The 112,643-nt window shown below is 72.3% G+C and carries 107 protein-coding genes and 1 riboswitch (2 of these 108 only partly in view); of the genes, 62 read left to right on the top strand and 45 right to left on the bottom strand.

What is annotated here, in order from left to right; translation table 11 throughout:
- The 4 genes from ACIG36_RS16020 to ACIG36_RS16005 all read left to right on the top strand — a co-directional run.
- Positions 1-993: the 3' end of an SDR family NAD(P)-dependent oxidoreductase gene (locus ACIG36_RS16020; protein WP_399927284.1), read on the top strand. 6,609 nt of this gene lie to the left of the window's left edge; only the last 993 of its 7,602 coding nucleotides appear in the window; the start codon falls outside the window, past its left edge; it ends in the stop codon at positions 991-993.
- Between the two features lie 269 nt (positions 994-1,262).
- Complete coding sequence (locus ACIG36_RS16015) at positions 1,263-1,973, top strand: transglycosylase SLT domain-containing protein (RefSeq protein WP_399927281.1); 711 nt, start codon at positions 1,263-1,265, stop codon at positions 1,971-1,973.
- Between the two features lie 122 nt (positions 1,974-2,095).
- Positions 2,096-3,229, top strand: a complete 1,134-nt coding sequence (locus ACIG36_RS16010) for a PP2C family protein-serine/threonine phosphatase (protein ID WP_399927278.1) — start codon at positions 2,096-2,098, stop codon at positions 3,227-3,229.
- Between the two features lie 82 nt (positions 3,230-3,311).
- Positions 3,312-3,908: a dihydrofolate reductase family protein gene (locus ACIG36_RS16005; RefSeq protein ID WP_399927275.1), complete on the top strand. Its 597-nt coding sequence runs from the start codon at positions 3,312-3,314 to the stop codon at positions 3,906-3,908.
- Between the two features lie 29 nt (positions 3,909-3,937).
- Here ACIG36_RS16005 and ACIG36_RS16000 read toward each other — a convergent pair whose 3' ends face one another.
- Positions 3,938-4,741: an aminotransferase class IV family protein gene (locus ACIG36_RS16000; protein ID WP_399927272.1), complete on the bottom strand. Its 804-nt coding sequence runs from the start codon at positions 4,739-4,741 to the stop codon at positions 3,938-3,940.
- A gap of 112 nt (positions 4,742-4,853) precedes the next feature.
- Between ACIG36_RS16000 and ACIG36_RS15995 the strand changes: the two genes are divergently transcribed.
- Positions 4,854-5,198 carry a MerR family transcriptional regulator gene (locus ACIG36_RS15995; RefSeq protein WP_399927270.1) on the top strand — a complete coding sequence of 115 codons (345 nt, stop codon included), beginning with the start codon at positions 4,854-4,856 and terminating at the stop codon, positions 5,196-5,198.
- Here the strand turns inward: ACIG36_RS15995 and ACIG36_RS15990 are convergent.
- Both ACIG36_RS15990 and ACIG36_RS15985 read right to left on the bottom strand, forming a co-directional pair.
- Positions 5,180-6,625 (bottom strand): MFS transporter, encoded by a 1,446-nt coding sequence (locus tag ACIG36_RS15990; RefSeq protein WP_399927267.1) that lies wholly within the window; start codon positions 6,623-6,625, stop codon positions 5,180-5,182. The genes ACIG36_RS15995 and ACIG36_RS15990 overlap by 19 nt on opposite strands.
- Positions 6,622-7,239 carry a TetR/AcrR family transcriptional regulator gene (locus ACIG36_RS15985; RefSeq protein ID WP_399927265.1) on the bottom strand — a complete coding sequence of 206 codons (618 nt, stop codon included), beginning with the start codon at positions 7,237-7,239 and terminating at the stop codon, positions 6,622-6,624. The genes ACIG36_RS15990 and ACIG36_RS15985 overlap by 4 nt, the downstream gene beginning before the upstream one ends.
- Positions 7,240-7,350: 111 nt before the next feature.
- Here ACIG36_RS15985 and ACIG36_RS15980 point away from each other — a divergent pair, with 111 nt between their 5' ends.
- The gene (locus ACIG36_RS15980; protein ID WP_399927263.1) at positions 7,351-7,521 is read left to right on the top strand and encodes a hypothetical protein; all 171 of its coding nucleotides are present in this window, start codon (positions 7,351-7,353) and stop codon (positions 7,519-7,521) included.
- 11 nt (positions 7,522-7,532) lie between these two features.
- Here the strand turns inward: ACIG36_RS15980 and ACIG36_RS15975 are convergent, their stop codons facing one another.
- The 4 genes from ACIG36_RS15975 to ACIG36_RS15960 all read right to left on the bottom strand — a co-directional run bounded on the left by ACIG36_RS15975 (position 7,533) and on the right by ACIG36_RS15960 (position 12,275).
- On the bottom strand, positions 7,533-9,098 hold the full coding sequence (locus tag ACIG36_RS15975) for an AMP-binding protein (RefSeq protein ID WP_399927260.1): 1,566 nt from the start codon (positions 9,096-9,098) through the stop codon (positions 7,533-7,535).
- Between the two features lie 2 nt (positions 9,099-9,100).
- Entirely contained in the window at positions 9,101-10,036 is a 936-nt protein-coding gene (locus ACIG36_RS15970; protein WP_399927258.1) for a carbohydrate kinase family protein, read from the bottom strand.
- Positions 10,033-10,950 (bottom strand): pseudouridine-5'-phosphate glycosidase, encoded by a 918-nt coding sequence (locus ACIG36_RS15965; RefSeq protein ID WP_399927255.1) that lies wholly within the window; start codon positions 10,948-10,950, stop codon positions 10,033-10,035. The genes ACIG36_RS15970 and ACIG36_RS15965 overlap by 4 nt, the downstream gene beginning before the upstream one ends.
- Before the next feature lie 131 nt (positions 10,951-11,081).
- Positions 11,082-12,275: a cytochrome P450 gene (locus tag ACIG36_RS15960; protein WP_399927253.1), complete on the bottom strand. Its 1,194-nt coding sequence runs from the start codon at positions 12,273-12,275 to the stop codon at positions 11,082-11,084.
- A gap of 143 nt (positions 12,276-12,418) precedes the next feature.
- Here ACIG36_RS15960 and ACIG36_RS15955 point away from each other — a divergent pair, with 143 nt between their 5' ends.
- The 3 genes from ACIG36_RS15955 (at position 12,419) to ACIG36_RS15945 (ending at position 14,655) form a co-directional block, all read left to right on the top strand.
- Complete coding sequence (locus ACIG36_RS15955) at positions 12,419-12,994, top strand: TetR family transcriptional regulator (RefSeq protein ID WP_399927251.1); 576 nt, start codon at positions 12,419-12,421, stop codon at positions 12,992-12,994.
- A 91-nt stretch (positions 12,995-13,085) separates the two neighbouring features.
- Positions 13,086-13,910 (top strand): MerR family transcriptional regulator, encoded by an 825-nt coding sequence (locus ACIG36_RS15950; protein WP_399927248.1) that lies wholly within the window; start codon positions 13,086-13,088, stop codon positions 13,908-13,910.
- A 280-nt stretch (positions 13,911-14,190) separates the two neighbouring features.
- Positions 14,191-14,655, top strand: coding sequence for a hypothetical protein (locus ACIG36_RS15945; RefSeq protein WP_399927245.1), 465 nt, complete (start codon positions 14,191-14,193; stop codon positions 14,653-14,655).
- Positions 14,656-14,727: 72 nt separating this feature from the next.
- Here ACIG36_RS15945 and ACIG36_RS15940 read toward each other — a convergent pair whose 3' ends face one another.
- Positions 14,728-16,395, bottom strand: coding sequence for an MFS transporter (locus tag ACIG36_RS15940; protein ID WP_399927242.1), 1,668 nt, complete (start codon positions 16,393-16,395; stop codon positions 14,728-14,730).
- Between the two features lie 304 nt (positions 16,396-16,699).
- Between ACIG36_RS15940 and ACIG36_RS15935 the strand changes: the two genes are divergently transcribed.
- The 16 genes from ACIG36_RS15935 (at position 16,700) to ACIG36_RS15860 (ending at position 38,203) form a co-directional block, all read left to right on the top strand.
- Positions 16,700-17,200: a DUF4442 domain-containing protein gene (locus ACIG36_RS15935; protein ID WP_399927240.1), complete on the top strand. Its 501-nt coding sequence runs from the start codon at positions 16,700-16,702 to the stop codon at positions 17,198-17,200.
- A 47-nt stretch (positions 17,201-17,247) separates the two neighbouring features.
- Positions 17,248-18,612 (top strand): TrpB-like pyridoxal phosphate-dependent enzyme, encoded by a 1,365-nt coding sequence (locus tag ACIG36_RS15930; RefSeq protein WP_399927237.1) that lies wholly within the window; start codon positions 17,248-17,250, stop codon positions 18,610-18,612.
- A gap of 5 nt (positions 18,613-18,617) precedes the next feature.
- Positions 18,618-20,198, top strand: coding sequence for an aldehyde dehydrogenase family protein (locus tag ACIG36_RS15925; protein ID WP_399927235.1), 1,581 nt, complete (start codon positions 18,618-18,620; stop codon positions 20,196-20,198).
- Positions 20,195-21,124, top strand: coding sequence for an SDR family NAD(P)-dependent oxidoreductase (locus ACIG36_RS15920; RefSeq protein WP_399927232.1), 930 nt, complete (start codon positions 20,195-20,197; stop codon positions 21,122-21,124). The genes ACIG36_RS15925 and ACIG36_RS15920 overlap by 4 nt, the downstream gene beginning before the upstream one ends.
- The gene (locus ACIG36_RS15915) at positions 21,124-22,926 is read left to right on the top strand and encodes an AMP-dependent synthetase/ligase (protein WP_399927229.1); all 1,803 of its coding nucleotides are present in this window, start codon (positions 21,124-21,126) and stop codon (positions 22,924-22,926) included. Before ACIG36_RS15920 ends, ACIG36_RS15915 begins: the two co-directional genes overlap by 1 nt.
- A 64-nt stretch (positions 22,927-22,990) precedes the next feature.
- Entirely contained in the window at positions 22,991-26,440 is a 3,450-nt protein-coding gene (locus ACIG36_RS15910; protein WP_399927226.1) for an amino acid adenylation domain-containing protein, read from the top strand.
- A gap of 102 nt (positions 26,441-26,542) precedes the next feature.
- Positions 26,543-27,694 (top strand): OzmP, encoded by a 1,152-nt coding sequence (locus ACIG36_RS15905; RefSeq protein WP_399927224.1) that lies wholly within the window; start codon positions 26,543-26,545, stop codon positions 27,692-27,694.
- Positions 27,691-30,243, top strand: coding sequence for a type I polyketide synthase (locus tag ACIG36_RS15900; protein WP_399927221.1), 2,553 nt, complete (start codon positions 27,691-27,693; stop codon positions 30,241-30,243). Before ACIG36_RS15905 ends, ACIG36_RS15900 begins: the two co-directional genes overlap by 4 nt.
- On the top strand, positions 30,240-31,373 hold the full coding sequence (locus ACIG36_RS15895; protein WP_399927219.1) for a beta-ketoacyl synthase N-terminal-like domain-containing protein: 1,134 nt from the start codon (positions 30,240-30,242) through the stop codon (positions 31,371-31,373). Before ACIG36_RS15900 ends, ACIG36_RS15895 begins: the two co-directional genes overlap by 4 nt.
- Positions 31,370-32,368, top strand: a complete 999-nt coding sequence (locus ACIG36_RS15890; protein ID WP_399927217.1) for a beta-ketoacyl synthase N-terminal-like domain-containing protein — start codon at positions 31,370-31,372, stop codon at positions 32,366-32,368. Before ACIG36_RS15895 ends, ACIG36_RS15890 begins: the two co-directional genes overlap by 4 nt.
- Positions 32,365-33,516, top strand: coding sequence for a beta-ketoacyl-[acyl-carrier-protein] synthase family protein (locus tag ACIG36_RS15885; RefSeq protein WP_399927215.1), 1,152 nt, complete (start codon positions 32,365-32,367; stop codon positions 33,514-33,516). Before ACIG36_RS15890 ends, ACIG36_RS15885 begins: the two co-directional genes overlap by 4 nt.
- On the top strand, positions 33,513-34,511 hold the full coding sequence (locus ACIG36_RS15880; protein WP_399927213.1) for a beta-ketoacyl synthase N-terminal-like domain-containing protein: 999 nt from the start codon (positions 33,513-33,515) through the stop codon (positions 34,509-34,511). The genes ACIG36_RS15885 and ACIG36_RS15880 overlap by 4 nt, the downstream gene beginning before the upstream one ends.
- Positions 34,508-34,771: an acyl carrier protein gene (locus ACIG36_RS15875; RefSeq protein WP_399927210.1), complete on the top strand. Its 264-nt coding sequence runs from the start codon at positions 34,508-34,510 to the stop codon at positions 34,769-34,771. The genes ACIG36_RS15880 and ACIG36_RS15875 overlap by 4 nt, the downstream gene beginning before the upstream one ends.
- A gap of 105 nt (positions 34,772-34,876) precedes the next feature.
- On the top strand, positions 34,877-35,236 hold the full coding sequence (locus ACIG36_RS15870; protein ID WP_399927209.1) for a peptidase inhibitor family I36 protein: 360 nt from the start codon (positions 34,877-34,879) through the stop codon (positions 35,234-35,236).
- 79 nt (positions 35,237-35,315) lie between these two features.
- Positions 35,316-36,923 (top strand): amidase family protein, encoded by a 1,608-nt coding sequence (locus ACIG36_RS15865; protein ID WP_399927207.1) that lies wholly within the window; start codon positions 35,316-35,318, stop codon positions 36,921-36,923.
- 188 nt (positions 36,924-37,111) lie between these two features.
- Positions 37,112-38,203 carry an alpha/beta hydrolase gene (locus ACIG36_RS15860; protein ID WP_399927204.1) on the top strand — a complete coding sequence of 364 codons (1,092 nt, stop codon included), beginning with the start codon at positions 37,112-37,114 and terminating at the stop codon, positions 38,201-38,203.
- Between the two features lie 52 nt (positions 38,204-38,255).
- Here ACIG36_RS15860 and ACIG36_RS15855 read toward each other — a convergent pair whose 3' ends face one another.
- Both ACIG36_RS15855 and ACIG36_RS15850 read right to left on the bottom strand, forming a co-directional pair.
- Positions 38,256-38,792, bottom strand: coding sequence for a hypothetical protein (locus ACIG36_RS15855; RefSeq protein ID WP_399927201.1), 537 nt, complete (start codon positions 38,790-38,792; stop codon positions 38,256-38,258).
- A 153-nt stretch (positions 38,793-38,945) separates the two neighbouring features.
- Positions 38,946-39,386 (bottom strand): ester cyclase, encoded by a 441-nt coding sequence (locus tag ACIG36_RS15850; protein ID WP_399927198.1) that lies wholly within the window; start codon positions 39,384-39,386, stop codon positions 38,946-38,948.
- A gap of 249 nt (positions 39,387-39,635) precedes the next feature.
- Here ACIG36_RS15850 and ACIG36_RS15845 point away from each other — a divergent pair, with 249 nt between their 5' ends.
- On the top strand, positions 39,636-40,391 hold the full coding sequence (locus ACIG36_RS15845; RefSeq protein ID WP_399927196.1) for a dienelactone hydrolase family protein: 756 nt from the start codon (positions 39,636-39,638) through the stop codon (positions 40,389-40,391).
- A gap of 6 nt (positions 40,392-40,397) precedes the next feature.
- On the opposite strand, the gene ACIG36_RS15840 is transcribed toward ACIG36_RS15845, so the two are convergent.
- Entirely contained in the window at positions 40,398-41,465 is a 1,068-nt protein-coding gene (locus ACIG36_RS15840; RefSeq protein ID WP_399927193.1) for a hypothetical protein, read from the bottom strand.
- 147 nt (positions 41,466-41,612) lie between these two features.
- Positions 41,613-42,716, bottom strand: coding sequence for a thioredoxin family protein (locus tag ACIG36_RS15835; RefSeq protein WP_399927191.1), 1,104 nt, complete (start codon positions 42,714-42,716; stop codon positions 41,613-41,615).
- A 239-nt stretch (positions 42,717-42,955) separates the two neighbouring features.
- Between ACIG36_RS15835 and ACIG36_RS15830 the strand changes: the two genes are divergently transcribed.
- Complete coding sequence (locus ACIG36_RS15830; protein ID WP_399927188.1) at positions 42,956-44,173, top strand: beta-ketoacyl-[acyl-carrier-protein] synthase family protein; 1,218 nt, start codon at positions 42,956-42,958, stop codon at positions 44,171-44,173.
- Between the two features lie 70 nt (positions 44,174-44,243).
- Positions 44,244-44,394, top strand: a riboswitch (cobalamin riboswitch).
- Positions 44,395-44,612: 218 nt separating this feature from the next.
- Positions 44,613-44,996 (top strand): acyl-CoA thioesterase, encoded by a 384-nt coding sequence (locus tag ACIG36_RS15825; RefSeq protein ID WP_399927627.1) that lies wholly within the window; start codon positions 44,613-44,615, stop codon positions 44,994-44,996.
- Here the strand turns inward: ACIG36_RS15825 and ACIG36_RS15820 are convergent.
- Positions 44,993-45,418 carry a VOC family protein gene (locus tag ACIG36_RS15820; protein ID WP_399927185.1) on the bottom strand — a complete coding sequence of 142 codons (426 nt, stop codon included), beginning with the start codon at positions 45,416-45,418 and terminating at the stop codon, positions 44,993-44,995. The genes ACIG36_RS15825 and ACIG36_RS15820 overlap by 4 nt on opposite strands.
- 192 nt (positions 45,419-45,610) lie before the next feature.
- Here ACIG36_RS15820 and ACIG36_RS15815 point away from each other — a divergent pair, with 192 nt between their 5' ends.
- Positions 45,611-46,510 (top strand): RNA polymerase sigma-70 factor, encoded by a 900-nt coding sequence (locus ACIG36_RS15815; protein WP_399927182.1) that lies wholly within the window; start codon positions 45,611-45,613, stop codon positions 46,508-46,510.
- A gap of 155 nt (positions 46,511-46,665) precedes the next feature.
- Entirely contained in the window at positions 46,666-46,980 is a 315-nt protein-coding gene (locus ACIG36_RS15810; protein WP_399927179.1) for a hypothetical protein, read from the top strand.
- A gap of 72 nt (positions 46,981-47,052) precedes the next feature.
- On the opposite strand, the gene ACIG36_RS15805 is transcribed toward ACIG36_RS15810, so the two are convergent.
- Genes ACIG36_RS15805 through ACIG36_RS15795 form a run of 3 tightly spaced genes read right to left on the bottom strand, consistent with a single transcriptional unit; the run spans position 47,053 to position 50,766 of the window.
- Positions 47,053-47,388, bottom strand: coding sequence for a hypothetical protein (locus tag ACIG36_RS15805; protein ID WP_399927177.1), 336 nt, complete (start codon positions 47,386-47,388; stop codon positions 47,053-47,055).
- A gap of 26 nt (positions 47,389-47,414) precedes the next feature.
- Complete coding sequence (locus ACIG36_RS15800) at positions 47,415-48,392, bottom strand: M28 family metallopeptidase (protein ID WP_399927174.1); 978 nt, start codon at positions 48,390-48,392, stop codon at positions 47,415-47,417.
- Positions 48,379-50,766, bottom strand: coding sequence for a hypothetical protein (locus ACIG36_RS15795; RefSeq protein WP_399927171.1), 2,388 nt, complete (start codon positions 50,764-50,766; stop codon positions 48,379-48,381). The genes ACIG36_RS15800 and ACIG36_RS15795 overlap by 14 nt, the downstream gene beginning before the upstream one ends.
- A gap of 91 nt (positions 50,767-50,857) precedes the next feature.
- Between ACIG36_RS15795 and ACIG36_RS15790 the strand changes: the two genes are divergently transcribed.
- Positions 50,858-51,166 (top strand): cupin domain-containing protein, encoded by a 309-nt coding sequence (locus ACIG36_RS15790; protein WP_399927169.1) that lies wholly within the window; start codon positions 50,858-50,860, stop codon positions 51,164-51,166.
- A gap of 5 nt (positions 51,167-51,171) precedes the next feature.
- On the opposite strand, the gene ACIG36_RS15785 is transcribed toward ACIG36_RS15790, so the two are convergent.
- The 7 genes from ACIG36_RS15785 to ACIG36_RS15755 form a co-directional block, all read right to left on the bottom strand.
- A complete protein-coding gene (locus tag ACIG36_RS15785) occupies positions 51,172-52,260 on the bottom strand; it encodes a pyridoxal-phosphate dependent enzyme (RefSeq protein ID WP_399927166.1) in 1,089 nt (362 codons plus the stop codon).
- Between the two features lie 134 nt (positions 52,261-52,394).
- Positions 52,395-54,782: a phosphoketolase gene (locus ACIG36_RS15780; protein ID WP_399927163.1), complete on the bottom strand. Its 2,388-nt coding sequence runs from the start codon at positions 54,780-54,782 to the stop codon at positions 52,395-52,397.
- 193 nt (positions 54,783-54,975) lie between these two features.
- Positions 54,976-56,181, bottom strand: a complete 1,206-nt coding sequence (locus tag ACIG36_RS15775) for a cytochrome P450 (RefSeq protein ID WP_399927160.1) — start codon at positions 56,179-56,181, stop codon at positions 54,976-54,978.
- Positions 56,182-56,222: 41 nt separating this feature from the next.
- A complete protein-coding gene (locus ACIG36_RS15770; RefSeq protein WP_399927157.1) occupies positions 56,223-57,446 on the bottom strand; it encodes a cytochrome P450 in 1,224 nt (407 codons plus the stop codon).
- Complete coding sequence (locus ACIG36_RS15765) at positions 57,443-60,532, bottom strand: amino acid adenylation domain-containing protein (protein WP_399927155.1); 3,090 nt, start codon at positions 60,530-60,532, stop codon at positions 57,443-57,445. The genes ACIG36_RS15770 and ACIG36_RS15765 overlap by 4 nt, the downstream gene beginning before the upstream one ends.
- A gap of 172 nt (positions 60,533-60,704) precedes the next feature.
- Positions 60,705-61,181: a pyridoxamine 5'-phosphate oxidase family protein gene (locus tag ACIG36_RS15760; RefSeq protein WP_399927152.1), complete on the bottom strand. Its 477-nt coding sequence runs from the start codon at positions 61,179-61,181 to the stop codon at positions 60,705-60,707.
- 189 nt (positions 61,182-61,370) lie between these two features.
- Positions 61,371-61,997, bottom strand: a complete 627-nt coding sequence (locus tag ACIG36_RS15755; RefSeq protein WP_399927150.1) for a TetR-like C-terminal domain-containing protein — start codon at positions 61,995-61,997, stop codon at positions 61,371-61,373.
- Positions 61,998-62,135: 138 nt separating this feature from the next.
- Between ACIG36_RS15755 and ACIG36_RS15750 the strand changes: the two genes are divergently transcribed.
- Entirely contained in the window at positions 62,136-63,191 is a 1,056-nt protein-coding gene (locus ACIG36_RS15750; protein WP_399927148.1) for an aldo/keto reductase, read from the top strand.
- A gap of 22 nt (positions 63,192-63,213) precedes the next feature.
- On the opposite strand, the gene ACIG36_RS15745 is transcribed toward ACIG36_RS15750, so the two are convergent.
- Complete coding sequence (locus ACIG36_RS15745; protein WP_399927146.1) at positions 63,214-63,888, bottom strand: hypothetical protein; 675 nt, start codon at positions 63,886-63,888, stop codon at positions 63,214-63,216.
- Positions 63,889-64,034: 146 nt separating this feature from the next.
- On the opposite strand from ACIG36_RS15745, the gene ACIG36_RS15740 reads away from it, so the two are divergent.
- Positions 64,035-64,961 carry an AraC family transcriptional regulator gene (locus ACIG36_RS15740; protein ID WP_399927145.1) on the top strand — a complete coding sequence of 309 codons (927 nt, stop codon included), beginning with the start codon at positions 64,035-64,037 and terminating at the stop codon, positions 64,959-64,961.
- A 146-nt stretch (positions 64,962-65,107) separates the two neighbouring features.
- Positions 65,108-65,773 (top strand): dioxygenase, encoded by a 666-nt coding sequence (locus ACIG36_RS15735; RefSeq protein ID WP_399927142.1) that lies wholly within the window; start codon positions 65,108-65,110, stop codon positions 65,771-65,773.
- Here ACIG36_RS15735 and ACIG36_RS15730 read toward each other — a convergent pair.
- On the bottom strand, positions 65,757-66,959 hold the full coding sequence (locus tag ACIG36_RS15730) for an MFS transporter (RefSeq protein WP_399927139.1): 1,203 nt from the start codon (positions 66,957-66,959) through the stop codon (positions 65,757-65,759). The two genes, ACIG36_RS15735 and ACIG36_RS15730, sit on opposite strands and share 17 nt — an antisense overlap.
- A gap of 54 nt (positions 66,960-67,013) precedes the next feature.
- Between ACIG36_RS15730 and ACIG36_RS15725 the strand changes: the two genes are divergently transcribed.
- From ACIG36_RS15725 to ACIG36_RS15715, 3 genes are all read left to right on the top strand, one after another.
- Positions 67,014-67,760: an AraC family transcriptional regulator gene (locus ACIG36_RS15725; protein ID WP_399927137.1), complete on the top strand. Its 747-nt coding sequence runs from the start codon at positions 67,014-67,016 to the stop codon at positions 67,758-67,760.
- Positions 67,761-67,835: 75 nt separating this feature from the next.
- On the top strand, positions 67,836-68,636 hold the full coding sequence (locus ACIG36_RS15720) for an alpha/beta fold hydrolase (protein ID WP_399927134.1): 801 nt from the start codon (positions 67,836-67,838) through the stop codon (positions 68,634-68,636).
- 231 nt (positions 68,637-68,867) lie between these two features.
- On the top strand, positions 68,868-69,410 hold the full coding sequence (locus tag ACIG36_RS15715) for an RICIN domain-containing protein (protein ID WP_399927131.1): 543 nt from the start codon (positions 68,868-68,870) through the stop codon (positions 69,408-69,410).
- A gap of 101 nt (positions 69,411-69,511) precedes the next feature.
- Here ACIG36_RS15715 and ACIG36_RS15710 read toward each other — a convergent pair whose 3' ends face one another.
- Positions 69,512-70,354 carry an NAD(P)H-binding protein gene (locus tag ACIG36_RS15710; protein ID WP_399927129.1) on the bottom strand — a complete coding sequence of 281 codons (843 nt, stop codon included), beginning with the start codon at positions 70,352-70,354 and terminating at the stop codon, positions 69,512-69,514.
- A 104-nt stretch (positions 70,355-70,458) separates the two neighbouring features.
- Here ACIG36_RS15710 and ACIG36_RS15705 point away from each other — a divergent pair, with 104 nt between their 5' ends.
- Entirely contained in the window at positions 70,459-70,956 is a 498-nt protein-coding gene (locus ACIG36_RS15705; RefSeq protein WP_399927127.1) for a MarR family winged helix-turn-helix transcriptional regulator, read from the top strand.
- Positions 70,957-71,002: 46 nt separating this feature from the next.
- Here the strand turns inward: ACIG36_RS15705 and ACIG36_RS15700 are convergent, their stop codons facing one another.
- Positions 71,003-71,491 carry a glutathione peroxidase gene (locus tag ACIG36_RS15700; RefSeq protein WP_399927125.1) on the bottom strand — a complete coding sequence of 163 codons (489 nt, stop codon included), beginning with the start codon at positions 71,489-71,491 and terminating at the stop codon, positions 71,003-71,005.
- Between the two features lie 183 nt (positions 71,492-71,674).
- Here ACIG36_RS15700 and ACIG36_RS15695 point away from each other — a divergent pair, with 183 nt between their 5' ends.
- A complete protein-coding gene (locus ACIG36_RS15695; protein WP_399927123.1) occupies positions 71,675-73,312 on the top strand; it encodes an alpha/beta fold hydrolase in 1,638 nt (545 codons plus the stop codon).
- Here the strand turns inward: ACIG36_RS15695 and ACIG36_RS15690 are convergent.
- Together ACIG36_RS15690 and ACIG36_RS15685 are read right to left on the bottom strand one after the other, a co-directional pair.
- Positions 73,296-73,766 (bottom strand): hypothetical protein, encoded by a 471-nt coding sequence (locus ACIG36_RS15690; protein WP_399927122.1) that lies wholly within the window; start codon positions 73,764-73,766, stop codon positions 73,296-73,298. The genes ACIG36_RS15695 and ACIG36_RS15690 overlap by 17 nt on opposite strands.
- A gap of 100 nt (positions 73,767-73,866) precedes the next feature.
- Entirely contained in the window at positions 73,867-75,243 is a 1,377-nt protein-coding gene (locus tag ACIG36_RS15685; RefSeq protein WP_399927120.1) for a YhgE/Pip family protein, read from the bottom strand.
- A 130-nt stretch (positions 75,244-75,373) separates the two neighbouring features.
- Here ACIG36_RS15685 and ACIG36_RS15680 point away from each other — a divergent pair, with 130 nt between their 5' ends.
- The 5 genes from ACIG36_RS15680 (at position 75,374) to ACIG36_RS15660 (ending at position 79,390) form a co-directional block, all read left to right on the top strand.
- The gene (locus ACIG36_RS15680; RefSeq protein WP_399927119.1) at positions 75,374-76,027 is read left to right on the top strand and encodes a MerR family transcriptional regulator; all 654 of its coding nucleotides are present in this window, start codon (positions 75,374-75,376) and stop codon (positions 76,025-76,027) included.
- Between the two features lie 129 nt (positions 76,028-76,156).
- Positions 76,157-77,167, top strand: coding sequence for a magnesium and cobalt transport protein CorA (locus ACIG36_RS15675; protein WP_399927117.1), 1,011 nt, complete (start codon positions 76,157-76,159; stop codon positions 77,165-77,167).
- Positions 77,168-77,269: 102 nt separating this feature from the next.
- Positions 77,270-77,623 carry a MiAMP1 family antimicrobial peptide gene (locus tag ACIG36_RS15670; protein WP_399927115.1) on the top strand — a complete coding sequence of 118 codons (354 nt, stop codon included), beginning with the start codon at positions 77,270-77,272 and terminating at the stop codon, positions 77,621-77,623.
- Positions 77,624-78,054: 431 nt separating this feature from the next.
- Positions 78,055-78,312: a hypothetical protein gene (locus ACIG36_RS15665; protein WP_399927113.1), complete on the top strand. Its 258-nt coding sequence runs from the start codon at positions 78,055-78,057 to the stop codon at positions 78,310-78,312.
- Entirely contained in the window at positions 78,305-79,390 is a 1,086-nt protein-coding gene (locus ACIG36_RS15660; protein ID WP_399927111.1) for a response regulator, read from the top strand. Before ACIG36_RS15665 ends, ACIG36_RS15660 begins: the two co-directional genes overlap by 8 nt.
- A 34-nt stretch (positions 79,391-79,424) precedes the next feature.
- Here the strand turns inward: ACIG36_RS15660 and ACIG36_RS15655 are convergent, their stop codons facing one another.
- Complete coding sequence (locus tag ACIG36_RS15655) at positions 79,425-80,288, bottom strand: LysR family transcriptional regulator (protein WP_399927109.1); 864 nt, start codon at positions 80,286-80,288, stop codon at positions 79,425-79,427.
- A 69-nt stretch (positions 80,289-80,357) separates the two neighbouring features.
- On the opposite strand from ACIG36_RS15655, the gene ACIG36_RS15650 reads away from it, so the two are divergent.
- Positions 80,358-81,260: an EamA family transporter gene (locus tag ACIG36_RS15650; protein ID WP_399927107.1), complete on the top strand. Its 903-nt coding sequence runs from the start codon at positions 80,358-80,360 to the stop codon at positions 81,258-81,260.
- Positions 81,261-81,389: 129 nt separating this feature from the next.
- Positions 81,390-82,058 (top strand): hypothetical protein, encoded by a 669-nt coding sequence (locus tag ACIG36_RS15645; RefSeq protein ID WP_399927105.1) that lies wholly within the window; start codon positions 81,390-81,392, stop codon positions 82,056-82,058.
- Positions 82,059-82,073: 15 nt separating this feature from the next.
- On the opposite strand, the gene ACIG36_RS15640 is transcribed toward ACIG36_RS15645, so the two are convergent.
- Together ACIG36_RS15640 and ACIG36_RS15635 are read right to left on the bottom strand one after the other, a co-directional pair.
- The gene (locus ACIG36_RS15640; RefSeq protein WP_399927103.1) at positions 82,074-82,727 is read right to left on the bottom strand and encodes a maleylpyruvate isomerase N-terminal domain-containing protein; all 654 of its coding nucleotides are present in this window, start codon (positions 82,725-82,727) and stop codon (positions 82,074-82,076) included.
- A gap of 72 nt (positions 82,728-82,799) precedes the next feature.
- On the bottom strand, positions 82,800-83,459 hold the full coding sequence (locus ACIG36_RS15635; RefSeq protein WP_399927101.1) for a class I SAM-dependent methyltransferase: 660 nt from the start codon (positions 83,457-83,459) through the stop codon (positions 82,800-82,802).
- Positions 83,460-83,523: 64 nt separating this feature from the next.
- Here ACIG36_RS15635 and ACIG36_RS15630 point away from each other — a divergent pair, with 64 nt between their 5' ends.
- Complete coding sequence (locus ACIG36_RS15630) at positions 83,524-83,685, top strand: hypothetical protein (protein ID WP_399927099.1); 162 nt, start codon at positions 83,524-83,526, stop codon at positions 83,683-83,685.
- Positions 83,686-83,708: 23 nt separating this feature from the next.
- On the opposite strand, the gene ACIG36_RS15625 is transcribed toward ACIG36_RS15630, so the two are convergent.
- The 6 genes from ACIG36_RS15625 to ACIG36_RS15600 form a co-directional block, all read right to left on the bottom strand.
- Positions 83,709-84,551, bottom strand: coding sequence for an alpha/beta fold hydrolase (locus ACIG36_RS15625; protein ID WP_399927097.1), 843 nt, complete (start codon positions 84,549-84,551; stop codon positions 83,709-83,711).
- Between the two features lie 3 nt (positions 84,552-84,554).
- Positions 84,555-85,136 (bottom strand): TetR/AcrR family transcriptional regulator, encoded by a 582-nt coding sequence (locus tag ACIG36_RS15620; RefSeq protein WP_399927095.1) that lies wholly within the window; start codon positions 85,134-85,136, stop codon positions 84,555-84,557.
- 67 nt (positions 85,137-85,203) lie between these two features.
- The gene (locus ACIG36_RS15615; RefSeq protein WP_399927093.1) at positions 85,204-86,460 is read right to left on the bottom strand and encodes a VWA-like domain-containing protein; all 1,257 of its coding nucleotides are present in this window, start codon (positions 86,458-86,460) and stop codon (positions 85,204-85,206) included.
- A complete protein-coding gene (locus ACIG36_RS15610) occupies positions 86,457-87,734 on the bottom strand; it encodes an AAA family ATPase (RefSeq protein ID WP_399927091.1) in 1,278 nt (425 codons plus the stop codon). Before ACIG36_RS15610 ends, ACIG36_RS15615 begins: the two co-directional genes overlap by 4 nt.
- Before the next feature lie 78 nt (positions 87,735-87,812).
- Positions 87,813-89,246, bottom strand: a complete 1,434-nt coding sequence (locus ACIG36_RS15605) for a hypothetical protein (RefSeq protein ID WP_399927089.1) — start codon at positions 89,244-89,246, stop codon at positions 87,813-87,815.
- A 134-nt stretch (positions 89,247-89,380) separates the two neighbouring features.
- Positions 89,381-90,463 carry an alpha/beta hydrolase gene (locus ACIG36_RS15600; protein WP_399927087.1) on the bottom strand — a complete coding sequence of 361 codons (1,083 nt, stop codon included), beginning with the start codon at positions 90,461-90,463 and terminating at the stop codon, positions 89,381-89,383.
- A gap of 274 nt (positions 90,464-90,737) precedes the next feature.
- Between ACIG36_RS15600 and ACIG36_RS15595 the strand changes: the two genes are divergently transcribed.
- The 4 genes from ACIG36_RS15595 to ACIG36_RS15580 all read left to right on the top strand — a co-directional run bounded on the left by ACIG36_RS15595 (position 90,738) and on the right by ACIG36_RS15580 (position 93,353).
- Complete coding sequence (locus tag ACIG36_RS15595; RefSeq protein WP_399927085.1) at positions 90,738-91,385, top strand: hypothetical protein; 648 nt, start codon at positions 90,738-90,740, stop codon at positions 91,383-91,385.
- The gene (locus tag ACIG36_RS15590; RefSeq protein WP_399927083.1) at positions 91,372-92,052 is read left to right on the top strand and encodes a Fic family protein; all 681 of its coding nucleotides are present in this window, start codon (positions 91,372-91,374) and stop codon (positions 92,050-92,052) included. Before ACIG36_RS15595 ends, ACIG36_RS15590 begins: the two co-directional genes overlap by 14 nt.
- 87 nt (positions 92,053-92,139) lie before the next feature.
- Positions 92,140-92,673 (top strand): chloramphenicol phosphotransferase CPT, encoded by a 534-nt coding sequence (gene cpt, locus ACIG36_RS15585; protein WP_399927081.1) that lies wholly within the window; start codon positions 92,140-92,142, stop codon positions 92,671-92,673.
- A 131-nt stretch (positions 92,674-92,804) separates the two neighbouring features.
- A complete protein-coding gene (locus ACIG36_RS15580; protein WP_399927079.1) occupies positions 92,805-93,353 on the top strand; it encodes a hypothetical protein in 549 nt (182 codons plus the stop codon).
- A gap of 42 nt (positions 93,354-93,395) precedes the next feature.
- Here the strand turns inward: ACIG36_RS15580 and ACIG36_RS15575 are convergent, their stop codons facing one another.
- From ACIG36_RS15575 to ACIG36_RS15555, 5 genes are all read right to left on the bottom strand, one after another.
- Complete coding sequence (locus tag ACIG36_RS15575; protein WP_399927077.1) at positions 93,396-93,896, bottom strand: hypothetical protein; 501 nt, start codon at positions 93,894-93,896, stop codon at positions 93,396-93,398.
- Positions 93,893-94,048, bottom strand: a complete 156-nt coding sequence (locus tag ACIG36_RS15570) for a hypothetical protein (RefSeq protein WP_399927075.1) — start codon at positions 94,046-94,048, stop codon at positions 93,893-93,895. The genes ACIG36_RS15575 and ACIG36_RS15570 overlap by 4 nt, the downstream gene beginning before the upstream one ends.
- 149 nt (positions 94,049-94,197) lie before the next feature.
- On the bottom strand, positions 94,198-94,593 hold the full coding sequence (locus tag ACIG36_RS15565; protein WP_399927624.1) for a DUF3592 domain-containing protein: 396 nt from the start codon (positions 94,591-94,593) through the stop codon (positions 94,198-94,200).
- Positions 94,594-94,701: 108 nt separating this feature from the next.
- The gene (locus tag ACIG36_RS15560; protein ID WP_399927073.1) at positions 94,702-94,920 is read right to left on the bottom strand and encodes a hypothetical protein; all 219 of its coding nucleotides are present in this window, start codon (positions 94,918-94,920) and stop codon (positions 94,702-94,704) included.
- 240 nt (positions 94,921-95,160) lie between these two features.
- Complete coding sequence (locus tag ACIG36_RS15555) at positions 95,161-96,297, bottom strand: ABC transporter substrate-binding protein (RefSeq protein WP_399927071.1); 1,137 nt, start codon at positions 96,295-96,297, stop codon at positions 95,161-95,163.
- 173 nt (positions 96,298-96,470) lie between these two features.
- Between ACIG36_RS15555 and ACIG36_RS15550 the strand changes: the two genes are divergently transcribed.
- Positions 96,471-97,184, top strand: coding sequence for a VIT family protein (locus ACIG36_RS15550; RefSeq protein ID WP_399927069.1), 714 nt, complete (start codon positions 96,471-96,473; stop codon positions 97,182-97,184).
- 315 nt (positions 97,185-97,499) lie between these two features.
- Here the strand turns inward: ACIG36_RS15550 and ACIG36_RS15545 are convergent, their stop codons facing one another.
- A complete protein-coding gene (locus tag ACIG36_RS15545) occupies positions 97,500-98,459 on the bottom strand; it encodes a D-2-hydroxyacid dehydrogenase family protein (RefSeq protein WP_399927067.1) in 960 nt (319 codons plus the stop codon).
- Between the two features lie 177 nt (positions 98,460-98,636).
- On the opposite strand from ACIG36_RS15545, the gene ACIG36_RS15540 reads away from it, so the two are divergent.
- The 6 genes from ACIG36_RS15540 to ACIG36_RS15515 all read left to right on the top strand — a co-directional run bounded on the left by ACIG36_RS15540 (position 98,637) and on the right by ACIG36_RS15515 (position 103,937).
- Entirely contained in the window at positions 98,637-99,023 is a 387-nt protein-coding gene (locus ACIG36_RS15540) for a DUF488 domain-containing protein (RefSeq protein WP_399927065.1), read from the top strand.
- A gap of 878 nt (positions 99,024-99,901) precedes the next feature.
- Positions 99,902-100,099, top strand: coding sequence for a hypothetical protein (locus ACIG36_RS15535; protein WP_362256771.1), 198 nt, complete (start codon positions 99,902-99,904; stop codon positions 100,097-100,099).
- Positions 100,100-100,242: 143 nt separating this feature from the next.
- A complete protein-coding gene (locus tag ACIG36_RS15530; protein ID WP_399927062.1) occupies positions 100,243-100,785 on the top strand; it encodes a MauE/DoxX family redox-associated membrane protein in 543 nt (180 codons plus the stop codon).
- Positions 100,786-100,804: 19 nt separating this feature from the next.
- Positions 100,805-101,365 (top strand): hypothetical protein, encoded by a 561-nt coding sequence (locus ACIG36_RS15525; RefSeq protein ID WP_399927060.1) that lies wholly within the window; start codon positions 100,805-100,807, stop codon positions 101,363-101,365.
- 191 nt (positions 101,366-101,556) lie between these two features.
- On the top strand, positions 101,557-103,404 hold the full coding sequence (locus tag ACIG36_RS15520) for an ABC transporter ATP-binding protein (RefSeq protein ID WP_399927058.1): 1,848 nt from the start codon (positions 101,557-101,559) through the stop codon (positions 103,402-103,404).
- Complete coding sequence (locus ACIG36_RS15515; protein WP_399927056.1) at positions 103,401-103,937, top strand: S26 family signal peptidase; 537 nt, start codon at positions 103,401-103,403, stop codon at positions 103,935-103,937. Before ACIG36_RS15520 ends, ACIG36_RS15515 begins: the two co-directional genes overlap by 4 nt.
- Here ACIG36_RS15515 and ACIG36_RS15510 read toward each other — a convergent pair.
- Entirely contained in the window at positions 103,930-104,256 is a 327-nt protein-coding gene (locus tag ACIG36_RS15510; RefSeq protein WP_399927054.1) for a hypothetical protein, read from the bottom strand. The genes ACIG36_RS15515 and ACIG36_RS15510 overlap by 8 nt on opposite strands.
- Before the next feature lie 237 nt (positions 104,257-104,493).
- Between ACIG36_RS15510 and ACIG36_RS15505 the strand changes: the two genes are divergently transcribed.
- From ACIG36_RS15505 to ACIG36_RS15490, 4 genes are all read left to right on the top strand, one after another.
- Positions 104,494-105,576: a hypothetical protein gene (locus ACIG36_RS15505; protein WP_399927052.1), complete on the top strand. Its 1,083-nt coding sequence runs from the start codon at positions 104,494-104,496 to the stop codon at positions 105,574-105,576.
- 200 nt (positions 105,577-105,776) lie between these two features.
- Complete coding sequence (locus ACIG36_RS15500) at positions 105,777-106,694, top strand: LysR family transcriptional regulator (protein ID WP_399927621.1); 918 nt, start codon at positions 105,777-105,779, stop codon at positions 106,692-106,694.
- Between the two features lie 49 nt (positions 106,695-106,743).
- Complete coding sequence (locus tag ACIG36_RS15495; protein WP_399927050.1) at positions 106,744-107,409, top strand: class I SAM-dependent methyltransferase; 666 nt, start codon at positions 106,744-106,746, stop codon at positions 107,407-107,409.
- Between the two features lie 258 nt (positions 107,410-107,667).
- Positions 107,668-112,643, top strand: the 5' portion of a protein-coding gene (locus ACIG36_RS15490; protein WP_399927048.1) for an SDR family NAD(P)-dependent oxidoreductase. Its footprint extends 2,470 nt past the window's final position; 4,976 of the gene's 7,446 nt are visible here — the first part of the coding sequence; the start codon lies at positions 107,668-107,670; its stop codon lies off the right edge, out of view.

Genomic DNA, 112,643 nt, shown 5'->3' with positions numbered 1-112,643 from the left:
CCGGAGGCCGCCGCACTCCTGGCCTCGCTCGCCGACCGTGGAGTGACCGCCACCGCCTACGCCGCCGACGTCACCGACCTCGACGCCATGCGAGCCCTCGCCGGGCGGATTGACGCCACCCGCCATCCGCTCAGGGGCGTGGTGCACTGCGCCATGCACCTCGACGACGAAGCCCTCACCGACCTCACCGCCGCCCGCTTCGCGGCCGTCCTGGCACCCAAGATGAGCGGAGCGGCGGTCCTGGACACCCTCACCCGGGACCGGGAGACGGACCTGTTCCTGCTGTACTCCTCCAGCGCGGCCGCGATCGGCCAGATCAAGCAGGCCCCCTACGCCGCCGGAAACCTCTTCCTCGAAGCCCTGGTGCGCCGCCGCCGGCAGGCGGGCCTTCCCGGGCACGTCATCCTCTGGGGCGCCATCGGCGACGCCGGCTATGTCGCCCGCAACGGTCTCGTCCCCTCCTTCGCGGCCTTCGGCATGGAGCCGATCACCACCCGTGAGGCCTTCGCCGCCGCCGAGCGACTGCTGGGCACCGCCCACAGCGAGGTGACGGGCGTCGCCCGCGTCAACTGGGCCCGGGGCGCCGCCATGCTGTACACGATCACGCGCCCCCGCTTCCGCACCCTCGCGCCGCAGCGGGCACGGCAGCACGACGGCCTCACGCGCGAGGAGCTGCTCCGCCGGGTCGGCGGGATGAACGAGGGAGAGGCCCTGGCCTACATCGCCGACGGCCTCGCCGGGCTCATCGCCGAAGCCCTCCACATGGACCCCGCCGACCTGGACCACCACCGCCGCCTGGACGAATACGGCCTGGACTCCCTGATGGCCGCCGAATTCCTCGTCTCGCTCCAGCAGCAGTACGGCGTCGACATCCCACCCCTGGAACTCCTCCGCAGCCGCGGCACCATCGCCGACATGGCCCGCATCACCCACCTGCGGCTGGGGCTGCGGGGACCGTCGGCGAATCCGTGTCCGGATGCTCGCTTGGAGTGACGCAACGGGTGCCGGATTGTGAGGCCGCTCATGGGGCGTGGATCACATACGAAAGTGATTAGTGAAGGGCTGGGTGCCGAATTCGGAGATTTTCGGGTGCGGGGTGTTCTTGGTTACGGCGTTCTGCCGTAGGTCGGACCTTTGCCAGCGGGTTTTTCCGTTGCTAACAATTGCGGGGTCGCACGGCGCCGTCGATCGAGACGCGGCGCTCTTCTTTTGCGCCGAGGACGGCCACTGCGACTCTCCCGATTGGAAGGTTCAGCTCGGTTATGCGCTCCACCATCTCCGGTTATACCCGTCTGCCCAAGGCTCACAAGTTCTCGGCCGCTGCTCTGGTGACCGCGGCCGGTGCTGCCGCTCTCACGTTCGCCGTCGTGCCGCAGGCTTCTGCCGCTGATGCGCACTCGGTGGCTGTGAAGCCGGTGGCGCAGAGTGTGAACGAGTTCGGTGAGACGCAGGCCGGTGAGCTGGCGAAGGCCGTGGATGCGGCTGCTGAGCAGGCCCAGGCTGCCGCTGCCGCGAAGGTGGATGCCGTGGTGAAGGCCGAGGCGAAGGCGAAGGCCGATGCCGAGCGTGCGAGCCGTTCCACCGAGCGTCAGGCCCTCAAGCCCGCCGCCAAGCCTGCTGCGAAGCCGGCTGCTCCGGCGAAGAAGGCCTACGCGGACAACCTGGACGGCTGGATCAAGGAGTCGCTGGACGTCCTGAAGTCGAAGGGCATTCCGGCTTCGTACGAGGGCATCAAGCGCAACATCATGCGCGAGTCCACCGGTAACCCGCGTGCCATCAACGACTGGGACGTCAACGCCGTCAACGGCGTGCCGTCGAAGGGTCTGCTGCAGATCATCGACCCGACGTTCAAGGCGTATCACGTCGAGGGCACGTCCTGGGACATCTACGACCCGGTCGCCAACATCACCGCGTCCTGCAACTACGCGGCCGACAAGTACGGCTCCATGGACAACGTCAACTCCGCGTACTGATTGCCGCACGGACAGCATTCGACGCCCGAGGGGCGCAGCACCCGCAAGGGGCTGCGCCCCTCGGGCGTTGGGGCGGTGGGCAACGAGTGGAACATTGAGGTTCCACGGCGCAGCCTTTAAGCATGCGGTCCCTGTTCCGCTCAGCCCCACGACGATCAGGAACGGGCACTCACGGCCGGTTCCTCTTCGCGCTCGGGCAGTGCGTGCCGTTCGTGCTCGCCCTGCTCGTGATCGTCATCGAGCTCACGCCCGCGCACTTCCTGTACACCGGGCCCCTTCTCACCGCGACGCCCGCGCTGGCCGCGGTGACGATGGGCCCGCGAGGCACGCTCGCGGCGGCGGCCGTCGCGGTGGCCGTCAGCGTGACCACCGCGACGTACAACCAGGCGTGGGGCACCCAGCAGGTCTACACCAATTTCCTGGCGCTGTTCCTGGTGTCGGTGGCCAGCGTCACGACCAGTAGCGCCGTGCGGACCCGCAGGAAGAACGAGCTCGACCAGGTCCGGCGGATCGCCGCGGCGGCGCAGGAGGTCATTCTGCGGCCCGTACCCGCCCGGCTGGGCCCGGTCCGGGTCGCCCACATGTATCTCGCGGCCGAGTCCGAGGCGCAGATCGGCGGGGATCTGTACGAGGCCGTGCAGACCCGCTACGGGGTGCGGATGATCGTGGGGGACGTCCGGGGCAAGGGGCTGCCCGCCGTGCGCGCGGCCGCGGCCGTGCTGGGTGCGTTCCGGGAGGCCGCGCACTACGAGGACGACCTGGTGGAGGTCATCAACCACTGCGCGGCCGCGCTGGCGCGGGAACGCGCCGTGCCGGGTGCGTTCGACCAGCACGCCCTGGTGGAGGGCTTCGTCACCGCTCTCGTGGCCCAGGTGCCGGACGGGCCCGTGGTCGAGGTGGTCAACCGGGGCCATCCGCCGCCACTGGTGCTGCACCGGGGCAGGGTCCAGACCCTGACGCCCACGTGCCCGCTGCCGCCGCTGGGGCTGGAGGACGTCATCGCCGACCTACCCGAGAAGGCGGACAGCTTCTCGTTCGTACCCGGCGACCGTCTGCTGCTGTACACCGACGGCGTGATCGAGGCCCGCGACCCCGACAGCGCCTTCTTCCCCCTGCCGGAGGCCATGGAAGCGGTGCACGTCCGCAGCCCGCAGGCGTTCCTGGAGGAACTGCACCAGAAATTGATCCGGCACACCCACGGATACCTGGCGGACGACGCGGCGGTGCTGCTCGTCGACCGGCTCGAGGAGGCGTGAGTGTCAGTGGGGGGTGCCATGATCCTCAACGCGGCGTGAGTGTGCGTCGCATGCCCTGGTGTGAGGAAGAGGAGCAGGTCCCATGCGCATTGTGATCAGTGAGTTCATCAGCCTGGACGGCGTCGTGCAGGCTCCGGGCGGGCCCGGCGAGGACACCGACGGCGGCTTCGCCCACGGCGGCTGGTCGCAGCCGTTCTTCGATCCGGAGGTGGTGGGTGGCGCCTTCGACGACGCGATGGGCAAGGCCGAGGCGCTGCTGTTCGGGCGCCGTACGTGGCAGACGATGGCCGCGGCCTGGCCCGAGCGCGCGGGCGATCCGTTCGCCGACCGGATGAATGCCATCCGGAAGTACGTCGTGTCCGGAACGCTGGCCGACGACGAGCTGACGTGGGACAACACCACGCGTATCCCCGGCGCGGACGCGGTCGCCCGCATACGGGAGCTGCGCGGAGCCGAAGGCGGCGACCTGCTGGTCATGGGGAGCCCCACGCTCGTGCGCACCCTCCTGAGCGAGGGGCTTGTCGACGAACTCCGGCTCATGGTCATGCCGGTGCTCCTCGGCGGCGGGAAGACGATCTTCCCTGAGGACGGCGGGATGCGCACGCTCGAGCTGGTCTCCACGGTCACCAGCGGCACGGGCGTCAACGTGTGCACCTACCGGCCCGTCACCAAGCGGTAGCCACCGAGGAAGCGGACGGGACCGGCTTGTTACGGCGACGTCAGCGGTTCGGCCTCGTAGGCGCGGTGGAGCAGTTCCAGGAAGGACGGTGCCTCGGGCAGGGGTACGGAGCCGATGCTCCGTACCGCCACACCCGGCGTCCAGGAGTTCATCACCACGGCACCGGACAGGTCCGGGAGGTCGGCAGGGGTGATCTCCCGCACGCGCTGAGGGACACCGAGGCGGTCCAGCTGCCGGCGGACGATGCCCATCGTGGTGCCGCCGAGCATCTCGGCCCGGGGCCACACCACCGCCGTGCCGTCCCAGAAGGCCAGATTCCAGATCGTCGCCTCGCTGAGCCGGCCCCGGCGGTCGACGAAGGCGGCGTCGTCGAAGCCGCGTTCGGCGGACTGACGGAGGAAGTACGTCTTGGCCACCTCGCCGACGTGCTTCACGGCCGGGAGGAACCGTTCGTACTCGACCGTCGCCAGCGCCAGCGGCCCCTCGGGGCCGGACGCGGCCGGTCCGGTACGTACGAGGACGTCCGGCTGCACGTCGGCTCCGGTCACGGTGAACTCACCCGGACGCGAATACACCGTGGCCGTCAGCGAGACGTCCGCCGGACCGTCCTCCAGCGCGGCCCGCAGATATGTCCGCACCCGGTCGTCGGGCACCGCCACGCCGAACAATTCCACCGACGCGGACCGCAGCCGTTCCAGATGGAGGTCGAGGCCCCGGACCCGCCCGCCACGCACCTGCATGGCCGTGAAGTGGGCGTAGCCCGCGAAGGCGAGCGGCGCCAACTCCCCGGCGGACGCCGCCCGGCCGTTACGTTGGACAGCGAAATTGGTCATCCATCACTCCGGTAGCGGTACGGAAATCGAAGCGAGCACGACGGAATGCCTGCTCGCGGGGTGATGTTAAGGCTTCACATCAATGGCAAGGTCAAACGGGGAGTGGCGTCACATGCTGATCGGGGAGTTGTCCCGGCGTACCGGAGTCAGCCCGCGGTTGCTGCGGTACTACGAGGCACAGGGGCTGCTCGACGCCGGGCGGGGTCCGAACGGCTATCGCGCGTACGACGAGGACTCGGTGGTCACCGTGCGGCAGGTGCGTGCCCTGCTGAACGCCGGCCTGTCCACCGAGGTGATCCGGTCGGTGCTGCCGTGCGTGCGGGGCGAGCAACCGGAGTTCACCATGTGCGTGGACGTCCGCGCCATCCTGGAAGAGGAACTGGCGGCCACGGACGAGCGCATCGACGGCCTCCAACGCAGCCGCAGCGTGCTCGCCGGCTACCTGGCACAGTCCTGAGCGTCGTCCGGCACAACCGCTGCACCCAACGCAACCGTCCGACTTGACGCAACTGCCGTACCCGACGCGACTGCCGTCCCCGGCGTACCGCGCCGCGACGGCAGCACGGACGCGGGAAGCAGGCCGAGGGCGGCGAGTGCGGACAGGGTCAGGAGGGTGGAGCTCGTCGCCGCGGGGGACGATCCGCCGGTGCCGGCCGCGACGGCGATGCCGAGGGTCGGGCCGATGTTCATGGCCGTCTGCTTGAGCCCGCCGACGACCCCGGCGTATCCGGCGGGCGCGTCGCCGACGACGCTCCCCGTGGCGGTGACCATCACCGTGGCGAACCCCGCACCGAGCACCGCGAACGCCACCGTCGACGCCGTCCAGGAGCCGGCCGGGCCGAGCCGGGACAGCCCCGCGACACCGGCCACGACGAGGACCGTACCGGCGATCGCGGTGCGGCGCGGCCCGTGGCGACGCAGCGCGGCGCCGGCGGCCGGCGCACCGAGGACCATGAGCGCGGTCATCGGCAGGGCGGCCAGGCCACTGGCGAGCGCGTCGTGGCCCAGCGTCTCCTGGAAGTGGAACGTGACCCGGAACAACGCGCCGAACAGGCAGGCCGTGGTCACCAGCAGGAGCGTCAACGACGCCGTCACGGGCACCGATCGCGCGACGGCACGTGGCACGATCGGGTGCGCGGCACGGCGTTCCCGCGCGACGAGCAACGTGGCGACGGCCAGGGCGGCGCCCAGTTCGAGCAGCGTCGGCGCGGTGGCCCAGCCGTGCTCCGGTACGCCGGTCAGAGCGTGGACCACGATCGCCAGCGCGGTCGCGAGCAGGGTCGCGCCGACGAGGTCGATCCGTGGGCCCGCGCCTCGCTCGGGCGTCGCCGGCCGGACGGCGAGGGCGAGCGCGGCGATCAGGAGCGCGACGGGGGCGTTGATCCAGAAGACGGAGCGCCAGCCCAGGTGCGTCACCAGGATTCCCCCGAGGACCGGCCCGGCTCCCGCCGCCACCGCGATCGCGCTGGTGCGGATGGCGATCGGCGTGCCGAGCCGGTCGGCCGGGTACGCGAGCCTCAGCAGCGCGAGCGTCGCCGGCTGGAGGAGGGCACCGAACACGCCTTGCGCGGCGCGCAGTCCGATGACCCAGCCGACGGTCGGCGCGAGCGCGATCCCGGCCGAGGCCGCCCCGAAGCCGAGGACGCCGGTGAACAGCAGCCGCCGGTGGCCGTACCGGTCGCCGAGCCGCCCGGCGACGACCAGAAGCGCCGCCACCGCGACCAGATAGCCGGTGCTCGTCCACTGGATCTGTGCCACGCTCGCCCCGAGGTCGCGCTGCAGGCTGGGCTGGGCCACGAGCAGGACGGTCCCGTCGAGCGCGACGATCATCGCTCCGGCCACACTGGCCAGGAGCGCGAGATGCGGCCGGGCGGGGGCGGTCACCGGGCCACCGGGCCCAGGTGGGCGTCCAGAACGGCCGCGACGAGCCGGTCGCGTTCGGCGTCCCCCGGGGCCGGCACGTCGAGGACGAGTTGGAGGCTGCCCCAGGCCCACAGCTGGGCGACGCCGTGCAGGTTGGACCACAGGGCGGCGGCGGTGACGGCGGCCGGCACGTCCGCCTCGGCCGGCACCGTGCGGCACTGGCCGACGAGTTCGACGATGCGCTCGAAGAGGGGGAGGGTCGACTCCCGCAGGCGCGCCTGGCCGGACGCCTGCCCCGTGCTGTCGAGCAGGTCGTGGCGGAACATCAGCTCGAACATGCCGCGACACTCCAGTGCGTACCCGACGTACACGCGCGCGATGGCCGCGAGCCGGTCCCGTGGTGTCGCCGCACCGGCGATCCCGGCCTCGAGGCGGGAGCCGAGGTCGCCGAAGCCACGGCGGGCGATCGCCGCCAGCAGGGCGTGGTGCGTGGGGAAGTACCGGCGCGGCGCCCCGTGCGACACCCCCGCGCGGCGGGCGATCTCCCGCAGGCCCAGCGACGCGGGGCCCTCGGTGAGGACGAGTTCCACGCCGACGTCGATCAGTCGCTCGCGAAGAGAGCTCTCATCAGTCATAGACACTGTCTACCAGTAATGAGTAGACAGTGTCTATGCGATGCGCGTCCCGCCTGCTCGTGTGAACCTGAAAGGAGATCCCGCAGTCGATGAGAGAACGGATCAGCAGCCATGGCCTGGCAGCGGAAGAAGAAGCGTGAAGAAGCCCGCGCTGCCGAGGAGAAGCGCAAGCAGCGGGACAAGGCGGAGGAAACCAGGGAGCAGCCACGGGAGGAGCCCTACCGGCCCGCCCGCGACCAGGACGTCCTCGGCTGGGGCCACCGCAGGGAATCCCCTCCCTGATCCCGTAGCCGTCAGGAATCCCGTAGCCGTCGGACGGCACCCAGCGTCGTCCGCAGCAGCTCCTTGTCCGGCTTGCCCGCCGAGGTGAGAGGGATGTCCGGCACGATGTGGAGGGCCTCGGGGGCGTACATGGGGCCCTTGCGGGTGGTGACGAAGGCGCGGATCTCGTCGAGGCCCAGGGAGTGGCCGGGGCGGGGGACGACGGCGGCGTGGACGTGTTCGGCGGCGTCGGCGTCCCGGGTGCCGAAGACCGCGCAGCGGGCGACGGCGGGGTGGGAGAGGAGGAGCTCTTCGAGCTCGGTGGGGTGGACGTGGCCGCCCACGACGATGATCACGTCCTTGAGGCGGTCGACGACGAAGAGATAACCGTCGTCGTCCAGGTAGCCGATGTCCCCCGTGCGCAGCCACCCGTCGCGCAGCACCTCGGCGGTGAGGTCGGGGCGCTTCCAGTAGCCGGGCATGACGCCGGGGGACCGCACCTGGATCTCGCCTTCCGCGCCCGGCGGCAGGGTCCGGCCCGCGCTGTCGCGGACGGCGACCTCGACCCAGGGCAGCGGGCGGCCGGTGGTGATCCGGCCTCCGCGCCCGGTCACCGTGTGCTCGTGCGGACGCGCTTCGGCGATGGCGGGGACCTCCGTCTGTCCGTACCAGCCGTAGAGCACCGGGCCGAAGACCTCGGCGGCCCGGCGCAGACGGGTGGCGGAGGCGGGGGAGCCGCCGTAGGTGATCCGGGTGAGGCTCGACAGGTCGGTGCGGGTCAGGGCGGGATGGTCGAGGAGCCGGTGGAGGAGGGGCGGCAGGAGCCACATGTGGGTGATGCGTTCCCGTTCGATCGTCGCGAGGACGTCGCCGGGGTCGAACGCGAGCCTCAGGACGATGGATCCGCCCTGGAGCAGGGTCTTGTCGGTGAGGGGCCCGGAGAGCCGGGCGAGCGGGGTGCAGGCGAGGTAGCGTGGCGGGTCGCCGGCGTCGGGCAGCGGGTACTCCAGGCCCTGGCGGTACGGGCCGTGGGTCGTGCGGATGCCCTTGGGGATGCCGGTGGTGCCGCCCGTGAACGCGATGGAGAGGTCGTCCTCGGGCCCGGCCACGCACGCGAAGGGCAGCGGTTCGTGCCGGGCGGAGACCGCCAGGACGTCCTCGCCGAACGGGCCGGGCCCCAGCCCGAGTACGGCGGGGTTCCCGGCGAGGGGCAGCAGTTCCTTCGCGGCCGGGTGCCGGGTGGAGTCGACGATCAGCATCGTGGTGTCGACGGTGTGCACGATGCGGGCGAGCACCGCGGGGGCCATGCCCTCGTAGAGGTGCACCACCCGGGCGCCGGCGAGGTGGGCAGCGTACCGGGCGACGAGGGCTTCGGGAGTGTTGCCGGTGAGCAGGCATACGGTCGCGCCGCGCCCGGCTCCCCGCCCGGCCAGCTCCCTGGCCAGGCGGTACGTGCTGTCGCACAGCTCGCCGGCGGTGATCCGCCGCCCGTCGGCGGCGGTCAGCACGGGCCGGCCGGGGGTGCGCGACAGCGCGTCGAGGAGGGCGGTGGGATAGCCGACGAAGGCGGCGGAGTGGTCCTTGTGGGCTTCGCTCATGTTCAGCTCTCCCCGGGGGAGTCGACAGAACGGAACGGGGACGGGCGGGCGCCGGTGAGCGCGACCGCCCGGGCGCCGGCGCGGCAGCCGTGGTGCGCGGCCGTGACCGGGTCGTGGCCCGCCAGGCGGGCCGCGAGGAAGGCACCGGTGAAGGCGTCGCCCGCACCGGTCGTGTCGACGACGGCGGTGGCGGCCTCGGCCGGAACCCGGGCGACGACCGTGCCCGAGGCGGCCACCAGCGCGCCCCGCGCGCCCTGCGTGGACAGCACGAGCGGGAAGTGACGGCTCAGCTTGGCGGCCGCGTCCGCCGCCTCCGGCAGGCCGGTCAGCAGCGCGGCCTCGTCCTGGTTGGGCAGGAGGACGTCCGCCCCCGCCACGGCCGCGAGGAAACGGTCCACCCCGAACCGCGTGATGAAGCCGGACGAAGCCGGGTCGACGCTCACCGGCACGCGACGGTCGCCGGCCGCCTCCATCGCCAGCCGGGCGGCCGCGCGGCTCGTGCGGGAGAAGAAGAGGTAGCCGGAGACGTGCAGATGGCCGACTCCGTCGAGGAGGTTCTCACTCCAGTCCGCGGCCGACAGGCGCAGCACCGCCCCGCTGTCGGTGACGAACGTCCGTTCACCGTCCCCGCCGACCAGACAGATCACCGTGCCGGTGGGGACGTGCGGGTCGATCACCAGGTGAGGGCGGACGCCGGCGGCACGGAGCACGCGCGCGTGCCGGTCCGCGCCCTCCGCGCCCACCCTGGCCAGGATGCGTACGTCCCCGACGCCCGAATGGGCGGCCCAGCAGGCCACGTTGGCGCCCGAGCCGCCCGGCAGGGTGGTGATGCGGGCCTCCGTGTCCGTCGCGTGGGCGAGCGGCGTGCGGTGGCGGGCGAGGACATCGGTGACCACGTCACCGATGACGAGCAGCGCCGTGCCGTCGGCGCCCGTCATGAGGCGTACGCAACGGCGATCTCGGCCGCCAGCCGCACATTGCCCCGCACCGCGGCCACGTTGGCCTCCAGGGAAGCGCCGCCGGTGTGCTGGACGAGGTGGTCCAGGAGGAAGGGTGTGACCGCCTGGCCCGTGACGCCCTCCCGCTCGCACGCCGCCAGTGCCCGGTCCAGCACCCGGTCGTGCAGCTCCGGGTCCAACTGCTGCTCCGTGGGCACCGGGTTGGCGACGACGAGAGCGGATGGCGGGCCGCCGAGCGCGTCCTGGGCGCGCAGCACGTCGGCCACCTCCGCCGCGGACCCGGCCGTCCAGTCGACCGGCTCGCCGGAACCGCTGAGGTAGAAGCCGGGGAACTCCGCCGTCCGGAAGCCCAGGACACCGACGCCCAGCGTCTCCAGACGCTGCAGGGTCGCCGGTACGTCCAGCACCGACTTCACCCCCGCGCAGACGACCGCGATCCGTACCCTCGCCAGCAGGCGCAGGTCCGCCGACTCGTCCTGGGTCCGCGTCCACTGGCGGTGGACCCCGCCCAGGCCACCCGTCGCGAAGACCCGGATCCCGGCCCGCTCCGCCAGAAAGGCGGTCCCGGACACCGTCGTCGCCCCGCTCGCCCCCGCCGCCACCGCCTGCGCCAGATCACGGTGCCCCAGCTTGCGGATGCCGTCCTCGCCCGCCAGGCGCGCCAACTGCGCCTTGTCCAGCCCGATCCTGGGCCGCCCGTCCAGCACGGCAATGGTCGCGGGGACGGCGCCGCCGGCCCGTACGAGCTCCTCCAGTTCCTCCGCCACCCGCAGATTCCGTGGCCGGGGCAGGCCGTGCGCGATGATCGTCGACTCGAGGGCGACCACCGGGCGGCCGCGGTCCAGCGCCTCCCGCACCTCGTCCGACACGATCAGCGGCTGCTCTCCTGACACCTCTGACACCGCAGGCCCCTCCCGTCACGCCGAACATGGCGCCGCTCACTGGATCCCTGATGCACACAGCCGTTCCCCGAATCGCGGCCCCGGAAGCCTGGCCAAGGTCCCTACGGGTTCCGACCCCCGGCTCACCACCCCACCGGCATCGAGCGCGGCCCACGGACCAGCATCTCGGTCTTCCACACGATGTCACCCGCCACGTGCAGGTCCGGCATCCGCAGGATCAGTGCCCGTAGCGCCTCCTGGAGCTCCACCCGGGCGAGCGGAGCGCCCAGGCAGTGGTGGACGCCGTGGCCGAAGCCCAGGTGCTGATTGCCCTGCCTGCCGAGGTCGAGGGCGTCGGGGACGGGGAAACGCAGCGCGTCGCGGTTGGCGGCGCCCACGGACACCAGGACCGGCTCGCCCGCGCGCACCAGCGTGCCGCCCACCTCGACGTCCTCGGTGGCGTAGCGGGGCATGCTCGCGGCCATGCCCAGCGGCACGAAGCGCAGCAGCTCCTCGACCGCGCCGGGGATCAGGTCCGGATCGTCACGCAGGCGCGCGAGCTCGCCGGGGTGGTCGAGGAGGGTGCACACGAAGTTGGGGATCTGTGTCGCGGTGGTCTCATGGCCCGCGACCAGGACGGCCACGCACAGATCGATCAGCTCCGGTTCGGACAGCCGGTCGTCCTTGTCGCGGGCCTCGATCAGTGCCGTCATCAGGTCGTCCGCGGGGCGGGCGCGGCGCTCGGCGATCAGCCCGGCCATGTAGGCGCGCAGTTCCTCCCGGCTCGCGTCCGCCTCCTCGGCCGTCAGGGAGCTGGTGGACAGGGCGTCGTCACTCCACTTGCGGAACAGCGGCCGGTCCGCCTCGGGCACCCCGAGCAGCCGGCAGATCACGGCGACGGGTATCGGCAGGGCGTACTCCTCCACCAGGTCGGCGGGCGGGCCCGCGGCCACCATGTCGTCGAGCAGGCTCTCGGCCAGGGCGCGGATCTCCGGGCGCAGCCGCTCCGTCCGCGCCATGGTGAACGCCCGCATCACCAGCGTGCGCAGCCGGGTGTGGTCGGGCGGGTCCATCGCCAGGATCCCGCTGTCGGACTGGCGGCCGGGGGACTGGCGGGGTTCGTCGTGCTCGGCCGCGACGGCACGACTGAACCTCCGGTCGCCCAGGACGAGCCGGGCATCCGCGTACCGGGTGACGAGCCAGGCCGGCTCGCCGAAGGGCAGCCGGACACGGGCCAGCCCCTCACCGCGACGCGCTCGTTCGTACAGCTCCGACAGGGCCAGGCCGGTGGCTTCGTTGAAGGGGTAGGCGACGGGCTCGTGGGGGGACGTGGACATCCGGACCCTTCTCCCTCGGGTGAGTTGTAAGCACGTGCTTACATCGACCGTAGGGCGGGGTAGGTTGAGCGTCAACGGGGCCTGCCGGCCGACCGGTTGAGCGCCGTGGCGGGATTCGGGCGGCCGGGGGAGAAGGGGTGGGGATGACCACGGAGAAACCGGTGCGCCGACGCGATGCCGAGGCGACCCGTCGGGCGCTGATCGACGCGGCGGCCGAGCTGTTCGCCGAGCGCGGCTACGACCGCACGACCGTGCGCGCGATAGCCGCCCGCGCCGGAGTGAACCAGGCCCTGCTGTTCCGCTACTTCGGATCGAAGAACGCCCTCTTCGGCGAAGTGGTGGCGCGGGACGGCCGCAGGCAGCTGCGAGAGACCCCGGCCGAGCACCTGCTGGAGACCGCCTTGCGGGACCTGCTCGCCCCCGCCGGCACCGCCGCCCCGGGGGACCGCTCGCTGGAGGTCCTCCTGCGCTCGGTCGGCGGTGACGACGAGGCGGCGCGGACGAACCGCCGACTGACCGAGGAGTACGCGCGCGTGCTGGCCGGCCTCACCCGGGCGGACGACGCCGAGCTGCGCTCCGCCCTGGTCCTCGCCTGGCTCCTCGGCATCGGGCTCACCCGCGTGGTGGTGCGCCAGGAGCCCCTGGCGGGCGCGGATCCGGAGCACGTGTGCCGGCTGATGCTGGGCGCGGCCCGGACGCTGCTGGAGGAGCTTCCGTGAGGCGGCGGACGGGCCCGAGCCGGGGCCCGCGGCGGCCGGTTCGCCGGCCGGGGTTGACCTTGCCCCTGGGACAGAGGGGAGCGTGACGGGCGTGGACGACGACGATTCCCTGCTGAGCATCGGTGTGTTCGCGCGCCGGGCCCGGCTCTCGCCCAAGGCGCTGCGGCTGTACGACCGGCAGGGCCTGCTGACCCCGGACCGGGTCGACGCGGTGACCGGCTACCGGTACTACCGGGAGAGCCGGCTGGCCACCGCGCGGCTGATCGTACGGCTGCGCGGCCTGGACATGCCGCTCGCCCGCATCGCCGAGGTGCTGGCCGTGCCGGGGCCCGAGGCGGCCGGACTGGTCGCCGGGTACTGGGACGGTGTCGAGCGGCGGATCGCCGCGCAGCGGGAGCTTGCCGTCCACCTTCGTATCCAACTGTCGGGAGGAAGTGAAGGAATGGACACCTACGAGATCGGCCGGCGTGATGTGCCCGAGCAGGTGGTGCTCACCGAGCTGCGTCATGTCCGGCCGGAGGACCTGCCGGTGTGGATCCCCGCGGCCTGCGACCGCCTCGAGGAGGCCGCCGAGGCGTACGGGGGCGTCGTCGCGGCGCCGTTCGTGGTCTATCACAGCCAGGTCGACGAGGACGGCGACGGGCCGGTGGAGGTCTGTGTGCCCATCGATCCGGCCAGGATCGCGGAGGTCACCTCGGCTGTCCGTACCGAGCCGGCCCACCGCGAGGCGTACACCACGATCACCAAGGCACAGGTGGAGTACCCGCAGATCCTGTCGGCGTACGACGCCGTCTACCGGTGGATCGAGGAGAACGGCCGCCGTGAGGCCGGCCCCGGCCGTGAGGTCTACTTCGCCGACTGGGCGTCGGCGGGCCCGGCCTCGGAGGTCTGCGACATCGCCGTGCCCGTGGCGTAGCCCCCCGTCCCGGCGCCAATCCGCCTACGGATATTGCCCCTTGCGCACGCTGTTCGCTCGAGCGTACGGTGTGTGCATCGGGGGAGCGGTAGCCCGGGACCGTCGGCTACCGCGGGGGAAAGCCCCTGGTCATGCATACCCCGGACGGCATACCCGGGCACGTCTGCTGCGACGGCGACGGACCAACCACCGGCTTCCGGTGTCGCCTTGGCCGACGTGCCCATGATTCCGCTCGCCCCCGCGCACGCGGGCCGGCGACCCATCACGAGGGAGTTCGAAGGTGTCCAAGAGCAGTCTGTGGAAGAAGTCGCTGTCGTCCACCGGGATCGGCCTCGCCGCACTCGTCGTGTCCTTCACGGCGTTGAGCGGTCAGGCGTCCGCGGAGACCATCGAGGGGATCGAGGTCGACGACAGCGTGGTCAGCGAGAATGCCGAGGCGGTCACCGCGGCACTCCCGTGCATCACCAGCACCGGCGTCATAACCTGCTTCGACAAGGCGGGCGACAAGGTCTTCGTCAAGGACACCGCGGGCGACGGCAAGTCCGCTGTCGGGCTGTGGAAGACGAACTACGACCGTTCCGGCGGCTGCCGCAACAAGCTGGGCGCCGGCAAGTGGGCGGAGTGCAACTACAACATGCGCGAGGGCGGGTACATCCAGTTGCAGAACGCCCGGTACGACGGCGACAGCGGCAGATTCACCTACCCCAACCCGCGGGTGTACTCCATCTGGCTCCCCATCGGCTGATCGCCGCCCCCAGGTCTGCCGGTTGACGGACCGGTAGTGGCCGCCGACGGCATGGAAACCGTCGGCGGCCACTCACGGAACGGCGTCCGCGCCCTTGCCGCCTCTGCCGCCCGCCGCGTCCGGCCTTTCCTGCCGCGCCTGCCCGTCCCGCCTGTCCTGCCCGTCCCTTCCTTCCCGTTTCCCGCGCAGGGAGAGGAACACCGCGACCGTCCCCGCGAGCATCACCCCGGCGGCCGTCAGTGAGGTGACGCGCATCGCCGCGACGAACGCGTCCACGGCGTGCGCGGCCAGGTCGGTGCCGTGCGGGCCGAGGCGGTCGGCGACGGTGAGGGCTCCGGCGACGGACTCCTGGGCGAGGGGGCGCAGCGTGTCGGGCAGGGGGTGGAGGTGGGGGTCGACGCGGCCCTGGTAGTGGGACGCGAGCAGGGAGCCCAGGACCGCGACCCCCAGCGCCCCGCCCACCTGGCGCAGGGAGTTGAGCATGGCGGCGCCCGTGCCGGCCCGGTGCCGGGGCAGCGTCGCCATGGCGGAGGACGTCGCGGCGGGCATGACGCAGCCCATGGCGCCGCCCATGAGGAAGAACAGGGCTTCGCACTGCCAGAGCGGCGAGTGCTGGTCCAGGACGCTCACGCCGAGGAAGGTCAGGGTGGTCATGGCCAGCCCCGCCGTGCACACGGCGCGGGGGCCGTGGCGGCGGGCCATGGCGGTGCTCTGCGGTGAGAAGACGATCTGCCCGACGGCGAGCGGGAGGAGGCAGCAGCCCGCCTGGAGGGCGGTGTAGCCCCGGACGCTCTGCAGATAGAAGATCATGTAGAACGAGGAGCCCAGGAGCCCGAAGAAGACCACGCTGATGGCCGCCACCGCTGCCGAGAAGCGGGCGTCGCGGAACCAGCGCAGGTCCAGCGCGGGCTGGGCGCGGCGGCGCTCCCAGCCGACGAAACAGGCCAGCAGCAACAGGCCGCCGAGCATGTTCGCCCAGACCACCGGGGTGGTCCAGTCCCCGGTCTCGCCGCCCTTGATGATGCCGAGGACGAGCACGCCCAGGCCCGCGACGCAGAGCAGCACCCCGACGGGATCGAAGGGGCGGTGGACCGGGTCGGCGGATTCCGGCACGGTCACCGCGACGGCGGCCGCGCCCACGAGCACGATGGGGACGTTGATCAGGAAGAGGGAGCCCCACCAGAAGTGCTCCAGCAGCAGGCCGCCGGTGACGGGTCCGATGGCCACGGCCAGCCCGGCGGACGCGGCCCACAGGCCGATCGCCTTCGCCCGCTCCCCGGGCGGGAACACGTTGGTGATGACGGCAAGGGTGGCGGGGACCACGAGCGCCGCGCCGATGCCCATGCCGGCGCGCGTGGCGATGAGCTCGCCGGCGCCGTCGGAGTGGGCCGCCGCCGCGGAGAACGCGCCGAAGAGCAGGAGCCCTGCCAGGAGTGTGCGTTTGCGGCCGAACCGGTCCGCGAAGACGCCGGCGGAGACCAGCAGGGTGGCGAAGACGAGGGTGTAGGAGTCGACGGCCCACTGCAGCTCGCTGGACGACGCCCCGAGCCCGTCGGGCGGAGGCAGGGCGAGGGTCCGCAGGGCGACGCTGACGATGGACGTGTCGAGCACGACGAGGACGAGGCTGACGACGAGACAGGCGAGCACCCGCCAGCGGCGGGGGTCGGCCGGTGCATCGTCCGGATCGTGGGTGCCGTCCCGCCCCTCGGGTACGAGGTTTTCGCTCTCATTGCGCAGCAACGGCACTCCCCGTCGCGTCGATGAGTAAGGTTCCGGATAACCGGTCGGGCATGTTCCGTCCGTTCGCCGTGCTCTGTCCGCCGAGTTGTTCGCAGGAAGCTGACTCCCCGATCGGATGATCGGTAAACGCGGCAATGATGAACATGGAAAATGGGATCATCCGATACTCGGATAATCATACTTAGTTATGTTTCCGGGGCTCCCTTGACGTCGCCCGGTCGAAGTCGAGACCGTTGTGGTCACCGCGGGAGCCGGTAGCGCGAACACACCTCTCCCACAAGGCTTCCTTGGTATTTCCCTGTCGATGGGGGACGTCCTGACTCAGCACCCGCCGCCCGACCAGGAACCCTTACCGTCCCTGGAGGAGATCCGGGCATTCGTCAATGCATTGGTGCCGTTCCAGAAACTCGTGGGTGCGGAAGTGGTGGAACTCGGCGCCGATCGTGCGGTGGCCGTGCTTCCGGAATCCGGTGACACGCTCAATCACGTGGGAACCGGCCACGCCGGAGCGCTCTTCCTGCTCGCCGAAGCGGCCGCCGGGGCGGCACTCGCCGGAATGCTGCGGGAGAGAATCCTCGCCACCGTCTTCATTCTCCGGGAATCGCGGATCGCCTACCGCAGGAAGGCACGCGGAGAAATCCGTGCGGTGGCGGACGTTCCGGAAGGCGCGCTGCCGGCGGCATACCCGGACCTCGCCGCGGGCGACCGTTTCGAGACGGTCGTCACCTCGCGGCTCCAGGACCGCGAGGGCGAATGCGTGGCCGAAGCCGTCTTCACGTACCACTGCCGGATCCTGCCCGGATGACCGCGGCGTCGCACGACACACGAGACGACGAAAGGAAGACAAGCCCCGTGAACTCCCTGGAGCGCCACGACCTTCCGCTCTCGAAGATCCCGAAGCGCTGGTACAACGTGCTCCCCGACCTGCCCCGCGCCCCGGACGACTACCTCGACCCGGTCACGAAGGAGCCGGTCGGCCAGGACTTCATGGAGCGGCTGCTGCCCAAGGCCCTGATCGCCCAGGAGATGTCCCCCGAGCGGTGGATCACCATCCCCGAGGAGGTCCGCTCGGCGTACGGCATATGGCGGCCGACGCCGCTGTTCCGGGCGCACGCCCTCGAGCGCCACCTGGACACCCCGGCGGAGATCTACTTCAAGTACGAGGGCGCCAGCCCCTCCGGCTCCCACAAGCTCAACTCCGCCCTCGCCCAGGCCTACTACGCCCGTCTCGAGGGCGTCGACCGGCTCGTCACGGACACCGGCGCCGGCCAGTGGGGCAGCGCGCTGTCCCTGGCCTGCAGCCTGTTCGGCGTCAAGGCCCTCGTCTACATGGTCCGCGCCGGCTTCGAGAGCAAGCCCTACCGCCGGCACCTCATGGAGACCTTCGGGCAGCGGGTGCTGCCCAGCCCGGGGCCCCACACCGCGTACGGCCGCGCGCTGCTGGAGCAGGTCCCCGACCACCCCGGCTCCGAGGCCACCGCCGTGAGCGAGGCGCTGGAGACCGTACGGCAGAACCCCGGCGACCGCTTCTCCATGGGCGCCTTCGCCAACCACGTCCTGCTCCACCAGACCGTCGTCGGCCTGGAGACCCGCGAGCAGCTGGAGGGGATCGGCAAGCAGCCCGACTTCCTGGTCGCCTCCGTGGGCTGCGGCAGCAACATGGGAGGCTTCGCCTTCCCCTTCGTCGGCGACAAGCTGGCCGGGGCGGACATCACCGTCCTCGCCGCCGAACCGGCCGCCTGCCCCACGCTGACCTCGGGCGAGTACCGCTACGACTTCGCCGACGCGAGCGGCCTGGGCCCGATGGCCCGCACCTACACCCTCGGACACGAGTTCGTCCCGCCGCCGATCCACTCCGGTGGCCTGCGCTACCACGGTGCCGCCCCGCTCGTCGGACTCGCCCGCGACGAGGGGATCCTGGACGCGCGGGCCTACGCGCAGAAGGAGGTCTTCGAGGCGGGCGCGCTCTTCGCCCGTCTGCACGGGATGGTGCCCGCGCCCGAGACGGCGCACGCCATCCGGGCCACCGTCGAAGTGGCCGAGGAATGCCGCCGGCAACGCCGCCGGGCCGTCATCGTCTTCTGCTACAGCGGCCACGGCCTGCTCGACCTCGGAGCCTACGGCTCGTTCAACGCCGGGCGGATGGCGGACGCCGAACCCTACGAGCGCCCCCTCGCCCCCGGCGACGCCACCCTCGCCCCGACGGCCGGACGGTGACCGCCATGTACTCCTTCCCGCAGTACATCGACGGCCGCGACCGGCCGGGCGGCAAGTGGACGTACTGTCTCGACGCCGGCGCCTTCCTGGCGGACCCCCGCGGGGCCTTCGGCCGCAAACGGCGCCTGGAACGGGCCGGCGGCGAACAGCCCGGCGGCGACACCACCGGCATCGTGGGCCGCGTCGGACTCAGCACCACCGACGACGTCGCGGACGCGCTGCGGGCCGCGCACCGGGCCCGCGCCGAATGGGCGGCCGTCGACCTCGACACCCGCATGGAGCTCGGCTGGCGGCTGCACGCCGCCCTCAAGGCCCGCCACGACGAACTGCTGGACATCCTGATCTCCGAGGGCCACCCGCGCCGCCTGGCCGAGTGGGAGATCGCCGGCATGCTCATGGGCAGCAGCGAGGAGACCGTCTCCTTCTACCGCAGCCAGCTCGAGCAGCGCTTCGACACCCCCGGCCGCACCCTGACCCTGCTGCGCAAGCCCGACGGAGTGGTCTGCCTCAACCCGCCCCAGAACGCCGCCGCCTCCAACTCCTTCCTGGGCACCGCCACCCTCGGCGCGGGCAACACCCTTGTGGTCAAGGCACCCCGCACCGCACCCCTGGGTGTCGCGTTCATCTACCGGGAGCTGGTCGTCCCGATCCTCGACGAGCTCGGGGCGCCGCCCGGCACCGTCAACCTCGTCTCCGGCCCCACCCGCCCCATGCTGCGCCAGTGGCTCGCCAGCCCGTGCGTCGACGACATCATGTTCTTCGGCGACAGCGACGTCGGCCTGGAGTTCGGCAACGAGTGCGCGGCCCACGGCAAGAAGGCCGTCCTCGAACTCTCCGGCAACGACACCCTCGTCGTGTGGAACGACGCCGACCTCGACGGCGCGACGGAAGCGCTCCTGGAGTGCTTCTACGGTTCCGGCCAGATCTGCATGGTGCCCAAGTGCGCCGTCGTCCACCCGGACATCGCCGACGCCCTGCTGGCGCGGCTCACCGCCCGCTGCCGCGCACTGCGCCCCGGCTACCCCGGCGACCCCGACGTCCTCCTCAGCCCCGTCCTGAAGACCGACCGCTTCCACGAAGTCCTGGCCGACGCCCAGCGGCACGGTGGCCGCGTCCTGTGCGGCGCCCGGCGGGTCGACGTGACGGGCACCCCCGCCCTGACCGGAGCCTTCGTCGAACCCACCGTGGTCCGGGTCGACGGCCTCCGCGACGCGCGCCGGATCCGGGCCGTGCGCGAGGAGACCTTCTTCCCGCTGCTGGCCGTCGTCGTGCCCGACGAGCAGGACGACCCCACCGAACTGCTCGACGCCGTCATCGCGTTCGTCAACGACAACGAATACGGACTGCGCAACTCCCTGTGGTCCGGCGACGACAAGGTCGTCGACGCCTTCGTCCGCCGGGTGACCAACGCGGGCCTGCTGAAGGTCAATGAATCCCACATCGGCTTCGCCCCCTACCTCGGCACGCACGGCGGCACCGGCCGCACCGGCGGCCCGTACGGGGAGCTGAACTACCCGATCCTGCGCACCTCCCACCTGCAAGGGGTGTCGGTGGCGAAGAACGGCTACCGGACGGCACCCGAATGAACCACCGCGACCGGACGCGGCCGACCTCGGGACCGGCGCGTCCCGACCGGCTGACCCGCCGGCTGGCCCGACGGGTCAGCGGCCGCCGGGTACTGGTCACCGGCGCCTCCGGCGCCATCGGCCGCCGGCTGGCGATCCTGCTGAGCCGGGCCGGAGCCGACCTCATCCTGCTCGGCCGCGACCGGGACGCCCTGCACGAGACGGCACGACGGACCCGGGGCGGCACCGGCACCGCCCGCGTCTTCCCGGTGGACCTCACCGTCCACGAGGAAGTGACGGCCTTCATCAAACAGGTGATCGCCGAGTACGGAGGGGCCGACGTCCTCGTCAACAACGCCGGCCGGTCCATCCGACGCGGCACCGTCAACGCGGCACTGCGGACGCACGACTACCGCAGGACCATGGCGGTCAACTACTTCGGCGCCGTGGACCTCACGCTGGGCCTGCTCCCCGGCATGCGCAGGCGCGGTCACGGCCACATCGTCAACATCACCACCATCGGGTTGCAACTGGGCATGTCCCGCTTCACGGCCTACAACCCCTCCAAGGCGGCACTGGAGGCGTTCGGGCAGTCCCTGGCCCCCGAGCTCAGACGCGAGGGCATCGCCGTCAGCACCGTCCACCTGCCGCTGGTGCGCACACCGATGAGCGCGCCCACCACGGCCTTCGCCCGGCTGCCGGCCCTCGAACCGGAGCAGGCCGCCCGCATGGTCGCCACCGCGCTGATCACCGGACGTCCCAAGGTCTCCACCCGGATCGGCACCCTGGGCGAGCTGCTCGGCGTCGCAGCCCCCCGGCTCCGGCTGGCGCTGGGTGCCCTGGAGTACCGCTACCTGCCCGAATCCCCCAGTGCCGCGGGCACCGTCCCGGCCGTCCACGAAGGACCGGAGCCGATGGGGCGACGACCGATGGGTGAGACGACCTGATGGGCGAGCCGACGTACGCCCCCGCACCCGGCATCCCCGCCGGCCACCTCCGCCGCGCGCTCGACGCCCCCACCGTCGTCGACGCGTTCGACCTGACCGCCCGGGTCCTCGCCGACCGCCCCGCGCTGTGCGCGCCCGGCCGCGAGCCGTACACCTGGGCGCGGTACCGGGCCGCCGCCCGGCACTGTGCCGCCGGACTGGCCCGCCTCGGCACGCGGCCGGGGGACACGCTCGGCCTGCTGCTCGGCAACCGGCCCGAGTTCCACATCGTGGACGCGGCCGCCATGACCCTCGGCGTGACCACCTGCTCGCTGTACCCCACCGCCTCCGACGAGGAACTGCGGTACACGGTCGACGACTCGCGGATGAGCGTCCTGGTGTGCGACGAGCCGGGACGGGAGCGGGCCGCCGCCCTGCTGCGCGACTGCCCACGACTGCGACTGCTGGTCGTGGTCGACGGCGCCGGCGGCCCGGACGCCCGGGTGCGTCCGCTCGCCGAACTGCTGGACACACCGGTGGAACGGGGACCGGCCCCCCGCTCCACCCGCCCGGACGACGTCCTCACCCTCGTCTACACCTCCGGCACCACCGGCCCGCCCAAGGGCGTCGAGCTCACCCACGCCGCCGTACGGGCCACCGGGCGGGCCTTCCTGGACCGGGTGCCGCTGGAGGCGGGGAGCAGGCTGGTGTCGTACCTGCCCATGGCACACATCGCCGAGAGGTGCTGCTCCCACTACCTGCCCATGGTCCTGGGCGCCGACGTCACCTGCTGCCCGGAGGCGGACCGGCTCTTCGCGGTCCTGCCGGGCGTCCGCCCGCACTGGCTGTTCTCGGTGCCCCGGGTGTGGGAGAAGCTGCACGCCCGGCTGCTCACCGAACTCGGCCGGGCCCCCGAGGACTTCCGCCACGGCGCCCTGCGGGCACTGGAACTGGGCGGGGCACTGGCCGACGGCGGCCCGGTCCAGGAGTCCGAACGCGCCGAGTACGACCGGCTGGACGGTACGCACCTGGCACCGGTCCGGGCGCTGCTCGGGCTCGACGAGGCCCGGTTCGTGCACGTCGGGGCCGCGCCCGTGCGCGGGGAGACGATGCGCTTCCTGCGCGCGCTCGGGCTGCCGGCGGGCGAGATCTGGGGCATGACCGAGCTGTGCGCGGCCGCCTGCGTGACCGTCCCGGGACGGTACCGGCCGGGCTGGATCGGGCCACCGCTGCCCGGCGTGGAACTGCGGACGGCACCCGACGGCGAGGTGCTCGTCCGCGGGCCCCTGACGATGCGCGGCTACCGGGGCAGGCCGCGGGAGACCGCCGCCGTCCTCGACGAACAGGGGTGGCTGCGCACCGGGGACCTGGGCGAGGTGGCGGCCGACGGTTCGCTGCGCATCACCGGCCGCAAGAAGGAGCTGATCGTCAGCGCGTACGGCCGGAACATGGCACCCGCCCGGATCGAGGAGTGCGTCAGCCGCGGTGAGCCGCTGATCGACCAGGTCTGCGTGATCGGCGACGGCCGCCCGTACAACGTCGCCCTCATCACCGTCCGCGGCGACGCCGACCCTGGCACAGATATGGGCATCGACATCGACACCGACCGCATCCGCGTCGCCGTCGCGCGCGGGAACCGGCGGCTGTCCCGGCCGGAACGGATCCGGCGGTTCGCCGTCGTCGGCCGCGCCTGGACGCCGCCGACGGGGCTGGTGACCCCCACGCTGAAGATGCGCCGCCGGCGCATCGAGCACCACTACCGGCAGACCGTCGACGAGCTCTACGCCGACGGCGGCCTGACCCCCCTCGAGGAGCGGCCGTGAAGCCCGTCACCGGCCGCCTCCGGCCGTCCGCACCGCGCAGGACCACGGTCCGACCGAGGCCGGCATGACGACGGGGCGACGCTTCAGCTGCGTCCTGGTCGGCGAGAACTCCCTGCTCGTCTCCTGCGCGGAGATCCTGCTGGAACGCGGGCACCGCGTGCTCGGCGTGGTCTCGCCCGACGCCGGGATCCGCGCCTGGGCCCGGGACGCCGGCCTGCCGGCCACCGATTTCGGGGCGGACCTGGTGGCGCACCTGTCCGCCGAGCCGTTCGACTACCTCTTCAGCATCGTCAACCTGCGCATGATGCCCCGGCAGGTGCTGGACCTCGCGCGCGAGCTGCCCGTCAACTTCCACGACGGACCACTGCCGCGGCACGCCGGGCTGCACGCCACCACCTGGGCGGTCCTCGGCCGCGAGCACACCCACGGCGTCACCTGGCACCTGATGACCGAACGGGTCGACGCCGGGGACGTCCTGGTGCGGCGCACGGTCCCGGTGGAACCGGCGGAGACCAGCGAGACCCTCAACGTCAAATGCCTCGAGGCGGGCATCGACTCCTTCGGCGAGCTGGTCGTGGCCCTGGAGCACGGCCGCGTCCGCCGCCAACCCCAGGACTTCGCGCTGCGCACCTGCCACGGCCGCCTCGAACGGCCGCCGGGCGGAGGCTTCCTGCGCTGGGACCGGCCGGCGGAGGAACTGGACGCCGCCGTGCGAGCCGCCGACTTCGGGCCCCACGCCAATTCCTTCGGCACCGCGAAGGCGGTCCTCGGCGACCGGCCCGTGCTCGTACGCCGCCTGGAGACGCTCCCGGGGCGCGCCGGACGGCCTCCGGGCACGGTGCTGGCGACGGGGGAGGACGGCGGCGTCGAAGTCGCCACGGCAGGGCGCGACGTACGGCTCTCCCGGCTCGCGACGCCTCACGGAACACCGCTGGACGCCCGGGAACTCGCGGAACGCGGCGTGCGGCCGGGCGTCCGCCTCGCGACACCCGACGCGGCCCTGCTGGACGCCGCGCACCGCGCCGAGGCGGCGAGCCTGCGCGACGAGGCCTTCTGGATACGCCGGCTGACGGGCCTGACACCGGGGGACCTGCCCTACCGGACGGAGACGCGGCCCCTTCCGGCCCTCGTCCCGGCCCTCGTCCCGGTCCCCGACGGGGCGGCGGGCGCGGAGTGGCTGCTGACGGCGTTCCTGGCCTTCCTGGTACGCGTGGGGGTGGCGCCCGGCACGGACGTACGCCTGCGCCTGCCGGGCCGCCCGGACACCGGCCATCGGGTGGTCGACGCGCTGTACGCCGACTGGGTGCCGTTGCGCGTACCGGCCCTGGACGGACGGACCTTCCCCCAACTGCGCGCCGAGGTGGCCCAGCGGCTGCGGGAGGCGACCGGGCGCGGCCCCCTCGCGCACGACGCGTGGACCCGCTACCCGCAACTGCGGGGCCGACGGGCCGACGGGAGCCTGCCCATCACGGTGCAGCTCACCGACGGCGAAGGCGACGGCGAGCCCGAGCCGCCCCCGCCCGGCACCGCGCTGTGGATCCGGATCCCCCAAGGGCCGGGCCCCTGCCAGTGGGCGGCCGCCGACGGGCCCCCGGCCGGCTACGCCGCCGCCTACCTGCGCGCCCTCGACCGGGCACCGGACGCCGACCCGGCCCGCGTCCCGCTGGGCACCGACGAGGGCAGGCGGGCCGCGGCCGCCTGGAACGACACCGCGGCCGCCTTCCCGCTCACCACACCGGTCCACCGGCTGATCGCCGAACGGGCCCGGCAGCAGCCCGGCGCACCGGCCGTGGTGTACGACGGACGGACGGTCGGCCGCGGCGAACTGGACCGCCGCTCCTCGGCGCTGGCCGGGCACCTGCGCGCGCTGGGTGTGGGGCCGGGCCGCAGGGCCGGCGTGTACCTGGAGCGTTCGCCCGACCTGGTGGTGGCCCTCCTCGGCATCATGAAGGCGGGCGCCGCCTACGTGCCGTTGGACCCCCGCTGTCCGCCCGGCCGGATCGACCGCATGATGGCCGACGCCGCCGTGCCCCTCGTGGTCACCTCGTCCGTACTCGCCGACCGGTTGCCGCGAACCGGCGCCGGCATCCTGTCGCTGGACCGCGACCAGGCTGTTATCGAGGCGGCTCAGCCCGAGCACGGGGCGCACGTACCGGCCGGTGCCGACGCCTACGTCATCTACACCTCCGGCTCCACCGGACACCCCAAGGGCGTGCGGATCAGCCACCGTTCCCTGACCAACTTCGTGTGCGCGATGGCCCGCGACCCCGGCCTCGACGACCGGGACCGGCTGCTCGCGGTCACCACCGTGTCCTTCGACATCGCCGGCCTGGAGCTGTACGGGCCCCTGGCCACCGGGGGACAGGTCGAGCTCGCCCCGGCAGAGGTCGCGGCCGACGGCTTCCGGCTGCGTCGGCTGCTGGAGAGCCGTCGCCCGACCGTCATGCAGGCCACGCCCGCCACCTGGCGGATGCTGCTCGACGCGGGCTGGCGCGGGCAGCCGCAGGACGCCGCCCCCTTGCGGATGCTGTGCGGAGGCGAGGCGTTGCCGCCGGACCTCGCGGGGGAGTTGCTGAGCCGGGGCGGTCGACTGTGGAACCTGTACGGGCCCACCGAGACGACCGTCTGGTCGGCGGTGTCCGAGGTGCTGCCCGGCCGGCCGCCCCTGATCGGGCCACCGATCGCCAACACCCGCTTCCACGTGCGCGACGCGACGACCGGGCGCCCCCTGCCCCCGGGAGTGCCGGGCGAGCTGTACATCGGCGGCGAAGGCGTCGCCTCCGGCTACCTGAACCGTCCGGAGCTCACGGCCGAGCGGTTCGTGTCCGTACCGGACGCCGACGGAACCCTCTACCGCACCGGCGACCTGGTCCGCCAACGGCCGGACGACGGACACCTGGAGTTCCTGGGACGGATCGACGACCAGGTCAAGGTGCGCGGCCACCGCATCGAGCCGGGGGAGATCGAGACGGCGCTGCGCACCCACCCGTCGGTCGCCGACGCCGTGGTCACCGTGCGCGAGGAGCGGCTCGTGGCCTACGTGGTCCCGCACGGAACCCCCGCCGCGCCGGGCCGGCTGCGCGAGCACCTGGGCGCCGCACTGCCCGGCTGGATGATCCCCTCCCTCTTCGTGACGCTGGAACGCATCCCGCGCACCGCGAGCGGCAAGACCGACCGCAACGCCCTCCCACGACCCTGCCCCGCCCCATCGGACGCCCCCGACGGGGCGGCCGACGGCACCGAACGCGCCATCGCCGAGGTCTGGCGTGATGTGCTGCGGCTGGACCGGGTGGGCGTGGAGGACAACTTCTTCGAGGTGGGCGGCGATTCCCTGCTGCTGATGCGCGTCATGGCCCGGCTGCGCACCCGGGCGCGGCTCCCGCTGACCCGGGTGGAGATGTTCATGTACCCCACCATCCGCTCCCTGGCCCGCCGCCTCGACCCGCCGGAGTCCCCCCGGCGGCCGGCCACCCGCGCGGCGCTCGGCGAGCTGCGCAGACGCCGCGGCGGCTGAGCCGTCACCGACAGCGGCAGGCGGCGACAACCGACGACCGACGACCGACGACCGGCTGCCCATGTGCCACGAACCGATGGGCCACGGAAGGAGAAGACCGCCATGCCCATATGCACCGTCTGCTCCCTGAAGGACACCCACCCGGGGGTCACCCTCGGCGACGACGGGGTGTGCAGCCTGTGCACCCTCGACGCCGCGGGCGACCTGCTGGAGAACTTCGTGTACACCCGCCGCGTCTTCGAGGAGTTCACCCGCGGCGGTCCGGCCCCCGACGGCGACTACGACTGCCTGTTCATGTACAGCGGCGGCAAGGACAGCACCTACATGCTGGACAAGTTCGTCAACGAATACGGAAAGCGCGTGCTCGCGTACACCTTCGACGTCCCCTTCGAGAGCACGCACGCCGCCGGGAACATCAAGCTGGCCCGGGAGCGGATTCCCGCGACCTTCATGACCGACTCCGACGACGACGGCATCAAGGCGGTGATGCGGGAGGTCTTCAACCGCACGCCCGAGAAGCCGGGGAAGTACCTCGACGAGAAGCTGCCGTGCGTCTCGTGCCGCACCTTCTTCGTCATCCGGGCCGTTCTCCATGCCTACCGCCACCGGATCCCCTACATCGTGCTGTGCGCGGATCCGCAGCAGATCCTCACCATGGAATCCGACACGCGCGAAATCGTCCGCGGCTTCTACCGGGCCTTCGGCGCGCGGCTGACCGGGGAGTCCTTCCGGAGCGAACTGGAGCAGCTGCTGTTCGCCGAGGACGGCGAACTTCCCCGGATCGTCTTCCCTTTCATCGCCATGCGCTACGCCTACGACCCGGACCGCATCGTCGCCGAACTCAAGGAGAAGGGCCTGTACGCCTCCTCGCCGCTGGAAACGCACTGCACCCTTTTCCCCTTGCTGAACTATTACTCGTTCACCAACTGGGACTGCATGTTCTACAAGCTCAACGCCGCCAGCCACCGGCGCGCGGTACGGCGTGACGAGAACCACGACCGCTCGACCTTCAGCATCAGCTTTCCCCGCGCCGCGGACCTTCCGTGGATCGAGGAGCGGTTGAAGAAGGTCGTTCTCGAGATCGCGGCCGATCGCGGCGATCCCGCGGCCCACGAAAGCGAACTCGTCGACCTCTTCACGCGACTGGACGCGAGTGAGGACGCGGCCCGGTTCCTCGCCCGGGAATTTCTCGGCATGCGGAAGACCGCGGCCGGCCTGGGCATCACCCTTCGGAGCAGTGGAGCGCGAGCATGACGGACTGCGACGTCGCGATCATCGGAATGGCCTGCCGCTTTCCCGGTGCCGAGACCGTGGACGCCTTCTGGGACGTCCTGCGCGAGGGCCGGGAGACCGTGCGGTTCCGCACCGAGGAGGAACTGCTCGCCGCCGGAGTGGACCCGGCCGAGCTGGCCCGGCCCGGCCATGTGCGGGCGAGCCAGAGCGTGCCCGGGGTGGAGCTGTTCGACGCGGTCCACTTCGGGATCCCCGAGGACGAGGCCGAGACGCTCGATCCCCAGCACCGGCACTTCCTGGAGTGCGCCCTGGCCGCGCTGGAGGACGCCGGGTACGACCCGGGCACCCACCCCGGCCAGATCGGTGTCTTCGCCGGCGCGGGGATGAACACCTATCTGCCGGGCAACCTCGCCGACCGGTACGCGGGCGGCTCGTCGCTCGGCCGCTACCGCCTCATGCTCGCCAACGACAAGGACTTCCTGGCCACCCGCGTGGCCTACAAGCTCGACCTGCGCGGCCCCGGCATCAGCGTCAACACCGCCTGCTCCACGTCGCTGGTCGCCGTGCACCTGGCGTGCCTGAGTCTGCTCGCGGGCGAGTGCGGCATGGCCCTGGCGGGGGCGGTGCATCTGCGGATGCCGCAGGACGAGGGGCACCTGTACCAGGAGGGGATGATCTTCTCCCCGGACGGCCACTGCCGGGCGTTCGACGCCGACGCGCGGGGCACCGTGATCGGCAGTGGCACCGGCGTCGTCGTCCTCAAACCACTGGCGGAGGCCGTCGCGGACGGCGACACCGTGCACGCCGTGATCAAGGGGACGGCCGTCAACAACGACGGGGGTACCAAGGCCGGTTACACCGCGCCAGGCGTCGAGGGCCAGGCCGCGGTGATCCGGGAAGCCCAGCGGATCGCCGGCTGCCCGCCCGGCACGATCGGCTACGTCGAGGCACACGGCACCGGCACCCCGCTGGGCGACCCCGTCGAAGTGGCCGCTCTCAACCGGGCCTTCGGGCCGACCGGGCCGGGGCGCACGGTGCTCGGCTCGGTCAAGACCAACATCGGCCACCTGGACGCGGCGGCGGGCATGGCGGGCCTGATCAAGACGGCCCTGATGCTCCGGCACCGCACCCTGGTGCCAAGCCTCCACTTCCGTTCCCCCAACCCGGACATCGACTTCGCGGCCGGCCCGTTCCGCGTCGGCACCGAACGCGCCGAATGGCCGGGCGGGTCCGGGCCCCGGCGGGCCGGGGTCAGCTCGTTCGGGATCGGGGGCACCAACGCCCATGTGGTCCTCGAGGAGCCGCCGGCCGCGCCGCCCGCGCCGCGGCCGCGCGGCGCCGAACTCCTGCTGGTCTCGGCCCGCACCCCCGAGGCCCTGGCCCGCGCCACCGGCGAACTCGCCCGCCACCTGCGCCGCCGCCCCGCCCTCGACCTGACGGCCGTGGCGCACACGCTGGCGGCGGGCCGCCGGCACCACGCCCACCGCAGGGCGGTGGTCTGCTCCGGCACGCGGGACGCGGCGCTCGCCCTGGCGGTCCTCGACCCGGGCCGGGTACGGACCGGACAGCGCGAGGACCCCCCGGCCGGGTTCGCCTTCGTACTTCCGGACACAGCCCGCGTCACCGGAGCCGGGGAGCTCTACCGGGAACTGCGGGCGTTCCGCGAGGCCGTGGACGGATGGGCGGCGACGCTGGGCGTGGATCCCGCGCCCCTGGTGGCTGAGGGCGCGGCGCACGCGGCGGCCGCGTTCGTCGTCCCCTACGCGCTGGCACGCGTGTGCCGGGAGTGGGGCGTACGGCCCGCCGCCGTCGTCGGCTCGGGGACGGGCCGCATCGTCGCCGGGTGCCTGGCCGGGGTGTTCGGGCCGGACGACGCACCGGCCCTCGTCACCGGCCGCACCACGGCCACCGCGTACGCGGAGCCCGAGGTGCCGGTGAGCCTGGGTGACGGCTGGCTGCAGCCGCACCTGGCCGCCGACCCGGCCACCTGGACCCGGCCGGGCCCGGCGGCGGAGGACCGGCAGTCGACGGCCGCGCTGCTGAAGGACGCCGGACTGGTCCCCCTCCGGTTCGACCTGTCCGGTGACGGCGGCCGGCCGGCCACGCAGACGCTGCTGGACATCGTGGGCCGGGCCTGGACGCACGGCGCCGACGTCGACTGGCCGGCCTGGTACACCCCTTCCCGGCGGCGCCGGGTGCCGCTGCCCACCTACCCGTACGAGCGTGCCCGCCACTGGGTGGACCCCCCGTCCCGGCGCCCCGGAACGCTCCCGCCGGCGCCCCGGGACGACCTGCGCCGCCGGGTCGAGGAGGCCGGCGACGCCGAACGCGGTGCGATCCTCCAGGAGTTCCTGCGCCACCAGGTCGCCCGCCTCCTCGAGACGGACGACCGGCAGCCGCCCGGAGTGGACGACGACCTCTTCCACCTGGGGGCCGACTCGCTGATCCTCATCGACGTCGTCGCCACCCTCGGCACCGCGCTGGGCCGCTCCCTCCCGGCCTCGTTCGGCGACCCGCCCACGATCCGCGGACTGGCCGACCGGGTCGCCGCCTCCTGGCGGAAGGGATGAACCACTCCGCGCGGCCGTGGCACATCACCGGGACCGGCCTGGTGACCAGCGTCGGCACGGGCACCGCCGAGGTCTTCGAGGCCCTGTGCGCCGCCCGCGGCGGCCGGGGCGAACTGCGCGCCTTCGGCACCGCCCGGCTGCGGACCCGGCACGCCTTCGAGATCGACGGCCACCGGCGGGGCCCGGCGGCCTGGCTCTGCCTGGCCGTCGCCGAAGCGCTCGGGCAGGCGGCGCTGCCCGAGGACCTGTCCGACGTGCCGGTCCTGGTCGGCACCGGCCTGCGCGAACTGCGCGCGGCGGAACGGCACTGGCTGGACGGCGCCACCGGCACCCTGCCGGACCTGCACTTCGGCGGCGCCCTCCGGGAACGCTTCGGAGCCTGCGACACCCACACCTTCGCCGGCGCCTGCTCCGCGTCCCTGTACGCGCTGGCCCTGGCCGCCGACCTGCTCGCGGCCGACCGGGCGGACACGGTGGTGGTCGCCGGGGCCGACACCATCACCGCGAGCATGTACGGGCTGCTCGACCGGGCGCAGACCGCGACCCCGCGCGAGGTACGCCCCTTCGACCGCGACAGCGCCGGCCAGTTGCTGGGCGAGGCCGCGGCGGCCGTGGTGCTGAGCAGGCCCGGCCCGGGAGCGGCCGAGGCCCGTTCGGTACTCCGCTCAGTCGGCCTCCACTGCGACGCCCGCCATGTCACCGCCCCCGACGCGGCCGGGCTGGTGGCCGCGCAACGGCAGGCGCACCGCCAGGCCGGGATCACGGCGGGGGACGTCGACCTCGTCCACGCGCAGGCGACCGGCTCGCCCCTCAACGACCGGGCCGAGGCCCAGGCGCTGGCCGAGGTGTTCGGGCCGGGGGACGGCAGTCCGCTGGTCACCGCGGTGGAGGGGATGACCGGGCACACCTCGGGCTGCTCGGGGCTGCTGGGCACCGTCGTCGCCACCGAATGCCTGCGCACCGGGCGGGTGCCGCCCGCCGTCGGCCTGAGCGAGCCGATCGACGCGGCGGCCGGCCTGCGGTTCAGCACGGGCGAACGGGTGCGGGGCGCCGGACCGGTCACCGCCCAGGTGAACGCCTTCGGCTTCGGCGGCGTCAACGCCGTCGCGATCCTGGGGAAGGCCGCGTGACGCCCCGCCGCACGGCCGTCGTGGTCACCGGAACGGGCATAGTGCTGCCCGGAATACGCGACGCGGCGGGCCTGCTGACGGCCCGGCATGGTGACGCCGACGGCCGGGTCGGCCCGGAGCGGTTGCCGTCCGGCCGCCAGGCGCGCTTCAAGGACCGGGCGACGCTGCTCGCGCTCTCCGCGGGGGAGGCGGCACTGACCGACGCCGGACTCCTCGTGGACGGCTCGCTCACGGTGCCCGGCTCCACGACGGGCACCGTGGCCAGCTCCAACCTGGGCAGCCTGGAGACGGTCTGCCGGGCGGCCGAGACGGTCGGCCGGGCGGGCTCGGCGGGGCTGAGGGTCATGGACCTGCCCAATGCCTGCAGCAATGCCGTCGCGTCCGGCCTCGCCATCCGCTTCGGGCTCCACGGCGTCAACCTCATGCTGTGCAACGGCGCGACCTCCGGACTCGACGCCGTCGGCTGGGCCGCGTCCGCCATCGCCGCGGGCCGGGCGCGCCGCGTGCTCGTGGCCGGAACGGAACCCGCCGACCCGGTGGTGCGGCACCTGGCCGCAGGGAACGACGGAGGCCGGCTGCTGGACGGCGCGGCCGCGCTCGTCCTGGAATCGGCGGACGCCGCGGCCGAACGCGGTCGCCGCCCGCTCGCGACGGTCACCGGCCGGTCCCGGCGCCGGGACGTGACGGCGGCGGCCGAACAGGCGGGCGCGACCGAAGGGACCGGCCTGTGGCTGCCCCCGGCCGGCCACCCGCCCGGCGCCCCCTCACCGCCCCACCACGCGGTCCTCGACCTGGGACGCGTCCTCCCGCCCGCCTCGGGCGCCTTCGGGGTGCTCCAGTGCGTCGCCGCCACGGCCTGGCTCGCCGCCGGCCACCCGCCCGGCGTACCGCCCACCGCCCTGGCCGTCGCGGGAGGCGGCCCCGCCGACGACGCCGCGGCCGCCGTCCTGCTCACCGTCGCACCACCCGAGGCCACACCAGAAGGAGAAGGATGACGCAGGTCCTGATCACCGGAGCGGGAGCCGTCTCCTGCCTCGGCACGGGGGTGACGGCCATGTGGCGGGCCCTGCGCGCCGCCCCGGACAGCCGGCCCCGGCGCGCCGACGACCCCGGAGCCCGGATGCCGCTGCCGCTGATCCACACGGCCCCCGCACCGCCCGGACCCCAGGGGCGGGCCACCCGGCTGGCCCTGACGGCGGCCCGGGAGGCCGTCGCCGACGCCGGGCTGGACCACCGGCAGCTGGCCCGCTCCCCGGTGGTCATCGGCACCGGAGGCGGCAACGCCGACCACTGGGAGCGGCCCCTGGACCCCGGCCGCCCGTACGCACCGGCCTTCACGGTCGCCTCCGCGGTCGCCGCCGAACTCGGCGCCTGCGGCGGCGCGACGAGCGTCAGCAACGCCTGCGCGGCCGGCGGCTTCGCCCTGGGCATGGCGGCGGACATGATCCGCTCCGGCGAGGCCGACGTCGTGGTGGCCGGCGGCGCCGAGGCCTACAGCAGGGTCGCGCTCGGCTGCTTCAACCGCATGAACGCCGTCGACCCCCACGCCTGCCGCCCCTTCCACCGCGAGCGCGGCGGCACGGTCTTCGGCGAGGGCGCCGCCGTCCTCGTCCTGGAGTCGGCCGGACACGCCCACGCGCGCGGCGCGCCACGCCCCTACGCCGTGCTGGCCGGCTCCGGCTGGAGCTGCGACGCCCACCACCTCACCGCCCCGGACCCGGACGGCGTCCAGATCCGCCGCGCCATGACGGACGCGCTCGCCGAGGCCGGCGCACCGCCCGGGTCGGTGGGCTGCCTCGTGCCCCACGGCACCGGAACCCGCCTCAACGACGTGGTCGAGAGCGAGGCCATCGGCGCCGTCTTCGGCGACCACCGGCAACGGCTGCCCCTCTACAGCCTCAAGGCGCTCATCGGCCACACCGCCGGGGCGGCCGGAGCGCTGGGCGTCCTCACCGCCGCGCTCGTCCTCCGCCACCGCGTCGTGCCCCCCAACGTGCCGCTCGGCGCCGACCAGGACCCGCTGTGCCCCGTGAGCCTTCCGCAGGACGGCCCCGTACCGCTGACAGGCCGCCATGTCATGGTCAACGCCTTCGCGTTCGGAGGGAACAACGTGTCACTGGTCCTGGAAGGACCCGCCGCGTGACCGCCGGCGCGCTGGTGGCGACCGGCATCGGCGTCGTCTCCCCCAGGGGCTGCGACCCGGCCCGGCTCGACCTGGACGGACACCCGCCACCCGACCCCACCGACGCCTGGTTCGACGTCGCCGCCGAACTGGGCCCCCGCGGCTACAAGTACGTCCCGCCCTCCTGCCGCCACCTGCTCGCCGCCACCCGCCGGGCACTCGCCGACGCCGCCGACCCCCTGCCGCTCGTCCCCGAAGCACGACGCGCCATGGCCATCGGCACCAACAACGGGATCGCCGCCCTCATCGACGCCATAGACGAGACGGTCACCGGCCCCGGCGCCGGCCGGCTCGGCCCCGCGACCGCCCCGTACTTCTCCATCAACACCCTCGCCGGGCGGGCCGCCATGGACCACGGGATCAAGGGCTGGAACCTCACCCTGACCACACCCCGCACCGCGGGCCTGGAAGCACTGCACGCCGGGGCGCGGGCCGTCGCCGCCGGCCGCGCGGACCTGCTCCTCGCCGGATCCACCGAGGCCCCGCTGCCCCGGCACACCCCCGGCCACACCGCCTCCGAGGCCGGCGCGGCCGTGCTCGTCCTCGAACCCCCCGACGCGGCCGCCGCACGCGGCACCACCGGCTACGGCACCTGCCGCACCGCCGCCTTCTTCCTTCCCCCCGACGCCCCGCCGGACCGCGCCCGGCGGACGGTCGGCGACGCCCTCGCCCGGGTCCTCGCACCCGACGACCACGACGCGCCCCCGCCCGTCCGCCTGATCACCGACCCCTGCCCGGTGGGCACCACCCTCGCCGCGCAGCTCCGCCTGCTGGGCGCCCGCACCCGCCTCCTACCGGCCGGCGCCGGCACCCTCCTGCCGCTCCTGCACGTCGTCCACGCCCTCGTCCGCCCCGGCCCGCCCCGCCTCGTGGCCACCGCCGGCCCCGACGGCGCCTGCGCGCTGACGCTCGTACGCCCCCACAGCCCCACCGAACCGGAACCGGAGGAACGATGAACCCCGACAGCGCCATCGACCTGGAGAAGCTGCGCGCGACCGTCGCCGAGACCCTCGAACTCGACGTCGAGGAGGTCACCGACGACGCCCGCTTCGTCGAGGACCTGGGCGCGGACTCCCTGCTGGCACTGGAGATGCAGGTCGTCCTGGAGGAGCAGTACGGCGTCCACCTGACCGAGGACGACCTGCGCGCCGCCACGACCCTGCGCGCCGCACACGCCCTCCTGACCGCCAGGACGGCCGCCGGCCCCGGAGAGTGAGAGCACCGCGTCCATTCGAGTGGCTTCACCGTTTACCGGCGGTTCGTGGCGGAAAGGCCAACCGCCGGACGGCGGCCCCACCGCCGGGAGGAGCAAGGAGGCGGGATGAAGCCTGCAACGAGGAAAGCAGTGATGTCCGCGATCGCCGGCGCGGCCCTGGGAGCGTCGGTCCTGTCGCCGGCCACCACGGCGCGAGGACAGGACCGGACCGAGGCGCGGATCCCGATCTGCCCGCACGTCATCGGTCTGTGCACGTGGACGCAGCCCAACGCCGACGGCACGACGAGAATGGTCCAGTTCGCCGACCCCCACCTGAACCCGCCCGTGCGCAGCGCCAAGAACCAGACCGGGCAGAGCTGGTGCCTCTACCCACGCCCGTCCTACGCCGGACAGCCCGTCGTCCTCCCCTCGGGTTCGTACACGCCGGGGCTCGGCCTCACCGCGCGTTCTGCCCGGCCCTGCTGACGGCAGCGAAGCCGAGCACGATCCGTTCCCGCTGACGGCGCCCTTGCGCCGGACACGGGCATGTAGTGCCCTGATCCCCATGGGGAAGAGGAGCACTACCGCACTGATCGTGACTCTCGTGGCAGGGTCCTTACTGACGGGCGCCCCGGCTCCGCGCGCGCAGGCCGGGGAGCCGGGCAACGGCGGCCCGCCGGCAGCCGGTTCGCCCCGGGGCGCCCTGGGGATCGATCTCGATACGGCGACCATCCCGGAGCTGCAGCGCCGCATGGCGGACGGTTCGCTGACCTCCTCCGCGCTGACCACCGCCTACCTGCGGCGGATCGAGACGATCAATCCCAGGATCGGAGCCGTCCTGCGCACCGACCCGACCGCCCTGCGCCAGGCGGCAGCCAGTGACGCCAGACACCGTCGCGGCGGGACCCGCGGCCCGCTCGACGGCATCCCCGTCCTGCTGAAGGACAACATCGGCACCCGCGACCTGCCGACCACGGCCGGTTCGCTGGCGCTGGCCGGACCGCCCCCGGCCGCCGACGCCGCACTGGTGACCAGGCTGCGGGACGCGGGGGCGGTGATCCTGGGCAAGACCAACCTGTCCGAATGGGCGAACTTCCGGGCCGCGAAGCCGACCTCCGGATGGTCGGCGGTGGGCGGGCAGACCAACAACCCGTACGTACTGGACCGGAACCCGTGCGGATCGTCCTCCGGATCCGCCGCCGCGCTCGCCGCGTCGCTGGCGCAGGTGGCGATCGGCACCGAGACCGACGGCTCCATCGTGTGCCCGGCCGGGATGAACGGGGTCGTCGGACACAAGCCCAGTCTCGGACTCGTCAGCCGAGCCGGTGTCGTGCCGATCTCCGCCGAACAGGACACCGCCGGCCCCATGGCCCGCAACGTCATCGACGTCGCGCTCACCCTCTCGGTGCTCAGCGGTGACACGACGCCGAAGCCGTCGGCGGTGGACCGGGCGACATACCCCGACGGTCTGCGGGGCCGGCGGATCGGCCTGTGGCGTCTGCCCTCGCTCGGGCCGCGGGTGGACGCCCTGATGACCCGCACGGCCGAGAGGCTGCGCGGCGCGGGAGCCGAGGTCGTCGAGGTGACGCCCCCGTACCAGGAGCGACTCGCCCAGCTGGAGTTCCCGGCGCTGCTGAGCGAGTTCCACCGCGACATCGACCGGTACCTCGCCACCCGCCAGGGGCCGCGCGACCTCGCCGCACTGATCGAGTTCAACCGTACCCACCCGGCGGAACACACCTGCTTCGCCGGCCAGGAGCTGTTCGAACAGGCCCTCTCCGCGCCTCCCACCACCAGCCCGGAACACCGGGCGAGGCGAGCGGAACTGGCGGACCTCTCCCGGCGCTCCATCGACGAGACCATGGCCGCCCACCGCCTGGACGCCATCGCCTCCCCGACGAACCCGCCCGCCTGGACGACCGACTGCGCACGGGGCGACAACGACGTGATCCCCTCCTCCACCCCCGCGGCCGTGGCCGGCTACCCGTCGCTGTCCGTGCCCGCCGGATCCGTCGGCGAGCTGCCCGTCGGTGTGCTCCTGATGGCCGGTGACCACCAGGACGCCCGGCTGCTGGCACTGGGCGCCGCGGTCGAACACCGGCTGAACGCCTGGCGGGCACCGCGCTACCTGCCGTCGGTGGGAGCGGAGAGCCGCGAGGTCCCGATCGGGTGATCCGGAGGGTGCTCCGGGGCGACGTGCTGCGGCTTCACGGACCGCGTTGCGGATGACGGCCGCACGTCACGTACGATTCCGCTCGCGCCGCTGACGTGCCATCGGGTGCGGGGCCGCTGTTTCCGTCCCCACCACGCCCGTACCGAGGGCGCCACCACCCGATTCAGCATTCAGCCACGGAGCTCCTGATGTCCTATCCTCCCCATCCCGACCGAGCGCCGCGCCGCCGCGCCAGACCCTGGTGGATAGCGGCGGTCGTCGTGCTCGGCCTGGGCCTCATATCCTGGCCGGTCCTGCACTACACCGGCCTGCTGTCCACCAAGGGCGAGCCGGTCACCTTCAGCGACGACAAGCCCGGCACCGCGCGCCAGGCCGATGCCGCGCCCTCTCCGGCCGACGAGGCGCCGGAGACCCTGATGCCCACGGGACCGGCCGCCGATCTGCGGGAGGAGAGCAGGCTGGCGGACGGCACCGTCATCGCGAAGACCACGCTGCACGGCGCGAAGTCGGGTTTCACCGGGAAGGTATGGGTCTGGGCCCCCAAGCAGTACAAGGAGCCGCAGTACCGGAAGAGTGGATTCCCGGTGCTGGTCGCCCTGCCGGGCGGGCCCGGGGCCAGCGGGAACTACTGGATCGGCGCCAACCTCAAGCTGCAGTCCTCCATCGCGAAGTGGTCCCAGGAGGGCAAGGTCCAGCCGTTCATCGTGGTGATGCCGGTCCTCAACCCGGGCACCGACCGGAAGGAGGACTACCACGACGGCAGTGACATCCCCGGCCGCCCCAAGATGGGCACCTGGCTCGCGGAGGACGTCCCGAATTTCGTCCGCGCCAATTTCCGTACCCTGAAGGCCCGCGACGGGTGGGCGTTCATGGGCTCCTCCAGCGGCGGCTTCGCCGGGCTGAAGACCGTCCTGCAGCACCCGGACAAGTTCAAGGCGGTCATCGCCTCCGGCCCCGACATCGTCCCCGACTCGCCCCACTGGAAGGGCCACGAGGCCGAGCGGCAGGCCAACAACCCGCAGAAGCTCGCGCAGCACCTCATCGACACCAAGGGCCCCGACGTCTACCTGGCCTTCCAGTACGGCACCGCGGAGCACCCGATCACCATCGACGGAGTCAAGGGATTCATCGGCACCTACGGCAACAAGGGCCCCGTCCATACCCATCTGACGGAGATACCGGGCGGCCGCCACACCGCCGAGACATACGTCCGGGGCATGGGCATGGGCCCCATGGAGTGGATCAGCAAGCACCTCCAGGGCCCGACACCCCGGCCCTGAGCCCCGGCCGCCTGCCGGCGGCGGGGGCCGGGGAGGGACGGACAGCGGCCGGTCAGTTCCAGGGGTTGGCCGGCTGGTCGTCGATGGCCGTCCAGAAGCGGGTGCCGGCGGGTACGTCGCCGTAGGCCCAGTAGCTCCAGCCCCCCGAGCTCTCCAGGTCGGGCCCGTATCGGCCGTCGTGGAACTCGGCCATCCGCCATCCCTGGCCGAAGGTGTTCGCGCACACGCCGTCGGCCACCGCCCGGCTGGTCAGCCGGGTGCCGCGCATCGGATAGGTGGCCGCGACGGCCCCCCGTGCCCAGCCGGCGTAGAAGCCGGGGGTGATGCCGTCCGGGACGGGCCGCCCGTCGATCCTCAAGCACAGTACGGGCAGCGCCGTGGTCGTGGCGGTGTCCCCCTGATAGGGATTGCTCAGGGGGCCGCCACCCACCTGGACCGTTCCGCTGGGTCCGTCCGCGAGCAGGGTCCAGGTCATGGCCCTGCCGCCGGAGTCGGTGGCCGGCGGGGCGGCCGTCGCGGGAGCCACGACGCCTCCCACCGCGGCGAGCACCGACAGACCGAGAGCGAGAACCGTCCTCACCGGGCGCATGGCTTCTCCTCACTGACGTGACACGAGACGCATGGCGTTGTGGTGGGGAATTCTCGACGGCCTTCACACAATCTCCAAGAGGCAGAACCGGACAGCGCGGCCCCGTGATCGGATGGCCGGTTCCGTCCGCCGGTCCTGCCGCTCCCGGCGTTCCTACCGTTCGTCCGGCGGATTCGTTCCCAGGGGCGGGACGACGTCGAGTTGCTGGAGGAAGGACAGCAGGTCCTTGTCCGACCACTTCTCCGCCAGCTTGCCGTTCTCGACGCGGTGGATGACCGTCGCCGTGATCTCCAGCTGGTTCCCCGTGGCGGGGATGCCCGGCAGATCGCCCTCGTGGACACCGCGGCAGAGCAGCCTCGTGACCACCTTGTCGCCCTCGGCGACCTGGTCCTGGACCTCGTGCGTGCCGGGCGTCGCCTTCCAGAAGAGCCGGAAGGTCTGCTTCAGTCCCTCGAGGCCGGGCGCGGCCGGGAACGGCGGTGGGGAGTGGTCGAGGTAGTCCTCGGCCACCAGCTCGTCGAGGGCGTCCACGTTGCCGTTGTCGATCTCCTGGTAGAAGCGGCGGACGAGCCTTTTGTTCTCTTCGATGGACATGAGCAGGACACCGTCCCCTTTTTCGCTTCCGGTCGTGTCGGACGACGGTTCGGACGACAGGAAGTCTTGCCGGGCGCCCGGTCCGGCCGTCGGTGACGCGCGTGGCGGCCGACCGGGATCACCCGCCCGGCGTGCCGCCCGGCCCACGGCCGGCCGGATCCTCGGGCGGGGAGGGATGAGCGGGGCTTGACCGCCCCCGCGCTAGCGTGGCGACCACACCTGACGCTGATCGAGAAGGAGCGGTGCGCCATGCCCGGCACGATGCTCGACGTCCCCACCCCCGACGGAACGGCCGACGCCTTCCTCGCCTACCCCGACGGCGGCGGCAGCCACCCCGGCGTCCTCCTCTACATGGACGCCATCGGACTGCGGCCCAGGCTCCGCGAGATGGCCGAGCAACTGGCGGCACACGGCTACTGCGTCCTCGTCCCCAACGTCTTCTACCGCACCGGTCGCGCGCCCGTCACCGAGCTCCCCGACCTGACGAACGCGGAGAACCGCGAGGCCTTCATCGCCCGCATCATGCCGCTGCTGAACGAGCACACCCCGCAGCGCGCGCTCTCCGACGCCCAGGCCTACCTGGACTTCCTGTCGGCGCGGCCCGAGGTCCGCCCCGGCCCCATCGGCGCCGTCGGGTACTGCATGGGGGCGGCGCTCGCCCTGCGGACCGCGGCGGCCCACCCCGGGAAGGTGGTCGCCGTCGCCGGCTTCCACCCCGGCTCCCTGGCCACGGACGCGCCCGACAGCCCCCACCTGCTCGCCCCCAAGGTGAGCGCCGAGGTCCACTTCGGGATCGCCGAACAGGACGACTCGATGCCGCCCGAGGCTGTCGCGCGGCTGAGCGCGGCCCTGGACGACGCCGGAGTCCGCAACAGCTGCGAGGTCTACCCGGGCACGCTGCACGGCTTCACGATGGCGGACACGGCGGCCTTCGACCAGGCAGGACTCGACCGTCACTGGGACCGCCTGCTGAGCCTCCTCGGACGTACCCTCACCGCCGGCTGACCGGCCTCACCGGCAGGCCGCCAGGAGCACCAAACCTCCGCAGGCCAGGGCGTACACGCCGAGCCCGGCCCAGGCGCCGCGGTGACTCACCTGCTCCGCCTGGGCGACGGCGCCGCCGCGTGCGGTCCAGCGCCAGGCGAGCACCGTGCCGGCCACGGCGAGGAGCAGGAAGCCGAGGGTGACCAGGTGCAGCCAGTCGATGAGGGTCAGTCCGATGCTGCTGGTGATCACATCGCTGACCTGCTGCATGTTGAGCACCACGACGAACAGCCCGCCGCCCAGGACACCGAGCCGGCTGTGGACGCCTTCCAGGCGCTCGGCGGTCGCGAGGACCTCGTGCCGGGAGGAGACGAGAAAGGTGGAGGCGGCGATGAGCAGGGCGAGGTAGAGGGGAGTGGTGAGCTTCCAGAAGGTGGTCGGATCCGCGCGCTCGAGATCGATCTGAATGCGCGCCCGGTGATAGGTGCTGCCGTGCGTCAGACTGCGGTCGCCGTAGGTGGTGGCGTAGTGCTTGTCGGACGTGACCAGCCGGAACCCCGTCAGGCGCCAGCCCCGCGGCCGGATCTCCGGGTTCAGTTCGGAATCGGCGTTGTTCACCGTGAACCGGAAGTGCCTCACGTCCTGAGGCGCCGTCAGGACCACCTCGATGCGGTGGCGGTCGAAGGGGAAGTCACGTACGTCCCACTCCTGACGGAACGTGGACTGCACCCGCACCTGGTCCAGTACGTGCCCGTCCCGCTCGCTCACGTTCGGCTCGGAGACGTCGGGGTCGTCGGCGTTGAAGAAGGACACCTGCGGCAGCGGATCGGCGCGCCGGTCCGGGCAACTGGTCCACAGCCACAACCGTGCGGAGAACCTGCTCCTGGCGGGATCGATGTCGTACAGATCACTGACGTAGGCGCTCAGCTCACACCGTACGAAGCCTGCCCGTGTGGGCGGGACGGCGGCGGTGGCGGCGGCGGTGGTCGTGGCGGCCGTCAGCCAGAGCACGACCATGCCGAGGACGGTGAGCAGGCCGGCCGGCAGGGGGAGCGATGGGCGAAGCCGCTGTCGTGCGAAGAGTTTCGCGACCATACAGCCCTATCGTCGCCCACACCGGCGCGGCCGGGACGAGCCGCCGGGCGAATGCGCCGGTGTGGGGGACCTGCCTGTGAACTGTTCGACCAGCGGTGACGAGCCGCGTGCGGCCGCCCTGCGGGCACCGCGTCGCGGGGCCGCCGGCTACGCGGGGTGGATGCCCGCGGCCGTCAGCCATGCCGTGATGCGTCGCGGTGGCCACACGCCGTGGAAGCGCGAGACCGGCGTGCCGTCCCGGAAGAGCAGGACGGCGGGGACTCCGAGCGCGTCGAAACGTGCGCTCGCCCACGGCGCGGCGTCGATGTCCACCGTGACTCCCCGGACGGCCCCCGCGTACTCCTCGACGACCTTCTCGAGCACGGGCGTGAGCGCCTGGCACGGTCCGCACCACGGCGCGGTCAGCTCGACGAGGACGGGCGTGGGCCCGGACAGCAGCCCGTCCAGCTGCTCCTCGTCGGTGACCTCGGCGAGCACCCCGCCCTGTGCCTCCTCCTCCGGGAACTCCTCCGCGTCCTCGTCGCGGTGGGCGTCCTCGGCCGCCGCGGCGGCGAGGGGGGCGAAGGCCGCCGCGTGCTCGGCGGGCGCGGCGACGCCGTTGACGGCCAGCCCCGCCGAGAGCAGCCGTTCCAGCACGGCCGGGTCCGGTGCGTGACCGGGGCGCTCGGCCAGGGACAGGTCGGTCAGTTCGGGCGTCAGGGTGAGGACGGCGTCCGCCAGCGCGTCGTCGACCGGCGTGTTCTCGACCGTGAGGGAGGACAGGCCGTGCGCGCCCGCCAGCGCGCGCAGCGACGCGGGGTCGAACGCGCCGCCGCCGGCCAGGATCAGGGTCTCCAGGGAAGCGAGGGTCGGCGAGCCCACGAGGGCCGCCAGTCCCGCGCCGGTGAACCGCGGTGATTCCAGGACGAGATCCGCCAGCGACGTCAGACCGTCCAGCGCCTCGACGCCCTGGTCGGTGAAGTCGCCCGACAGGACGAGGGTCCGCAGCCCGTGCTGCCCCCTGACGGCCTCGACCGCCGCGTCGGAGGCGCCGGCCAGGTCGATCACGGTGAAGACGTCGGGAGGGAACGTCGCGAACGCGGCGAGGCTCTCGCCGGTGACGTCCGCCGCGTAGACCAGCCGCGTCCCGTCGGGGACCTCGACCGCGCCCCGGGGCTCGAGTTCCACCGGCTCCGGGCCGGCGGCCTCGGTGTAGGCGACCAGGGAGCCTGGAAGTCCTTGCTCCGGAAAGTGAATGACGCGGTTGCTCATACGCCCCATGGTAAACAGCGATCACGGTCGAGCCCGGTGGCTGCCACGGCCGGCTCGAGGCCGTCGCGAGCGCCGCCTCTTTGTTCATACCTCATAGAATCCTGCCGATGATTCGGTGGGCCGGACCGAGCGGGTTACCCGGCGGCAAGCTGGCAGTCTCTCCTTTGTGAAGGATCTGATGGGGCATGAGGATCACCTCGCGCCTTGTTGATTTCCTACGTACACATGGAGGGGCGAGGATGAGCTTCAGCGACGAGGTGCTGATAACGGGCATGGGGGCGATGACCCCCCTCGGCGTCGGCGCGGCGCGGTCGTGGAAGGGCCTGCTGGCCGGGGAGTCCGGTGTGACGGGGCTGGGGGAGGAGTGGGCCGCGGACCTGCCGGTGCGGGTGGCCGGCCGGCTGCCCGTCGAGCCGGCGGACCTGCTCGAGCGGGTGGAGGCCCGCAAGTGGGACCGGTGCGAGCAGATGGCGGTGGTCAGCGCCCGCGAGGCGTGGGAGGACGCCGGGCGGCCGCAGGTCGAGCCCGAGCGGCTCGCCGTCGTCATCGGTACCGGCACCGGCGGCATCCTCACCACGCTCGCGCAGGACGACATCTACGAGAAGTCGGGCGCACGCCGTCTCTCCCCGTTCACCGTGCCCATGCTCATGCCCAACGGGCCGGCGGCGTGGGTCAGCATGGACCTGGGCGCACGGGGCGGCGCGCGGACGCCGGTCAGCGCCTGTGCGTCCGGAGCGGAAGCCATCGCGATGGGCCTCGACCTCATCCGGGCCGGACGGGCCGACATCGTGGTGGCCGGCGGCGTCGAGGCGTCCTTGCACCCGTTCTGTATTGCCGCGTTCGCGCAGATGAAGGCCCTGTCCACGGACCAGGGAGACCCGGCGGCGGTGTCCCGTCCCTTCGACGCAGGCCGCAGCGGCTTCGTCATGGCCGAGGGCGCGGGTGTGGTGGTCCTGGAGCGCGCCGGGTTCGCGCGTGCCCGCTCGGCCCGCACCTACGGCAGGCTGTCGGGTGCCGCGGTCTCCTCCAGCGCGCACCACATCACCGCGTCGGACGCGGAGGGGCAGGTCCATGCCATCCGGACGGCCCTTCGCGACGCGGACCTCGTACCCCGGGACATCGACAACGTCCACGCGCACGCCACGTCCACCGAGTCGGGCGACCTGGCGGAGGCGGAGGCGGTCGGCAAGGCGATCGGCCGGCACGCGGCGGTGACGGCCACGAAGTCGATGACCGGTCACATGCTGGGCGCGTCCGGCGCCGTGGCGGCCATCGCGGCACTGCTGACGCTGCGGGACGGAATGCTGCCGCCGACCCGCAACCTCGAGACGCCGGACCCGGCCGTCGACCTGGACGTGGTCCGCGGCGAGAGCCGTGCCGGGGACTGGTCGGCGGGCCTGGTGAACTCCTTCGGCTTCGGCGGGCACAACGTGAGCCTGGTCTTCACCCGCGGCTGACACCGGGTGCCGTGTGCTGCCGTAGGCTGGCGGTGCAGTCGGTTCGCCCCGTCCGCCAGGCGGGGCGTCGTAAGAGGGAACCCGGTGGGAGACCGGGACTGCCCCGCAGCGGTGAGTGGGAACGACCGCCGTCATCCGCACTGGGCCCGGCCGGGCCCGGGAAGCGACGGCCTGTAGGAGCCCGGCTCGAAGAGCAGGCGCGCCCGCGAGTCCGAAGACCTGCCACTGCCCGCGCGCCACCGTGGGGCGCGGTTACACCGGGACCTCGAGGGCGGGTCGGCGGCGGCAGGGGGGGGCACCTTCCTGTCCTTCGCGCGGATCCCGCCCGCGGGGTCGTCGAGAACTCGCGAAGGAGAGTTCCGTGACCATCGACACCCAACTGGCCGCCGGCCCCGGGCACAAGTCCCCGGCCGACTCGCGCGTGACGCTGGCCCACATCATGAGCGAGCACGACACCAACCTCTACGGCACCATCCACGGCGGCGTCATCATGAAACTGATCGACGACGCCGCGGCGGCCGCCGCCGGGCGCCACGCGAACGGCCCGGCGGTCACCGTCTCGGTCAACCGCATGGCGTTCCTCGCCCCGGTACGGGCCGGGGACCTCCTCACCGTGCACGCGGAGCTGGAGCGGGCCGGACGCACGTCGATGGACGTGGGCGTCCGCGTCACCGCCGAGCGGTGGAACGCCTCCGGGCCCACGGCCGAAGTCGCCACCGCTCAGCTGACCTTCGTCGCCATCGACGCCGACAGCCGCCCCCGCCCGGTCCCGGTCCTCGACGCGCCGGAAGCCGGGCCCGCGGGGCGGGGCGGCACGCCCTAGGGACGGACGTAGGGCCGGGTCATGATCTCCATGTTGTGGCCGTCGGGGTCGTCGAAGTACACGCCGCGGCCGCCGAAGAGGTTGTTGATCCGGCCGGGGTCGGTGTGGGCGGGGTCGGCGTAGTAGGTGACCCCGACCGCCTCGAGGCGGTCGATCATGGCGTCGAACCGCCCGTCGGGCACGAGGAACGCGTAGTGCTGCGACTGGATCGGCTCGTCCCTCATCTCGTAGTAGTCGAGCGTCACGCCGTTGCCGAGATCGACGGGCAGGAACGGGCCGAACGGCGCACCGACCTCCAGCCCCAGGATCGCGGCGATGAACTCGGCGGACAACTGCCGGTCACTGGCGTAGACAGCGGTGTGGTTCAGCTGGACGGCGGTTTCCGGCAGCTCGGTGGTGTGCGGGGACTGGGCGTGAGGCATCGTGGTGTATCTCCGGGTCTCGGGATTCTCAGGGAAGCGAAGACGCGGAGGAATGGGCGGGCCCCGTGCCCGCCTCGAACTCACGCCGAGGCCGGGGACCCAACTCGTGTATGGCCCATGGCCGACCCGGCAGTCACCCGACCGACCTTACTGCCCGTCAGGGGACGTGGCAACGCCTGGCATGCTACGGACATGACCATGGAAGCCCCCGAGGAGTTCGAATCGCACCGGCCCCGGCTCTTCGCGCTCGCGTACAGGATGCTCGGTTCGGCGAGCGAAGCCGAGGACGTCGTGCAGGACACGTATCTGCGCTGGAGCACGGTCGATCCCGCCGGGATCCGCACACCGGCCGCCTGGCTCACCAAGGTCATGACGAACCTCTGCATCAACCACCTCACCTCCGCCCGTGCCCGGCGGGAGCTGTACGTGGGGCCCTGGCTCCCCGAGCCGGTCCTCACCCGTACGGCCGCCGCCGACCGGCTCGGCCCGCTGGAGACCGCCGAGCAGCGCGAGTCGGTGTCGCTCGCCCTGCTCACCCTCATGGAGCGGCTCACTCCGGCCGAGCGCGCGGTGTTCGTCCTGCGTGAAGCCTTCGGGCACAGCCACCGGGAGATCGCCGAGGCCGTCGGTATCGAGGAGGTCCACTCACGGCAGTTGCACCGCCGGGCCCGCGAACGGCTCCAGTCGCCGCGCAGGCACTTCGACGTCGACGACGGACAGCGCAGGGAGATCGTCGAGCGCTTCTTCGCCGCCGCCCTGGACGGCGATGTCGCCGGGCTGGAACAGCTGCTGGCCGAGGACGTGGTCGCCTGGGCCGACGGCGGCGGACAGGTGTCCGCCGCACGCCGGCCGGTCGTCGGACGCGAGAAGGTGCTCCGCTACCTGCTGGGCGTAGGTGTGGGCGTCCGGCCGGGAGGAGTCCGGATCAGGGCCGAGTTCGCCGAGGTGAACGGCGAGTGGGCGGCCGTGCTCTTCGCGGGCCCGGCGCTGTTCGCCGTCGTCGTGCCGGAGATCCGTGACGGCCGGGTCGGCGGGGTTCGTACGGTCGTCAGCCCCGGCAAGCTCGCCTTCGCCGCCCGCCAGCTCGCCTGATTCCACTCCGCTGACCGCGCCGCGTGAGGTTCGAACCCGCCCGCGCGGGACGTGCGGCAAACCCCACTCCTACGCGCCCGCGGCATCCGCTACCGACGGCGCGGTTCCGAGCCCACTATCGGGGCAACCGCTCAAAACGAAAGAGGGTATACCCCGTGAAATCGAGGAACTTCCGCCTTGCCCCGGCGGTGGCGGTGGCCACCGTGGGACTGCTGTTCGCCGGCACGGCGGGGGCGGCGGTCGCGGCTCCGTCGGAGGAGTCCCCCAGCCCGAGCGCGACGAGCACCTCCGCGGGCGAGGAGGCGAAGGCCGACTGGAAGCCGGGTGCCTGGTACGACGACGAGGAGGCTTGCAAGAAGGCCGGCGAGAAGGGCAGGACCGACGGCAAATGGCGGGAGTACCGCTGCAAGCACGAGGAGAAGAACCACGGTCAGTACGACTACAAGTGGCACCTGTACTACCGCCGTTGAGGAGGAGGCGGGTATGACACCGTGCCCTCCGGACGACCGTGGAGGACTCCGGAGGGCACCGGCCACGTCCCCCTACCCGGCCCGGCGCCGGCGCTCGCCCGCCAGCGCCGCCGCGCAGGCGACGGCCGTCACGGCCCCCGCGGCCAGGAAGCCCCGGTTCGACCGCCAGGACAGTACGGACCACCGTGACTGCGCCGACAGCAGCGAGCCGGTGCTCAACCAGGAGCCGGCCGAGACGGCCGACAGCGCGGAGCCGATCGAGCCGAGCGACAGGGCGCTGCCGATCGAGCCGATGGACAGGACGGATCCGACCGAGCCGATCGAGAGCACCGAGCCCACGGAACCGATCGACAGCACGGAGTCCCGGGACCAGAGGGACAGAGGCGAGTCCGAAGCATGCTTGGCCATGCGCCGATCGTAGGCCTGACGGCTCCTCACCCGTCCCTCCGGAGCGTTTCGGCGAGCAGGGTCGCCAGTACCGTCCTGGTGACGGCGGCGAGGTAGCCGTAGTCGAGCGTGGCAGGCTTGTCGGACGTCCGGTGGTAGTGCGGGTTCCCCTCGCCTTCGTAGGCGCCGACCGTGACGTCGCTGCGTGCTTCGAAGGGCATGTAGTCGCTGGCATAGATGGGGCCGAGCTTGACCGGCAGCGCCGTATGGGAGGCCGCGGCTTGCGCCATCACCGCACCGAGGGCCTGAGAGGCGGCGTCATTGCCCGGGACGGCGTTTCCCAGATCGCGCTCCACCGTCACGGAACCGTCGGCCGGCGGCCTTCCGATCATGTCCAGATTGATGACCCGGTGGACGTCGGCGCCCGTGGCCTGGAGCTCCGCCGCGTACGCCGTCGATCCCCACAGGCCCTGTTCCTCCCCGGAGAAGGCCACGAAGCGGACCGTGGCCGACAGGGCGACCGGCGCGAGCAGACGGGCGATCTCGAGGATCGCCGCCACACCACTGCCGTTGTCGTCGGCTCCCGGAGCCCGTGCCGTCGCGTCGTCCAGATCCTGCATGCGGCTGTCGTAATGGGCGCACACGACGACGACGGGCTCGCCGCTCGTCGTGTCCTGCTTGGTGCAGACGACGTTGTCCGCGCTGTGGCCGGAATGCGACCAGGTGCGTCGGGCCACGTCCGTGTATCCCGCCGTCGTGAACCGGTCGGCTATGTGCGCGGCGGCCTGGGCGAGGTGCGGCGAGAAGGTGTGCCTGGTGTGAAAGGCCGCGAGGGCTTCCACCGTGGCCCGGAGAGTCTCTGCCGATACCGATTCGACGAGTGCCGCCGTGAACTCGTCCCGCAGCGTGCCGATCCGTTCCCGTTCGGCCGGTGCGAGCAGTACGGCCGGGCTCGGCGGCCGGCGCTTGTCGGGGACGGGGAACGGCCGGCCCTCGAACGTGCAGGGCTGTTCATGCGGCCCCATCGCGCAGCCCCACATTGTTGTCGAACCGGACAACGCGGTCGGCGGGCACCGGTCCGTTGAGCGTGGCGGTGACGGCCGGGTCCGGGGCGCCGTGCACGACCGCTGCCAGGAACGCGTGATCCCCGGCGTGGGGCGTCCACACCACGGGGCCGACGCGCACCGAACCGCCGGCCGGAACGGCCTGATCGATCACCAGCGTGCCGATCGACCGGAAGTGCGTCGGCCAGATCATCCCGGAGCTCCGGTCGCACCGGAAGACCTCGAGCCGGAACGCTCCGCCTGCCGCCGCCTGGGCTCCCCGGTTCTGCACGCGCACATACACGTGGTTGGGCTGGTCGTCGACGGGCGCCTGATGGCCGAGGTCGGGATCGTCGCCCGTATCGATGGCGTTGTTGCGGACCCAGATGCCGGGAGAGGCCAGTTGAGGGCGGGGGCTGGGCAGGGCCCCGGTGTCGGCCGGGTTGTCCGCGATGAAGACGTCCACCGGCCGTCGCGCCCACAGTCCCTGGCCGATGAAGGCCTCGTCCATCACCTTGCCGAACAGGCCACCGGTGAGCGCCGTGTCCGCCGTGATGCAGCCCTGGGCCATGCTTGCGGCATGCGCCCGGCCGGTGGACTGGCTGTCCGGCACGACCAGCAACATCTCCAGCATCGCTGTAATCATGGCATCGGCCGCCTCGATTCGCTCGGCGGGATCGGAGGAGTCACCACCCATGCCCAGGTAGCACCGCCACAGTGCCGTGCCGAGCATCGAATTGCGGAGGTTGGGTCCGTAGGTGCCGAACTGCGCGTCGTCGAACCGCTCGGTGCGGTCGAGCCGGCGTTCCGTGCTCCACTGGTTGGTGGCGTTGTTGTCGAACGGGAACGTCTCGGCACGCCGGTTCCCGGTGGTGTTGAACCTGTCCCGGTAGATCGCGGGCAGGGCGTCGCAGACGCTGTGCTCGTAGGACCCCGATCCACCGTGGTTCGCACCGAGCCAGTCGAACACGCCGTGGGTGTACTCGTGGACGATGACACCGAAGTCGGCGGCATCCGGTGCGCCGCCCTCGCCGAAGCGGATCCGCGGGGGGTCCAGCCCGCCGAGCCATTCGCTCTGGTCCTCGCCGTTCACCCCTTGGGCGTCGACATCGACTTTGACCATGTTGGCGTTCAGCGTCGCGTTCCCCAGATCGCGGAGGTAGCGCGCGGTGGAGTCGAGCCAGTAGTAGGCGTTCGCGCTGAGAAAGGCGCGATCGCTCGGGTACGTCCGGTAGGCGAAGCTGGGCGCCGTTTCCTGCGGCTGCGCGAACGTGGGGGTGTCCCAGTCCTTGCAGCGGATCCATTCACCGTCCAGCCGGAACTTCCCGCCGACAGCGGGAGCCACCTCGGCCTGGACGTCGTGCCGGAAGGCGTCGAGCGTCGCCGCGCTGGACCCTCCGTGCAGCGTGCCGTCGTCCGACTCGGTCACCGGGTCCGGTGAGAAGACCTTGAGGGTCGCCGCCACGTACCTGCCCTCGAGCGCGATCCAGAGCAGCTCGCCGGAAATGGCGTCCACCACGACGCGGAAGTGCTCGAAGGGCCCGGTGGTCTCCACGAGGAAATCGCGGACGAGATGCAGTGCGTCGTCGGGCCTTCTGCCCTTCCGCAGCAGGGCGGTCGAGGCGCTGGGATAGCCGGTCTCCGGCAGGGCGGGCCTGGATGTGTCCCGGATGTAGGCGAGTTCCTCCTTGACCACCGCGGCGGCATCGAATTCCTCCTCGAAAGGAGCGAGCGCGACGTGTTCGAGAGCGTCGGGCGCGCGGGCGTCGCCCGGATCGGGTGCGCCCGTCATGTCGAGCTCCCCGCCGTGGTCGACCTGAATGACGCCGGCCTGTCCGACATCGGCCACGGCCTGCACAGTGGCGCCCGACACCGGGATGTCGTGGTGGAACTGCTGGTAGCGGATCCTCAGCGTCGCCGCGCCTTCACTCGCTTCGACTTCCCGCAGATCGATCCCGCCGGATTTCAGATCGCCCGTGCGGGCCCTCATGAACTGCTCGATGGCCTTCCGGGCGGTCGGCGCGCGTTCCAGCGTCGCTCCCGGGTCGACGTATTTCCGCAGCACACCCTCGGTATCGGTGTGTTCCCCCACATCGGGAACCATCCGCAGAGGCTTCTCGGCTTCGGGGCCGGGCTGGTTCCGCTGCCGGTCGCCGTGATCCTGGGCCATGATGTGCCCTCCTCGACACGAGTGGTGGCAATCCGTGCGGAGGGAGTTGTTTTCGCAAATATCGTAACTCCGCGCGGTCCGGCATGCGCCTCGGGCAATGAAGAAGGCTGTTTCGGGGTGGCCGGTCAGGGCGGTGCCGTCCCACGGCCGGGGCACCCGGAGAGGTTTTACCGAACGGTCGATCAACCGGTGCCCTTGTTCGGATAGCTTCCCAGCATCCATTGATCGAGACGCGGACTCCTCCCGGACGGGCGGAGGGCCCGCTGGGAGGTATGTCATGAGTGCGGTCGACCTGTTCCGGACCGCGGAGGCGCTGCCGGGGGCGTGGAGGTCCCGTGCGCTGGCCGAGGTGGGAACGGCGTGCGTCAAGGTGTTGCGCATGGACGAACTGCCGGTCGAGGAGGAGGTGCACGCCACCACCGAGGTGCTGCTCGTGCTCGACGGCCGGCTGGAACTGACGGTGGACGATGCCGAGGTGACGGTGGGGCCGGGCGGGATGCAGGTGGTGATGGCCGGCTCCCGGCACGCCGTCCGCGCCGGGAGCCGAGGCACCCTGGTGATCGTGGAAGTGCCCGAGCGCGCGTGACCGCCCTACGGGCCACGGTGGTGCGGGTTGGCGGCCGTGCCCTCGGTGCTGAGGAGGACGATCGTCGCGTCGGGGCGGAGCCCGAGAGCGGTGCGGCGGTCCTCGGTCCGTACGGCGGCGCGGACGCCGGCGAGTGAGGCCGCGCCGCACGGGCCCGAAGAGACGCCGAGTGCCGCGAGGGCGTGGCCGGCTCGGGCGCTCTGCTCGTCCGTGACGGCGACGGCCGCGGTGAGTCCCTCGTGCAGCAAGGGCCAGGCGAGGGTGGAGGGCGTCCCGCAGTTGAGGCCCGCCATGATGGTCGGGCCCGTGGGCACGCTGGTGCGCTCGCCGCGCAGCAGCGAACTCAGCACGCAGGCGGAGCCCACCGGCTCCACCCCGAGCAGCGTCGGCGCCGGGCCGAAGGGGCCCGCGTAGTGCGTGACCGCGGCCTGGGCCAGTGAGCCGACGCCGATCGGCACGGCGACGACGTCCGGCCGCGGCGCCCCGGCGGCGGCCAGCTGGTCGTCGATCTCACGGAAGAGGGTCGAGTAGCCCTCGACGATCCAGCCGGGGACGCGTTCGTAGCCGGGCCACGCCGTGTCCTGGACGAGCAGCGCGTCCGTGGCCCCGTCCGCGAGCGCGGCGGCATGCCGTACGGCGTCGTCGTACGGGCCGTCGACCCGTGTCACCAGGGCCCCCTCGGCGGCAATCGCGTCCGCGGCACCGGGGTGGACGCCGGCCGAGACGAAGACGTGCGCGCGATGCCCGAGGAGCCGGGCCATCCGGGCCACGGCCCGGCCGTGGTTCCCGTCGGTCGCGGTGACCAGCGTCAGCGGGCCGGAGACACCACCGCGCTCGGAGAGCGCGCGATGGATGGCCCAGGAGGCGCCCAGAGCCTTGAAGGCGGGGAGCCCCAGACGCGACGACTCGTCCTTCACGAAGACGCGTCCCACGCGCAGTTCGCGGGCGAGCGAGGGGAGTTCGGCCAGTCGTGTCGGCGCGTAACCCGGCAAGGAGGCGTGGAACTCCCGTACGGCGGCCGGGGCGGCGGGATGGGCTGTGGCGGTACGGGGCGCAGACCTCGCGTACCACCGGGCGGGGGGTTCGTTGAGCACCCCACCACCTTGCGACGGCCGATTCGTTCGGTCCAGCGAATGTTTCCGACCTGTATTCATCGGAGAATTCGAAGGATCGTCAGTGGGGCCCGTGATGCCCGCGATCACTGCTGGAGCCCCGGCGCGGCGGCCCCTCACGCCGTCCAGGTCCAGTCGGCGACCTCCGGGAGGTCCGTGCCGTGCTCGCGGATCCAGGTGTGGTGGCGGGTGCGGGCGTCCTCCATGGCCTGGCGTACGGGGGCGGCGCGGACGGCGAGGCCGGGGACGCGGTCGATGACGTCCATGACCAGGCGGTAGCGGTCGAGGTCGTTGCGGACGACCATGTCGAAGGGCGTGGTGGTGGTGCCGATCTCCTTGTAGCCGCGTACGTGCAGATCGGCGTGGCCGGCACGGCGGTAGGCGAGGCGGTGGATGAGCCACGGATAGCCGTGGTAGGCGAAGACGACCGGCTTGTCGCGGGTGAACAGGGCGTCGTACTCGGGACCGGTCATGCCGTGCGGGTGCTCCTCGGCGGGCAGCAACCTGGCCAGGTCGACGACGTTGACGACGCGCAGCGACAGGCCGGCGAGATGGTGGCGGACGAGCTGGGCGGCCGCGATCACCTCCTGCGTGGGCACGTCCCCCGCGCAGGCCAGGACGACGTCGGGCTCCCGGCCCCCGTCCTCGGTACCGGCCCACGGCCAGATGCCCGCGCCCCGTGCGCAGTGGGCGCGGGCCTCCTCCAGGCCCAGCCAGTCGAAACAGGGCTGCTTGCCGGCCACGACCACGTTGACGTAGTCACGGCTGCGCAGCACGTGGTCGGCGACCGACAGCAGGGTGTTGGCGTCCGGCGGCAGGTAGACGCGCACGGCTTCGGGGCTCTTGTTGAGGATGTGGTCGATGAAGCCGGGGTCCTGGTGGGAGAAGCCGTTGTGGTCCTGCCGCCACACGTGCGAGGTGAGCAGGTAGTTGAGGGAGGCGATGGGGCGGCGCCACGGCAGTCGGCGCGTGGTCCGCAGCCATTTGATGTGCTGGTTGACCATCGAGTCGACGATGTGGACGAACGCCTCGTAGCAGGAGAACAGGCCGTGCCGGCCGGTGAGGAGGTAGCCCTCCAGCCAGCCCTGGCAGGTGTGTTCGGAAAGGATCTCCAGGACCCGGCCGTGCCGGTCCAGGTGCTCGTCGGTGTCGACGGTCGCCGCCTGCCAGGCCTTGCCGGTGGCACCGTAGACGGCCTGGAGACGGTTGGAGGCGGTCTCGTCGGGGCCCACGAGGCGGAAGTCGCGCCGGTCGGCGGTGGCCTCCATGACGTTCTCGAGGAGGTCGCCCAGGACGCGGGTGGGCTCGTGCAGTGTGGTGCCGGGCTTGTCGACCGGTACGGCGAAGCGCTCCAGCGGCGGCAGCGGCAGCTCGCGCAGCAGCAGTCCGCCGTTGGCGTGAGGTGTCGCGCCGAGCCGGCGGCTGCCCTCGGGCACGTGGCACAGTACGTGCGGCCGGGGGCGGCCGTGCTCGTCGAAGAGTTCCTCCGGGCGGTAGGAGCGCAGCCAGGCCTCCAGCTGCCGCAGGTGCTCCGGGTTGTCGCGGACGGCCGACAGCGGCACCTGGTGGGCGCGCCAGGTGCCCTCGACCGGCAGCCCGTCGACTTCGGCGGGGCCCGTCCAGCCCTTGGGCGTCCGCAGCACGATCACCGGCCAGCGGGGCCGCCCGGTGGCGCCCTCGTGCCGGGCGCCGCGCTGGATCAGGGCGATGCGCTCGAGTGCGCTGTCCATGGCCGCGGCCATGGCGCGGTGGACGGTCGCGGGGTCGTCGCCCGCTACGTGCAGGGGCTCGTGGCCGTAGCCGCGCAGCAGGTCGTCCAGCTCGGCTTCGGGGAGGCGGGCGAGGACGGCCGGATTGGCGATCTTGTAGCCGTTGAGGTGGAGGACGGGCAGGACGGCACCGTCGTGGACGGGGTCGAGGAACTTGTTGGAGTGCCACGAGGCGGCCAGCGGCCCCGTCTCGGCCTCGCCGTCACCGATGACGCAGACGACGACGAGACCGGGGTTGTCGAAGGCGGCCCCGTAGGCGTGGGAGAGGGAGTAGCCCAGCTCCCCGCCCTCGTGGATCGAGCCGGGGGTCTCCGGGGCGACGTGGCTGGGGACGCCGCCGGGGAAGGAGAACTGCCGGAAGAGCCGCGCCATGCCCACAGCGTCCCGCCCGACGTCCGGGTACGTCTCGGAGTACGAACCGTCCAGCCAGGAGTTCGCCAGCACCGCCGGTCCGCCGTGCCCGGGGCCCCAGATGCACAGGGCGTCCAGGTCACGGGCCTTGACGACCCGGTTGACGTGGGTGTGGACGAGGTTCAGCCCCGGTGAGGTGCCCCAGTGGCCGAGGAGCCGCGGCTTGATGTGCTCGGGCCGCAGCGGTTCCGTCAGCAGCGGATTGGCCATGAGGTAGATCTGCCCCACGGCCAGGTAGTTCGCGGCACGCCAGTGGGCGTCCAGCTCCCCGGCTTCGCCGTCGGTGATACCGGTGACTGGTGGCGCTGTCGTGACGTCCTGCATGTCCGCCTCGCCTCGCAGATGGTGTGAGGGCCCGTACCACAGCGTCTTCCACTGTGGCCTCTGCTCGGCAACACCGCCAGGGCCGATCGGGGGTGTCCGGGGCCCCGGACGAGCACGGGATCGATCCGCGCATCGCCCGGGGGGACTCACCGGGTCACGGACTCACCAGGTCACCAACTCACCGGTCACGTTCTCACCAGGTCACCGGGATCCCGGCCGGCATGATGGCCATGCGGTTGGGGTGCCAGGGGACCTCCGCCGGTGGCACGGCGAGGCGGATGCCGGGCAGGCGGTCGAGGAGGACGCGGAAGGCCACGTCCGACTGGCGCCGGACCAGGTGGGCGCCGGGGCAGTGGTGACGGCCGTAGCCGAAGCGGAGGTGCGGGTTGGGGGAGCGGGCGGGGTCGAAGGTCTCGGCGTCGGAGAACGCGGCCGGATCGTAGTTGACCGCGTCCAGGGAGAGCAGGACCATGTCGCCCTCCTTCACGTCCGCGGAACCGAGCCGCGCGTCCCGGGTGACGAAGCGCGGGATGGCGTTGCCCAGGACGACGCTGCAGCGCAGCAGCTCCTCGACGCACTGCGGCATCGTCTCCGGGCGGGCGCGCACCGCGCTCATGACATCGGGACGCTGCAGGAGGTTGAGGACGGCGACGCCCAGGAAGCTGGCGAAGTCCTCGTAGCCGCTGACGAAGAGGACGGCCACGATGTTCGACAGCTGCCGGTCCGTCAGGCCCTGCTGCTCGGCGTTGAGGTCGGCGAGGCGGTCCGCGAGGCCGCGCGGCTCGCCGGGGCGGCGGGCGGCCATGTGCTCGCGCATGTACACGCGGATCTCCTCCCAGTTGCGGGCGAGCTCCTCGTGGGTGGGGGTGACCATGGTCAGGTCCAGGTCGGCCCGTACGGCGAGCCAGGCGTGGTCCTCGAAGGGCAGGCCGAGGAGCCGGCACATGCACTGGCCGGCGACCCACTCCGCGAAGTGGTGCTGCAGGTCGCCGGGGCTGCCTTCGCGGACCATCGCGTCCAGGCCCTCGCGGGTGACGGCCTCGACCCAGTCGGCGGGCAGCTCGGGCTGGTTGCGGCCGAGGGCCTTGAGCACCTCGTCGCGCAGTCCGGCCTTCTGCAGGTGGTTCATCGCGTCGAGCAGCTCGGGCGCCAGGATCGGGGCGTCCTGCGCCGGACTGTCCGCCTCGGCCAGCACGGAACGGGCGAAGGCACGGTCACGCAGCACGTGCTGCGTGAGCTCGTAGCCGGTGACGAGCCACGCCTGCTCGCCGGAGTTGGTACTGACCCGGGCCACGGGACAGCGGCCGCGCAGCTCGGCGAGCTCGGGGGCGAGCCGGTCGCCCTGCGTGCTGAAGGGGTAGTGCGGGAGGGCGGACGTGGACGCCTGCGGTGTGGTCATGGGTGCGGGTCTCTTTCCTGAGGGGTCGGCCTGGCGGATCGTCACCAGCGCACCGGCAGCCGGGCGGGTGCGCGCAGCGGGGTGGACTCGTCCCAGGGGATGGTCTCCGCCGGCACAGCCAGCTCGATGCCGGGAAGCCGTTCCAGCAGCACCTCGATCGTGATGGCCAGCTGCATGCGGGTGAGGTGACCGCCGGTGCACGCGTGGGGCCCGTGCCCGAACGCGATGTGCGGGTTGGGAGTCCGGGTCAGGTCCAGGCGGTCGGGCTCGGCGAACGCCTCCGGGTCGCGGTTGGCGGACGCCGGTACCGGGACCACCGCGTCACCGGCGCGGATCCGCTGCCCGTGCAGGGTGAAGTCCTCCGTCGCGACGAGGATGTTGATGGCGTTCATCAGCGGGACGTACCGCAGCAGCTCCTCGACCGCGGTGCCGATCCCCTCGGGCGCCTCGCGCAGCGCCCGCAACTGCTCGGGGTGGGTGAGCAGGACGAGCAGGGCATTGCTCGTGTGCTGGATGTTGGTCTTGTAGCCGGCCATGAGCATGGTGACGACGAAGCTGACGACGTCGTCACGGGTCAGCTCGCTGCCCGGACGGCGGACCTCGGCCAGCAGCAGCCGGATGTAGTCCTCGCCGTCGCTGTCCTTCTCCTTGAGGGAGATGAGCGCGTCGGCGTAGTCCTGCAGCGCGTTCAGCGCCGCGAGTACCTCCTCCATCGTCAGCCCGGACGCGCCGAGGAGCGCGAGGGTGTGCGGCAGGTAGATCTCGCGGTCCTCGTACGGCAGCCCGGTGGTCTCGCACAGCACGCGCAGCGGCAGCGGGTCGGCGTAGGCGGCGACGAGGTCAGCCGTGCCGTCCACGGCCCCGGCCACCATCGCGTCGACGAGCTCCCCGGCCATCGCCCGGATCCGCGGCTCCATGAACTTGAGCCGGCTCCGGCCGAACATCGGCAGGACGGTGCGGCGTACGCGCTCGTGGTGCTCGCCGGTCATCTCCAGGAAGGTCGGCAGAGCGGGCGGCGGGGCGTCGTCCCCTTCGCGGGGCGGCCAGGCCGACAGCAGCGGCCGGATGAGCCGGGGGTCGGCGAACGCGGCGCGCGCGTCCTCGTAGCGGCTGATCAGCCAGCCCGTCTCGCCGTTGGGAAGCAGTGCCTTGACGACGGGCTGCTCGGTACGCAGGCGGGCGTAGGCGCACGGCGGCCCGGCGGTACCGGGTTCGGACTCGGGGACCGGGATGACGGCTTCGGGGTGACTCGTGCTCGTGCTCACGCGGTGCGCTCCGATCCTGTGGGGCGTGCGAGGTAGCCGGAGGTGAAGAAGTACTCCAGGTACCGGTCCAGCAGCGCGGAGTCGACCGGCGGGCAGTCAAGTCCGCTGCCGGCCAGCGCTTCCTCGGCGTTGCGCTGCCCCAGGACCGGGAAGGTGCCCTTGAGGTACATCTCCTTGACGGACATGTCGGCGTTGCGGCTGCGGTCGACGCACAGGGACACGAACGGCGCCGTGGCGCTCGTCGGATTCTCGGCGACGTGACGCACCAGCTCGCCGACCCATCGGTCGTACGGCAGCGTGCGCAGGGCGAAGCCCGCCGCGCGCATGCGGTCGAGGACGTCCGAGAGCATCGCCGGGCGGGGGTTGGTGAGGTGGTAGACCCTGCCGTCGGCCGGTCGGCGCGTGGCGATGTGGACCACGGACTCGGCGAGGTGGTCGACGGGGACGAAGTCCATCGGCAGCTCGATGTCGGGAGCCAGCCCCGTCTCGGCGATCACCTTGAACAGCGAGCAGATGGCCGTCTCGGTGTTGCACGCGCCGTGCACCCGGTCGCCCGTCACCTCGTACGGCCGGTACACGGCCACCGGCAGGCCCTGCTCGGCCGCCCGCCGCAGCACGCCCTCGGCGACCCACTTGCTCTCCGCGTACCCCATGGTGAGCCCGTCCGCGTGGGCCGGCGGCAGGTCCTCGTCCACCTCACGTACCCCGGCGGTACCGAATCCGGCGACGACGGCGACGGTCGAGACGAAGTGCACCGGCACGCGGCGGGGCGCCGCGATCCGGATGACCTCCCGGGTGCCGTCGACGTTCGCCGGGCGCAACTGCTCGTAGGGGTAGAGGAAGTTCACGCGTGCGCCGTTGTGCACGACCAGGTCCAGCCGGCGGGCCAGCTCGTCGGCGTGTGCGGCCGGCAGCCCCAGGCCCGGCTCGGTGAGGTCCCCGGGGAAGCACTCCACGCGCCGCCACTCGGCCTCGTCGAGGTGGAGCCCGTAGCGGGCGAGGGCGGTGCGCACCCGCCGCTCGGCGTGGGCCGGGCTCGTCGCCCGTACGGGGCAGTGGACGCGGGCGGCCGTCGAGCGCAGCAGACGGTGCAGCAGGAACACGCCGACGAACCCGGAAGCGCCGGTGAGCAGCACGTGCTCGGGGTCCTGCGGGCGCGGGGCCGGGCCTTCGGCGGGCGGGAGGTCGAAGCCGAGCTCGGCTTCCTTGTCGAAGTCGACGACCGGTTCCGCTCCCGTCGTACCGCCGGAGCCGCCCCGGGCCTCGCGGACCGCGGAGGTGAAGCCCTCCAGCGTGGGCGCGGCCAGCAGGGCCCTGATCAGGGTGGAGCCCAGGGCGGCGTCGAGGTCGAGCACCGCGAGGGTGCGCGTGACGGCCTCCGAGGCGAGCAGGGAGTCGCCGCCGAGGTGGAAGAAGTCGTCATCGGGCATCGGGCGCACGCGCAGCACCTGCTGCCACACCTCGGAGAGGACGCCGAGCAGGCCCTCGACCTTCGGCTCGTCCGTCTCCTCCGTAGCCGTCGCATCGCCGTCGTGGGCGGTCAGTGGCGCGTTGGCCTTCAGGCTGGTGCGGTCGACCTTGCCGCCGCTGGTCACCGGGAAGTGGTCCATGGGCATCAGCGCGGGGACGGCCTGCGGGGGCAGCCACTGGGCGCAGTACGCGCGCAGGGCGGGCAGCGGCAGGGGGCTGCCGGGTACGGCGGCGGTGACGTAGGCGGTCAGCGAGCCCGACTCGACCTCGACGACGGCTTCGCCGACCTCGGGGTGGGCCCGTAATCGGGCCTCCACCTCGTCGAGTTCGACGCGCGCGCCCCGCAGCTTGACCTGGCGGTCGAGGCGTCCGCGGTACTCGAGCAGCCCGTCGGCGGTCCGTACGGCCCGGTCGCCGGTCCGGTACAGCAGCCCGCCCGGTTCCACGGCGGGCAGCGGGACGAACCGCTCGGCGGTCAGCCGCGGGTCGCCGAGGTAGCCCAGGGCCAGCCCGTCCCCGCCGACGTACAGCTCCCCTTCCTCTCCGGGCTCCGCGACCGAGCCGTCGGCCCGCAGGACGTGGCAGGTGGAGGCGCCGAAGGGACGGCCCAGGGGGACGTGCGTGGCGTCCTCGGGCAGGGGGCGCAGCACATGGGCGGTGGAGACCACGGCGTTCTCGGTCGGGCCGTAGAAGTTGACCACCGTGGTGCCGGGGCAGGCCGCGAGGACGGCGTTCGCGAGGTGCGGGTCCATCGCCTCCCCGCCGGCGGAGACGAAGCGCAGCGTGGCCAGTGCCTCGGGGCGGGTGCGGGCGACGAGGTGGAAGACGCTCGTCGTCAGATAGGCCACGGTGACGCCCGCCGCGTGGAAGAGCTGTTCCAGAGCGGTGGGGGAGAGCAACTCCTCCCGGTCGGCGATGACCAGGCAGGCTCCGGTGAGCAGCGCGCCCCAGATCTCGATCGTCGAGGCGTCGGAGGACAGGCCGTAGGCGTGCAGTACCCCGTCGCCGGGTCCGGGCGGGGGCAGTTCGGGCTCGGACAGCACCAGGCGCACCACGCCCCGGTGGGGTATCGCGACGGGCTTGGGGCGGCCGGTCGTGCCGGAGGTGAAGGCCACGTAGGCGCAGTCGGTCGCGGAGCCGGTACGAGCGGGAGCGGCGGTACGGGCGGGGGCGGTCGGCGTGGGGTCGCCGGCGACCGGGGCGAGGGGGGCGATGTCGACTGACGCGCGTAGACCGCGCACGCGGCGCGTACTGCCCGGCAAAGTGACCGCGGCACTCAGTCCCGCGTCCTCGGCCATGGCCCGCAACCGGGCCGGCGGAAGGTCCTCGTCGAGCGGCACGTACGCACAGCCGGCCTTGAGGATGCCCAGCAGCGCCACCAGTGCCTCCAGCGAGCGGCTGCCGCACACGCCGATCAGCTCACCGGGGCGGACGCCGTGGGAGCGCAGGCGCTCGGCCAGGGCGTCGGCGTGGGCGTCGAGTTGCCCGTAGGTCACGACGCGATCCCGGTGCCGGGCGGCCGGCGCGTCCGGCCGCGCGGCGGCCTGCGCCTCGAACAGCTCGGGGATGCGGCTGTCCCGGGGATAGGCGGGCGCGGTGGCCGGTGGAGCGGACAACGGGCGTGACGCGGATATCGGGCGTGACGCGGATAACGGGCGTGACGCGGATAACGGGCGCTGCGGGGATAACGGGCGTGACGAAACGTCGGTGTCGGTCATCAAGTCCTTCCAGCGTGAGCGGTTGTCGTGCGACGGGCCTGCGCGGCCCGTGTGGGGAGGGGCCGGGGACTCAGCCGGTGCTGCCGTCCGCGCCGGCGCCCTTCTCGGCGAAGTCCGCCGCGAACGCGGCGAAGTCGGCGCTGCGCCAGTGCTGCGGGCGCATGCGGAAGAGGATGTCGTCCTTGAGCTGGAACGAGGTCGCCGCCAGATACGCGCGGGCCTCCTCGGGGTCCAGGTACCGCTGGGCGATCGCCTCTCGCACGGCCGGGTCGATCGGGTCCTCCATCGCCGTGATCGGCCCCTCGACGCTGACGTACCGGTAGGGACGTCCCTCGTCCTGCACGCAGAGGCTGAAACGCCCGGCGGCGCGCAGCAGCCGCGCCTTGATGCTCTCCCGGGCCGTCCCGACCAGGACCTCGCCGCCGGGCTCGTAGCCGTACCACACCGGCACGATCAGCGGCGCGCGGTCGCCGCCCCGGGAGTCGGTGACGCCCAGGACGCCGACGCGTGGTTCGGCGAGGAATCGTTCGCGGTTGTCGCGTGGCATGGAAGGCAGCATGCGGTGGGGCTCCTGTCTCGGTTCTCGGTGATTGTGTGGCTGAAGTGACGCTGTTGTGCGGGCGTCACCGTGTGGGCAATCTTGAGAGCGAGTGATCAATCCCCGACCGAATGGCCAATAAACTTGGGTTTTAGGCGGTTTTGAGCCGCTTCTTGCGCCCGGTTCAGGGGGCTTTGGTCATGCCTCTCCGGCGAACACTCCTGCCCGTGCGGCGACCACCGCCGCCTCGGCGGCCCGGTCCGCGGCCGCCTCGTCGAGCGGCTCGCCGGTGGTCAGCAGGCGGTAGTAGAGAGGGGCGGAGACGGCCCGGACGACCTCGTGGGTGTCGGTCCCGGCGGGCAGTTCGCCGCGCTCGACGGCCTGCCGGACGCACGGCTCCCATTCGGCGACGCGGATGGCGTAGAAGCGACGCAGCGCGGCGGCCGTCTGGTCGTCGCAGGTCGCGGCGGTGATCACCGCCTTGAACAGGGCCCCTTGGCGAGGGTCGGCCAAAGTGCGCTGCACCAGGCGCGCGTTCGCGCGCAGGTCGCCGAGGAGCGAACCCGTCTCCGTGCGCGGCAGCGACTGTTCGGCCATGTCGGCGAGCAGTTCGGCGACCAGGTTGGCCGGGGTGCCCCACCGGCGGTAGACGGTCGTCTTCCCGACCTCCGCGCGGCGGGCGACGTCGGCGAGGTCGAGGCGGGTGAGGCCGCCGCCCTCCGCCAGGGCGTCGCCGGCGGCCTGCAGTACGGCTGCCCGAACGCGTGCGGTGCGTCCGCCGGGGCGCACCGTTCCCGGCTCACCGCTCACACCCTCCGAGGTCATAACGGGACTCCTATTCCATTAAGCGGGTCGTCTCTGTTACGTTGTACCCATCTTAACGGGACGGGCGTCCCGATAGTGAGGGTCATGGTGCTGCTCGAGCCGCAGGGCGCCGGGCAGTGCAAGGGGAAGGGAACGGCAATGGAATACAGAAGGCTGGGCGCGTCGGGACTGATGGTTCCGGCACTGAGCTTCGGGGCGGGCACCTTCGGCGGACGCGGGGACCTCTTCAAGGCCTGGGGCAGCACCGACGCGGCGGAGGCGCGCCGGCTGATCGACATCTGCCTGGAGGCGGGCGTCACCATGTTCGACACCGCGGACGTCTACTCCGGCGGCGCCTCGGAGGAGGTCCTCGGCGCCGCCGTCAAGGGCCGCCGCGACCAGGTCATCCTCTCCACCAAGGCCGGCCTGCCGATGGGCGACGGCCCCGCGGACGCGGGCACCTCCCGCTCGCGCCTCGTCAAGACCGTCGACGACGCCCTGCGCCGCCTCGGCACCGACTACATCGACCTGTTCCAGCTCCACGCGTTCGACGCGGGCACCCCGGTGCACGAAGTCCTCGCCACGCTCGACGACCTCGTACGGGCCGGGAAGATCCGCTACACCGGCGTCTCCAACTTCTCCGGCTGGCACCTGATGAAGTCGCTCGCCGACGCGGACCGGCACGGCTACCAGCGCTACGCCGCCCACCAGGTCTACTACTCCCTCGTGGGCCGCGACTACGAGTGGGAGCTCATGCCTCTGGGCCTCGACCAGGGCGTCGGCGCCGTCGTATGGAGCCCCCTCGGCTGGGGACGGCTGACCGGCAGGATCCGTCGCGGGCAGCCGCTCCCGGCCGGCAGCCGGCTGCACGACACCGCCGACTACGGCCCTCCCGTGGAGGACGAGCTGCTCTTCCGTGTGGTCGACGTCCTCGACGAGATCGCCGAGGAGACGGGGAAGTCCGTCCCCCAGATCGCCATCAACTGGCTGCTGCGCCGCCCGACCGTCTCCTCCGTCATCATCGGCGCCCGCAACGAGGAGCAACTGCGGCAGAACCTCGGCGCCATCGGCTGGAGCCTGACCCCCGACCAGGTGGCCCGCCTCGACGCGGCCAGTGCCAGGACCGCTCCGTACCCCTACTACCCCTACGAACGCCAGGAGGGCTTCGCACGCCTCAACCCGTCCCCGCTCGGTCGCGCGGGAAGCGGGGCGTAGCCGTCGGACGCCCGCCGCCCCGTCAGGGGCGGCGGCGCACCCCTGCCCACAGGAGGGTGACGACGCTCGCGGCGGCCAGCCCGCCGGTGATGCCCAGGGTCGTGGTGTCGGGCGCGCGGTCGGAGGGATCGACGAGGTACGGCTCGAGGAGTCCGGCCGGGTCCTTCAGGAGCACGACCTTCTGGCCCTCCTCGAAGTCGCCGAAGCAGTTCTGCTGCTGGGAGAGACGATGGGTGGCCCCGGAGGCGTCGACGACCGTGCAGGTGTGCAGTTCCGTCCCCTTGAGGTTCCGCTGCGTCCCGGTGGCCGCCACGACGCCGTCCACGGTGTCGCCCGCCTTCTTCGTGTAGAGGTCGTAGAACGCGGGCCCCGCGAAGAGCGGGAGCCCGAACAGCAGCGCGCACGCCAGCGTCGCCGCGCCGGCCCGGTGCCACAGCCCGCCCACCACGATCGCGGCCGTCGCCACGACGCTCAGGAACAGCGGGACGCCGAGCCACATGCCGTACGGGTACTGACCGCTCACCCCCGCGAGCACGGCGCCGAGCGGAAGGAGCAGCGCCCAGAGCAGCGAACCGGGCCACCTGGACGCGCGGCCGGGCTTCGTCGCGACCTCGGCGGCCGCCGCGAACCCCCCGACATCCCCGGCCTCCGCGATCACTGGGTGCGTCGGCGCTGGGCGGGGCTCGGATGTGCTCACGGTTCTCCTCTGCTTTCCGCTGCTTTCCGCTGCGACTGTCGGGGGAATCGTCGCACGTGTATACGGTCAGCGACCGGAGGGCCCGTCAGAGGGCCCGGCAGTGGGTCCGGCTGAGCGGTCGGCCGCACCGCACAGGGAGGCGGAGCATGAGTACGTGCGCGCATGACGACACGCAGCACACCGATCCCGTCCCCCTGCACCGGTTGCAGGTGCCTCCGCCGCAGGTGCCGCCGTTCGCCATGGGCTCGTTCGACTCGCTCGGACCCGACTCCCGGGCGGGCTATCCCCACCGGCACACCTTCTACGAGATCGTCTACGTCACCGGTGGCTCGGGGGCCCACGTCATCGATCTCGTCCGCCGGCCGCTGCGCCCGCCGCACCTGTGCGTCCTGCTGCCCGGCCAGGTGCACTACTGGGAGCGGGCGTCCGACCTCAGCGGTGTCCTGATGCTGTTCACCGAGGACTTCCTCCTGGCCCGCCCCGGCGACCGGCACCTGCTGCGCGCGCTCGGCGAGCGGTCCTGGCTGCACCTGCCACCCGGGCCGGGGGCCGAGCCGGGCGAGGACGCCGCCGGCATCGGGGCGCTGGTCCGGTCGATGGAACGGGAGTGCACCGCCAGGGCGGACGGCTACGTCTCCGTACTGGAGGCCTACCTGCACATCCTCCTCGTCCGTGCCCTGCGCCTGCCCGCCGCACGGGAACACGGCACGGCCACGGGCCGGGCAGCGGAGGTGTCCCGGGAGTTCGGCCTGCTCCTGACCGAGAGCGCGGGGGCCGACGGGTCGGTCGGTGCCTACGCGGCCCGCCTCGGCGTCTCGGTCGGCCATCTGAACGAGGTGGTGAAGCAGGCGACCGGCCGGACCCCCGGCGAACTGGTACGCGCGGCCCGGCTCCTGGAGGCGAAACGGCTGCTCACCGGCTCCGCCCTGGCCGTCGGGCAGGTCGCGCGGCGCGTGGGGTTCACCGATCCCGCGTACTTCTGCCGCTTCTTCCGCCGGGAGACCGGCATCAGCCCGGGAGCCTTCCGGCGGGCGGCGGCGGGGTCGGGGGTGGGAGCGGCCCCGGACGAGTGAGCCCGCAGGGTGGGTGAGCCGGCAGGACGGTGGGCGCCGGACGGCGACCCGCGGGAATCACCACGTTCCCCGAACGGAGTCCATCGATCCGCACGTCCGTTCTCCCTAGGTTCGTCAACGAGCCACTCACCCCCAGGAGGCGGACCATGACGGACGAGCACTCCGGCACCGGCACCGGCACCCCCGAGCCCTCGGGGCGACGGGCGGTCAGCCGCAAGACGCTGCTCAAGGCGGCACTCATCGCGGTGCCCATGCCCGCGCTTCTCGGCAGCGGCGTGGCCCTCGCGCGCGACCACCGGCCGTCGGACGCGCCCCTCACGCCGACGCCGTACTGCGACGACGGGGACGACCCGACTCCGCCGCAGACCGAAGGCCCGTACTTCAAGCCCCGGTCCCCGGAACGCGCCTCCCTGCTGGAACCGGGTACGCGAGGCACCCGGCTCACGGTCAGCGGCTACGTCTTCGGCCTGACCTGCCGCCCGGTCGCCCACGCCCTGCTCGACTTCTGGCAGGCGGACGCGGCCGGCGCGTACGACAACACGGGATTCCGGCTGAGAGGACACCAGTACACCGACGCCCGCGGGGCCTTCAGGCTGACCACGATCGTCCCAGGGCTCTATCCGAGCCGCACCCGCCACATCCATGTCAAGGTCCAGGCCCCGGGTGGCCCCGTCCTCACCACGCAGCTCTACTTCCCCGGTGAGCCCCGCAACAACACCGACCCGATCTTCCACCCGGACCTCGTGATGAACGTCCGCCAGGCCGGTCCCGCGAAGCAGGCGACGTTCGACTTCGTCATCGGCGGAGGCTGATCGCGTCCGCCGTCGGCGCGGCCGGCACGGCCGGTTCGCGCAAGGGGAGCAGGAGGAGCCAGCCCACGGCGGGCAGGGCGATCAGGGGGATCAGCGCGGTCCGCAGTGACGTGGCGTCGGCGAGCGCTCCGATCAAGGGGCTGGCGAGGCCGCCGACGCTGACGGCCAGGCCCAGGGTGACGCCGCCGGCCGTGCCGACGCGCCGGGGCAGGTAGTCCTGCCCGAGGGTGACGTGCAGGGAGAAGGGCACGTACAGCCCGGCCGAGGCCAGGACGACGAACAGATGGACGAGCGGCCCAGGGACGAGGACGACTCCGGCGACGGCGGCGACGGTCAGCGCGTACGACCACCGGACGACGGTGACGCGGGTGTGGCGGCCGGCGAGCCGGCCGCCGGCCACCGTGCCCACCGCACCGCCCAGGTAGAGGAGGAAGAGGGCGGCTGTGCCGGCGAGCTCTCCACCCCCGGTGCTCTGGCGGACATGGAGCGAGATGAACGCGCCCAGGCCGACGAAGACGACCGAGCGGCACATGATGGCTCCGGAGAGCTTGAGGAAGGAGGACCAGTCGTCCTTCGCGTCGGGTCCGGCCGTACGGGCCGCCGCCACGGCCGGGCCGGCCGCCGCGAGCGAACGCAGCGCGGTCGCGCAGAGCACCGTGCCCACGACGGCGGGCACGACCAGCAGCGGGGTGGCGTGCAGGCCGCCGGTGGCGACGACGACGGCGACCACCGGCGGCGCGGCGGCGAAGCCGAGGTTGCCGCCGAGCGAGAACCAGCCCATCGCCGCATGGCTTCCCCGACTGGCGCGCCGCGCCACCCGGGCGGCCTCGGGATGATAGGCGGCGACGCCGATGCCCGACACGGCGACCAGTGCCAGGGTCAGGGCGTAGGGGCCGCCGATGCCGCACAGGGCGACGCCGATGCCGCTCAGGAGCGTGCTCACCGGCAGCAGCCACGGAATGTTCCACCGGTCGGTGAGCGCCCCGAACAGCGGCTGCACCACGGACGACAGCAGCGAGGCGGCCAGGACGATGCCGGACGCGGCGGCGTAGGTGTAGGCGCGCTCGGAGACGAAGAACGGCACCAGGGAGGCCACCGCTCCCTGGTAGACGTCCACGCACGCGTGGCCGATCGACAGCAGGGTGAGGGATCTGTTCGGCGGGGGAGTGCCGCGGTTCGTCGTCACGCTTCGATCGTGGCCCCGGGGCCGTGTGACGTGCTTCCGATAAAATGCCAAATCATGCCGGAGATCCGCCACTTACCGCAGGCCCCCACCCGCGTACGGACCCTGGCCGCCGGGCAGCACATCGACGCCCATCGCCACGACGACCATCAGATCGTCTACGCGGGCTCCGGCGTCGTCGCCGTCACCACGCCCGCCGGCACCTGGTTCGCCCCCGGCACCCGCGCCCTGTGGATCCCCGCCGGGACCGTCCACGCCCACCGCGCCCACGGCCGCCTCGACCTGCGTCTCGTCGGCCTGCCCGCCGACGACAACCCTCTCGGGCTCGAGGCCCCCACCGTTCTCACCGTCAGCACGCTGCTGCGCGAACTGATCCTCGCCTACACGCGCGCCCCCGACGACGACAGCGCCGAGCGCGGGCGCCTGCGTGCCGTCCTGTGCGACCAGTTGCGCGCCTCCCCCCAGCAGCCCGTGCAACTGCCCACTCCCACCGACCCGCGCCTGGCCGCCGTCTGCACCCTCGTCCACGACAACCCCGCGGACCCCCGCACCCTCGCGGCCCTCGCCACCGCGACCGGAACCGGCGAACGCACCCTCAGCCGCCTCTTCCGTTCCGAACTCGGCATGACCTTCCCCCAGTGGCGCACCCAGTCGCGCCTCTACCACGCCCTGCGGATGCTCGCCGACGACACACCCGTCACGACCGTCGCCCACCGCTGCGGCTGGGCGTCCACGAGCGCCTTCATCGACGTCTTCCGCCGCGCCTTCGGCTGCACCCCGGGCACCCACAACCGCCGGTCCTGACCGGCGCGGGGATGCGGCCGGGCCATTGCCCGGTGTCCCGCCCCCGTGCACCCTGATGGTCTTATGGAGACAGGTATGCTGCCCGTGCCCGGGGCCGGGATCCACTACGAGGTGCGCGGCTCGGGCCGGCCCCTTCTGCTCGTCAACGGGGGTGACGGTGACGCGGCCCTGTTCGGTCCGCTGGCCGCACTGCTCGCGGAGGACCACACCGTCATCACCTACGACCTGCGCGGCAACTCCCGCAGCCGCCTCACCGGCCCGCCCGAGACGCAGTGGATCGAGGGCCACGGCCAGGACGCCCACCTGCTGCTGAGCGCGCTCGCCGGCGGCGAACCGGCGTACGTCTTCGGCACCAGCTACGGCGGGATGATCGGCATGGACCTGCTGTCCCGGCACCCCGGCCAGGTGCGGGCGCTGGTGGCGCACGAGCCGTTCGTGATCGATCTCCTGCCCGACGCGGACCGCTGGCACGCGTTCTTCCAGGACGTCTGCGAGCTGTACGAGCGCGAGGGCCTGGACCCCGCCCTGCGGACGTTCGCCGAGGCGATCGGCGTGGACGCGCCGCCGGAACCGGCGGAGGGCCTGCCCGAGCCGGTGCGCCGGATGCTGGCGCGGGTCCGGGCCAACATGGACACCTGCCTGAGGTACGAGCTGCGCTCGTTCGTCCGGTTCAGGCCGGACATCGCCGCACTGCGCGCGGCGCGCTTCACGCTGGTGGCAGGCAGCGAGGGGCCGGGCACGCTCCTGCACCGCACGACGCGGGCCCTGGCGGAGAGTGTCGGCACGGGGATCGCGGACTTCCCGGGCGGACACGTGGGCTTCCTGACGCACCCGGCGGACTTCGCCACGGCCCTGCGCGGGACCTTCGGGGGGTGAGCCGCGGTTGCCCGACGGGCGACCGGAGCCCCCTGCGCCGCACCGGGAGCACCGGCTTCCCGCCAAGTTGCCGGGGTCTCGTCCCACGACTCCCTTTCCCCAACGGCGGTCTGTAGCCTGCGGCGTGGCCGGTGACCGGTGACCCGCTTCCCGTTCGGCGGGCGGGCGCCGGAGCGCACGGCATGTACGGCTCGTGACCCATGCACTCGCGTCGACCGACGGAGGGGACACATGAAGTCGCACTATCGCCTGCCGGGAATCCTGGCGGCCGCCGCAGCAACGCTCGTCACGTCGGGGATCGCCGACGCCTCGGCCGCGTCCCCGGACAGCAAGCCCAACCCGAGCGGTGCCACCGCCTACGGCTGGGTCCGCAACGCCAACAGCGCCCACTGCCTGGCCGTTCCCGGTGGCAGCACCGAGAACGGCATCGGACTCATCCAGTGGGGCTGCGGCAGCTGGCGGGACCACTACTGGCAGTTCGAGTACGCCTTCAACAACGGCGGACGCAACTACTACCGCATAAGAAATCTCAACAGCCAGCAGTGCCTCGCCGTACCGGGCGCCAGCACGACGCCGGGCACGCAGGTCATCCAGTGGCCCTGCGGAACCTGGAAGGACCACTACTGGGGCATCGAGTACACCAACCAGGGCACGCGCCTGGTGAACTGGAACAGCGGCCAGTGCCTGGCCATCCCCGGTGCCAGCCGGGTGCAGGGCGAGAAGGCCATCCAGTGGCCCTGCGGCACGTGGGCGGACCACTTCTGGAACTTCTGAGTGATCGTGCCTGTGCCCGTTCCCGGCCCAGGGCCAACGGCGTGCCCGGCGGATCCACTTCGCCGGGCACGCGCGCGTGCGCGACCGGCGCGTACCCGGATTCAGCGGGCGCCGAACGCTGCCGCGTTCTCCCGCGCCCACTGTCGGAACGTGCGGGCGGGACGGCCGAGCAGCGTGCCGGTGGTGTCGGCGACGGTGTCGGGTACACCGCTGGTGGCCTCCCAGAGGTTGAGCAGCGAGGAGACCACCGGCGCGGGGACGTACGCGGACATCTCCCGCTCGGCCTCCTCGCGGGTGATGTGTTCGACGGGGATCTCGCGGCCCAGGACGCTCCCGATGACGGCGAGCTGGTCGCGGAAGGTGAGCGACTCGGGGCCGGTCAGGGTGACGGCGCGGCCGGTGAGCGAGTCGCCGGTCAGGGCCTCGACGGCGATGTCGGCGATGTCCTCGCTGTGGATGACGGCGCTGTGCGCCTCCGGGTAGGCGAGGCGGACGGGCGCGGCCTGCGCGATGGCGTGGGACCAGCCGAGGGCGTTGCCGGCGAACGCGCCCGGACGCAGGAACGTGTGGGCGATGCCGGAGCCGGCGAGGGCGCGCTCGACCTGGGCGTTGTGGTGCGCGAGCGGCTCGTCCTCGGCGCCGGGGTAGGTGACCGAGGAGGAGGAGAGCAGGACGACGTGCTCGACGCCGGCGTGCTCGGCGGCCTCGATCAGCTCGTGGATGCCGGCGGGCTCGGGGTAGAGGAAGACCTGGCGGACGCCGCGCAGCGCCGAGGCGAAGGTCTCGGGCCGGTCGAGGACGAGCTCGGCCGTCTCCGTTCCGGCGGGAACGGTCAGCTCGGAGGGACGGGCGCTGCCCGCACGGACAGTGCGGCCGGCGGCGTGCAGACGGCTGACGACCGCCTGGCCGACCTTGCCGCGGGCGCCGGTGATGAGGATGGTCACGATGACTCCGTTCATTGACTTCGGTCAATTAGATGCTCACATGCACATATTTGCTTGTCAACATGCATATGCAGGGTGGAGGTCATCCTGGGTAGGGTGGAGGCATGGCGAAGCACGATGAACCGCGGCGGGCCGACGAACTGCTCAACGCCGTGGGTCCGGCATTCGGGAAGCTGCGGCGGTCCTCACTCCTGGAGGTCGAGAACCCCATCTCGCAGAAGGACCTGAACCGCACCCTGGTTCTCAACATCGTCATGGAGGCCCGGCAGGGCGACGGCCCCGAGGTGACCGTCGGCGCCGTGGCCGAGTACCTCGGCGCGGACCCCTCGGTCGCCAGCCGCATGGTGTCCGACTGCATCGGCGCCGGTTACCTCGTCCGCGCCGCCTCCCAGCAGGACGGCCGCCGCACCGTCCTGCACCTCAGCCCCGAGGGCGAGGAGATGATGGCCCGCTTCCGCAAGCACCAGCGGGCGGCCTTCGAATACATCACCGAGGACTGGGACGAGCGCGAACGCCTGGAGTTCGCCCGCCTCATGCTCAAGTACGTCGACTGCCAGGAAGCCCTCCGCCACCGGGGCCGCGGCCGGGGCCCCGCACGCTGAGCCCCGCCGGGGGCCCAGCGGCAACGCGGGCGAGCCGGCGAGGAAATCAGGCGGGCAGCACGGCCTCGATGGCGGCGGTCACCTCGGGGGCGTCGGGCTCCGTCCGCGGGCTGAAGCGGGCGACGACGGTACCGTCGGGGGCGATGAGGAACTTCTCGAAGTTCCAGCGGATGTCACCGATGTACTGCTCGGCGTCCGCGGTGCCGACCAGCCCGTCGTACAGGGCGTGCCGGTGCTCGCCGTTGACGTCGGTCTTCTCGGTCATGGGGAAGGTGACGCCGTAGGTGGCCGAGCAGAAGGAGGCGATCTCCTCGGCACTGCCGGGCTCCTGCCCCATGAACTGGTTGCACGGCACGCCCAGCACGGTGAAGCCGCGCGGCGCGTAGTGCGCGTGCAGTTTCTCCAACGCTGCGTACTGCGGCGTCAGCCCGCACTTCGAGGCCACGTTGACGACCAGAACGGCCTTGCCCCGGTACTGCGCGAGGTTCGCCGGTCCGCCCTGGAGGGCGCCGATTTCCACGTCGTGGACAGACATGTCGTTCCTCAATTCTCTGCTTGAACCTGTGGGTGATCGGGATGTGACGTGACCAGTGGTCAGATTCACTCGTCTGCTGGCCAGTATGCGCCTGGAGTCGGCGGCCGGCGGTGGCCGGCCCTACCGCGAAAGGGGGGAAGGCCGTAGTGATGACGGGCAGTCGCGCTCTTAGCGTTGGGACGTATGACGTATGAGTGGAGCAGCGACGACAACGGCTCGACAGCCAACAGGCCGAGCCGGATTTCCGCCTTGGGCGCCGCCGCGCGACGTGTCCCGGCCGTGGGCCTCGCCCTAGCCGCCTGCCTGACCGCTTCCCCCGCCATGGCCGCGACCACCGCCGACCGTGACGGCGGTGCGGCGACGTCCGGGGCCGGGCTCGACCGCTACTACCGGCAGCGCCTCGACTGGCGCGGCTGCGTCCTGGGCCCGGACGACGACAAGGGCCGCGAACTGGAGAAGGCGGGCGCGCAGTGCGCGGACGTGACCGTTCCGCTGGACTACGCCGCCCCCCGGGGCCGTACGATCACCGTCGCGATATCCCGCCTCAAGGCCACCGACACCCGTCACCGCGTCGGCGCGATCGTGCTCAACAACGGCGGCCCCGGCGGCACGGCCCTCGAATCCCCGCCCGACGTCCGCAAGGTGATGAAGAACGTCGGCCCCCGCTACGACATCATCGGCTTCGACCCGCGCTTCGTCGGCCGCAGCACCCCGCTGGACTGCGGCTGGCCCACTGGCACGTCCATCTACTCGGCCGGCCACGACCGGGCGGGCTTCGACCGTCAGGTCCTCTTCCACAAGGGGCTGGCCGACAAGTGCCGGGCCACGAACGCGTCGGTGCTGCCGCACGTCAGCACCCGCAACACGGCCCGCGACATGGATGTCATCAGGGGCGCCCTCGGCGAGCGGAAGATCTCCTACCTGGGCTACTCGTACGGTACGTACCTCGGTACGGTCTACACCCAGATGTTCCCCGGGCGCTTCGACCGGGTGGTGCTCGACGGGGCGATCGCCCCCGGCGACTACGGCCCACGGTTGCTCCGGGGAGCCGAGCGCGAGAACGAGCAGGCGCTCTCCGACTGGGCCGCCTGGGCGGCACGACGCGACGACGCCTACGGTCTCGGCCGCACCCGCGCCGAGGTACTCGCGACGGTCGACCGCGTCGTCGCGGCGTCGGCGCGCGGCCAGCTGACCGTCGGAACCGCCCCCGAGACCTTCCGGCTCGACGACACGCAGGTACCGCTCCTGCTCTTCCAGGGCATCGCGGACGACACCGACGCGGGACGGTCCGCCTTCAGCGAGCAGGTCTCCGTCCTGGCCAAGGCGGCGGACGGGCAGGCGGCCCGCCTCTCACCGCAGTTCGCCGCGATCCTGCGGTTCATGCTGACCAGCGAGCAGTCGCACTACGGGAGCGTGCAGACCGCGATCCTGTGCGGGGACGTGCCCGCCCCGCGCGACCCCGAGCGCTACTGGCGCGACATCGAGCGCAGCCGCGCCACGCATCCGCTGTTCGGCCCGGTGACCAACAACATCGGTCCGTGCGCCTTCTGGGACCGGCCGCGCGAAGAACCCACCCAGGTGCGCCGCGACGCACCGGTACTGATCGTGGCTGCCACCGGCGACCCGCGCACCACCTACAAGAGCAGCGTCGAACTGCACGGCCTGCTGCCCGCTTCCAAGCTGATCACCCTCAAGGGGGCCAACCACCACGGGATCTTCGGCTCCTACGGCAGCGCCTGCGTGGACGACAAGGTCAACCAGTACCTGGCCACCGGCGAACTGCCGGTGAAGGACCAGACCTGCGTCAAGCAGGCCGGCTAGCGGAATCGCCGAGAGGCGCGGGGGCATGGAGCGATGCGGTGGTGAGAAAACGGCCCTCACCATCCGCTCGCAGCCGAAGCGTGGGAGGAACCGTGCTGCCGAGTGCCTCGAGAACCTCGGCGGCCGGATATCCGAAGAGATCAATGCCGCGGAGGACGACGGGACAGCCGCCGGCCCCGGCATCGGGGGTGCCCGGGGGACGGGTCAGGCCGATCCCGGCCAGTCCGGAAACGTCCTCGTGCCGGCCGTGACGGTCCCAGGTGTCGCCGTGGGCGTGGAGCGTCAGGCCCTCGTACCGCGCGGTGAAAGTCCAGCCGGCGCCGCAGACCCAGCCCTCACGGACGTCCGCCACCGTGGCGACGGCCCGCTGCGCGGCACGCTCGTCCATGCCCAGCCGGAGCACGCCCGCGCGGCCGGGCAGCCTGAGGCCGACGTCGGGCAGGAATTCGAACATGCGGTGATGATCCTGTCTTGGACCACCGTGGGCAAGCGGAATCCATACAGGAACGCCGCCCCGGGTCGGCCGGGGCGGCGTGTGTTTTTGTGTACGGCCGTCAGCCGGCCGCAGGCGCCGGCGCGGCCTCGGGGGTCTCGGCGGCACCGGCGGCATCGTCGGAGCCGGTGGCCTCGTCGGTGTCGGCGGGGCGGGGGATGCGGTGCATGCCCTTGCGGTCGTACAGGCGGGTGACGCCGAATCCGAAGAGGACGGAGACGACCAGGGCGATGCCCATGGAGACCCACGCACGGGTGAGGCCGGCGTCGGCCTGGGCGTCGTAGTAGAGGATGGAGCGCATGCCGCCGGTGATCGGCCGGAGCGGTTCGAACTCGGCGAGCGCGCGGAAGAAGTCGGGCAGTGCCTGCAGCGGAACGGTCGCTCCGGCGGAGGGGACGGCCATGGCGACGAAGATGATGGCCGAGAGCAGCATGCCCGGGACGCCGAAGGCGGCGAGCAGGGCCAGGGCGCTCATGCCGACGACCGCGATGGTGGCCACGGAGTAGAGCCACAGCAGACCGAGGTGGGAGGCGTCCATGTCGAGGATGCCGACGGTGGCGACCTCGACGAGGCTGCCCATGACGACGGAGAAGGCCAGCATGAGGACGGTGCCGATGGCCAGCGTGCGCACCCGGCTCGTGTGCTGGACGGGCATGCGCTGGCGGAAGGGCCCGAAGTCGGCGTGCAGGTAGCCGAGCGCGGTGTCGACCTGCGAGTGGATCGCGTTGGCGCCGAGCATGCCGCAGACGACCAGGACCAGCGCGTAGTAGAAGGCGCTCAGACCCATGGCGCTGTGGCTGCCGAGCGGGTGGCCGTCGGTGACCTTGACGGTCGCGGGGTCGGCGAGCGTCAGCTTGGCGGCCGGTGCGAGCGGGGCCTTCTGAGCGGCGGCGCGGTCGAGGAGATCCTTGCCGATCCGGGCGGAGGCGGCGTGGGCGGCCTTCTGGGTCGCCTGGCTTGCCATGGACGAGCCGATGCTGCCGGCCGACTGGTTGGTCAGCACCGTCAGGGCCGGCCGGGCGGGCTGCTTCTGCTGCTCGGCCTGCTTCTGCTGCTTTTGCTGCGGGTTGGTCAGCCCCGTCACCGTGGCGGTGAAGTCCTCCGGCACGACGAGCGCGCCGAAGAGCTTGCCCTGGCCCAGCTTCTTGTCGGCTTCCTTGCGGCTGAGGATCTGCCAGTCGATGCTGTTGTCGTCCGCGGCGCTCTTCTTGATGCCGGAGACGACCTGGTCACCGAGGTTGACGCGCTTGCCGCCCGCTTCGGCGCCGCGGTCGCTGTTGACCACGGCGACGGGCAGGTCGCGCAGATTGCCCTTGGGGTTCACGTTGCCACCCACATAGAGCAGGGCGAACAACGTGGAGACGACGGCGAGGATGAGTCCTGATCCGATCCACAGCCGCGGGCTGCGGAGCGCGGAGGAGGGCTGAGGGGAAGGCATGACCGCTCCGGGTGATCACATAGAGTAACTAGATACTTAAGCTATCCAAGACTAGATAGTGGCAGTATCTTCTTAGGGTGTCCAGTCGTCACCGGCGGCTGCCCACCCGCATCACCAGCGAGGACGCCGCATGAAGATCTCGGAGCTCAGCCGCAGGACCGGCGTGCCGGTCGCCAGCATCAAGTACTTCCGCCGCGAGGGCCTGCTGCCCGCCGGCCGGGCGACGGCCGCGACGCTGGCCGAGTACGGGGAGGAGCACGTCCAGCGCCTGCGGCTGATCAAGGTGCTGACCACTCTGGGCGGGCTGTCCATCGCCGCCACCCGGGACGTGCTGGCGGCGGTGGACCGGGCCGAGAATCCCGACAAGACCCTCGAGGCGATCAGCTACGCCCTGCCCGTACCCGTCGCGGCGGCCTCGGCCGGAGACTCCGACCGGGACGCGGAGGCCGAGTCGACCGCGGCGGCGGACGTGGCGGGTCTGATCGCGGCCATGGACTGGCAGGTCCCCGACACCTCCCCCCACGTCCGAGGCCTGACGACGGCCCTGAAGGAGCTCAGACGGCTCGACGTGGACTACCGGCCGGAAAGGCTCGTCGGCTACGCGGAACTGGCCCATGAGATCGCCCGCCTGGACCTCGAGCGCGCGGCCGCCTTCGACGACGACTCGCCGGTCCTGGCCGAACAGGCGGTCATCGTCCTCGCCCTCTCCGGCCCCCTGCTCGAACTGCTGCGACGGCTCGCCCAGGAGGACCAGGTCCGCCGCCGGGCCGCACCCGGTGGCTGATGCCCGCCGCTGCCACCACCGGTGGTCTGTTCGGAGGAGCATCCCGTGCCGCGGGAACGCGTACGGCCCGTTGTGCCGCCGGTGGGCAGCAGAATGGGGCGCGTCGGCCGGGAGGCGAGGAGGAGCACGGTGATCGTCGACTGCGCGCATTACCGTGACGGGCGCCGGCAGCACGAGGGTGCGATGCCGCTGGAGCGGGCGGCCGCTCGCTGCACACAGGGCGGGTTCGTCTGGCTGGGCATGTTCGAACCGGTTCCCGAGGAACTCGCCAGGGTGCGGGAGTGCTTCGGCCTGCATGAACTCGCCGTCGAGGACGCCACGGCATTCCACCTGCGGCCGAAGGCCGAGCAGTACGAGGACGGCACCGAACTGATCATTCTGCGCACGGCGCGTTACGACGACGAGCGCGAGGAGATCGACACCGGCGAGATCAGCGTCTTCCTCGCCGAGAACTTCGTGATCACGGTCCGGCAGGGCATCGCCAGCGAGCTGCACGGAGCCCGCGGCCGGCTCGAACGCCGCCCCGAGCTGCTGCAGGCCGGCAGCGCGTCGACGCTGTGGGCGATCCTGGACCAGGTGGTCGACAGCTATGCGCCGGTCGTCGCGGAGCTCGAGCGCGACATCGAGCAGATCGAGGCCACGGTGTTCTCCGGAACGGTCGCTCCGACCGAACGGATCTACTCCCTGCGCCGCGAGGCCACCGACTTCTACCGCGCCGTGCACCCGCTGCTCGCCGTCGTCGGCCGGCGGCTGCAGGCGGGCAGGTCACCGGCCGGACTTCTGCCCTATTTCCGGGACGTGCACGACCACCTCCTCCTGGTCAACGAGGAGGTCGCCGCCCAGCGGGACCTGCTGGCCACCGTCCTCGAGGCGAACATCGCGGTGATCTCCGTCGAGCAGAACAAAATCAATCTTCGCCAGAGCGCCACGATGGAGCGCTTGACGATCCTCGCGTCCGTGTTTCTCCCGCTGTCCTTCGTGGTCGGTTTCTTCGGTCAGAATTTCGACTGGCTGGTCACGCATATCAGCAGCTTCGCCGCGTTCTTGTCCCTCACCCTCGCCGGGCTGCTGCTGCCCTGTGTCCTGCTGTATGCCTGGCTGCGCGGACGACGCCGCAAAGAATTCCCCGTCCGGGGCTGATGAGCGAATTCGAGCAGCATCGAAGCGCGTATGAACGGCGCGGGAGCGGTGCCTAGTATCTGGGCGAAGGCGTGAGCCAGAAGAAACGAAGGAGGCAGTTTCATGCTCAATTCGAAGTTCAGCCGCCGTGCCGCGGTCGCGCTGGCGGCAGCAGTGACCATCGGCGGCCTCTCGGCCGTCCCGGCAACCGCGACCGAGTCCCGCGCGTACGGCATGACATCGTCCTTCGTCGCCTACGAAGGGACGAGCTACTCGGGACGGTCGGCCGACATCAACGGCTGCGGGCACCACACCATTCCGTTCCACGGCTCCTACAAATGGATCCCGCGCGGGCAGGACGGCCGCATGCACAACGCCGCCGACGGCCGCGACCCCGTCCATACCGTGCTCCGCAGCAACAGGGGCGCGGAGCAGTCCACGCCGTTCGGCTGGCAGAGCATCTACATCGTCTGCTGACCCGACCGAGGACCGGACGGACTGAACGGACCGGGCGGTCCGGGCACCGAAGGTGCCCGGACCCCCGACTTGTTCCGACCCGACGCAAGCCGGCACCCGGGAGTGCGCCCGAGTTCCCCGGCCCAGTCCTCGAGGGCGTGTGGGTCGCCCGTTCGGGGCCGCTGGGCCGGAAGGGCGGGTGCGCCGGTCAGCGGTCCCGCAGCGTTGCGGCGCAACGCTGCGGCAACGGCCTTGGCCAGGCCGCTCCGTTCAGTGAGAACGGGCAGGCCTGGAGGCGGGTGCCGGTGGTGACGGAAGGGAACCGTTGCGTATCTTCCTCGATCGCGAAGCGCAACGGCTCCGCGGTGTCCCATCCTGTGAGTCCCCTTTCCGTGATCCGCTGGAGGGGAGACAAGTCCCGTTGGCGCACGACGGGTTGGACGGATGGATGGATGGAGACCTCGGTGGACCGGCCGCTGCTGTCACTGAGAACGACCTTGGTGTTCCTGCTGGCTCTGATCGTCGGCGTGACCGCGGGCGCCCTGACCGCTTTAGCGGGGGAGGGGACGCCGCGCAGCGTGCTCGCGGGCCTGGCCGCCGCGGGACTGGCGGTGCCGTTCTTCGACCGCCTCGTCGCCGCCGAACCCGACGCGAGCCGGCCGCGGGGGACCGTGAGTATCGGCGGCGGGGAGGAGAAAGGAGATGGGTGAGCTTCGACCGCTGGGGGACGACCTCACGGACACGTCCCGGGCCCTCGCCCAGGCGCTGCGGGAAATGTTCGAAGGGATGGAGGTGTCCGTGCGCCGCTACGCGGCCCGGCGCCGACGCGATCCCGGGACGTTCTCGCGTTACCTGAACGGCACCCGCTTGCCCCCTTGGCAGGTGATCATGGACCTGTTCGCGGACCTCGCGGAGCACCGTGGAACCGCGGTCACCACCGAGGCCATCGAGTTCGTACGCGGACTGTACGGGTCGGCGGTCGACGCCGGCTCCTCTCCCAAGCACGCGGTGGAGATCCTGGAGCAGCAGTTGGCCGACGCCGACCGGGTCTCCCGGCGATCGAGCGTCCGGGGCGACGTGCTGGGCGATGCGCTGCTGGACCGTGCGCACCGCATCGCCGACCTGGAAGTGCGCCTCAACCAACTGGAGGCCGACTGGAGCGCCGAGCGGGAGCGGGCGGACAAGCTCGCGGCGGCCCACCCGGACGTCTCCGAACTCCTCCAGGAACGCAACGCCTTGGAGGCGGAAGTCTCGCGCCTGGGGAAGGAACTGCGCGAGGCGCGGGAGCAGCGTGCCGCCGCCGAGGCCCGGTGCGATCTGCTCGAACGACAGCTGGACGCCGTCGAGCGGCCCGCGGCGGCTCTGCCCGCCGTGGCCTCCGGTTCCCGGAACCTGCCCAGGATCCTGATCGTCGACGACCAGGCGGACAACCTGCTCGCGATGAAGGCCGTGCTGGAGACGCTCGACCAGGATCTGGTCACCGTCTCCTCCGGGCGGGAGGCGCTCAAGGCGTTGCTGGACCACGACGACTTCGCGGTGATCATCATGGACGTGCAGATGCCGGAGATGGACGGCTACGAAACGTGCGCGCACATCAAGCGCAGACCCCGGACGCGCGACGTGCCCATCATCTTCCTGACCGCGATGGGCGTGGATCCGGAGCACTCCGCCCGTGGGTACGCGGCCGGCGCGGTCGACTACATCAGCAAGCCCTTCGACCCCTGGGCCCTGCGCGCCAAAGTCGCCGTGTTCACCTCCATCCACCTCGAACGCCATGCCACCCGATGACCCCCGTTGTCCGGCCGGCGATGGATGTGTCGATTCAGGCTTTTCCGGTCTCGAGGACCTGGCGCGCGAGTGCCAGCAGGTCCGGGACGGCCGGGTGTCCCGGTCCCTCGCGCCAGGCGAGGGTGACGGGAACGGTCGGCGCGTCGGCGAGCGGGCGGTAGACCAGCGAGGGGTGCGTGTGGTTGCTCGGGGTGGCCGATGTGGAGATCCCTACGGCGCGGCCGGCGGCGATGGCGATGAGCCACTCGTCGGTGTTGGTCACCTCAATGGTGGCGACGGGACGGGCCGTCGACGGCCAGAGGTCCATGGTGGTCGTGCCGGAGACGGTGTTGAGGGCGATGGGATGGGCGGCGAGGTCCGCCAGGGTGACCCGGGGGAGGGCCGCCAGCGGGCTGTCCGCCGGCATGACCACCACCCGCTCCTCCGACAACAGCCGTTCCGTGCGGAGGCCGGGCGCGGTGACGGGACCGCGCAGCAGGGCCGCGTCGACCTTGCCCTGGGTGAGGCCCGCCGTGCGGTCGTCGATGCGGAGCAGTTCCAGCGGAGTGCCGGGGTGGGTCTCGTCCCAGCGGCGCAGCAAGGGGATGGTGTGATCGCCGAGCGCCGCCCAGGTGTGCCCGAGGCGCAGCGGCCAGTTCGTCAGCCCTCCGGGGTCGAGGGCGGTCTCGACGGCGGCAAGAGCGGCAAGGGCCTTGTCGCGGAAGATGTCGCCCTGGGCGGTGAGTTCGAGGTGGTGCGTGGAGCGGTCGACGAGGCGGGCGCCGAGGTGGTCCTCGAGTTGGCGCAGGGTGCGGGAGAGCGCGGGCTGGCTCAGGTGGAGACGGGCGGCGGCGCGGGTGACGTTGCCCTCGTCGGCGATGGCGAGGAAGGCACGCAGGTGCCGCAGCTCGATGGTCATGCCTCAGGAGCATAACCGCAGCGGATCAGGCATTTCACTTCGCATGGCCGACTTCCTAGCGTTGAGGGCATGACATCCACGCTGCAGAACTCATCCGCCACGACGGTCACGCCCGTTGTCCTTCGCCACGCCGCGGGCCGCGGCAGCCTCGGTGGCGTCGGCCTGGTGCTGGCCGGGGCGGTGACCGTTCAGTTCGGTTCGGCCTGCGCCGCGCTGCTGTTCCCCCGGACCGGGGCGCTCGGCGCCCTCGCGCTGCGGGTGACGTTCGCCGCGTTGCTGCTGCTCGTCGTCACCCGGCCCCGGCTGCGCGGTTACTCGCGCGCCGACTGGGCGGTGGTCGGTGGGTTCGGCCTGGCGCTCGGCGGCATGAACATCCTCTTCTACCAGGCGATCGACCGCATCCCGCTGGGTTCGGCGGTCACCTTCGAGGTGCTGGGACCGTTGCTGCTGTCGGTCGTCGCCGCGCGCCGCCCGGCCAGCCTGCTGTGGGCCGGCCTCGCGCTGGCGGGGGTCTTCCTGCTGGGCCGCGGAGGCTTCGGCCGCCTCGATGCCGCGGGAGTGGCCTTCGCACTGGGCGCCGGCGCGATGTGGGCGGCGTACATCGTGCTCAACGCCCGTGCGGGCGCCCGTTTCCCGCGGCTGGACGGCCTGGCGATCGCGATGACCGTCGCCGCGCTGATCAGCCTGCCCCTGGGCATCGGGTCGGCGGGCGGGACGCTGCTGGAACCGGGAGTACTGGTGCTGGGCCTGGCGATCGCGGTGATGAGCTCGGGCGTGCCCTACGCCCTGGAAACGCTCGCCCTGCGCCGGCTGCCCGCGGCGACGTTCGCGGTACTGACGAGCCTGGCGCCGGCCCTCGCCGCGCTGGCGGGCTACCTGGTGCTGGACCAGGGGCTGTCGCCGACGCAGTGCGTCGCGATCGCGATGGTGGTCACGGCAAGCGCGGGCGCGGTCCGCACGGGCAAGCGCTGAGGCGCGCTGGGCCCGTACGGCTGCCACGGTCACCGGAGTCCGAACGATGCCGAAATGACGACTCGACGGGAAGCCGGGACAGGACGACACTGCCCGCGATGCGAGGCCGCCTTCCGAGAGGAGACCGTCGTGATCCATCTGAGCGAAACCCTGGCGCTGCAGACTGTCGAGGACTTCCTCACCTGCGACGAACTCGCCCAGCTGACCAAGATCATGGACGCGGAGCACGCGGCGACCGGCTGGAAGCCCACCCACCAGGCCGACGTCGTCCCCGCCCCGCCCCTGGCGCAGGAGATCCTGCACAGTGCAACCGCCCGTGCCCTGCCCGCCCTTCGACGCGCACTGCCTTCAGTCGTGGCGGACGCGACGTGGGACTACACGGAGCTGACAGCCGGGCAGGAGATCCGCGCCCACATCGACGGCATAGCCGATCCCGGCACTCCTCCGCGCCGGATCGGGCGCCTGGGAGTCGTACTGGCCGACGCCGAGGACGGGGGAGACTTCTACATCGCCACCACCTCCCATCCCGCCATCTGGTCGGGCACCACCGTCGGCGAGGCGGAGGGGTTCGCGCCCGGCACGCCGCTGACGCACCGGCTGCCGCATGTCCACGACCACGGTGCCGTCCCCGAGTGGCTGCGTGACACCCCGCGCACCCGCTGGACCGCCGACGCCCCGGCGGGCACCGGTATCGCGTACGGGGCCCAGGTCGTTCACGGCGTGCTGCCCGTACGCGCGGGACGCCTGAGGAAGTTCGTCACCGACCTGATCGACACCCGTCCGCCGCACAACGGCTGAACGGCGGACCGCCGTTCAGCCGAGGACGAGCGGGAGTTTCGCGGCCCCCTCACCCAGTTCGGCCTTCTCGGCCTCGGTCGGGGCACGCCGTCCCGTGCCGATCAGCAGCGCGTCCTTGTCGGAGAACGACGGGGGAAACGCCGCCCCGGCGATCTTCTCCAGCAGCTCGCGTGACCGGGCGAGCCCCTCGGCGGGCGGGTCCGTCGCGTCCGGGAGGTGCGCGATCAGGTCGAGGTGATGCAGCGTCCATTCGAGGACGTACGCGGAAAGGTAGTCGCCCACGGTGAGCACCTCGTCGCGGGTGCCGACCCGGACCGCCGGGTCGGCGAGCCCGGCGGCGCGACCGGCGGCGGAACCGACGTCGTCGAGGTGGAACTTGAGCAACCACGGCTCTTCGTACGCGGTGGCCAGGCGGACGGTCAGCGCGTCGAGCGGGTCGTCGCCGGTCGGGGCCTCGACGACGTCCCAGTAGGTCACCGCGTCCCGGGTCGGCTCCGCTGCGGTGGGGGTGACGAGGGTGATCAGGACGTCCTGAGCGTCGATGATCAGGTGGCACACCAGATCCCGCACGAGCCAGCTGGCGCACCCGGACGACCGCGCGAAGTCCTCGTCGCGGAGTTCGGCGACCGCCGTGCGCAACGCTGCCCAGGAGCGCGAGAAGAGATCCACAGCCGCAAGCTAGCAGCGCCCGCCCCCGGCTGCGACTGATTTCGCCCGCCCGCGAATGCGGAACCGGCCCCGCTACTGTGGGAGGCCGGGAACTCCGGCGGACATCAGCAGATGGCCCCGGCGGTACCGTTCCCCCTCGAGCGGTTCACGCAGCATCCGGCCGACTTCGACGAAGCCGGCTCCGCCTGCCAGCTCCGCGAGGTCGTCGATCGGCCACCGGTAGGCCGTCGTCACCTTGTGGTCGAACGGCGTGACCGGCTGGCCCTCCGACTCGAAGAAGGCGAGCAGGAGCTGGCCGCCGGGTGCGAGTACCCGCCGGAACTCGGCGAAGTACGAGGGTATGTCCTGCGGCGGGGTGTGAATGACCGAATACCAGGACACGATGCCGCTCAACTTGCCGTCGGCCAGGTCCAGGGCGTCCATGGAACCGACCTCGAACCGCAGATCCGGGTACGCCTTGCGAGCGAGATCGATCATCACCGGAGACAGGTCGACACCGAAGACATCCAGCCCCAGGTCCCGCAGATGCGCGGTCACTTGGCCAGGGCCGCACCCCAGCTCGGCAACGGTTCCGGCACCGGTGGTGGTCCGCACGAGTTCGGCGTACGCGGCGAGTACCGCGCGGTCCAGTGGAAGAGCGTCGAGCGCATCGCGGGCGAGTTCGGCGTAGCGGATGGCCAGGGCATCGTAGGCATGCGCTGTCTCTTCGAGATGCGAGGAAAGTTCAGTCACAAGCGAGGACACTAACCTGTCTCTCGGGAGCCGAGCCGACCGGTCGGCCCGTAGCCTGCTGGGCATGGGACTGGACATCACGGCCCTCATAGTGGACTGGGCCCACCTGGAGAGCATCCCCGCCGACGCGCGCGAGGACGTACTGACGGATGCGGCGTATCCGGACGACGATGACGGCGCCCACTCCTGGCACCACCGGCTGCTGACCCCCTCGCCCCCCTGCTGAACCGGCAGCACTGACCGGCAAGTTCAGGCAAGCGCCGTCAGGAGTCGCTCGGCGAAATCCTTCGGGCGCTCGACGGCCCCGAGATGACCGCCGGGGAACTCCACCAGCGGGCTGCCCAGGAGCTCCGTGAGCCGGGCGGCCGGTCCGTGGAAGGGCTCCTGGCCGCGTGATTCCCGCCCGGCTGCCGCGACCAGTTTGTGGGCGACGGGACGCAGTGCCGCCAGATCCGGGGTGGACGAGGAGAAGGGGCACAGCATGTGCTCCAGGAAGACCGGGAAGTTGGCGTGCATCCTGGGAGCCATCTCCTGGATCTCGGGCGGCAGTTCGGTCGCCCGCTCCGCCTCCTGCTCCGTTGTCTGCTCCCCGATCCCTTCCGCGAACCGGGCCATCGCGGCACGGATCCCTTCCGCACGGAATGTCTCGCGGACCTCGGCGAAGAGCGTCCGGTACGGGTCGGGGTCCTTGAGGAGTCCCACCAGCGGCGGCTCGTGCGCGACCACCCGGCGTACTCGTCCCGGGTGGCGGGCCAGCAGGTCGAGCGCCACGATGGCGCCGGAGCTGCAACCCAGCACGCCGGCCTCCTCATCGGGTGCGAGGAAGTCGAGCAGGCGCCGTGCGTCGTCGCTCCACACCGGAACCCGCTGATCGGTGAGCGGGCCGTCGAGGGGGCTGCGGGACAGACCGCGCGGGTCGTAGGACACCACGGTGTACTCGCCGGCCAGCTCGGCCGCCATGGGCGCGTACATCCCTGCGTCGCCCGCGCCGCCGGGGATGAGCAGCAGGAGCGGCCCACTGCCGCGCTTCTCGTAGTACAGGGTCGCGCCGGGCACGGCGAGCGTGCCGGTCGTGGGATCGGGCTTGTTCATCGCTTACTCCCCGTTCGATTCTGAAGGCCAGTGCTCCAGGAGCACATGCAGGGACTCGAGTGCGCGCGACCAGGACTCCCGCACCGGGCGGGAGTGCCCGAAGCCGCCGCTGAGCTCCAGATGGATGTAGCCGTGGAAGGTGCTGCGCAGCAGCCGGCCGGCGTCGGTCAGGTCCGGCTCGGTCAGGCCGTAGCCGCGCAGCATGCCGTAGGTCAACTCGACGCTGCGCCGGAACCCGATGGAGTCCGCGACCTCTTCCGGCGCGAGCTGCATCTGCGTCGCCGCGTACCGGCCGGGGTGCGCGAGCGCGTAGGAGCGGTAGGCGTCGGCGAAGGCGATGAGCGCGTCCTTGCCGGCCCGGCCCGCCACTGCCGCGGCGATGCGCTCGGTCATCTCCGCGGATCCCAGCAGGGCGATCCGCACGCGCAGCTCCCGCAGGTTCTTGACGTGCGAGTACAGGCTGGCGTCCTTGACGCCGAAGTGCCGCGCGAGCGCGGAGACGGTGACCTTCTCCAGACCGACCTCGTCCGCCATCACCGCGGCCGCTTCCGTCAGCTTGGCCACGGTCAGGCCTGCTCGCACCATGGGCACCCCTTCTTTCCTAGACTCTCTAGGAAAGAAGCTAACATACCTAGGAGCCTGGATCGGTTTCCTACGAGCCGATGTCCACCACCCTCGCCCACGCGGGCGGCGCGTCCGGCTCGTACTCGGGATCGTCCTCGGTCCAGGACGATCGCGCCCGCCGCCGGGGGAACAGTCCCACCACCGTCCGGCACGGCGGGCGCGTGCCCGGCCAGGGCGTCTGCCCGTCCGTCAGGACCACGACGACATCCGGCCGGGGCCTCGCCCCGAGCGCCCTCGCGAAGCCCGTGCGCAGATCCGTGCCCCCGCCGCCCACCAGCGGTATCCCCTCGGCGCGGCACAGCGGGTGCGCGATCCGTGCCGCCGCGTCGCACGGCACCACGGTGACCAGGTCGCGACGGCCGCCGACGGCACGGGAGATCGCGGTCACCTCGAGGAGCGCGCTGCCCAGTTCGGCGTCGCTGACCGAGCCGGACGTGTCGATGACCACCGAGACCCGGGGCGGCCTGCGCCGCAGGCTCGGCAGCACGGCGCCGGGCACTCCCGCCGAGCGTCGCGACGGGCGGCCGTAGGTGTAGTCCTCGCCCGCGCCGGAGCCGGAGACCGCCGAGCGGACCGCCGCTCCCAGCAACTCCCGCCACGGCTGTGGCGGGTGGAACGCCTCCTCCGCCCACCGACGCCACCCCTCCGGGGCGTTTCCCGGGCGGCCGGTGATGCCTTGCGCCACCCGGAACCGGACCGCGTCCCGTTCCTGCTCACTGAGACCGTGCGCGCCGTCCGGCCCCAGCTCCCACTCCCGTTCCACTCCGTCGGCGCCGCTGCCGCAGTCCAGCCAGGCCGCGTCCCCCAATCGCGGCCCGAGGCGGAACTGGCGCAGGTAGTCCTCCATGAGCTGCCCCGCGGGCAGCCCCAAGGTCGCGGGGACGACGGCGCCTTCGGGCCGGACCAGCCCGTCGCCGAACACGTCGTCGTTGATCTCGAAGTCCGCCGCGATGTTCATCCGAAGCCGCTCTCCCGGGCCGGTCAGCCCGCGCTCCCGCGCGACCCGGTCACTGCGCCCGTGGTGGTCGCGCAGCAGGTGCGACACCTCGTGCACCCACACGCCGGCGAGCTCCTCCACCGGCGTCCGGTCGACGAACGCCGGCGAGACGTAGCACCGCCAGTACCGGTCCACGGCCATCGTCGGTACCCGCCGCGACTCGACGGTGTGCAGGGCGAACAGGGCCGTCGCCAGGTAGGGCCGGACCCGGGCGGCGTGCAGCCGGGCGGCGAAGAGCTTGTCGAGGTCCAGAGCCGGTCCCGTCGTGCTCGCCGTGCCCCGCGTCATCGCCCCGCCTTCGCGGATGCCGCGGCCGTCCGTGCCGCCGCTCGGTCCGCCCGCCGGGACAGGGCCACCGCTCCCGCGAGTTGCTCGATCGTGGCCGGAACGTCCCAGTCCTCGCGGCGCAGCGTGGCGAGCGTGGTCGCGGGGACGACCACCAGGTCCGGTGCCCCGGTTTCCACCGCCCGGACCAGCAGCTCCCACGCCGCGTCCCAACGGGCCTTCTCCGGTCGGCTGCGGACCGCCTCCACCACACCGTCGAGCACGGCTTGGCGCAGGTCCCCCCGCTCGGGCAGGACGGCGCCCGCCGGGTCGGCGAGCAGCACTTCGGGGTCCGGCAGGTCCATCCGGTCCAGGCTCGCCAGCAGTTCCAGCCCCGGGCCGTCCCCCACAGTGCCCCTGACCAGCAGGGAGAGTACTTCCCGGGAGGAGCCGGCCGCGGTCGCGAAGGCGGTCAGGGTCAGGGCCGTCTCCCAGCTCCGGGGTGACGGCCAGGCGCCGCCCCGGCGCGTCTCACTGCTGGGCAGCTGGTGTACGAGCCTGGGCCGGGCGGCGAGGAGCCCGCACACCGCGCGGCGAGCGAGGTCCACGGCCTCCGGCAGCTTCTCCGGGTCGAGCCGTGGCAGTGTCGCCCGGGGCCAGGTCCCGCCGAGGCCGCGTACGACGACCTCGTGGTCGTGGGTCCACTGGAGGTGGACGAACCGGTTGGCCAGCGGCGGGCTGAGCTCCCAGCCGTCGGCGGCCGAGGACCGCGGGTTGGCGGCGGCCACGATCCGGACTCCGGGCGGCAGTCGCAGGGCGCCGATCCGACGTTCGAGGACGAGCCGGAGCAGGGCGGCCTGGACGGCCGGCGGGGCGGTGGACAGTTCGTCGAGGAACAGCAGCCCCCGTCCGGCTCGTACCAGGCGCACGGCCCAGTCCGGCGGGGCCATCGGAACCCCCTGCTCCGCGGGGTCGTCCCCCACGACGGGCAGGCCCGAGAAGTCGGATGGTTCGTGCACGCTGGCGATCACTGTGGTCAGTGGGAGGTCCAGGGACTCGGAGAGCTGCGTCAGGGCCGCGGTCTTGCCGATCCCCGGCTCGCCCCACAGGAGGACGGGCAGGTCGGCGGCGACGGCCAGGGTCAGGGCCTCGAGTTGGTTGTCGGGGCGCGGCTCGGTGGTCGTGTCGCGGAGCAGGGCCAGCAGCTCGCCGGCGACGGCGAGTTGCGAGGCATGGGCCGGACCGGAGGGAGTGCCGGCGGGGGCGTCGGTGAGGGTATAAGGGGTGCAAGTGGGCATAGGTGATTACCTGTCGGTTCGTGGTGAGGGGAGTGAGGGCAGAAGAGGACAGGGCAGTGGCCCCGAGTCGGTGACGAGTCAGCGAGAGGGCTGTGAGCGGCGGTCGAGGTGACGGCGGTGACGGCGACGGCCTTCAGCGCGGACGTCCCCCGGTGCGGGTGCGGGTGTGGCTGCGGATGCGGGCCCGGGGCCGATCAGACCGGCCCTGTACAGCCCGTACGTGATCCGCCTCTGCGCGGCCGTCTCCAGTTCGTCCCGCAGCGCGCCGGCGCGCAGCAGCGCGTCGGGGCCCAGCAGGCCCTCGACGACGGCCAGTGCGCCGGCCGTGTCTCCGTGGTCCAGGCGTTCGCGGACGCCGGTGAGGCAGTCCGGACGGCGGTGCGCCTCGTCGATCGCCCGTAGACAGGGCAGTGGGGTGCCGGTCAGCGCGACCAGCAGTTCCTCCCGCCGGATCTCGGCCGGATCGTGGTCCAGCGGGACCAGTACGCCGTCGACCAGGCCGATCCGGTGCCGGGCTCCCCGGCACTCCACGAGCCGCGGCTGTCCGGGCCCGTCAGGAGTGCGGGGCGGACCGGTCGGCGCATGGTCCGGTACGAGTGCCGAGGCGACCAGCGGATGCAGCCGGCCGGCCTCGATCGCACCGGTGCGGATCAACTCCAGATCGGGCAGCACCCAGGTCGCCGCGTCGGGCAGGACGGGCAGCGTGGACACGTCACCGGCTGATTCCGCCGCTGCGATCCGCGGTACGGGCGGCGCGGCGGCGCTCCCGTCCGGGGCCAGGTCCAGGACGAGCCGGTGCCGGGCCCCGAGCCGTACGGTCACGGCACCGGCGGACCGTCCCTCGGCGCGGAGCACGATCCCGGCCTCGGCCGCCCACCGGTCGACGGCGCACCGATACCCCTGCGGCACGGGAACCGGCACGGGCGCCGGCACGGGACCGCCACCGTCGCCCGACGGCCGGTCGGCCCCGGACCGTACCCGCAGCTCGTCCGTCCTGCGCGCGTCCCACAGATGACGGTGCAGGTCGAGGCGGAACCGCCGGTGGGGGTGGGGATGGGGATGACGGCGGGCACTGGGCTCGGCGTGCGTCCCGTCCCACAGCGCGAGGCTGATGCGCTGGCCGGCGTCCGCCCAAGCGGGCGGCGTCCGGACCACGAGGCGCACCGGACGCGTGCCGTCACGCCCTTCGGCGTCGTACCGGGCCAGAGCGATGGTCAGCCCCGGCCGCAGCAGCCCGTCGGGGGCGATCCTGGGCATGTGCCAGCGCAGCAGGTCGGGCGCCAAGTGCCGGAGATCGGCCCGGATGCGGGCCGCGAGTTCCCGGCCGTGGCCACGGGCCACGGAACGGAGGTCGAGATCGACATCGATGCCTGCGGCGGCGCACGCCCCCGCCCAGTCCCCGGCACGGCGGCGGGCGGTCGCAGTCTCGATCATGGAGGGCGGCACGGCGAACTCGCGCACGCGCAGCCAGAAGGAAAGGCGGGAATCCCCTGTCGCGGTCTGAGTGAGCATCAGCACTCACCTTGCGCGGACGGGGCCCCCAATCTGTTACCAGAAGGAGTCATCATCGCGGTGATCTTAGCGCGCCTCACCGCGATCCCACCAAGTGTTTTCGCGAGAGCGGCTCGGAGCCGCCCAGGCTCCGCTCATCCGGTAGGTGGATTCCCTGTGCTGGACTGCCCGAGGAGGCGCTGGAGCCAGCGGGTGCGGGCGTTGCGGGCGTCCTGTGTGATGGTTGCGCGGGGTGCCAGGCCGTCGAAGCCGTGGTAGGCGCCGGGCCATACGTGCAGTTCGGCCTGGCCGCCTGCCTGCCAGATGGCGTTGGCGTAGGCCACGTCCTCGTCCCGGAACATCTCGGCCGAGCCGACCTCGATGTAGGCCGGGGGCAGTCCGGAGAGATCCGTGGCGCGGGCGGGGGCCGCGTAGGGCGGGAGGTCCGTGGCGCCGTAGCGGTCGCCCAGCAGTGCCTTCCATACGGTCGTGTGGGAGGTGAGGTCCCACACGCCGTGGCCTGACATCTGGTGGCTGGAGAAGGTGCTGTTGCGGTCGTCGAGCATCGGGCACAGCAGCAGTTGTCCCAGTGGTGCGGGGCCGCCGCGGTCCCGGGTCAGCAGGGTGAGGGCCGCGGCGAGGCCGCCACCGGCGCTCTTGCCGCCGATGACGATGCGGTCCGCGTCGATGTCCAGTTCGGCCGCGTGTCCGGCCGCCCAGACGAGTCCGGCATAGCAGTCCTCCAGCGGTCCCGGGTACCGCGTCCGCGGCGCCAGCCGGTACTCGACCGAGATGACAGCCAGTCCCAGCGGGAGGGCCCACTCGCTGAGGATCCGGGGAAGCACGGACCACGCGTTGCCCATGATCATCGCGCCGCCGTGCATGTAGTACAGCAGAGGCAGCGGCCCGGCGAGCCCGGACGGCCGCGCGCTCACGAGCGTGACGTCCGGCCCGTCCGGTGGTCCCGGTACACGGAACTCCGTGACCTCGAAACGGCCGTCGGCGCGCAGGTCCTCGGCCGTCGGCCTGGGCCGCGTCGCGGCATCCCGCTCCTGCCGGGCCTGGAGGTTGTCCGGGGTGACCGGCTCCCTCGACTCCTTGCTCAAGCCCGCCAGGACGACGCCCAGTTCGGGGTCGAAGGGAGGCACCGCCCTCGCTACCGCCCTCGGCACCGCCGTCGGTACCGCCGTCGGTGCCGGGACACGGCCGGGCTCCGGCGGCACACGGCGGACACTCATGACCCGGCCCCCGGCCGGACGCCGGGATTCCACCCGGCAGCCTTGCCGAAACCGCCTTGCCGTACGCATGTACATCCGGGGAACGCTCGCCTGAAACCCATACGGCGTAGCCAACCACACGGCCCCGCCGGGCAACACCGCCGTCTCCCGCCCGAGACGGTGAAGTCTCCGTTGTCAGTGGGCGGGGCTGAGGTCCCCTCGCCTGCGGCGCCTTGTCGGCGCGCGCCCCGGCGAAGGCGCAGCTGATGACAGTACCTATGGCACTCTGACCTCCGTGGATGAGAAGCTGTGGCTGCGCAACCAGACGTGGGCCGATGTGAAACCGACGGGCCGCCCGTTCGACGCTGACGCCGCGTACGACATCGTCGCCGCGATTCCGATCCCGATCGTGGAGCAGGAAGCCGCGTACTCGCGGGGCTACCCGTATGAGGAGGCGGTGACCCGCGCCCTCGTCGACCGGTTCGGCATCTGGGTCGTCGGCTGGCACCACTCGACGCACTTCGGAGGCCCCGTCGAAGCCTGGTGCTGCTCCTCCGACTCGGTGACGACCGTCGACGAAACCCCCGACCGGGTCGTCGACTCGCTGGAGGAATGGCGGGAGTGGCTCGACGAACTCGATGAGAAATTCGCCCGTCTTTCTCCCGCCCCCGGCGCCTCGGCCGAGGACCGGGAGTGGGCGTGGGAACGGGCGGTGGCCCGGTTGGTGACACTGGTGCTGGACCGCACCTCCTGCGAGGCCGCCTGGTACGGGCACTGCGAGCTGGTGCTGCGCTGGTACCTGGAGAGCAACGACGTCGAGGCCGGGCGGGCGGCGGAGTGGGTGGGGGAAGCCATCGGAGGCCGCTTCAAGAGCTGGGTCGAGCCGCGGCTTCCGGTGATCGACGACGTGGCCGAGCGGATAGCCGCCCATGCGGATCGCTGACTCCCCCAGGGCGGCCGACGCCCTGCTGACCTGGCAGCACGTCCGCGAACAGGTCGACTGGACCCGCGCCTGCCCCCACATCGCCGGCCCTGTCCAGGGGGACCGCGACGGCGACGGGATCGCGGAGTACGCTGCCGCGTCCCGAGCCACCCGGGGCGAGGACCGTGCCCGACGCCTCACGGCTGCGTGGCAGCAGGCGTACGCGGACGCCCGCGCCGGCCGCGCCCTCGACTTCGAGCGGCTCGCCGCCTGGCAGAGCACCGTACTCGGCATCCCTCTCGCCGCGTTCCGCGCGGGAACGGCGTACGCCAAGCGCGGAAGCGAACGGTACGGCCTGCACGCCGACACCCCGCAACGCTTCGCGTCCTGCCTCGCCCAGAGCCGCGAACCGGCCGTTCCCCTTCCCGCCCGTGCCGCTCGCCTCTACCTCGACGTCTGCTTCTTCCACCCCTTCGACGACGGCAACGCCCGCGCCGCACTGCTCGCCCTGGGACACCTGCTCGCCACGCAGGACATCGTGCTCAGCTGGATCAGGCCACTCGCGGTGGCCCGCTACGCCGACGACCCGGAGGGCGCCGCCGAACTGGCCAGCGTAGTGCACCTGCTGATCACCCGCCAGGGCGGCCGGGCCCACGGGACCTGTCCTGAGCTCAGGTTCGCTCGGTAGCCGGAACAGCCGGCGGGTTGCGGCAGGGGAGCAGCGCCTGCCGAAATTCGTTTCACGCCGTGGCGGGAGGCACCCTACTGTGGCGCGGTGACGACTCAGATGATCATCCTCAACGGTGGTTCCAGCGCAGGGAAGTCCGGAATCGTACGATGCCTGCAGGCTGTGCTGCCGGATCCGTGGCTGGCGTTCGGTGTCGATTCGTTCGTCGATGCGCTTCCCGCGAAGATGCAGGCGTCGGATGCGGGGATCGAGATCGCGGCAGACGGTCGAGTGAGCGTCGGGGCCGACTTCCGGGCGCTGGAGGAGGCCTGGATCGAGGGCGTGGTGGCGATGGCCCGTGCCGGCGCCAGGGTCGTCATCGATGAGGTCTTCCTCGGCGGAGCGGCGTCCCAGCAGCGGTGGCAGAAGGCGCTCGGTGATGTGGACGTGCTGTGGGTCGGCGTCAGGTGCGAGAGTTCGGTCGCGGCCGGCCGTGAGGTCGCACGGGGAGATCGGGTCCATGGAATGGCTTCGTTGCAGGCGGACGTGGTTCACGAGGGCGTGATCTACGACCTGGAAGTGGACACGACGCACACCGAGTCCCTGGCGTGCGCGCGGACCATCGCCGCCCACGTCAGCTGATCGTCGGATCACCTCGCGGCCGGGCTACCCGGAGCAAGAGGCTCTTCACAGCGGCGGTTCCGGGCCCGCTCGTTTTCCGCCCGCTTCTGCGGGCGAGTTTTACCGGGAGGGACGCAGCGGAAGGGGAGACCATGACGGTGATCGTCGGGCTCGTGCACGACGGGCGGGTGTACCTGGGCGGGGACTCGGCGGGTGTCTCCGGCAGCAGGCTGACCGTTCGCCGGGACCCGAAGATATTCCGCAACGGCCCCTACGCCATGGGCTTCACCACCAGCTTCCGCATGGGGCAGCTGCTGCACCACGCGTTCAGGGCGCCCAAGCCCGAGGGCGACCTGGACCGGTTCATGACCACCGTCTTCGTCGACAAGCTCCGCACCTGCCTGAAGGACGGCGGCTGGGCACGCAAGGACTCCGAGCAGGAGCAGGCCGGCACGTTCCTCGTCGGCGTGTACGACCGGCTGTTCGCCGTCCACGACGACTACCAGATAGCCGAGCCCGCCGACGGGTACGCGGCCGTGGGGTGCGGGGACGAATTCGCACTGGGCGCGCTGCACGCCACCGCCGACCTGGGGCTCAAGCCACGTAAACGTCTGACACTGGCTCTCACAGCTGCGGGCTACCACAGCGCCGGGGTCTGCGCGCCGTTCAGGTACGTCACCGCACCGAGGCGCCCCTGCTGATCTCTGCCGATCTGCCGATCTGCTGATCGCAGGTTGCGACGGCTACGGGCGTCGCCCGTACCCGGTCGCTCCGCGGGGTTTGAACACCGACAGCGCCACAGCCGTCAGCAGTGCGAGCAGGGCGGCGCTCGCGTCCACGACCATCTGGGCGCGCAGGGTCGTCAGTTGTGCGGTGGTCGGCTCGGTACGGGCGGCCGCGTCGGCCAGACGCCCGATGGGTCGCATGTGCACGAGGAGGAGCCCAGTGGCCGGTGTGGTGATCAACAGCTTGGCGATCACCCAGTAATGGCGCACCAGCCCCCACGTCGTCCCCAGCGACTGCACCACACCCGTCACCAGCGAGGCGATACCGAGCGGCACGATGACGCACCAGCCCACGAGCTTCATCGTCACGTACGCCCCCTGTACCGCCTCCGGCTCCCGGCTGGTCAACCCGGCGACAGCGAGGGCGAGGAACACCGCGGCGGCGCCGAGCCAGCCCACCGAGACGGTGATGTGCGCGGTCAGGGCCAGTTTGCGCTGCCGGGGGGTGAACGGGTTCACGGCGCGTGCCCGACCATGCGGCCGATGGCCAGGTGCAGGACGATGTACGCCGCGACCAGGAGGATCGCGGCGATCGTGGACACCTTGACCCAGCGTGGCGCTCTCGCGCCGTTGCCATGAGTGCCGCCGGGAGGAGGGGACGAACCGGTCATGGCGACCTCCGGAGTTCGCATGCGGCGCGTGCGCTACGCCCAACGATTTCAAGACATATGTCTCTATCCAGGGCAGAGTGTAGCGATAAACGACAGTCGGACTCCGGGCAAGGCGTCGCGCTCGCAGCGCACCGGCCGTGACGCCGCGCTCAGTCGGCCAGGGCGCTGAACACGGCGAAGCTCAGGAAGGCAACCCCGACGAGCGCCAGGAACACCACCGGTCCCACCATGTGCCGATGCGTGTGGACCCGTGCCGACCTCGGGTCGCGCGGCAGATACACCACGGGTACGTCGCGTCCGGTCTCCAGCTTCATCCCGGCCCCACGCAACCGAGGCGTGAACGTCACACGGCGACCCTGCTGGTCGCGGAACGCTATGACCGGCACCCACACCGACCCGTCGTCGTCGGATCGCACGTTGTCGACCACGACACCCTGTGTCCGGATCCCATCCCGCAGGAGCCGCCGCATCACGACCGCCTCCCGGACCGCGAGCCACAGGGGAAGCACGCCGGCCGCCCCGCACACCACAAGAGCCGTGGACACGTGGAACACGACGCCACCTCTTCTGTCTCGGCCTGCGCTTCGAGCGGGCGGCACGCCTGTGCGCACCAGCTCGGCGGTGCTTGGCTGGTGCGCTGTCGGTCGGCGGCGTCACCAGCGGCTGATGCCCATGGTCTTCGCCGCGTCATGGATCGGGATGCTCTGGGCCTGGTTGTACGCGGCAGGACTGATCTGGATCGGGTTTCCCGCGCGGGGACGCAGCACGCGGCGGCCCTCCTGGCCGGAGTTCACCACCATCGCCGCCATCTCGGTCATCACCCCGTCCGATCGGAGCCAACCCGCCGCGCAGATCCCCGCCGTGGTCGCCATGGCACGCGCCATCACCCGCGCCATGGCGACCGGTCACTGATCATGGACACCAGGGTCGAGACGAGTTCCTCTGCCGTGATGTGCCACTTGTCCGCGGTCAAGTGCCCGTTGACGTCAACGCCCCGGTCGACCACCATCGGCCGGGACACGGCCCTGCTCACCCGCCTGTCACGGGTGCTGCCCGACCGGATACTCGACCGCGTCAGCGCGGCCGTCCTCCGCCCGCACCAGCAGCTGCGATCAGCCCTGCGTGCCGTTCTGGTCGACGGGGTACAGGCCGAGCTTGCCTTCGGGGTCGGCCGGGTTCGTGCCCTTGACGTCACCGACGTAGAGGTTGATGCGGGCCTTGTAGCGGTCGAGGGCGGCGCGGTCGCTCATGAACGTGCCGAGGCCGAGCGGGTTCATGTTCTCGTAGTCGAAGATGCCCTTGCGGCCGGCCGGGGCGGCGACGTCGGTGCGGGAGCTCCAGCCGTAGGCGTTCTGCTGGTACTGCTTCGACAGGATCCAGCTCATGTACAGCTTGGCGGCGGCCTTGTGCGGAGCCTGCTTGAGGATGGCGCCGGTCTGCGGCCACGCGACCCAGGGCGACTTCGTCGGGATGCTCGTCTTCGACAGACCGCTGGAGCTGCCCGAGCTGCCGAAGTTCGCCACGTAGCCGTCCTTGCCGACCAGGCCGGAGGCGTCGGCGGTGCCGCGGACGAACTTGGGGTTCTGGGCGAGCAGCTTCCGCAGGTAGTCGAAGCCGTACGTGTCGGTGAGCTGCTTGAAGTAGTACAGGACGGCGTCGTCGTCGTTGGGGTACGTGAAGACGAGCTTGTTCTTGAACTCGGGCTTCAGGAAGTCCTCGGCCTCGACGGGTGCGTTGTCGCCGAGCGTGGTGGCCGTGACGTCGGCGAAGCCGATGAAGTACAGGCCCGTGTAGTAGCCGTCCTTGTCCTTGACCTTGTCGTAGACCTTGTTCCAGCCGACCGGCTTGTACTTCTCGAGAGCCCCTTCCTTCTTCCAGCGCGGGAAGTCGTCGAGGGTCTGGAGGTGGACGACGTCGGCGACGACCTTGTGCTCGGCTATCTGGTTGTCGAGGCGCGCGTCGTGGTTCTTGCTGAAGTCGACGACGGTGTCGACCTTCATCTTGGGGAACTGCTTGACGAAGGCGTTCTTGAGGTAGTCGGCCTGGCCGGGCTTGTCGCCGCCGGCGTAGACGACCAGACGTCCGCCCTCGGCAACGGCGTCCTTGTACAGCTTCTGCAGCTGCTCGTCCTCGCTCGCGCCCTGCGGCGCGGGGCGGGCGGAGGGGGTGGCGGCGGCGACGGTGGCTCCGCTCGCGGCGAGCACGCCGAGGGCGACGGCTGTGGCCCAGGCCTTCCGGGTGGACTTCACGACGACTCCTTCATGAGGGGATGCGAGGGGACATTCAGTGAATCTTGAAGATTCAAGAATATCGCCGTCGTCACCCTAGGCCGGTGTCGTTTAATTTTCAAGAAACAGCTCCCGGGTGGCGCTCCGGCGTGCCGTACGCGCCTCCCGTGCGCCCCGCGAGCGATTCTTGTCCGGTGAGTGATCAGGCCTCGTCGCACGGTGGAGGGTCCGTCCAGGCCACCGAGGGTCGGCTCAACTGGCTGCGCGCCGCCGTCCTCGGCGCCAATGACGGGGTGGTGTCCACCGCCGGTCTCGTCGTCGGTATCGCTGGTGCCACCGAGCACCGCGGCACCCTGCTGACCGCCGGACTGGCGGGACTGCTGGCCGGCTCGCTGTCGATGGCCGCGGGCGAGTACGTATCGGTCTGCGCCCAGCGCGACGCGCAGCGGGCCGCGCTCGAGCTGGAGAAGAAGGAGTTGCGCGATCACCCTCGAGCGGGGCGGGACGCGCTGACCGCCGTGCTGCAGCAGCGCGGCCTGAGTCGCGCCGTGGCATACGCGGCCGCCCGCGAACTCAGCAGCAAGGACCCCTTGCGGGCCCATGCGAGAGTGGAGCTCGGCATCGACCCGGACGAGCTCACCAACCCCTGGGCCGCGGCCGTGGCCAGCTTCCTCTCCTTCACGGCCGGTGCCCTGCTGCCCTTGCTGCTCATCGTGCTGCCGCCGGCCGGCTGGCGTCTGCCGGTCACCGTCGTGTCGGTCCTCGTCGCCCTCGTCCTCACCGGTTGGGTCGGCGCCCGGCTCGGCGGTGCCACGACCGGCCCAGCGGTGCTGCGCAATGTGATCGGCGGGGCACTGGCCATGGCGGTGACTTTTGCCGTGGGCAGGATGCTGGGCTCGGCTGTCTGATACCGGGCCCTCGGTCGGCGGGGCAGCGGACGGCGGACGGCGGATGGTGGACGCGGATCCTCGAGCTGCGTGTCGCCCTCCCGTGGGGAGCCGGGAGGGGGGCGGCGTGGCCCCGCCCATGCTGCGGCGCGTGGGCGGGGCCGGTGGGGTGTTCCTGCCTGGGGGAGGCTGGGGATCACCTGTGGCCAAAGGATGGCACTGGATTCAGCCATGCGGTAGAGGAGAGGCTGAAATTGTTCTGTGGGGCGAAGGATGCCGCCCGCGCCTGCACCTCGCCCTGAGGGCGACCGGCCTGACCGGTCGTCGTGCCGGCCGTCAACCGAGCCGCCGGACGGGCGCGCCGGCGAGGAACGCCTGGATGTCCTCGACCGCCTGCGTGTAGTACGTCCGGTAGTTGTCGGCGGTCACATAGCCCAGGTGCGGCGTCGCCAGGAGGCGCGGGGCGGTGCGCAGCGGGTGGTCGGCGGGGAGCGGCTCGGCGTCGAAGACGTCCACGGCCGCGCCGGCGATGGTCCCCGCGCGCAGGGCGGCGAGGAGGGCGTCCTGGTCGACGATGGCCGCCCGCGACGTGTTGACGAGGAAGGCGGTGGACCGCATCAGGCCGAGCTCCGCGGCGCCGATCAGTCCCCGGCTGCGGTCGCCCAGCGCGAGGTGGACGGAGACGAAGTCGCTGGTGGCCAGGAGCTCCTCCTTCGAGGCGGCCAGGGTCACGCCGACCTCGTCCGTGCGTTCCTGTGTCAGGTTCGGGCTCCACGCCACGACGTCCATGCCGAAGGCCTGCCCGACCTGGGCGACCCGGCTGCCGATCTTCCCCAGCCCGAGCAGGCCGAGCCGCCGCCCATGCAGGTCGGCGCCGACCGTCGACTGCCAGGGCCCGCCCTCGCGCAGGGCCATGGACTCGTGAACGATGCCGCGCGCGAGCCCCAGCAGCAGCGCCCACGTCAGCTCGACGGGCGGCGTGGCGGAGCTGGCAGTTCCGCACACGGTGACGCCATGCCGGCGGGCGGCGTCGAAATCAATGACGGAGTTACGCATTCCGGAGGCCACCAGCAGCTTCAGCCGCGGCAGCCGCGCGAACAGTCCGGCCGGGAAGGCCACGCGCTCGCGCAGGGTGACCACGATGTCGAAGTCCGCGAGCGCGGCCGCGAGGTCCTCCTCCGCGGCGATGTGCTCGGACATCGACACCACCTCGACGTCACCGGCTATGGGCGACCAGTCGGCCGCCGTGGTCGCGACCCGCTGGAAGTCGTCCAGCACCGCGCACCGCATTCTCATGTCACTTCCCCCTCATCGGTCTCAGTACCAACATCATGATCACGCGCCCGGCCGACCGAGGCCACCCCTTCAGGTGCGTGAGAGCGCGGCCCGGCCGACGATGGAGAGCGGACGACGGAGAGCCGACGACGGAGAGCCGACGACGGAGAGTCGACAACGGAGCGAGGCGTACGGACGATGACGGCGAAGCGGGCTCAGGCGGGGCACGCCGGCGTGCGGGTGCGCAGGGTCTACGACCCGGCCGGCACGTCCGACGGCCGCCGCGTGCTCGTCGACCGAATCTGGCCGCGCGGACTGACCAAGGAGGAGGCCGCCCTCGACGAATGGTGCAAGGACGTCGCGCCCTCCACGGAGCTGCGGAAGTGGTACGGCCACGACCCCGCGAGATTCGCCGAGTTCAGCAGGCGTTACCGCGGCGAACTGCACGACGATCCGGTGCACGCCGAGGCCCTGCGGCATCTGCGTTCCCTGACCGGCCAGCGCCCGCTGACCCTCCTGACCGCCACCAAGGACGTCGGCATCAGCGCCGCCACCGTCCTCAAGGGGGAACTCGAGGGGGACTGACCGCCTCCGTGTACCGGTCTGTGCCGGCACGACCCGTACGCCGGCCGCCGCTGCTTCAGCGGGAGAGGTCGGCGCGACCGACCAGAACCGGCCGCTGCACGCCCCGATGGCCTCATACCGCTCGCCTGCCCCGGAACACCACGTCACCAGGGTCGCGTCCGCCCGATGCGACTTCCGCGGGCCCGCCGGTGCCCTTCCGTGCGCACGCGGCTCACGGCCCCGATACCGGGCCGGACGTCCCCTCACCGGCGCATGGCAACCACGCCCGCGTCCTCCCGGGATACGAGGAACGACGCCGGAGCGTCGAAGCGAGGGCGGCCACGGATCGCCCGCACCCGGCGGCGGCCGGTGACGAAGTCCTGAACGAGACCTGGGCGCCGCGCCTACCACACCCCACACTGAAGCGGAACCACCCCGTCGGTCCGCTGTCCGCATGAGCGGAAGCGAAGGCCGGAACGCGTTGTACCGCCGTTGGTCCGTCTCGCCCTCATGGCGGATATCGGTGGCATGCACCGACCCTGGCCAGGGTGCCCGCCCACCGGCGCATCCGGAGGGGGTGCTTCACCCCGCCGGAGGAACGAGCCGGTCCGCAGGGGCGTGGAGCACGGACGTGCCCCCGTCGCCGCCCGCCGCGTCCGTTGACCCGGACCCGTCCCGGAGCGCCGCCCGCGACGCACGAGGCATCTGGCAAGACCTGCTTCACGCCACGCCCCACGAGGCCGCACACGACGCCCCGCGGCCTCGTCTCGACCGGAAACTGCACTATCCGTCGTTCACCGGCCCCATGAGACTCACCGCCGTGAGCGGGGCGCAAGCCCGGCCGCACCGATCGATCCCGGATCCGGCCCGCGACGACGGGTCGAGTGAGGAGCATGTCGATGTACGCGAAGCTCACGGAACTGGGCAGCCGCCTGCTCGGGAAGTTCGTGCCCGAGGTGGACGCGGCAGCCGCCGAAATCCTCGCTTGCGGCAACTACCCTGCCTGCTGGCAGTGCAGCGAGAAGTGCGGTTACAACGCCCCCTGTTGGGCCTGCTGCAACTCGCGTGGCTGCCCGACGATCGTCTGCCAGTGCTGACGACGCCGGTCACCCGGAGAAGACCCGCACCACCGCCTCGCAGCTAGCCGGTTGAGTTGAACGGCACCACGACGTGACAACCGGCGACAACCGCCCCCGACCGGAACGGGAACGACACGGCGACAGCCGGAGGAGGAGAACCGGTGGCATACCTGGCGCTCGGCATCCGCTGTCTGATCGGCGCGGTGTTCCTCGCCTCGTCCGTCGGCAAGACGGCCGGGCGGGGGACGTTCGACCGGTTCGTGTCCTCGGTGGAAGGCATGCGCATCGTGCCCTCGCGCTCGGCCCGGTCGGTGGCTCGGTGGGTGGTGACCGCGGAGGCGGCCGTGTGCGCGGCGCTCGTCACGCCGCTGCCGGCGGTCGCGATCGCCGGGTTCGCGCTCGCGGCGGCGCTGCTCGCCGCGTTCACCGCCGGCATCGCGCTGACCATGCGGCGGGGTGTGCGGACAGCCTGCCGGTGTTTCGGAACCTCGGCGAGCACTCTCGGGCCGAGACACGTCGTACGCAACCTCGCGCTGGCGGCCATGGCGGTCACCGGCGCGTTCGCCGTGGCCGCGGGCGGCACCACCGCCCCGGGCGGGGCCGTGCTGGCGGCGCTCACCGGCCTGCTCCTGGGCGGCCTCGTCGCCGTGCTCGACGACATCCTCGACCTGTTCCGCACCTCCCGTATCCCTGCGAATCCATGACCCCGGAGGAGACGACCCCATGCCCGTCCTGATCGCGGCAGTGGTGCTGGTGGGACTGCTCTGCACGCTGGACCTGGTCCTCACGCTGGGGGTGATCAAGAGGCTGCGGGAGCACACGGCGATGCTGACCAAGGTTGCCGACGGCGGCGCGGCCCCCGGCAGACCTCCCGTCATCAAAGTGGGGGAGCGGGTCGGCGACTTCAGCACCGTCTCCGCCGACGGCGAGGTGCTGACCCGCGCATCGCTCTTCGGCGACACGCTCGTGGCGTTCTTCTCGCCCAACTGCGGACCGTGTCACGAGATGCTGCCGAAGTTCGTGGAGTACGCCCGGAACGTGCCCGGTGGTCGTGAGCGGGTGCTGGCTGTGGTGGTGGGCACAGCCGACCGTGCGAAGGGGCAGGTCGCCGAACTCGCCCCGGTCGCCCGCGTGGTGGTACAGGAGGGCAGCGACACCGCCGTGACCGACGCGTTCCAGGTCTTCGGCTTCCCGACCCTGCTCCAGGTCACGGCGGACGCCGCCGGGCAGCCCGTGATCGCGCGCAACCATGTCGACCTGGACGCGCCCGTCGTAGCGGCATGAGCGGGCAGGACGGCGAATGCCGGGAGCGCGACGAGCCGGAGCGTGCTCAGGGCCACCCGATGCCTGGCCCGGGGCCGAGTCCTCACCCAGGCCCGGCTCCGGGCCCGGGGCCCAGTCCTGGCCCGGCGTCCGGCAACCCCCTAGCCGACGCGGCCGATCTCGCCCCCGGGCGGACGATCGGCCCCGCCGCCGTGGCCCGGCGGATCACCGCGGCTGCCGCGCTGGTGGTGAGCGCGTCCCCCGGTGCTGTGGGGCTCTACCTCGTCCTCACCCTGGTCGCCGGCGGGCTCCCCGTGATCACCGCCTGGCTGACCAAGCTGCTCCTGGACGGGCTGGGGTCCGGCGCCCCGCTCGCCGACCTCGTCGCCGTGGGCGCCGGGCTCGCCGCAGCGGGCGTCGTCCTCGCCGTGACGCCGCAGTGGAGCCAGTACCTGCGGCGCGAACTCGACCGGAGGGTGGGGCTCCTGGCCGACGACCGGCTCTTCCGCGCGGTCGAGGGCTTCGCCGGACTGAGCCGCTTCGAGAACCCGCGTTTCCTGGACCGGCTGCGGCTGGCCCAGGGCTCCGGCGGCGGCACCCCCAACCAGGCCGTGGACGGAGCCGTCGGCATCGCCCGCGGCACCGTCACCATCGGCGGATTCCTCGGCTCCCTGTCCGTGCTCAGCCCGTGGATGACCGCCCTGGTCCTGGGGGCGGCCGTGCCCACGTTGGTTTCCGAGGTCTCCATGGCACGCCGGAAGGCGCGCGTTCTCTGGGAGATCGGTCCGGTCGAGCGGCGGCAGATGTTCTACGGCGAACTGCTGTCCAGTGTGGAGGCCGCGAAGGAGATCCGGCTCTTCGGCATCGGCGCGTTCCTGCGCGAGCGGATGCTCGCCGACCGGCGCACCGCCGACGCCGCCAAACGGACGGTGGACCGGCGCGAGGCCCTCGTCATGGCGGGGCTCGGACTGATGGCCGCGCTCGTCTCCGGCGGCGGGCTGTTGTGGGCGGTGTCCGCCGCGCACTCCGGCACCCTGTCGGCCGGCGACGTGGTGATGTTCGTGGCGGCCGTTGCCGGAACGCAGGGCGCGCTCACCACCCTAGCCAGTGAGGTGGCCCGCTCCCACCAGGCACTCCTGATGTTCGACCACTATCTGACCGTCACCAAGGCGGGCCCCGACCTCCCCGTGCCCGCCGAGCCCCTGCCCCTCCCGCCCCTCTCCCGGGGCATCGAGCTGCGGGATGTATGGTTCCGCTACTCGGAGGAGCACCCATGGGTGCTGCGCGGGATGAACCTCCGTCTGGAACACGGGCGGGTGCTGGCCCTCGTCGGGCTCAACGGCGCCGGCAAGTCCACCCTCGTCAAACTCCTGTGCCGCTTCTACGACCCGGAGCGCGGCGCGGTCCTGTGGGACGGCGTGGACATCCGCACCGTCGACCCGGCCGACCTGCGGCGGCGCATCGGCGCGGTGTTCCAGGACTACATGCACTACGACATGACGGCCGCGGAGAACATCGCCCTCGGCGACCTCACGGCGCTCGCCGACCGCCCGCGCGTCGAGGCGGCCGCACGGCGCGCGGGAATCCACGCCCGGCTGGCCGACCTGCCCTACGGGTACGACACCCTGCTCTCACGGAGGTTCTTCATGGAGTCGGACAAGGACGACCCGGAGACGGGAGTGGTCCTCTCCGGCGGCCAGCGGCAACGACTCGCGCTCGCCCGCGCGTTCCTGAGGGACCGGCGCGACCTGATGATCCTCGACGAGCCGTCGGCCGGTCTCGACGCCGAGGCGGAGCACGAGATCCACACGGCACTGCGCCGCCATCGCGGCGAGCGAACGAGCCTGCTCATCTCCCACCGTCTCGGTGCCGTACGGGACGCCGACGTCATCGCCGTCCTCGAGGACGGCCACGTCGTGGAACAGGGCCCGCACGCGGAACTCGTCGCCTCCGACGGCCGCTACGCCCGCCTGTTCGCCCTCCAGGCGGCCGGCTACCGCTCGGCCGAGGGAGCCGTGGGGCCCGGGGCCGGCGTGGCGGTCACGGGGGAACCCCTGTGAGGGCCGCCGCCCTGGCGACGGCGGCCGGCGCGGCGCTCGCCGCCGCCGGCACGCTGGCGCTCACGCGCGGACTGGTCGTGGTGACGGTCCGCGGGGCGAGCATGTCCCCGGCGTTCGAGGACGGCGACCGGGTCCTGGTCCGGCGGGGTTTCCGGCCGGCCGTGGGCCGGGTGGTCGTGGCCGAGCACCCGGCACCCGGCGGAACCTGGCCGGGCCCGCCCGTCCCGCCCGGGGCGGGCGCCACGGCCGTCCACGGTCGCGCGTGGCTGATCAAACGCGTGGCCGCCGTCCCCGGCGACCCCGTACCCCGTCACCACGTCCGCTCCCTGACCACCACGCCGGAAGGCCGTGTACCGTCCGGCCGGCTGGTGCTCCTCGGCGACAACAGCAGCATCAGCTACGACTCGCGAGAGGTGGGCTACTTTCCCCTGGAACGCGTCCTGGGCACGGTCATGCGCAGACTGACCAGACCGGTCCGGGGTGCCGTATCTCGCGGTGATCTCGGCCCGCCGCCGTGTGGAGCCCTCACCTGAGCCTGGAACGGGCACTGCCCGGTCGTGCCCGGCCCGCGCTGCGGCGGCGTGCCCGTTCCGGCAATGCCGACAGCTCCCGGTCCATCCACGGCCGCGCCCGGTCCCATGCCGTCTTGGTCATCACGGCCCGGAGTTGCCGGGGCAGGTCGGCACACGCGCGGCGGCAGGGCCCGGCGCCGCAGTGCAGGGGTGACGCGGGGGCAGCGGGGTGCGGGTAGGCCATCGTCCTGGGCGGTAGGTAGGCGCAGCCGCAGATGACGCAGGTGAACACCGGCCTCAGCGGGCCGAAGGGGCCTGCGCCGCTTTCGGTTCCGTTCATGCTCAACCCTTCCCCGTACCGGCGCAGTGCGAGCAGGACGAGGTGAACGTGTGCTGCACATGCACCTGGTTGCCGTTCTCGTCCAGCTCCACGCTGTGCTGCTGGTCAGCCCGCGGACAGGGTCGAGGCTAGCGTCCCCCGGTCCTCCGGTCACCCTGAGCAGGCGTACGAGGCCCGTTGTCAGTGCCGTATGACAAGGTCTTCGCACAAGCACGGAACGAAACGAGGAGTTCGGGCATGACGGGGGACCGGGACCAGGCGCGCGTGGTGGAGCTGGCGCGGCGGCTGAGGAAGGCGGAGACCGGCGGCTGGAGCGGACGGGCGCTGCGGGCGGTGGTCGAGGGCCTCGGCTCGCAGTGGCGGGACGGTGCCGCCGCCGGACCGCGGCCGGCCACGGGTTCGGGGCCGGACGCGTCCTCGCGGTGGGCGCCCCGGCTGCGCCCGGCGGGCCGCTTCGAGAAGGACTATGTGCACGGTGGCGAGGAGTACGTGGGGCTGTATGTGCCCGTCGCGCTGCCGGAGGGCGGGGCCGCGGGGAAGGCCGCGGCGTTCCGGTCGGTCGCCGAGGCGCTGACGAAGGAGTTCGGACCCGCCCCGATCATGGGCGCGTACGGCGATCCCGGGCCGTTCTACGACTCGGCCCCGTCGTGGGGCAGTCCGTTCCTGCGCTGGCGTGAGCGCGAGAACACGCTCGAGCTGCACGCCGGCGAGCACGGCCCCGAGCTGCTGCTGCAGCCGACCGATCCGGTGGAGAACTGGTTCTGGCGGCAGGGACACGGCGAGCACTACGCCGTAGGAGGGTTCTTCGGATCCCGCCGCGACCCCGCGAACGCGGGCCTGGGTTTCCCGGGCCGCTGGCGCACCGACGACTGGGACGTCTTCTCCCACACCCTGGGCGACTTCCTCCACACCCTCCCGGCCGAGACCCACGCCCTGGGCATCACCTTGGACTTCGGCTTCCACGCGCTGGTGCCCGGCACATACGGCCCGATCCTGTTCAACCTCCTCTGCGGCGAACGACTGGAGATCGTCTACGACCCGGAGCGGCTCGGGGAGGGCATAACCGACCCGACGTCCTTCGGCTGGATCCCGCACACCACCCGCCCGGCCGCCCTGGACCACTGGCTCGAAACCCCCTACCACTCGGGGGACTTCGGCATCGGCGAGGTGGACGGTTCCCGGCTGGCCCGGATGATGATCGACACCCTGCGCGACCTGGGCGTCTCCTCCCCGAAGGACCTCAGCCTGACGGATCACGCACAGCAGGTCGGGGACTATCACGTCGACTACTACGGCCTGACGCTGCAGGAGAATCCGTAGCCACGAGAGGTGTCCCACACCCAACCCCCGTACGGGTGTGGGAAGCCCGGCGACATGTCGTGCGCACCACCTGGGAAGGGGTTCGTCGATCACGTCACTACTGTGCGGCGTCCCCCCGCGCTCGGTCCAGTGGATCTTTCTGTCCTATATTCATCATGAAATCCGAACGATTGGCGTACCGGCAGGGCGGGGGCGGCGTGGTGTTCGATCTGCACAAGCTGCGGTTGTTGCGCGAACTCAAGCACCGCGGCACGCTCGCGGCCGTCGCCGCCGCGCTGTCGTACAGCCCCTCGTCCGTCTCCCAGCAGCTCTCGCAGCTCGAGGCGCAGGCCGGCGTCCCGCTCCTGGAACCCGTGGGGCGCCGCGTGCGGCTGACGCCGCAGGCCGAGATCCTCGTCGGGCACACCGAAGCCGTCCTGGAACGGCTCGAGCGGGCGGAGGCGGACATCGCCGCCTCGCTGACCGGCCTCACCGGCATCCTGCGCATCGCCTGCTATCAGAGCGCCGCGTTCGCCCTGGCGCCGCACCTGCTGACCTTGCTGCGCGAGGCCCACCCGGGGCTGCGGGTCCATCTTGTCCAGGCCGAGCCCGAACAGGCACTCCCCGCCCTGCTCGCACACGACTTCGACCTCGTCGTGACCGAGGAGTACCCCGGCAACCCCGACCCCCGTCCGCCGGGCCTGGAACTCGAGGAACTCCACCAGGACCCACTGCGCCTGGCCACCCCGCCCGGCGAGGGCGGAGAGGTGCGCCTGGCCGATCTCCGTGACCGCCCCTGGGTCATGGAGCCCGAGGGCAGCGCCTCCCGGCGCTGGGCCCTGACGCTGTGCCGTACGGCCGGCTTCGAGCCCGACATACGGTTCGAGTCCGCCGACCTCCTCTTCCACGCCCGCCTGGTCGAGCATGGTCACGCCATGGCCTTCCTCCCCGACCTGGTCCGGAGCGGCCGCACCCCGGCTGTCGTGCTCCACCCGCTGCCTCAGGGCCTCGACGCACGCAAGATCATCACAGCGGTACGTGTCGGAAGCAGCCGCCACCCCGCCATCGAGGCCTGCCGCAAGGCCCTGCGCCGAGCGGTCGCGGATCTCGAGGCTCCGTCCCTGACCGGCGGCCTCTAGGCTGGCGGCGAGGCCCGGCGCCGACCGGGACGAAGAAGGGACGCACGGCATGGCGGGGCACGAGCGGGAGCTGGCCGACGCCCAGCGCGAGCACTGGCAGCACACCTACACCGCCCACCCGGGGATGTACGGCGAGGAACCCTCCGCCCCGGCCGTCCATGCCGCCGGCGTCTTCCGTACGGCCGGAGCCAGGGACGTGCTGGAGCTCGGCGCCGGGCAGGGCCGGGACACGGTGTTCCTCGCCCGCGAGGGCTTCACCGTCCAGGCTCTCGACCTCAGTTCCGTCGGCCTCCAGCAACTCCAGTACGCCGCCCGCGAACTGGGCGTCGCCGAGCGGGTCACCACCACGGTGCACGACGTGCGCGAGCCGTTGCCACTGCCGGCCGACTCGGTCGACGCCGTGTTCGCGCACATGCTGCTGTGCATGGCTCTGTCCACGGAGGAGATCCACGCCCTGGTCGGTGAGGTCCGCCGTGTCCTGCGGCCGGGCGGCACCTTCGTCTACACCGTGCGGCACACCGGAGACGCCCACTACGGCGCCGGTACCGCGCACGGTGACGACATCTTCGAACACGGCGGCTTCGCCGTCCACTTCTTCCCCCGCGAGCTGGTCGACGCCCTGGCCGACGGCTGGACCCTCGACGAGGTGCACGCCTTCGAGGAGGGTGACCTGCCCCGCCGCCTGTGGCGTGTCACCCAGACTTTGCCCCGATGACCCCCGACCCCTCACCGATTCTGAATGTTGTCAGATAATTCGACCCGCCTTTTGCGTGCCGAATTCACAGCGTCCGCCGTCACCGGCGCACGGTGGTGAAGCGTGCATTCCCGCCCCCGGTCGTGGAAAGCCTGGCCGTTGCCCGGATGACGAATTCCGGGCACGGGACGAGCAATGGCCCACGACTCATGGGAGAGGCCAGTGCCCCTGCGTGCCGCAACCCGCCCGAACCATTCCTCCGCAGATGTCATCGCCATCGTGGGAACGGCCTGCAGGCTGCCCGGTGGCATTCACAACCCCGGCGCACTGTGGAAGGCCCTGAGCGAAGGCCGCGACCTGGTGACCGAGGTACCGCCCGAGCGCTTCGACCACCGCCAGTTCGTCGAACCGGGGCGCCGACGGCCCGGCCGGAGCTACACCGCGGCCGGAGGTTTCCTCGACGACATCACCGGCTTCGACGCGGACTTCTTCGGCATCTCGCCCCGCGAAGCCGCGCGAATGGACCCCCAGCAGCGGCTCCTGCTGGAAGTCACCGCCGAGGCGCTGGACGACGCCGGGGTGTGCCACGACCGCTGGGCGGGCTCCGGCACGGGCGTCTTCGTGGGCGTCTCCAGCCGGGACTTCGGCGAACTGCAGACCACTCGTCCGCAGACCCTCGACGCGCACACCATGACGGGCCTGGCCTCGGCCATCACCGCCAACCGCATCTCCCACGCCTTCGACTGGCGCGGCGAGAGCATCGCCGTCGACACGGCCTGCTCCTCGTCACTGACCGCGCTGCACCGTGCCTGTGCGTTCCTGCGGGCCGGCGGCGGGCCGGCCGCCCTCGCCGGGGGTGTCAACGTCCTGATCAACCCCTTCGGCTACGCGGGCTTCTCGGCCGCGTCCATGCTCTCGCCCACCGGCCGCTGCCGCCCGTTCTCGGCCGACGCCGACGGGTTCGCCCGCGCCGAGGGAGTGGTCGTCGTCCTCCTCAAACGCCTGGCGGACGCCCTCGCGGACGGCGACCGGGTCCACGCCACGATCCTCGCCACGGGGACCAACTGCGACGGCCGCACCCGTGGTCTGGCCCTGCCCAGCAGCACCGCACAACAGGCCCTGCTGGAAAGGGTGTACGGCGAGGCCGGCATCGACCCGGACGACGTGGTCTACCTGGAGGCCCACGGCACCGGCACGCCGGCCGGCGACCCGGTGGAGTGCGAGGCCATCGGACGTGCCCTCGGCGTCCACCGCACCGCGGGAGCCCTCCCCATCGGCTCGGTGAAGTCCAACCTCGGCCACATGGAAGCCGGTTCCGGGCTGGCCGGCCTGCTCAAGGCCCTGCTGGTGCTGCGGCACCGCACCGTGCCGCCCACCCTGCACGCCGAACCGTTCCATGCGGGCATCGACTTCGACGGCCTGCGGCTGCGCCCGGCCGTGCGCTGCGAACCGCTGGCCGAACGGTCCTCCCCAGTGGTCGGAGTCAACAACTTCGGTTTCGGGGGCGCCAACGCGCACGTGGTCCTCGCTCCGGGCACGGCACCGCAAGCCCCCGTGGCCCTGCCCCTGCCCCCACGCCCCGGCCGCCCCCTGCCCGTCGTCGCCTCCGCCCACACGCGTTCCTCCCTTGTCGAGGCCGCCCAGCGCATGGCCGGCAGGCTGCGCTCCGCACCGGCCGAGGAGTTCTACGACCTGGCCCACGCCGCGTGCCTGCGGCGCACCCTCCACGAGCATCGCGTGGCCGTGCTCGCCACTGGTCCCACGGAGGCCGCCGAGGGGCTGGCCGCCGCCGCGGACGGCCGCCGCGGCGGCGGCACGGCCGCCTCCGGGCGCGCCGAGGGCTCCGGCACCGTCGCCTTCGTCTTCTCCGGCAACGGTTCGCAGTGGGCCGGCATGGGCGCGGGACTGCTGCGGGACGAACCCGTCTTCCGCGAGGCGGTGCGCCGCCACGACGCGCTGCTCCGGCCGCTCCTCGGCTGGTCCGTCCTCGACGAGCTCGCCGCCCCGGTCACCGCCGAGGCGCTGCGGCGCACCGAGGTGGCCCAACCCCTCCTCTACGCCGTGCAGATGGGCCTGTCCGCCGTCCTGGAGGAGCAGGGCGTACGGCCCGCGGGCGTGGTGGGGCACAGCGTCGGCGAGATCGCGGCCGCCTGCGTGGCCGGTGTGCTGGACGCCGGGACGGCCGCGCGCGTCGTCGCCGCCCGCAGCCAGGCACAGGCTCCGACGGCCGGGCAGGGCCGGATGGCCGCGGTCGGCCTGCCCGAGGACGCCGCACGTACCGAGCTGCGCACCTACGACGGTCTCCTGACGGTGGCCGCGGTCAACAGCCCGCGCGACGTCACGCTGGCCGGGGACGTGCGCGCCCTCGCGGAACTCGGCGAACGGCTCACCGCGCGCTCGGTGTTCTTCCGGATGCTGGACCTGGACTACGCCTTCCACAGCCCGGCGATGGACCCGGTCGAGAAGCTCCTGCGCGCCGCGCTCGGCGACCTGCGGCCGACGGCGGGGAACGTGCCGTTCGCGTCGTGCGTCACCGGCGGGCTCCTGTCCGGCGAACGGCTCGACACCACCTACTGGTGGCGCAACGTCAGGGAACCGGTGCTGTTCGGCGCGGCCGCACAGGCGCTGCTCGGTGCCGGATGCGAGATCTTCGTGGAGGTCGGCCCGCACCCGGTGACCGCCACCTATCTCACCCGCCTCGGCCGGCCGGGTGGCGGCCGGGTGCCCGTGGTGCGGACCTGCTCCCGCGAAGGCGACGGCACGCTGGACATGCGGCGGGCCGTCGCCCAGCTCCTGGCCCACGGGGCGCGCGTCGACTGGCGGGCCCACTTCCCTGTGCCGGGCCGCCCGGTGGACCTGCCCGCCCGTCCCTGGGAGCGGGAACGGCACTGGAACGGTGCGCCGTGGTGGTGGACGACAGGGCAGGACGCGCCGGCACCGCTGGCCCATCCGCTGCTCGGCACCCGGCTGCCGTCGTCCGAGCCGTCGTGGTCCGGCCCACTGGAGCGGTCCCGGCTGCCCTGGCTGGGCGACCACCGCGTCGGCGAGAGCGTCGTCCTGCCCGCCACCGCCTACCTGGAGGCCGCGTTCGCCGCCGCCGGCCAGGTCTTCGACGGACCGGTGGAAGTACTGGGCCTGCGGATCCTCCGCGCGCTCGACCTGCCCTGGGACGACGACTCGGCCGACGTACGCCTGCAGGTCTCGCTGTCGGACGAGGACCAGGTCTTCCGCTTCGCCGCCCGTCACGAGACCGGGCCCGACTGGCACGTGCACGCCCGCGGCCGCGTCCGCAGGCTGCTGCGCCCGGCCCCCGGTGAGCTCCCCGACGGAGCCGGAAAGGCCGGCCGAGTGCTGGACGGCCAGGAGCACTACGCGCTCGCGGGACGCGCCGGGCTGCCGTACGGTCCGGCCTTCCGCGTGCTGCGCCGGCTGACCGTGGGGGAGGGGGAGGCGATCGCCGAATACGCCGCGGTGGTGGAGGGCGACGACTTCCGGGCCCACCCGGCCGTACTGGACGGAGCCCTGCAGGCGTGCCTCCCATTGGTGGCACAGACCTGCCCGGACGGGACTCCGTTCCTGCCCTCTTCGGTGGACGCGGTGCGGCTGTGGCGTCCGGCGCCCACCGCCGGACGCGTCCATGCGCGCGTCCGGGAGACGGGAGCGACCGAGATCTGTTGCGACGTGCGCCTGGCCGATCCGAAGGGCCGGGTCGCGGTGGAGCTCGAAGGGGTCCGGCTGCGGCGGCTCCCGGCCACCGCGGCGGCCACGATCAGCTACTGGGACACAATGCTGCGCGCACGCGCTCATCCGCTGCTCCCTCACCCGGCCGCGGAGGTGCCCGTTCCCGCCCCGCGGGCCCTGGCCGAGGCGGTCGCGCACCGGCGCACGGCAACGGGCGCCGCCGACCGGGACCGGCAGGAGTACGCCCGGTTCGTGGTGCTCAGGAAGAGCATGGCGGCCCTCACCGCGGCGGCCGTCGGCGACCTGCTGGGCGCACCGGCCACGACGGAGCCCTTCACCCTGGCCGACATGCACGCGGCCGGCCTGCGGCCCGATCACACACCGCTCATGGAGGTCCTGCTGGACCTCTGCACCGAGCACGGGCTGCTGAGCCCGGCGGACAACGACGCCGGCCGCGCCTGGCGGTGGCGCCCAGGGGTCGTCGTCCCGCCGCCGTCGTCCACCGTTTCCGAGGCCCTGCGCGCCTACCCGGAAATGAGCTTTCAGGTGCTGCTGTACGGCCGGTGCGGACTGCACCTGACCGACCTTCTGCGCGGTGCGAGGGACGCCCGGGAACTGCTGTTCGCCGAAGCGGACCGGCAGATCATCGACCAGTGCTACGAGCGGGCGCCGTGCACCGGGCCACAGGTGGAGGCCGCCCGGGAAGCGCTGCGTACGGTGGTCGCCGGCTGGCCGGCCGACCGGCCGCTGCGGGTGCTCGAGGTGGGTGCGGGCACGGGCGCCCTGACCCGTGCGCTGCTCGGCGTTCTGCCGGAGGAACGCACCGAGTACGTCTTCACCGACGTCTCCCCGGTCTTCTTCCCCCGCGCCCGCAAGCACTTCGCCGGCCGCGGCTTCCTCGACTGCCGCCTCCTCGACCTGGACGGCGATCCGCAGGAGCAGGGCTTCCGGCCGGGTGAGTTCGACGTGGTCGTCGCGCACGACACCCTGCACGTGGCCCAGGACGTGCGGCGGGCGACCGGCCGGCTCGCGGGTCTGCTCGCGGACGGCGGGCTGCTGGTGGCCACCGAGATTCACGACACGCCGTTGACGGCCGCCTGCTTCGGGCTGCTGGAGGAATTCTGGACCCGCACCGACACGACGCTGCGGCCCACCTCGCCGCTGCTCGACGCCGACCGGTGGGAGGACGTGTTCAGGGGATGCGGCTTCGACTCGACCGCCCGCCTGGACTGGGGGGCGCCCGCCGCCCCTCCCGTCACCTCGGTCCTGCTGGCCCGGCGTCCCGCGCCGGCGGCCGGCGGCGGCCCGGCGGCCGCGCCGGTGCCCCTGCCGGACACCCGCACCCGGTGGATCGTCGCCGCCGAGCGGCCGGAGAGCGCCAGGGCACGGGAGCTCGCGTCGCTGCTGACCGAATCCGGTGCGCCCGACGTCCGGCTGACGGCCATTCCGTCGACCCCCGGCGAATGGGATGCGGCATGGCGGCAGCCAGGTGCGGACCCGGGCCCCCTGCACGTGGTGTGCCTGCTCGACGACGAGCAGCCCGCCGACGCCGAGGCCGTCAACGAACTGGCCGT

The sequence above is a fragment of the Streptomyces sp. NPDC053048 genome (genome assembly GCF_044547045.1).
Lineage (GTDB): Bacteria > Actinomycetota > Actinomycetes > Streptomycetales > Streptomycetaceae > Streptomyces.
Note: the sequence above shows the minus strand (reverse complement) of the source record. Positions and strands in the feature narration are given on the sequence as shown.

Coding starts and splice junctions, on each gene's coding strand:
- ACIG36_RS16015 (WP_399927281.1), top strand. CDS start 1,263: ATGCGCTCCACCATCTCCGGTTATACCCGTCTGCCCAAGGCTCACAAG.
- ACIG36_RS16010 (WP_399927278.1), top strand. CDS start 2,096: ATGCGGTCCCTGTTCCGCTCAGCCCCACGACGATCAGGAACGGGCACT.
- ACIG36_RS16005 (WP_399927275.1), top strand. CDS start 3,312: ATGCGCATTGTGATCAGTGAGTTCATCAGCCTGGACGGCGTCGTGCAG.
- ACIG36_RS16000 (WP_399927272.1), bottom strand. CDS start 4,741: ATGACCAATTTCGCTGTCCAACGTAACGGCCGGGCGGCGTCCGCCGGG.
- ACIG36_RS15995 (WP_399927270.1), top strand. CDS start 4,854: ATGCTGATCGGGGAGTTGTCCCGGCGTACCGGAGTCAGCCCGCGGTTG.
- ACIG36_RS15985 (WP_399927265.1), bottom strand. CDS start 7,239: ATGACTGATGAGAGCTCTCTTCGCGAGCGACTGATCGACGTCGGCGTG.
- ACIG36_RS15980 (WP_399927263.1), top strand. CDS start 7,351: ATGGCCTGGCAGCGGAAGAAGAAGCGTGAAGAAGCCCGCGCTGCCGAG.
- ACIG36_RS15975 (WP_399927260.1), bottom strand. CDS start 9,098: ATGAGCGAAGCCCACAAGGACCACTCCGCCGCCTTCGTCGGCTATCCC.
- ACIG36_RS15970 (WP_399927258.1), bottom strand. CDS start 10,036: ATGACGGGCGCCGACGGCACGGCGCTGCTCGTCATCGGTGACGTGGTC.
- ACIG36_RS15960 (WP_399927253.1), bottom strand. CDS start 12,275: ATGTCCACGTCCCCCCACGAGCCCGTCGCCTACCCCTTCAACGAAGCC.
- ACIG36_RS15955 (WP_399927251.1), top strand. CDS start 12,419: ATGACCACGGAGAAACCGGTGCGCCGACGCGATGCCGAGGCGACCCGT.
- ACIG36_RS15935 (WP_399927240.1), top strand. CDS start 16,700: ATGGGGGACGTCCTGACTCAGCACCCGCCGCCCGACCAGGAACCCTTA.
- ACIG36_RS15925 (WP_399927235.1), top strand. CDS start 18,618: ATGTACTCCTTCCCGCAGTACATCGACGGCCGCGACCGGCCGGGCGGC.
- ACIG36_RS15920 (WP_399927232.1), top strand. CDS start 20,195: ATGAACCACCGCGACCGGACGCGGCCGACCTCGGGACCGGCGCGTCCC.
- ACIG36_RS15915 (WP_399927229.1), top strand. CDS start 21,124: ATGGGCGAGCCGACGTACGCCCCCGCACCCGGCATCCCCGCCGGCCAC.
- ACIG36_RS15910 (WP_399927226.1), top strand. CDS start 22,991: ATGACGACGGGGCGACGCTTCAGCTGCGTCCTGGTCGGCGAGAACTCC.
- ACIG36_RS15905 (WP_399927224.1), top strand. CDS start 26,543: ATGCCCATATGCACCGTCTGCTCCCTGAAGGACACCCACCCGGGGGTC.
- ACIG36_RS15900 (WP_399927221.1), top strand. CDS start 27,691: ATGACGGACTGCGACGTCGCGATCATCGGAATGGCCTGCCGCTTTCCC.
- ACIG36_RS15895 (WP_399927219.1), top strand. CDS start 30,240: ATGAACCACTCCGCGCGGCCGTGGCACATCACCGGGACCGGCCTGGTG.
- ACIG36_RS15885 (WP_399927215.1), top strand. CDS start 32,365: ATGACGCAGGTCCTGATCACCGGAGCGGGAGCCGTCTCCTGCCTCGGC.
- ACIG36_RS15875 (WP_399927210.1), top strand. CDS start 34,508: ATGAACCCCGACAGCGCCATCGACCTGGAGAAGCTGCGCGCGACCGTC.
- ACIG36_RS15870 (WP_399927209.1), top strand. CDS start 34,877: ATGAAGCCTGCAACGAGGAAAGCAGTGATGTCCGCGATCGCCGGCGCG.
- ACIG36_RS15865 (WP_399927207.1), top strand. CDS start 35,316: ATGGGGAAGAGGAGCACTACCGCACTGATCGTGACTCTCGTGGCAGGG.
- ACIG36_RS15860 (WP_399927204.1), top strand. CDS start 37,112: ATGTCCTATCCTCCCCATCCCGACCGAGCGCCGCGCCGCCGCGCCAGA.
- ACIG36_RS15855 (WP_399927201.1), bottom strand. CDS start 38,792: ATGCGCCCGGTGAGGACGGTTCTCGCTCTCGGTCTGTCGGTGCTCGCC.
- ACIG36_RS15850 (WP_399927198.1), bottom strand. CDS start 39,386: ATGTCCATCGAAGAGAACAAAAGGCTCGTCCGCCGCTTCTACCAGGAG.
- ACIG36_RS15845 (WP_399927196.1), top strand. CDS start 39,636: ATGCCCGGCACGATGCTCGACGTCCCCACCCCCGACGGAACGGCCGAC.
- ACIG36_RS15840 (WP_399927193.1), bottom strand. CDS start 41,465: ATGGTCGCGAAACTCTTCGCACGACAGCGGCTTCGCCCATCGCTCCCC.
- ACIG36_RS15835 (WP_399927191.1), bottom strand. CDS start 42,716: ATGAGCAACCGCGTCATTCACTTTCCGGAGCAAGGACTTCCAGGCTCC.
- ACIG36_RS15830 (WP_399927188.1), top strand. CDS start 42,956: ATGAGCTTCAGCGACGAGGTGCTGATAACGGGCATGGGGGCGATGACC.
- ACIG36_RS15825 (WP_399927627.1), top strand. CDS start 44,613: ATGAGCGAGCACGACACCAACCTCTACGGCACCATCCACGGCGGCGTC.
- ACIG36_RS15820 (WP_399927185.1), bottom strand. CDS start 45,418: ATGCCTCACGCCCAGTCCCCGCACACCACCGAGCTGCCGGAAACCGCC.
- ACIG36_RS15815 (WP_399927182.1), top strand. CDS start 45,611: ATGACCATGGAAGCCCCCGAGGAGTTCGAATCGCACCGGCCCCGGCTC.
- ACIG36_RS15805 (WP_399927177.1), bottom strand. CDS start 47,388: ATGGCCAAGCATGCTTCGGACTCGCCTCTGTCCCTCTGGTCCCGGGAC.
- ACIG36_RS15800 (WP_399927174.1), bottom strand. CDS start 48,392: ATGGGGCCGCATGAACAGCCCTGCACGTTCGAGGGCCGGCCGTTCCCC.
- ACIG36_RS15790 (WP_399927169.1), top strand. CDS start 50,858: ATGAGTGCGGTCGACCTGTTCCGGACCGCGGAGGCGCTGCCGGGGGCG.
- ACIG36_RS15780 (WP_399927163.1), bottom strand. CDS start 54,782: ATGCAGGACGTCACGACAGCGCCACCAGTCACCGGTATCACCGACGGC.
- ACIG36_RS15775 (WP_399927160.1), bottom strand. CDS start 56,181: ATGACCACACCGCAGGCGTCCACGTCCGCCCTCCCGCACTACCCCTTC.
- ACIG36_RS15760 (WP_399927152.1), bottom strand. CDS start 61,181: ATGCCACGCGACAACCGCGAACGATTCCTCGCCGAACCACGCGTCGGC.
- ACIG36_RS15755 (WP_399927150.1), bottom strand. CDS start 61,997: ATGACCTCGGAGGGTGTGAGCGGTGAGCCGGGAACGGTGCGCCCCGGC.
- ACIG36_RS15750 (WP_399927148.1), top strand. CDS start 62,136: ATGGAATACAGAAGGCTGGGCGCGTCGGGACTGATGGTTCCGGCACTG.
- ACIG36_RS15740 (WP_399927145.1), top strand. CDS start 64,035: ATGAGTACGTGCGCGCATGACGACACGCAGCACACCGATCCCGTCCCC.
- ACIG36_RS15735 (WP_399927142.1), top strand. CDS start 65,108: ATGACGGACGAGCACTCCGGCACCGGCACCGGCACCCCCGAGCCCTCG.
- ACIG36_RS15725 (WP_399927137.1), top strand. CDS start 67,014: ATGCCGGAGATCCGCCACTTACCGCAGGCCCCCACCCGCGTACGGACC.
- ACIG36_RS15720 (WP_399927134.1), top strand. CDS start 67,836: ATGCTGCCCGTGCCCGGGGCCGGGATCCACTACGAGGTGCGCGGCTCG.
- ACIG36_RS15715 (WP_399927131.1), top strand. CDS start 68,868: ATGAAGTCGCACTATCGCCTGCCGGGAATCCTGGCGGCCGCCGCAGCA.
- ACIG36_RS15705 (WP_399927127.1), top strand. CDS start 70,459: ATGGCGAAGCACGATGAACCGCGGCGGGCCGACGAACTGCTCAACGCC.
- ACIG36_RS15700 (WP_399927125.1), bottom strand. CDS start 71,491: ATGTCTGTCCACGACGTGGAAATCGGCGCCCTCCAGGGCGGACCGGCG.
- ACIG36_RS15695 (WP_399927123.1), top strand. CDS start 71,675: ATGACGTATGAGTGGAGCAGCGACGACAACGGCTCGACAGCCAACAGG.
- ACIG36_RS15690 (WP_399927122.1), bottom strand. CDS start 73,766: ATGTTCGAATTCCTGCCCGACGTCGGCCTCAGGCTGCCCGGCCGCGCG.
- ACIG36_RS15685 (WP_399927120.1), bottom strand. CDS start 75,243: ATGCCTTCCCCTCAGCCCTCCTCCGCGCTCCGCAGCCCGCGGCTGTGG.
- ACIG36_RS15680 (WP_399927119.1), top strand. CDS start 75,374: ATGAAGATCTCGGAGCTCAGCCGCAGGACCGGCGTGCCGGTCGCCAGC.
- ACIG36_RS15670 (WP_399927115.1), top strand. CDS start 77,270: ATGCTCAATTCGAAGTTCAGCCGCCGTGCCGCGGTCGCGCTGGCGGCA.
- ACIG36_RS15665 (WP_399927113.1), top strand. CDS start 78,055: ATGGAGACCTCGGTGGACCGGCCGCTGCTGTCACTGAGAACGACCTTG.
- ACIG36_RS15660 (WP_399927111.1), top strand. CDS start 78,305: ATGGGTGAGCTTCGACCGCTGGGGGACGACCTCACGGACACGTCCCGG.
- ACIG36_RS15655 (WP_399927109.1), bottom strand. CDS start 80,288: ATGACCATCGAGCTGCGGCACCTGCGTGCCTTCCTCGCCATCGCCGAC.
- ACIG36_RS15650 (WP_399927107.1), top strand. CDS start 80,358: ATGACATCCACGCTGCAGAACTCATCCGCCACGACGGTCACGCCCGTT.
- ACIG36_RS15630 (WP_399927099.1), top strand. CDS start 83,524: ATGGGACTGGACATCACGGCCCTCATAGTGGACTGGGCCCACCTGGAG.
- ACIG36_RS15625 (WP_399927097.1), bottom strand. CDS start 84,551: ATGAACAAGCCCGATCCCACGACCGGCACGCTCGCCGTGCCCGGCGCG.
- ACIG36_RS15620 (WP_399927095.1), bottom strand. CDS start 85,136: ATGGTGCGAGCAGGCCTGACCGTGGCCAAGCTGACGGAAGCGGCCGCG.
- ACIG36_RS15615 (WP_399927093.1), bottom strand. CDS start 86,460: ATGACGCGGGGCACGGCGAGCACGACGGGACCGGCTCTGGACCTCGAC.
- ACIG36_RS15610 (WP_399927091.1), bottom strand. CDS start 87,734: ATGCCCACTTGCACCCCTTATACCCTCACCGACGCCCCCGCCGGCACT.
- ACIG36_RS15605 (WP_399927089.1), bottom strand. CDS start 89,246: ATGCTCACTCAGACCGCGACAGGGGATTCCCGCCTTTCCTTCTGGCTG.
- ACIG36_RS15600 (WP_399927087.1), bottom strand. CDS start 90,463: ATGAGTGTCCGCCGTGTGCCGCCGGAGCCCGGCCGTGTCCCGGCACCG.
- ACIG36_RS15590 (WP_399927083.1), top strand. CDS start 91,372: ATGCGGATCGCTGACTCCCCCAGGGCGGCCGACGCCCTGCTGACCTGG.
- ACIG36_RS15580 (WP_399927079.1), top strand. CDS start 92,805: ATGACGGTGATCGTCGGGCTCGTGCACGACGGGCGGGTGTACCTGGGC.
- ACIG36_RS15570 (WP_399927075.1), bottom strand. CDS start 94,048: ATGACCGGTTCGTCCCCTCCTCCCGGCGGCACTCATGGCAACGGCGCG.
- ACIG36_RS15560 (WP_399927073.1), bottom strand. CDS start 94,920: ATGGCGACCACGGCGGGGATCTGCGCGGCGGGTTGGCTCCGATCGGAC.
- ACIG36_RS15545 (WP_399927067.1), bottom strand. CDS start 98,459: ATGAGAATGCGGTGCGCGGTGCTGGACGACTTCCAGCGGGTCGCGACC.
- ACIG36_RS15540 (WP_399927065.1), top strand. CDS start 98,637: ATGACGGCGAAGCGGGCTCAGGCGGGGCACGCCGGCGTGCGGGTGCGC.
- ACIG36_RS15535 (WP_362256771.1), top strand. CDS start 99,902: ATGTACGCGAAGCTCACGGAACTGGGCAGCCGCCTGCTCGGGAAGTTC.
- ACIG36_RS15525 (WP_399927060.1), top strand. CDS start 100,805: ATGCCCGTCCTGATCGCGGCAGTGGTGCTGGTGGGACTGCTCTGCACG.
- ACIG36_RS15510 (WP_399927054.1), bottom strand. CDS start 104,256: ATGAACGGAACCGAAAGCGGCGCAGGCCCCTTCGGCCCGCTGAGGCCG.
- ACIG36_RS15505 (WP_399927052.1), top strand. CDS start 104,494: ATGACGGGGGACCGGGACCAGGCGCGCGTGGTGGAGCTGGCGCGGCGG.
- ACIG36_RS15495 (WP_399927050.1), top strand. CDS start 106,744: ATGGCGGGGCACGAGCGGGAGCTGGCCGACGCCCAGCGCGAGCACTGG.